Origin of the sequence: Clostridium sp. L2-50, from assembly GCF_000154245.1 — a bacterium.
In the GTDB taxonomy this organism is placed as follows: domain Bacteria; phylum Bacillota; class Clostridia; order Lachnospirales; family Lachnospiraceae; genus Coprococcus.
Map to the genome: position 1 here is coordinate 1 of NZ_DS480317.1, position 115,343 is coordinate 115,343.

A 115,343-nucleotide genomic window follows, 5' to 3' on the forward strand; every position below is an offset into this window, starting at 1 on the left:
GACCGTCGCAGTTCCCGCCTTGTGTGGGGGCTGCGACCAAAATTAATTCACATAATACGCAATGCGATCGGCAGGAAAGATGGAGAGAGGTTTAGCTGTTGTATTAGAACGCATCGCTTCGATCATTTGACAGACCGCCCATCTGTTTGCGGTAAGCATTCGGTGTCAGACCATATTCTTTTTTAAAACAATTTACAAAATGACTGCAGGACGCAAAATACAGAAATGAACTGATTTCTGTACAGCTTGCCTGGCTGTTTAACAGCATGTAGCGGGCCGCCCTGCATTTTTCTTTTATGATATATTGTGAGAGACTGCAGTTCATATCTTTTTTGAACAGACGGGTCAGATAGTCCGGGTGGAGCTTCACTGCATCGGCGACATCCGATACCCGGATCGGTTCTGTGATATGGCTGTTAATGTAGGAGACGACCTGCATGACATGATAAGACAGTCCGGGACTGTTATGAAGCTCGTGCATGGCAAGTACAAAATCCTTCACAACAGCCCCTTTTCGCGGATCCAGTTGTTCCGGTGTCAGACATGCATCGATCTTTCGGATATGCATATCACTTAAAGTATAGGCCTGTTCCGGATCCAACCCGGCTTCGATACAGAAACGTGTGATCATGGCAGTCAGAATGACCAGGTGGTATTTTTTGTTCTGCAGTGGGGATGAAGACAGCTTTCCCATGCCTTCCATGGTATCTGCATTCATATTTAGTTTCAGTAGCTCCATATCCCCATTTGCGATCCGCCGGTAAAATGAATACTCTGCCTCCATCGGCAGGTGATAAGACTGTTCCTCCTGCTGCGTTAATAACAGTTTCTGTAATTCTTTATTCATGGAAATACTCCTTTCATATAATATACAGCTATAAAAAATATTTGCATACAAGCAGTACTTTTTCAAATGAACGGATTGTACATCACCAAAAATACAATCAGAACAATGAAGGTCAGCTATTTGATATAAAAATCGGATATGTTATATTCCATACATATGCATTTATAGTATCATAAATTCAGAAAATAACAATTACAATTTATTATTTGCTAAATGAAAAGGAGATCATGCATATGAAGACATGGAAAGGGTATCAGAAGGGTGTTAATCTGGGAGGCTGGTTTTCCCAGTGTGATTATTCCGAGGACAGATTCAATAATTTTATTACGGAAGATGATTTTAAAGAGCTTACAAGCTGGGGACTGGATCATCTCAGGCTGCCGGTGGATTATAATCTGGTAGAGACAGAAGACGGACAGTATAAGGAAGAAGGTTTTGCACGGATCAAACGCGCGCTGGAATTGGGACATAAATATGGTTTCAATATGATCCTTGATCTGCATAAGACCGCTGGTTATTCCTTTGATCCGGGAGAAAAACAGAGTGGATTTTTTGGAAACGAAGCTCTTCAGGAACGCTTCTACAGATTATGGGAAGAATTTGCAAAGCGCTTTGGCGGATATGGAGATAAAGTTGCATTTGAATTATTAAATGAAGTAGTAGATAAAGAAGATGGTGCTGTATGGGCAGAGATCGCACCAAAGTGTGTAGAACGTATCCGTGCATATGCACCGACAACTGATATTCTGATCGGTGGTTACTGGCATAACAGCGTGCAGGCAGTCAGAGATATTCCGATGCCGATGGATGAACATATCATATATAATTTCCACAGCTATGACCCTCTTCTTTTTACACATCAGGGCGCACAGTGGGTAGATGACATGCCGGCGGATTATCATATGGAATTCAAAGGCAGCATGGAAGATTTTTGTGCATATGCAAAAGCACACCTGCCTGCAAAGCTTGCCGGAACGCTGTCGATCCTTGATTATAAGGGAAATCTTGATTCAGCATATTTTGAAGATCTGTTTGCCGATGCGATCGCTGTTGCAAAGGAACGAAACGTAGCACTTTATTGCGGAGAATATGGCGTGATCGAAAACGCAGACCCGGCAAACACTGTATTATGGTATAAAGCTATCCATGAAGTATTTGTAAAATACGGTATCGGTCGTGCGGCATGGTCATACAAGGAGATGGACTTCGACCTTCGCGCTGACCGCCTGAAACCGGTATTTGCTGAACTCAAGAAATATTTTTAAGGCTGTTTATCCATATACCCGGGTAAGACAGATAGAGATGGTGGGTTGGTTGTAACATTTGCATAATTTCCGAATAGAAAGGTCACATTGCCGGCGAATGCGGGTGCATGTCTGAGCCCGGAGGGCGAGTTTGCACAAGAGCATGAGCGGATCGAGCATGTGTACCTTTCTCGGAAATGAAGCAAGTCTCAACCAACCCACCATCTCTGTCTGCCTTACCTGGGCCATGGCATTCTTTTAATCAAGGCGTTAATTCTATTTAAGAAACTTTTTCCGGCGTATGCTTGCTTATTCTTTTCGTATGGATTATAATAACAAAAGCTGATTTTTATAGTTAGAAAAGAAGTAGGAGAAAACAAGATGGTAAACGAAGAAAAGGTCAGATTAATGACCAGACTTGCCATGTATGAACAATCAACGGGAAAAGAAGATCTGGAAAAAGGCAGATACTTCAAATCAGATTATGTAAAATATAATTGCCTGAAAACCTTAGTGTCTACAACGATCCTGTTTGTGATAGTTGTAGCGGCATATATTTATTATAACATGGGTAAGCTGATTACAGAGCTGGTAGATCTTGATCTGCTTGGTATGGCCTATAAGCTATTGATCGTATATGCACTTGTATGTATATTATTTATGGTTCTTGCATGGTTTCTATACTCCCATAGATACGCCAAGGCAAAACCTCATATTATAAGATACAATCAGGATCTTAAAAAACTGATCGCATTTTATGATAATGAGGATAAGACCAAAGGAAAGAAAAGGAGGAAGTAATCATGGCATCATTGCTGAGTTTTCGAGATGGTATAAAAAATTTCTGCAGTAAATATGATAAGATCGTGGTACCGGTGATCAGATTTGTGCTTGCACTGCTGATGTTTTGGTCGATCGTACATATAACAGGGGGACATAATGAGACAGCATCCAGCGGATTGATCATTTTCCTGTTATCGGTAGTATGTGCGTTTGTTCCGGATGGACTTGGATATGTATTTGGCGGAGTAATTGCATTTATGAATTATTTTTCCGCAAGCAAGGAGATCGGAATATCATTTATCATCATATTTATTGTGATGTATTGTCTGTATATCCGTTTCTTCCCGAAAACAACATGGATCATGATGTATGCTCCGCTGTTCTTTGTACTGAAGCTGCAGTATCTGCTTCCTGTTCTGGCAGGCATGATCGTTGGACCTACAGCGATCGTACCGATGGCATTCGGTGCAATATTTTATTATTTCTCAATGGATGCGGCAGATTATCTGAAGGAACTGGAGAAATCAACAGATCCGGAAAATATGCTTGAAAGTTACAAATATATATTCCAGCATTTGATTGATAATAAGAATTTATTGCTCACAGTTGCAGTATTTGCGGTTGTGTTGGTGATCGTATATGTTATCTACCGGATGTCTGTAGAATATTCATGGTATGCGGCTATCATTGTCGGTGGTTTATTTGAAATTATTCTTTTCCTGATTGGAAATGTCGTTTTAGAGGCAAGTATTTCGGTTGGACAGATTTTGCTTGGTTCCGTATGTGCAGTGATCATCGGAGTGATCGTACAGTTCTTTAAAACAGTTGTGGATTATTCAAGAGTTGAGAATACACAGTTTGAAGACGACGAATATTACTACTATGTTAAAGCTGTTCCGAAGATCGTTATGGCAAAACAACAGAAAAGTGTAAGAAAGATCAACGCCTCATCACAGGACTCTATGGAGGACGATACGATCAGTGGTGTTACCAGATAATAGAAATTCCTGCATATGACCTGACTATATTGTCAGGTCATAACTGTATATGACAACAGATCACGGCTCAGGCTTTGCCTGACTTATAACAGCTTGTGGAAAGGAGAGATATCAAATGGATAAGCTTATGGCTTTTTTAAAGACCTATTTTGACTGGTTTTATATTACCAGACCGGATGTTAGTGATATTATTGAGATCCTGATACTCTCGTATGTCATCTATAAAATACTGCTTTGGTTTAAGAGCAGTCGTGCTTGGACGTTGTTAAAAGGTATTGTATTGATATTTTTATTTACCATGCTTGCATCTTTATTGCAGTTCAATACGATTCTGTATATTTTAAAAAATGTGTTCAGCATCGGTATTCTGGCGGTGATCATTCTGTTTCAGCCGGAGTTCCGTCGTGGACTTGAAACATTGGGACGAAAGAAGTTTTTTGACTACATCATGCACGAGGATACAGAAGAAAGAGGACTGTCTGATAAAACGATATACGAATTGATCAAGACCGTGACGGTTCTTTCTGCAAATCGGACAGGAGCCTTGATCGTAATTGAAGATAAGGTTGCTCTTGGCGAGTATATTGATACAGGAATTCCGATTGATGCGGTGGTTACCAACCAGTTGCTGCTTAACATATTTGAGCATAATACACCGCTCCATGACGGTGCGGTTATTCTTAGAAATAACAGAGTTATTGCGGCAACCTGTTATCTTCCGTTATCTGCAAATCTTTCTATTAATAAGGAACTGGGAACAAGACATCGTGCAGGGGTTGGTATCAGTGAGGTATCAGACAGCGTGACGCTTATCGTATCTGAGGAGACCGGTTCGATATCGATCGCAAAGGGCGGAGAACTGTATCGGAATCTGGATACAGAGAGTGTTCGTAAGCATCTGGAGCTTTTGAGTCAGGATGATGTAAAGAAGAAAGATGAACGTCGCCTGAAAGACAGTAAACGTAGACGTAAGAGTACAAAGAAAAGTACCGGGAAAAAGACGGACTCGAATAATATAAAAACGGAAGGTCTTCTGACAACAGAAAGGAGGCTGACAGTGATGAAAGATAAATTATTCAGTAATTGGGGACTGAAACTTCTGTCATTGATCCTTGGATTTATCGTATGGGTGACTGTTTTGAATGTAGATGACTATTCAACTACACGGCAGATCAAAGATATACCGGTTACTTTGATAAATACAGATGCGATCACGGATAAGAATCAGTTGTACGATATTGTATCCGGTGAAACGGTAGACATAATTATAAAGGGCAGACGATCTGTTGTGAATTCGCTTGGGGCATCTGATTTTACTGCAGTTGCAGACATGTCAAAATTATCGATCACAAATGCTGTCAACATTACAGTAACAGCAAATTCTCCGTCCGTTAATAATAACATCAGTATTACGATCGTAGATAATGTGCTTCAGGTTGAACTGGAGGAAGAACAGACAGCATCCCTTCCTGTAACGGTAACTACAAAAGGAGAGACTGCAAAGGGATACACAACAGGTGTTCCGGTATCTACACCAAATCTGATAACGGTTAAAGGTGCGGCAAGTGTGATCGAACGGATAGAAAAAGCAGAGGTGCAGGTGGATGTATCAGGACGATCATCTGATGTAACAGCAACATGCACACCAATCTTCTATGATGCAAATGGTGAAGAGATATCCGGTAAGAAGCTGGAAAGCAAGGCCACGGGAATCTTGGTAACTGTACCGGTGTATAAGACGAAAAAGGTAGCTGTCAAGATTGAGACAACAGGTGTCCCGGCGGAGAACTACAAAGTTGTCAATGTAGAATATGTTCCAAGTGAGATTACGGTCGGCGGTCCTGCAGATGTGTTACAGAATCTGACAGAGATAAAGATAGATGACATTGATGTAGCCGGATGTAATGAGGATCTTGAAAGTACGATTGAGGTTGCAAAATATCTGCCTGAAGGCGTTGTACTTGCTGATGAGAATACAAGTATCAGTGTGCGTGTCACAATTGAGCGGAATATCAGCAGAACGATGACGGTATCGGCAGAAGACATTACGATCAATAATAAAATGACCGATTATGATTACTCGATTCAGTTCCCGGAGGGGAATACGGTTGTGATATCCGGTCTGTCAGATGAAGTGTCCAAGCTTACTGCGAAGGACTTAAAGATTATAGTTGATGCAGAGACATTGTCCGTGGGAACAAATACTGTTGAGCTGTCGATAGAAGACAGCGATACATATACGATCGAGAGTACCTGTAAGGTAACGATTGAGGTTACGGCTATGCCATGATACGGTAATAACAGGCAATAGTAAAACGCTGGATCAGGCAGTTTCGCTATTGCCTGTTTATATATTATGCAGAAGGGAGATTGATATATGGAACAGGTGAATGAGAAAATAGCAAGGTTAAAAGAAATTGTTGAAGAATCCGAACGTATGGTTTTCTTTGGTGGGGCAGGTGTTTCTACAGAGAGTGGAATTCCGGATTTTCGAAGTGTAGACGGACTCTACAACCAGAAATACAAATATCCGCCGGAAACGATCATCAGCCATAGCTTCTATATGCGTGATCCTGAAGAGTTTTACCGGTTTTATAAAGATAAAATGATTTATCGGGATGCAAAACCGAATATGGCACATAAAAAACTTGCCGAACTGGAAGCACAGGGCAAGCTTGCAGCGATCGTAACACAGAATATTGATGGTCTGCATCAGATGGCAGGAAGTAAGAATGTGATCGAGTTGCATGGCTCTATTCACAGAAATTATTGTACAAAATGTCACAAATTCTACGATCTGGATTATATTATTCAATCAGATGGTGTACCAAAATGCAGTTGTGGTGGAATAATTAAGCCGGATGTAGTATTATATGAAGAGGGGCTGAACAATGACGATATCGAGAATGCAATCCGGTATATTTCGGAAGCAGATACATTGATCATTGGCGGAACTTCATTGGTTGTTTATCCTGCCGCCGGATTGGTTCGGTATTTCAGGGGAAAACATCTGGTAGTTATTAATATGTCACCGACACAGACGGACGGTCAGGCAGATCTTCTGATCGCTGACAAGATCGGAAAAGTGCTGGGACAATTATAAAAATGAAAATAAAACGAAATGGAGAAAGACATGAACAAACTAGACCTTCAAAAAAAGGCTGTTGACATCCGTAAAGGAATTATTTCCTCCGTACATTCTGCAAAAGCAGGACATCCGGGCGGATCACTTTCGGCAGCAGACATTTTTACTTATCTTTATTTTGAGGAATTACATGTAGATCCGAAGAATCCAAAGGATGAGAACAGAGATCGTTTTGTATTATCCAAAGGACATACAGCACCGGGTTACTATTCAGCCCTTGCTGAGAGAGGATTTTTTCCGGTTGAGGATCTTCTGACTCTGCGGCATATCGGTTCTTATTTACAGGGACACCCGGATATGAAGCATATTCCTGGTGTGGACATGTCATCCGGTTCTCTCGGACAGGGACTTTCCGCAGCAGTCGGTATGGCACTGGCAGCGAAGATGTCCGGTAAGGAATACAGAACCTACTGTCTGTGCGGAGACGGAGAGATCCAGGAGGGACAGATCTGGGAGGCTGCTATGTTTGCAGGTCACAGAAAGCTGGATAACCTTTTAGTGATCGTAGATAATAATAACCTTCAGATCGACGGAACCGTTGAGGATGTATGTTCCCCATATCCGATCGATAAGAAGTTTGAAGCATTTAATTTCCATGTAATTAATATCGACGGAAATGATTTTGATCAGATCGATGCAGCATTCAAGGAAGCAAAGGCAACCAAGGGAATGCCGACAGCGATCATCGCCCATACCGTAAAAGGTAAGGGAGTATCCTTCATGGAGAACAATGTGGGATGGCATGGCAAAGCTCCGAATGACGAGGAGTATGCGATTGCAATGGAAGAACTGGAAAAGGCAGGTGACGTGTTATGTCAGAAGTAAAGAAGATCGCAACAAGAGACAGCTATGGTAATGCATTGGTTGAGCTTGGAAAAGAACATGAGAACCTGATCGTACTGGATGCAGACCTTGCAGCAGCAACAAAGACCGGAATCTTCAAGAAAGCATTTCCGGAACGCCATGTAGATTGTGGTATCGCAGAATGTAACATGGCAGGCATCGCAGCCGGAATGTCAACCTGTGGATATGTGCCGTTTATGAGCTCCTTTGCGATGTTTGCGGCAGGCAGAGCCTTTGAACAGGTGAGAAACAGTATCGGATACCCACATCTAAATGTAAAGATCGGAGCAACCCACGCAGGTATCTCCGTAGGAGAAGACGGAGCGACCCACCAGTGTAATGAAGATCTTGCCCTGATGAGAGAGATCCCTGGCATGGTGGTTATCAATCCATGTGATGATGTAGAAGCAAGAGCAGCCGTAAAGGCAGCATATGAATATGTAGGACCTGTCTATATGAGATTTGGAAGACTGGCAGTACCGGTCATCAATGATGAGACAACCTACAAGTTTGAGATCGGCAAGGGCGTAGAATTACGTCCTGGAAAGGATATCACGATCATAGCAACCGGACTTCCGGTATCTGAGAGCTTAGAAGCTGCGAAGATGCTGGCAGAGGACGGTATCGATGCACAGGTGATCAATATCCACACGATCAAACCGCTTGACGAGGAACTTGTCGTAAAGGCAGCACAGGCAACCGGCAGAGTGTTCACGGTAGAGGAGCATTCGATCATCGGTGGACTCGGCTCAGCGGTTATGGAATGTCTGGCAGAGAAGAATCCGGTTAAGGTAACAAGAATCGGTGTTCGCGATACCTTCGGTGAGTCCGGCCCGGCAAAAGACCTGCTTCATAAGTATGAACTCGACGCAGAGGGCATTTATAAGCAGATTAAAGCAGCATTATAAAATTTCATAAGATTCTTCCGGGAGTCTTTGAAACAAAATAAAAGACAGTATTATATATTATTCCGCAAGTCACTTTCGTTCTATCCTCATGTAACGGTACTAAGCTCCCGCCTGTCAGCGGATCGCTAAGGACCGACATTCGGACAGGCTTGCTTCATAATATTAATACTGTCTTTCATTTTGCTTAAAGTACCGATGGCAGATTTAACTTGTAAAATTTTTATAACGCTGCTTTTTCTATTGTGAAACAACCTGTTTAGAAGTTGCTGACTATGACATAAAAATGCACGGTACATTATCGTTATGGAGCAAGAACTTTCGAGCATCAATGTCTAGGGCAAAAAATGGGAAATAGCATTACTATTATGCAGCAAGCCTGTTCCAACGCCGGTCCTTAGTGAGTCGCCATAGGCGAGGAACTTAGTACCGTTGCGTTGGAATAGAGTGCAAACGACTTGCGTAATAATATGTGATGTATTTCCCATTTTGTTTCAAAGATATACGAACGTGTCTTGCTCCATAATGATAATGTTCCTCTATCATAATTCTAAAATCTTCGGCGCAGTTCTTAAATAAGGATAAAGTCGGTTGACAGAAGCCGGAAGTTTCATTTATCATATCAAGTAGAGTATATCTAAATCTATTATTTCAATAAAATCTTTTCATTCATTGTTCCGTTCATGTTTGGAACAGATACGAAAAATCTATAAAAAGATCAGGAAATAAAACTACATAGGGACAGAGAATTGACAGATCAAAGGGACACTTATACTTATTGTTGTGTACAATCCAGTGAAACAATATGCGTTGGAGCGATAACAGGGGCTTTTATATGTGTACCGGAAAGGGAGGTTGTTTATGCAGGAACAGAAAGTCGAACAGGAAATTGATATCACGAAATTATCGAATGAATTTACTTACAGAAAATACATGATGAGCAGGGACTCCGTACGGCATTTATTTTCTAAATTAAGTGTTGCGGAATATGTCGCACTGCAAAGTATAGAGGCGATCAGCGGAGATTCCGCTATTTATGGAGGAAAGGCATATCTGACCGATCTATCGGTGCGTATGCAGATGAGTATCCGTAAGACATCAAAGGCAGTCCGGGATCTCAGAGATCGTGGCTATGTCAAATGGTCACATGATGGAAATGGTACGGACGGAACTTATGTAACGATCACGGATGCCGGTGCGAAACAGCTTCATGAGCAGGAAACGATCATTAAGGACTTTTACGGAAATGTAATTAACAAATTCGGCAAAGAGAATATGATCAATCTGTTGATCCTGATGAAGGAGCTGGATACGGTTATGGAGAGTGAGATTGAAGAAATGCAGGTGGTGAAGAATGATGATGAGTCTGATGAAAATGAATGAGTATGTGGCAATACAGGAAAAGATATGCGAGAAAAATGATTATATCGCACCAAGATTATATGATGAATATGGAGTAAACCGCGGACTTCGCGATGACCGCGGAGTTGGTGTATTGACCGGTCTGACGAACATTTCAAAGATTGTATCCTCTAAGGTGCAGGATGGCAAGAAAGTACCTTGTGACGGAGAACTTTGGTACAGGGGTTATCGGGTGGAGAATCTGATCGGAAGCCTGGGAGAAGATGAACTGGGATTTGAAAAGGTGGCATATCTCTTGCTGATGGGTGAGCTGCCAAATGCAGAGGAACAGCATGAATTTGAGAAGATCATCGGTGGGCTTCGTACGCTGCCATCGAATTTTACAAGAGATGTTATCATGAAAGCGCCGACAGAGGATATCATGAATTCCATGACACGTAGTATCCTGACGCTTGCATCGTATGATAAGAATGCAAAGGACACCAGTGTGAATAATTCTCTGCGTCAGTGTATCCAGCTGATCAGCGAATTCCCGATGCTGGCTGTATATGGATATAATGCATACAATCACTATGTAAAGAACGATAGTATGTTCATCCATCGTCCGGCAAAGAATCTGTCAACGGCTGAGAATATTCTCATGCTGCTTCGTCCGGATAAGAAATATTCCAAGGTAGAGGCGAAGGTACTTGATACGGCACTGATCCTTCATATGGAGCATGGTGGCGGTAATAATTCAACCTTTACAACAAGAGTTGTTACATCTTCCGGTTCTGATACCTATTCCACAATGGCGGCTGCTATGTCATCCTTAAAGGGACCAAAGCATGGTGGTGCCAATATCAAGGTTATGGAAATGATGGATAATATTCGCGAACATATAAAAGACTATGAAGATAAAGATGAGATAGAAGCATACTTAAGCAAGATACTGAACAAGGAAGCATTTGACAATAAGGGACTGATCTATGGTATGGGACATGCCGTATACTCCCTGTCAGATCCGAGAGAGCGAGTGTTCAAGGATTATGTCGTTAAGCTGGCTCATGAAAAGGGCAGGGAAAAAGATCTCAGGTTGTACGAGAACATAGAGGAGCTTGCCCCGGAGCTGATCGCAAAGCAGCGTAAGATCTTCAAAGGTGTAAGTCCAAATGTGGATTTCTACAGCGGATTTGTATATGATATGCTGGGAATCCCGATGGAGCTTTACACAGCGATGTTTGCAGTCGCACGTATCGTTGGATGGAGCGCACACAGGATCGAGGAGCTGATCACGAATAACCGGATCATGCGTCCGGCATATATGAGTATCATGGAGAAAAATCCCCAGATATAACCAATAGCCAAAAACAAAGCATAGTTTATAACATGAAAACAGACAGTTTATAAGGACCCATTGAGGTTCTTATAAACTGTCTGTTTTTATGTATGGATCGTTGTATCAGTTATAAAATAAATCAGATAATACAGAAGAAAATTTACAGAAGGAAATATATAGAAGGAAATATACAGAAGGAATCCGCATAAACATATATTTTACATAAATAGAAAAGCAACGGATCACATATACTTAGAAAGAAATGTAAAATTTCCAGATGCTTTTCAGGGGTTATCAGAAAGAACCGGAAATAAGGGAAATTATTTGGGGGATGCCGGTAATACATTGAAAATAAATGATTTTACCATGATTTTACAAAGAATTTTCAAATGCTTGATAGCGACAAAAATCGGGATGATGTAAATTGAAGAACAGTGAAGCAGAAGAGAGATAGATGGTATATGAAAGTAACACTTGAAGATGTAAAGAAGAACAAAGCGGTTCAGACATATATAAGGATGGCAGATGAATCTCTGCGCGCAATGGGATATACGGAGCATGGATTTGCACATGTAGAACGTGTGGCAGAGACAGCAAGGGAGATACTGCTGACACTTGGATATTCCGAGCGGGAAGCAGAGCTTGCGAGCATTGCGGGGTATCTGCATGATATCGGAAATGTTGTGAACCGGGAAGGACATGCGCAGTCCGGTGCGGTCATGGCATTTCGGATATTAGATGATATGGGAGCAGACCCGGAGGACACAGCTGTAATTATAACAGCAATTGGAAATCATGATGAGTCAGCAGCATTTCCGGTAAATCCGATCGCAGCAGCATTGCTGATCGCGGATAAAAGTGATGTGAGAAATTCAAGAGTCAGGAATACGGATATTTCATCCTTTGATATTCATGACAGAGTGAACTATGCCGTAAAAGAAAACAAACTGAAGATTACCAGAGATTCACATATTGAGCTGAAGTTAAAGATCGATAAATCTATGTGTGCCGTTATGGATTATTTCGAGATCTTTTTACAGCGTATGATCCTGTGCAGGAAGTCGGCAGAGGTGCTTGGGCTGGAATTCTGGCTTACGATCAATAAACAGCGGGTAATCTGACAGGGGGTGTATGGCGATTCAAAGAATATTTCATTACATAAAAGAGAAAATAACAGGAGCGATTCAAAGAATGAATAACGAAGAAAAGAATCTGAAAAATCAGGAGTCTGTAACTACAGATGGAACAGAGAAAGTAACGATCATAACAGGTAATACGGATGTATCTGAGGATTGTTCAAATGATGACATACGAAAGGATGAATCAAAAAACAAAGTAAAGGGTATTCGGTTTGGAAGAAAAAATAAGCAGAAGGAAGAAAGTGAGAAAATACAGGAAGAGAAGCCGGTAAAAAAGGTGAATCATGTCGGACTGTATGAAAATCGTGAATTATCATGGTTGAAGTTCAATGAGCGTGTGCTGGAGGAGGCAGAAGATACCTGTGTTCCATTGTGTGAGCGGATGACATTTCTGTCTATTTTTCAGAGTAATCTGGATGAATTCTTTATGGTGCGTGTCGGTTCTTTGGAGGATCAGAAGCTGTTAAGCCAGAAGCTTCGGGAGAATAAGACGAATATGACAGCGGGAGAGCAGATCGATGCAATCTTAAAGCGTGTATCCGAGTTGAATGACAGGAAGGATGCCATCTATACGTCTATTATGAAAGAGGTTGGAGAGAAAGACGTTCATCTGACTGATTTCAAAGCACTTACAAAATCGGAGAGCAAATATCTGGAAGAATATTTTATGAAAGAGATTGTGCCACTGTTATCTGTTATGATCGTGGGAAGAAAGCAGCCGTTTCCATTTTTGAAGGGACAGGAGATTTATGCGCTTGCGGTTCTTGGAACACGAAGTGACAAGAAAAAGATCGGAATCATTCCGTGCAGCAGTTCTGTATTCCCAAGACTGATCCGGATTCCGACGAAGGATGATACTTATATGCTGGTCGAAGAACTGATCCTGCATTTTCTGCCAAAGGTTTATAAAGGCTATAAGGTTCTTGAAAAATCCGTGATCCGTGTAACGAGAAATGCGGATATTGATTTTAATGCAGTCTATGATGAAGACCTTGATTACAGAGATAAGATGGCACAGATCGTAAAGCTCAGAAAGAAGCTGGCACCTGTACGACTGGAATTATCCCGAGATATTAATGGAGATATGATAAAGCAGGTATGCGAGTATGCAGAGATGGAGGAACCGCATGTGTTCTTAAATCAGGCACCGCTTGACCTCTCCTTCTTGTTACAGATTGAGGATATCCTGAGAAAGGATGCAACGCTTGTCTATCAGAGACGTGTGCCACAGGCATCTCCGATGCTAAAGAGCAATGAGCATATCATACCACAGATATTGGATCATGATGTATTGTTATCCTATCCGTATGAGAGCATCAAACCGTTTTTGCAGATGCTTCAGGAGGCTGCCCGCGATCCGGAGGTTATCTCTATTCGTATGACACTTTACCGTCTGGCAAGAAACAGCAAGGTGGTAGAGGCTTTGACCGAAGCTGCCGAAAATGGCAAGCAGGTTGATGTGCTGGTTGAATTAAAGGCCAGATTTGACGAGGCAAATAATATCGAGTGGAGTCGGACATTAGAGGATGCGGGCTGCCATGTTGTATATGGTATAGATGGCTTAAAGGTTCATTCAAAGCTATGCCTGATCACCAGAAAGGTTGGAGATGAGATTCAGTATATTACACAGGTGGGAACCGGAAATTATAACGAAAAGACTTCCAGATTATATACGGATCTGTCACTGATCACGGCAGATAAAAGGATCGGTGAGGAGGCAGCAAAGGTATTCCAGGCAATCCTGCTTGGTTCCGTGGTAGAAGATATGGAGCATCTGCTGGTTGCACCAAAATGTCTTCAGAATAAAGTAATTGCTATGATCGAGAATGAGATTCAGATCGCAAAGGAAGGAAAGCCGGCTTATATCGGAATCAAGATCAATTCGCTGACAGATAAGAAGATCATAGATAAGCTGATCGATGCATCCAGAGCCGGAGTAAAGATCGATATGGTGATCCGTGGTATTAACTGTTTGAGAAGCGGAATACCGGGGGATACCGATAATATCCATATTGTAAGTATCGTGGGGCGTTTTCTGGAACATTCCAGAATCTATATATTCGGAACGCATGACAGAGATAAGGTCTATATCGCATCGGCTGATTTTATGACGAGAAATACACTTCGCCGTGTGGAGGTCGCAGCACCGCTTTATGATGAGACGGTAAAGAATAAAGTTCGTAAGATATTTGCAACGATGCTTCGGGATAATGTGAAAGCGAGAGAGCAGCAGCCGGACGGCAGCTATAAAAAGCTTCCGATGGTCGGACCTGTGTTGAATTCTCAGGAATATTTCTATGAGGAAGCATACAAAGAAGCAGGTGATGCCTTTCATCAGTTATTGCGCAGGCAGGATGCGGAACAGGAAAATAAATAGCAGATAATATAAGCGAATAAGCGATAAGAATAAAACAGCTATAGAACGCGCATAATTTCTATAGCTGTTTTATTGCTGTATTTGTATTATTAGGTTGAAAAAAGCGGGTGAAATAGATATAATAAAGTAGTCGAAACAGGTAGATTTTTAGAGAATTATTTTAGGCAACAAACCTGTCACTGATAAAAATGAGTAAGGAGTTTTAACAGCAGCATGAAGCTTTCAATTATATGGAGATTATCTGACAGGGAGGAAAAGAACCTCATCACAGGGAACAGCCTGCAGAAGCAGCTGGAGGGTTATACAGGTGATATTCAGCTTTTGATCTACAAGGGAAACGGACAGACATTTGAGGAGACTTTGACAGGTAAAAATCTTGATATTTCTATATATGATATAAATAAAATCCCAGAGAACAGTAATATATTTGAAGACGCCAAAAGTCATGTAACAGGTGATTATGTTACATTTACGGATAGCGGTGACCGGTGGTCAGACGGAGCATTTGTACGTCTTGTAGCAGAACTTGAGATGCATAATAAAAGTACGGTTATTATGCTGAAAAAATGCGGCCCAGATGGGTCTGTTGATGCATTTGCAGGGGATACGACAGGGAAAAAGGTGATCGATCAGGTGCTTCGTAAGAAATTCCACTGCCATCCGTTTTATTTTGGTGGAACAATTCTACGTACAGATAAAATGAATAAACTGGAATTCAAAAATGAATATAAGCAGGCAATGGAACAGGCCAGTATGCTGGATATCTGTGCAAAAGAAAAGAATGTATTATATATCAGCTATATCACATATTTGCGTGATATGGATGAAAATCAGCCATATGCAAAGAATCAGACGGATCTGTTCCGGACATTCTGGCTGCCATTTCTTGCAGAGCTGCAGACTCAGTATGAGACAGTTCCGGTATTTATTCAATATCATTTGATGCATGTGTTAAAAGGCTTTATAGAGCAGAATATGACGGATTGCGGATTTGGAGAAACTGATCCTGATCGCGAAGTGGTGTTTTCCGAGATTAAACAGCTGCTTTCATATGTAGAAGATGATGTTATGCTGAACTGCTACAAATTGAAGGAAACACAGGTTCCGGATATTGTAAAGATGTTTTATGGAAAATTAAAGTATGACGAAGAATATGTCTTTGAGAAGAAGTATTTTGATGCAGAAGCATATTATGGATCGGAAAATACGATCCTGGATAAGATAAGTAATCTGAAGCTTCAGATCGATCAGATCAAATACAGGGATGGAAATTTGTGTGTGGATGGACATGTTCATCCGATCCTTGCTGCTATGGCTGATCAGGTTTATTTTATGTTTGGTGGCAAGAAGAAAGTATTTGTTTACAGCGGCAGTTATACAGGAAAAGAGATTATGGGGCAGACGATGTATCAGGAAGCGATGATACATGTAGATATGCCATTTGAGGATCGAAAAGATTGTTATCTCTTATGTTTTGCTAATTTCGGTGATGAATCTATCAGGATTCCTTTGGGATTTGATTCGGCATATGTTCCGATAAGTGATCCAAATGTTGGAATTGAATGGAATCTTGGCGGATACAGTGCCAGATCAGAAAATGATGGTATTTATTTTTTCAAATGTTCTAATCAGGATAAATGCCAGAAAGAAAAATTATTTGAGAAGAAACTGGGAAAAGCTCGTACACAGGCTGCAAAAGAAAATTGCAGGCTCAGAAAAATGTTCTATAAAGAGACTGCAAATAAGAATAATGCAGTAGTGTTATTCATGGCTGATACGGATCAGACAGAGAGTCGTATCACGGAATTATATCAATATGCAGTATCTGAAAAAGATGGAAATGAATATTATTTTGTTTCAGAACCTGGAAGCACAGTATGGAAAAACCTGGAAGCTGCCGGGGGCAGAATGGTAGAAAAGAACAGTATGCAGCATAAACTGTTAATGCTGTTAGCAGACAGATTGATCGTATCGACTACGGACTTAAGGGGGTATATTCCATTTGATGGAGAGCAGATGGAGTATGTCAGAGATTTAATACATTTTGATGTAGTATGTATAGGAGAGCCTGGACAGGGGACAGATATTGTTATGGAAAGATATCGCTGGGAGACTCCGATCCGGCTTTATTTCTGTACATCGGAAGAACAGATGCTTCAGATGCAGAGACCTGAATATGGATTTTACGGAAGAGATATTCTGCGTTACAAAGAAGACATATCTGAAATATATAGCAGCATTAAACTGGAACTGAGCGAGGAAAAGAAACCGGAAAAGATCCATTTGCTTCCGAATCAGTCAGAAGGACTTGTTGACTGTAAGAAGACCACAGAACCGGATACTACAGAACATAAGGAATGGGAATCTCAGGTTCAGGAGATGGTAGAGCTTGCAAAAGAGAACAAGGTAAAACCCGGTAGGAAAAATGTAACAGATGCTTATTACGGTCGTAAGATCGTTCCAAATACGGTTGCTCTGGTAGGACTTGGAAAAGGCGTGCGTGGTTCCATGCAGTATATCCTGAATGAACTGAATTCAAATGACTGCTTCAGGGATTTTAAGATCTATGTGCGGACGGATGAGGAAACGGATGCAACAGTTCAGACCTATATTAAGAATAATAACTGGACGCGGACACAGACCATTATAAAAGATGCACAATATATGGAGATAATAGAGTCTGCACAGTATCTGCTCACTGAGGTATATTTCCCGGTTGGCTGGGTGAAAAAGGATGGCCAGACCTATATCAATATCTGGCATGGCACACCATTAAAGAAGCTGGGACTTGCCAAGAATGCAAACGGAAAGCATAAAGATGGAAACACACAGAAGAATTTTATAGATGCAGATTATCTGTTATATCCAAATGAATACACAAAGGTGCATATGCTGGAGTCATATAAGGTAGCAACACTGATGCAGGGAAAAGCTTTGAACCTTGGTTATCCAAGAACCGGCGGAATGCTTGCAGCATCAAAAGCAGATCTGCATGAGCTTCGTGCCGAACTTGCGCCGAACGGTGAACATCTGTATGCATATATGCCTACCTGGAAAGATTATCTGGACGTAGAACAGGTTATAGATGAGTCAAAAGAATTATTAGATTATCTGGATGCAAATCTCAGAGATGATCAGATCTTATATGTAAATCTGCATCATAAAGTCAGTGATTCTCTTGATTACAGTGTATATAAGAGAATTAAGAAATTCCCGCCGACGGTAGACAGTTACCAGCTGCTTGCGCTTACAGATGCATTGCTCACGGATTACTCCAGTGTATTTTATGATTATCTGGTGCTGCGCAGACAGATCATTCTGTATTGCAATGATTATGAATTATATCGCAAGAAACGTGGAACATACATGGATCTGATGGAGCTTCCATTTGACAAAGTGCGTACGAAAGAAGAAGTGCTGGAAGCAATTAACCGCGGAAAGACATATGACGATGAAGCTGCATATAAGGAATTCTGCGCTTATGATTCTGTGGATAATGCGAAGAAGCTCTGTAGTCTGTTTACAGGTACAGAGGAATATGTAGATGTAGAGCCAATTTCGGATCATGCGAAGAAACAGGTGCTGATCTATTCGGATTCCTGTGGAGATTCGGAAGATACCAGACGTCTTCGAACCTATATAGAATCTGACGGGCATGATGATATGGATGTATTCATTTCATGTAACCGATATCTGACAAATGACAATAAGGATACAGCTTATCCGATGCTGAATAAAATACCGGTTATTGGAACTCATGATGAATATCATTTGAGTGGAGCAGGTATTGCAGCACAGAAGCTCTATGACAATAAAAAGATCACGATCGAACAGGCAATGGGAGTATGGAAATACGACTATGCGGCCGCCGGTAGACGTTTCTTTGGACAGGCGCCATTTGATCTGATCCTATTATATGATGTCATCGATGCACAAAAGCTTCTGTCATTGACATTTATGGAAACACCAAATAAAATATTATGTATCAGTGATGACATGTTCAGGAAACTGGTGGTAGAAAAAGATCAGTTTCTTAAGGATGCCCTGAAGGTGTGCCTGCCATACATGAGGGGAGTATTTGTAAAGACAGAAGAACAGCGGATGATTTTCAAAGCCATATACGGTGATGCATATGCAGTTCAGCTTATTACAAATGAAAAAGATTTAAAGAATCTGATTGCGTTAGCTGTCAGGGATGAAGGAGAATGATATGAAGAAGGTAATTACGTATGGAACATTTGATCTGCTCCATTATGGACATATTAACCTGCTCCGCAGAGCAAAAGAGATGGGCGATTATCTGATCGTTGCATTATCAACAGATGAATTTAACTGGAATCAGAAGAAGAAGAAATGTTATTTTTCATATGAAGAAAGAAAACAGCTTCTGGAAGCAATTCGCTATGTAGATCTGGTTATTCCGGAGGAAAGCTGGGAGCAGAAGAAAGAAGATATCAAGGAATTCAAAGTAGATACCTTTGTTATGGGAAATGATTGGGAAGGAAAATTTGACTTCTTAAAAGAGCAGTGTGAGGTTGTATATCTGCCAAGAACACCGGATATCTCAACGACACAGATCAAAGATGATTTAGGAAAATAAAAGGCGGTTAATCAGCATGAAGGTTCATGTGCCACATTTGAAGTTAGGGCATAAGACAAGAAGACTTGTATATGTCGGAAATGGTGCAACATCAGTAGACAGTGAATATAATAAGACAGGATCGGCAGATTGTGACCGACGCTTTGTCAGTACTATATGGAGCGGATTCTCATATCCGAAACTACAGAACCCTTTTGTAAGAGAAGATGCAGACTGTATCGGTTTTTATGCCAGAAGACGGACTCCTGCTGTATGGGAATGGTACTGTACGGATGGAAGCTGGCACAGAACAGAGGCGGATATGCCGGAAAAAATGCTGCTTCCGGTTGGATCATCAGTGAAAGAGCTGTATAAGGAAGAGAATAGTATTTATTTTGTCACACAGTGGGAAGATAAGCATGGAATTCGCGTGAACTGCGGATCAGATATATTCTCAAAGCCTTTGATGGGACATGCATTTGGTGGCATGGATGACAAGACTTATCATAATACGATGGCAGCACTGGAGCATGGGATAGGAACAGGTTATAAGGATTTTGAGATCGATTTTTCCTATACCACTGATGGTCGGTTGGTACTTAGTCATGGTTGGTCGCCGAGTAACTGCAAGTGTCTCGGAATTACATATAAACCGGATTTTGATAACATGACATATGAACGTGTGATGAATATGCCGATTCATGGGAATCCGATCATGGATGCGAGACAATTTTATGAAAGAGTAAAGGACGAACCGGACTACAGGTTTGAGGTGGATTTTCATAGTAAGAAAGATGGAAATGAAATTAAAGAAATCACAGAAATTTTGTTGGATGATTTTCAGCATGATGAGGCATTCCTGGATCGACTGCTGGTACAGGTATACAATAAGACAATGTATGAACAGATAGATTCTGTATATCTTTTTAAAAATTATATGTATCTGGTTGGACGGCGGACGGAAAGGCTTGATTCCATTATTACGTATTGTCTGGATCATGGAATATGCAGCATAGCTATTCGGATGAATTATGTGAATGAGAAAATGATTCATAAAGTTCATAATGCAGGATTGTATGTATTTTGCTATACGATTAAGAAAGATGCAGATTATGCAAAACACCTGTTGGATTCCGGTGTTGATACAATCTGTACGGATTTTGTTACAGAGGAGCTGTTGGATGAGGCGGATGGGTTTGGATATTTTCCATTCTATATATGCTATAACAGTGATCGAGCTGATGTAGAAAATCATTATTCAGAAGATGTTCAAGATCAGTTTTTACAGACGAAGAAGGGAAATCTGGAGTACAAGGACAAAACGGTTTGGGAGAATGACGGAACAGGAACACTTCGTAAATGTGAATTTTCGGTTCCGGGAAAACGTTTCGTTGGTTGGAAGCTTCGCGTAACCTTAGATGGAAATACATTCTGGTATTGTAAAGATGGATTGTATCATATCAAGAAGGATTTCGATGAGACAAAGGATGTCATACCTTACATATTTGCAGATGAGGCGGTCATTCCTGTCTGGAAGGTAAAACGAAACATGAAATTAGTGATGGTAGCTATATGGGAGGATCTTGGGTGATTCTCCCATATTTTCTAGTTTTTCCGATGTTCTATCCGCCTGTGTCTGCTGTCAGGGTGGAGAGGAAAACATAAAGTGTAATTTCCGTTATGATGCCGGCACTAGCTGCCGGCACAAAGCCCTTGTCTGAACCCATAAGGGTGAGTTAGGGCGACTGACGGCAAATAGGCGTGCGGGCAGAATAGGAAATGAAACGCGTTTTCTCTCCACCCTGACCGCAGGCACAGGCGGATGGAATGCGGCATATGTTGATAGCTTGTTTTTACCAAGTACGGCTGACAGCAGGTACAGGCGGATGGAATGCGGTATATGTTGATAGCTTGTTTTTACCAAGCACGGCTGACCGCAGGTACAGGTAAATGGAATATCGAATAACAAAGATAAAACAGGGAAGGAAATATGATTATGAAGATAGTGTTTTTGGATCGTAAGACGATAGGAGAAGATATTGACTTGACAGACTTTGAGACTTTGGGTGAGGTTGTAACATATGAAATGTCACAGCCGGAAGAAGTTCCGGAGCGGGTAGTAGATGCAGATGTTATCATCGTGAATAAGGTACCGGTAAACGAGCAGACGATCGGAACTGCTCAGAATCTGAAGCTGGTCTGCGTAGCAGCAACCGGAACAAATAATCTGGATAAAGATTATCTGGATAAACGGGGAATTGAATGGAGAAATGCAGCCGGATATTCCACCACGATCGTTGCACAGCACACATTTGCCATGCTCTTTTATCTGCTCGAAAAGCTTCGGTATTATGATGATTATGTAAAGAATGGATCATATCAGAAAAATGATGTATTTACCTGGTTTGGCGAGCCGTTTACAGAGCTTGCCGGAAAGACATGGGGCATCATCGGACTTGGAGCGATCGGAAGGAAGGTAGCAGATATAGCAAAGGCATTTGGCGCACATGTAATCTATTATTCGGCATCCGGCAGACCGGCACAGGAGGGCTATGAGCAGGTTGACCTGAATACACTTCTTCGGACATCTGATGTTATATCGGTTCATGCGCCATTAAATGAATATACCGAGAACCTGATGGATAAAGTGGCATTTGCAAAGATGAAACGATCCGCGATCTTCCTGAACCTTGGACGTGGACCGATCGTAGTAGAAGAAGATCTTGCGGAAGCCTTGAAGCAGGGCACGATCGCAGCCGCAGGCGTAGATGTCCTTCGGACGGAACCGATACAGCCGGACAATCCTTTGCTTGCTATAAAGGACAGCCATAAGCTACTCATCACGCCACATATCGCCTGGGCAAGCACCGAAGCCCGCACCCGCCTGATGCAGATCGTCCTTGACCATGTAAAGGATTTTGTTGAGACGAGATAAAATGGGTATAAAGAGTGCGTGGGCGGATTGATACCCGGAAATAATTAAGAAGATGGGTATGGTGTGAAATAAAATGATTTTATACCCATAAATAAAATGATTTCAGGGTATGAAAGATTTCTATGGATGATAATACCCGAAAGTAAGGTAGAGATAAGGGTATAGATTATCAAAATAAAAGCATATACCCTAAAAATAAAATTTGATGTGGTATGAAGTGTTATAAAGTGGTTTGGTACCCATTAACTATATAAAGCAGGAGAAAAGAATTAGTATAGTGCAGAAAAATAAAATAGAGGACCCTGAGATATATATTCACTATTATGAAGCAAGCCTATCTGAATGTCGGTCCTTAGCGATCTGCGAAAGCAGGAGCTTAGTACCGCTACATGAAGATAGAACGAAAGTGTCTTGCGTAATAATATGTGAATTAGATCTCAGGGTCCTCTATTTTATTTTAACAATTTATTCAAAAGGCTGCTTATTATGACGGCTGAAGAAATCACGCGTTTCCCTTACAACCACACCGCTTAAAGCAAAGATGGCGATCATATTAGGAATAGCCATCAGTCCGTTGAAGATATCGGCGATCGTCCATACAGCAGAAACTGTCATGTAAGGTCCGATAAATACAGCAAGAATGTATAACCATCTGTAGATCATGATGGATTTCTTTTTGCCGCCGGATAAGTATTCCAGACAACGCTCAGAATAATAATCCCATCCAAGGATAGTTGTAAATGCAAAGAATACCAGACAGAGCATTAACAGGAAGCTTGATATCGTTGCAGGAATCGGAAGTCCCTCGTTAAAAGCATATGTGGTAACCTGAACACCCTGTAAACCTTCTACTTTCCATGCACCGGTAAGAACGATGGAAAGACCTGTCATTGTACAGATAATGATGGTATCGATGAAAGTACCTGTCATGGATACAAGACCCTGACGAACCGGTTCCTTTGTCTGGGCAGCGGCTGCTGCGATAGGAGCAGAACCAAGACCGGCTTCATTTGAGAAGATACCACGCGCTACACCTTTTTGCATAGCAATGATAAATGAACCGGCGATACCACCTGCAACAGCAGAAGGCTTGAATGCGCTCTTTACAATGATAACAACAGCCTCAGGAATCTTAGTGATGTTACAGATCAGTAACATCACACATATAACAATATAGATAACAGCCATAAATGGAACGATGATCTGGGATACGCTTGCGATACGCTTCAGTCCGCCGATCAGAACGAGTGCAACACATACACTTAAGATCAGGGAAGCGATAACAACGGTCCATGAATAAGTACCGATCCCTGGAATATTAATCGTCCACTGCATGTCAGGATCAAAGAATGAATTAACAGCGGAAGAAATACCATTTACCTGAGAGAAGGTTCCGATACCGAACAGACCTACACAGATACCAAAGAAAGCAAATATTTTTGCAAGCCATTTCCATTTTGATCCCATACCTCTTTCGATATAGTAGAATGGTCCGCCAAGTGCATGGTTGTCCTTGTCAACGACACGATATTTGACAGCCAGAAGACCTTCTGCATATTTGGTTGCCATTCCGAAGAATGCAGCAAGTACCATCCAGAATAATGCTCCCGGTCCACCGGCTCCGATCGCAGTTGCTACACCAACGATATTACCGGTTCCGATCGTAGCGGAAAGAGCAGTACACAGTGCACCAAAGGAAGTAACTTCGCCTTCGCCTTCTTCTTCGTTTTTGATCATCCATTTGAGTGCTAATGGCAGTTTGCGGATCTGAAGAACGCCCATCCGGATTGTGAGAAGAATTCCACCGACCATAATAAGGACCATAAGTGGAGGACCCCACACAAAATCATCGATTTTTGTTAAGATTTCATTTACAGTTGCCCACATGATTTTCTCCTTTTCATTTTTTGTATTGTGGTGATGTGTTATTCTCATAAATTATATGAATAAAGTAAAGAATTATATTACAGAAAAATCAAATATTTATAAAAATAACACAATATTTTAATATAATACATACTTTTCTACGCTAATGCAACAGAATTCGTTTAATTTCGTGAAAAAACAGCGGTAAACACAGCAAAAATTACAAAAAGAAGACTATTTTTTGACTTGCGGAGTTGGGAATCCGATAATAAAATTACTATGGAAATAAAAATGCCGGATAATATCAGATGCGGTTCATAGAAAAAATACCATATAATACAAGATAGGTTTCATATAAATGTGTTGCATAATACGGAGTCATATTAACATACTGCATTACATGGTAAAGAATATATATTAACAGACTATGTTGCATGGTAAAGAATATATATTAACGGACTGCGTTGCAAAATGGTAAATGTTTAAATAGAAAAATACAGGAAAGGATATAATCACAGAATGAATCAGAAATTAACTATCAGGGAATGGCTGCCGCTCATCGGAATGACGGTAGCGGCATTTATATTTAATACATCGGAATTCATGCCAATCGGTCTTCTGACCGATATCGCGGATGATTTTCAGATCACGGAGGCAAAAGCGGGGATGCTGATCTCAGCATATTCGTGGGCGGTTATGCTGTTATCACTGCCACTTATGCTGCTTGCATCAAGGATCAGCTTCCGAAAGCTGCTGTTGGGAACGATTGCGTTATTTGGAATCGGTCAGGTATTATCAGCGGTTGCAGCCGGATATGCGATGCTGATGGCGGCAAGGATCATAGTTGCCTGTGCACATGCGGTCTTCTGGTCGATCGCATCACCGGCAGCAGTTAAGATCGTGCCGGAGAAGTTCAGGTCGTTTGCGATGAGTATGGTAGTAACCGGTACATCCATTGCGATGATATTTGGACTTCCGCTTGGAAGGATCGTTGGATTATATGTAGGATGGAGAATGACATTTTTCTGTGTTGCAGTTGTTGCATTTCTTGCCCTTATCTATATGGCATTTGTATTTCCGAAGGTTGAAGGCGGTACATCCTTTAAAATGAAAGAACTGCCGGTGATATTGAAGAACCCGGTTATGCTTGGGATCATATTAATGTCGTTCTTAGTTGCGGGTGCATACTATACAGGCTACAGCTATATTGAGCCGTTTTTGAAGCAGGTAGCAATGTTTAAGGATAATCTTGTTACTATAACTTTAATGTTGTTTGGAGCTGCCGGAATTCTTGGAAGTTTTCTGTTCTCCTGTGTATATGACAAACACAGATATCATTTTATCCGTGCATCGATCACATTGATCGCTGTTGTCATGCTTTGCCTGAAACCGGCATCGAAATTTACATGGACAATGATATTGATCTGTATGCTGTGGGGTATGGCTGTAACGGCATTTAGCGTTACTTTCCAGTCAGAGACGATCAAAGCGGTTCCGGAGGAAGCCTCCGCTGTGGCCATGTCGATGTTCTCAGGAATCTATAATCTGGGAATCGGATGCGGAACCTGGATCGGTGGTCTGGTATGTACACATGCATCGATGGGGTATATCGGATTTGCAGGGGGGATCATGGCAGTTATAGCTATCCTGTATTGCAGCTTTATACTGATCCCACAGATGAAGAGAAAGTAGATAAATACTTGTATGGAACGCGTAAATATAAACTGTGATGATCAGTTGGAAAAGGCATGGTTAATAATCTCTAAAAAAAATATAAATTTTCGTTGACATGAGTAATCCTCGGTGCTATACTCATGGACATAGCAAAGGCGCTACGAAATATTCGTAGTGCCTTTTTCTTTTATCGGGAGGTATAGGTATCCCGGTACAGGATAAAGAGAAGCCTGATATCCGGCTATACGCGCGGACCGGATGAGGGGAAAAATGAAGTAAAATGCGATGCAATGGGGCGTCTGTTAAGGATAAGTCTCCATGTATCGCATTTTTGAGTTTTAGGAGGTAAGAACTATGACAAGTGAAATTTTAGATGCAATTTCTGGTGAAGTGTACGGTGTCTGGTTCCTGATCGGAGCGGCATTGGTATTCTGGATGCAGGCAGGATTTGCGATGGTAGAGACAGGATTTACCAGAGCAAAGAATGCCGGAAACATTCTGATGAAAAACCTGATGGACTTCTGTATTGGTACAGTTGTATTTATCCTTCTTGGTTTTGGACTCTTACTTGGTGAAGACATGGTTGGTTTGATCGGTAAACCGGGATTTGACATATTTACTGATTATGCAAATTTTGACTGGTCCAACTTCGTATTTAACTTAGTGTTCTGTGCAACAACAGCGACAATTGTATCCGGCGCGATGGCAGAACGTACAAAATTCATTTCCTATTGTGTATATTCAGCAGTTATCTCAGCAGTTATTTATCCGATTGAGGCACACTGGACATGGGGCGGCGGCTGGTTAGCTCAGATGGGCTTCCATGATTTTGCCGGTTCTAACTGTATTCATATGGTTGGTGGTATCTGTGCATTGATCGGTGCAGCAATCCTTGGACCTCGTATCGGTAAGTTTGTAAAGGGCAAGGATGGTAAGGTTGAAAAAGTAAATGCATTCCCTGGACATAACCTTCCGATCGGTTGTCTCGGTGTATTTATCCTCTGGCTTGGCTGGTATGGATTCAATGGTGCAGCAGCAACAACCGTTTCAGAACTTGGTTCCATATTCGTAACAACAACAATTGCTCCTGCTGTTGCAACAGTTGTAGCAATGATCATTACCTGGGTAAAATATGGTAAGCCTGATGTTTCAATGTGTCTGAATGCATCTCTTGCAGGTCTGGTAGCAATTACAGCTCCTTGTGATGTCTGTGATGCTTTCGGTGCTATCGTGATCGGTGCTGTTGCCGGTGTACTGGTTGTATTCGGTGTATGGTTCTTAGATTACAAATTACATGTTGATGATCCTGTAGGTGCTGTTGCAGTTCACTGTTTAAATGGTATCTGGGGAACAATCGCAGTTGGTCTTTTCGCTACAGATACAGCTCCTGCATTTGCAAGAGGTATCGGTGATGGTGTAACATATGGTGCAAACCAGATCGCAGCCAAAGGTTTATTCTATGGCGGTGGTTTCAAGCAGCTCGGTATTCAGTTCGTAGGTATGGGCGCAACCATCCTCTGGACAGCAGTTACGATTACAATTGCATTCCTTCTTATTAAGAAGATCTTCGGCCTTCGTGTATCAGAGGAAGAGGAAATTGTTGGTCTGGATTCATGCGAGCATGGTCTTCCATCTGCATATGCCGGCTTCAGTATTGTTGATGTATCAAATACAATGACAATGGATGTAAATGAAAATACAGATCTTGGTGTAGCTGATTATGATAAGGCTTCTGACACATTAAAGAATGCAGCAGTCAAGGTTGCGGAAGCTCCTGTTACAGCATCCCCAAGCGGTATCTACAAGGTAGTTATCATTGCAAAGCTTGCACGGTTTGAGATCTTAAAGAAAGCTTTAAATGACCTCGGTGTTACAGGTATGACAATGAATCAGGTTATGGGCTGTGGTATCCAGAAGGGTGCCGGCGAGATGTACCGTGGTGTTGAATTAGATGCAACCCTTCTTCCAAAGGTTAAGGTAGAAGTCGTAGTCAGCAAGATTCCTGTCAGTGCAGTTATTGAAGCTGCTAAGAAGGCTCTGTATACCGGACATATCGGTGATGGTAAGATCTTCGTATACAGCGTTGACAAGGTTGTTAAGGTTCGTACCGGTGAGGAAGACTTTGCAGCTTTACAGGATGTAGAGTAAATTACAAATAACTTATAATTATATAGAAGAAAGAGCCAGGCCGGTGAGCACCGGTCTGGCTTTTTCTTTTAAGTGTAGAAATGGAAATCAGATAGTTCACAAAATCTTCACACAAAATTAGCACTCACCTATTGACAGTGCTAATAAACGGTGCTATAACATAGATAAAGATAAGGAAAGGGATTAAGAAAGAAGATAAAAGAAAGAATCCCGGAACTTATAACATACAAATTCGACACTTCAGTTTCTCTGACAGTGCTAAACATACAAAAGTCTAAGTGCCTCAAGGTTCCATAAGGAGCTGAGATTTCCGACACTGGTTTGAAATTGAAAGGAGTAATGACTTATGTTAAGACCTAGTATTTTTGGAGAAAGTTTATTTGATGATTGGATGGATGATTTCCCATTCGGTAAGGAATTTGAAAAGGAAATGTTTCCAGAGAAAAGCCCGTTGTATGGCAAACATGCTAAGAACATGATGAAGACGGATGTCCGTGAAACAGATGACAGCTATGAAGTAGACATTGACCTTCCTGGATTTAAGAAGGATGAAGTAAATGTCAAACTGGAAGATGGCTACATCACTATTTCCGCTGAAAAAGGTCTGGATAAGGATGAGAAAGATAAGAAGACCGGTAAGTATATCAGACGTGAACGTTATGCCGGCAGCATGAGCAGAAGTTTCTATGTTGGTGACGGTATCAGTCAGAAGGATATACATGCAAAATATGAAAGTGGTATTCTTCGTCTGACCCTTCCAAAGAAAGCACCGGAAGCAATCGAAAAGGAGAACTTCATTGCCATCGAATAAAATGTGTTGATATCGAGCCGTGCGAATAAAAACATGACCCCTTATGTATATGTATACAGATATAAGAAAGGGAGTGTAGATTATGGATAAGAATCCAAAGCATCCATTGAAGAAAAAGAAAGCAGTTCAGAAGGTATGTGCAACAGCTAATCATAATGCACAGGAGGTTGAAGCTGCAGTACCAAAGTCAAAGAAACATACTTATTAGAGTGAATAAATCAACAAACAAAGAAAAGGTTCCCCGCATTTGCCTGTAGCCCGAAGAACTACAGGAGACAAGTGCGGGGGATTTTTTTGCTTTATAGGAACAGAAGTATCATCGGAAGAATTTCCATCGAAGGGCTTTGGTGACAAAATCAAAAAAATATACATGGAGAAGTGTAAAAAACCACAGTTATGTGATACTCTATAAACGGAGGTGGTTTTATGCAGAAACAAAAAGGAGCAAAAATAGGAGCATTTGTTTTCTTTTGCTTTGGCGTGATGATGCTTGCACTCGGAGTATGGGGCATAACAACCCTGTATGATCAGGGTGGAATCTTAACATGGGGGATCGTACTTGGATTCGGATTAATATTTGCATTGACAGGTGTTGTATTATTTATTAATTCGATGGAAAGTGTATCCAATCGGGTCAAACAATTACTGGGTTGCATTCTGGGAACTTTGGTATTCATGAGTTTTGGCTTTGTGGGCCTTTTTGCAAAAGGACTAGGTGTCATGAGACTTTTCCTTCTGTTTTTCGGGGGCATAGGAGTGCTGCTTCTGATCCAGGGAATTCGTAACTTTTTAAAAGGAGACAGCGGTGATGCAGACCAGAAATCCGGCAGGGTTCAATGGAGCGGCGGTGTCGGTGATAGAATTAATGGACAGGAAATGGACGGTGGATATCAGCCATATCAGACGCCGGAATATGGAAGTTATGACGGCGAATATAACGACCAGTCCGGATACAATAGTCAGTCCGGATACAACAGCCCGTATGGTGTGTATGGCAGTCAGCCGGCAGACATAATAATAGAAAATAGCGAGAAAACATCACCAGGGGCTACAGATACCGGGCAGAATTCACAATGGCAGCAGGGAACTCCGGGCACACCATTTTCAGGAGATGCTGGAAACAAGGTCTATACCAGTCAGGTGAATAGTGGTGGTACAGTATATGGAAGCGGTATGTCGCCTGAATTTGATCAGATGATGAATGGCATGGGTATGGATCCTGCACAGCGGGAGCAGGCAAGAAAGGTTGGTTCCGCAGTTCGGAAAGGCGCGAATATTTATGCCGGAGTCATATGTATTGTAGTCGGAGCCGGCTTTATATTAGTAAATGGCATTAGTGTGCTTAGCTTTATTTTTATGCTCATTCAGACGGCCAGCCTCACGATTGTTATGGGTTCTTTGTTTCCAACGGTAATGTCAGCAGCATTGTTGATCGTAGGGGTATTCATGATTGTTCGTGGTGTGAAGATCCTCCGGGAAAAATAAATAAATGATACTTATCTGAAAGACATACAAAATCACTTGCATAAGTGAAGCGACAGAGCAGATCGGTAGAAACAGTGTGCGATTTACATACAGGCAGGAGGACAAAAGGTGAATCAGATGGAGTTAACGATTTTGGATTTTATACAGGAGCATATGAGAAATGCATTTCTTGATGTAGTGATGCCATTTGTATCGACACTTGGAAATGCAGGGGTCATCTGGATCGCACTTACGATCGTGCTGTTGATCAGTAAGAAACACAGAAAGACAGGAATCCTGATGGCACTTGCACTGGTATTTGATGTTATACTTTGTAATGGCATATTGAAGAATGCGGTAGCAAGGACAAGACCCTTTGATGTAAATACAGCGATTTCCCTGTTAGTGAAGAAGCCGACAGATTATTCATTCCCATCCGGTCATACGGCAGCGTCCTTTGCAGCAGTAACTGCATTGTTTTTTGCAAAAGAGAAATACCGGTATCCGGCACTGGTGCTTGCGGTGCTGATCGCATTTTCCAGACTATACCTGTATGTGCATTACCCGACCGATATCTTAGGTGGTATTCTGGTTGGAATTCTGTGTGGCGTAATAGCATATCTGATCACAAAAAAGAAACTGAAGTTTAATTCATTGAATGAATAGAAAGGAAATGGGGACAGGCTATCGCCTGAATAAAGACGAATAAAGAATTAACAAAATTTAACAGTTATTTTCGTTTTCTTTTCATAGGAATGTAGTAGAATGGTGTAAAAGTTTTGATAACACAGACCAGAGAGGAAATCTTATGGACGATACAAATGCAAATCAGATCAATCCTTCGATCCGGGGACTGACAGAAAACGAAGTAAAGAAACGAATCGAAAAAGGGCTGACGAATCAGACCGATATATCGACGGATAAAACAACGAAAGAGATCATTCTGTCGAATACACTTACATACTTTAACTTAATATTTCTTATTATCACAGTATTATTGATCCTTGTTGGTTCCTTTCGGAACCTGACTTTTCTGCCGATCATCATAGGTAATACATTGATCGGTATCATACAGGAGCTGCGTGCGAAGAAGACACTGGAAAAAATGAATTTCTTAAATGCACCTCATGCAGATGTAGTCAGAGATGGGGTTTTACAGCAGATCCGTTCGGAAGAACTGGTAAAGGATGATGTCATTTTACTGACAGCCGGAAAGCAGATCTGTGCAGATGCGGTTGTTATCGATGGCAGCATTCAGGTAAATGAATCCCTCCTTACCGGTGAAGCGGACGAGGTAGAAAAGACGAGCGGCAGTTCTCTGTTATCCGGCAGCTTTGTGGTGTCCGGTGAATGTTATGCCAGACTGGAAAAGGTCGGAAATGAATCCTATATCTCAAAACTCAGCATGGAAGCAAAGACCATGGGAAGCGGTGAACAGTCCGAGATGATCCGGTCGATCAACCTGATCGTAAAATGGGTTGGTATCATCATTATACCGATCGGTATCATTCTGTTCTGGCAGAGCCATTTCGTAAATGATGACTCGATCCGGAAGAGTGTAACCTCGACGGTTGCAGCTATCCTTGGTATGATCCCGGAGGGGTTATATCTTCTTACTACGATCGCACTGGCACTCAGTACGATGAATCTGGCAAAACGAAAAGTCCTGCTGCATGATATGAAAAGTATCGAGACGTTGGCGCGTGTCGATGTGCTGTGCGTGGATAAGACCGGAACGATCACAGAACCGGTTATGAGTATCAAGGATGTATTCTTAAGTAAGGACAGCCGGAATCCGTTAAAGACGATAGACGAATTAAAGGGGCTGCTGATCGATTATACAGCAGCGTCACAGGATAATAACGCTACGATGGAGGCATTGAAGAAATATGCCGATGAGGCAGACGGTAGTGTCGGAAAACACAGAGTACCGCTTGATCGTCTGGCATTTTCATCCAGTTTGAAATACGGTAGTATTACATTTTCGGATGGCATCTATCTGCTTGGCGCACCGGAATTCATCATGCGAGATGATTATGCGTCAATCGAGAAAGAGATTCTTCCTTATGCCGAAAAGGGAGATCGTGTGCTGTTATTTGGAAGATATGAAGGAAGCAGTATTGCAAATGGATTATCTGACAGAGTAACACCGCTTGGCTTTGTGGCACTGGCAAATCCGATCCGTGAAAATGCGGTAAAGACTTTTGCATACTTTAAGAGTCAGGATGTAGCGATCAAGGTTATATCCGGTGATAATCCAAAGACGGTATCACAGATCGCAGTTCAGGCGGGTATTGACAACGCAGAAAGTTATGTGGATGCAACGACACTTGATACGGATACGAAGATTAAGAAAGCCGTACGAGAATATACGGTATTTGGCCGTGTGACGCCGAAGCAGAAGCAGAAGCTTGTGCAGGCACTTAAAAAGCAGGGGCATACCGTGGCCATGACAGGTGATGGTGTCAATGATATCCTTGCAATGAAGGATGCGGATTGCAGCGTGGCGATGGCATCTGGTAGTGAAGCTGCAACACAGGCAGCACAGGTCGTTTTGCTAGATTCAGATTTTGCACATATGCCGGATGTGGTATACGAAGGACGACGGGTTGTAAATAATGTACAGCGTTCCGCCAGCCTGTTCCTTGTTAAGAATATATTCTCACTGTTGATGTCGCTGTTCTCGGTTATCTTTATGATCACCTATCCGCTGGAACCGGCGCAGATCTCATTGGTCAGTATGTTTACGATCGGTGCTCCCGGATTTCTGTTGGCACTCGAACCGAACAGAGACAGGATCAAAGGACATTTCCTTACAAATGTTATGTTCAAAGCATTTCCGGGTGGTCTTACTGATGTAATTGCGGTTGGTGCGTTAGTAATCTGCGGTGAGGTATTTGCCCTGCCGGGAGAAAGCATCGGTACGATCGCAACAATGGTGCTTTGCGTTGTTGGCTTTATGATCCTGTTTAAGATCAGTGAGCCGTTAAACAAGATGAAATATGGTGTGATCGGACTGAACATCGTTGGATTTATATTCTCAGGATTTTTCCTGAAGAAGTTATTTGCATTGACCGATCTGTCAAATATCTGCGTACTGCTTATGGTGGTATTCGGATTCGCGGCAGAATCCCTGTTCCGCTACCTCACCCTGTTGGTGGAGAAGCTGCAGGAATACTATAAAAAGAAAAAGCCAAAGCTTAAAAAATATCTGGAGCTTAAATAGAGACAGGCAGCCTACAAAGCAGGGCTGCCTAATTTTTTTGAGGTCAGAAAAAATCCTTGACTTATATATAAGAGGTGTTTGTGCGTATTGACAACACATTTTATTTCCTATAAAATTAATGATACAGTACGTATCAAAAAGGAACATGGTAATGAACAAATCAGAGAAACAAAAAGCAAAAGAAAATGAACGACGACAGCGGATCCTGGATACTGCATTTCGAATCTTTGTAGAAAAGAAGATTGAAGCGGTAAGTATGGGCGAGATCGCAGAGGCGGTCGGTATCGGCAGGGCGACCTTATTCCGGTGTTATTCGAATAAGACAGAACTGGCGATCGCAGTCTGTATGGCACAGTGGAAATCATATCTGGATGAGCTCGATAGAAACAGACCGATTTCATCGGTTCAGGATATTCCGGCGATCGATCGATTCATATTCACGCTGGACAGTTATATTGAAATGTATCTGAACCATAAGGAACTGCTTCAGTACAATGATAACTTTAATCACTACGTCACACATGAGGGCGTAGATCCGGAACAGTTTGAGAATATTCATACGTCGGTGTATTCGGCTGATACCCGATTGCATATGATGTATGAGAAAGCAAAGGAAGATCATACCTTTCGCACGGATATACCGGAGGATGAATTTATCCGTGTGACCGTACATACGATGATGGCAGCATGTACCTACTACGCGGGAGGCTTTATATGGGGCGCAGAGGATAACAGGGATTATATGCCGGAGTTGATACGTTTAAAGGAAATGATCATAAACTATGCGACAGCATCCGTATAACAGGATGCAGGGGTACTAGGAATATAAGGGATACGTGCATGAATGAAAGGGAGGTAAATATGAGTAAATTAAAAACAAAGAGAAAAAAGCATTATCTGGCAGCCGCCATGCTTGCCATGCTTGCGGTTGCGACGCCGATAACGCTTTATGGGTCTGTGACAACGTATGCACAGACGGATGACGCGGCCGGGGCAGAATCTGGTGAAGATACTGGTGAAGTAACCAATGAAGAAACCGGATATCACTATCAGAAGACCGGTGAACCATTGGTGGAGGAAAAAGATAACAACGGAAATATATGGCGGATCTATGCAGCTGCAGAAAATACAGCAGATACGGAAGCTACGGCAGACACAGCAGATGCAGTGGATACAGAAGATACATCAGTGAAAAAATATATTGCTACGATCACATATGGAGGCGTAGATACAAACAGCAGCAGGGCTGGTGAGTTTAGTGTATTCTCAGGTTATGCAGACGTATTTGCCAAGTACAATATCGTGCAGGTAGAAGTTGGAGAAGGACTGACATATTTTAATGTATATAGTCCACCAGAAAATCTCCAGTATGAATATATCTATCTTCCAAGTACGATGCAGAAATTAACAACAGCACTGGTGCAGCAACAGAAGAAGCTGAAGGAGATCACGATTCCGGCATCTGTTACAGAATTCAATTCAGGTTCGTTCAATCATGGCATGTTCTATATGGATGAGTCACTGGAGAAGATTACATTTGAGGAAGGATGCAAGCTTACTTCATTTGGAAAGAATGTTCAATATTTACTTTACGGTTGTAAGTCTTTAAAAGAATTTACGGTTCCGGCTTCCATTGAAACGATACCGGAGAGGTGCTTTTATAATTCACAGTATCTTGAGACGATCCGGTTCGAAAAAGGCTCAAAGGTTGAAAGCATAGGAAAGGAAGCTTTTTATGCCTGTTACGCTTTGAAAGATGTTGAATTAGCGGAAGGACTTACAACGATCGGAGAATCAGCATTCCGAAATCTGGATCAGATGGAGAAGCTTGTGATTCCTGGTACAGTCACAACGATCGGTATATGTGCATTTTATGATTGTGACGGATTGCAGGAGATCGTAATTCCGGATTCCGTGACATCAATTGGAAAAGCAGCATTTGCATATTGCGGTAATGTTACCGATATACAACTTTCTGATCAGTTAGAGATGATTGAAGAGCAGGCTTTCATGGGATGCTCAAAGGTATCATCACTTCGGATTCCGGACAGTGTTAAGACAATTAAAGATGAAGCGTTCCGTTATATATATATAACCGAGCTGCCGTATATGCAGAACGTGACTACCATTGGAACCCGGGCATTTAGCATCAGTAATCTGCGAAGCCTTGAATATCCAAAATGCTTGACGGATTTTACAGCGACTTCATTGGATGGTGGCGGAAATGCAAAAATCAAGTACATAACATTTGAAGACGGATGTGCCTTGAATACCTTGCCGGAAGGCTTATTTTCTACATATAAAGAAAATAATACAAATCTGAAAGAACAACGTGAGATTAAGCTGCCTCTTTCTTTAAAAGAGTTAAATATGAATGTATTTTGTGGTTCATGGAACCGAACGATGGTAGAGATTCCGCACAAAGATAACGATTCTTTACAGTTAACTTTAACAGATTATGGAGATAAATCAAAAGAGACGATAGCGAATAGTTTAAAGAGCATGTACTATATGGTACATTCATTTGAGATTTACAGATGCCTGACGGAGACCTTTGGTGTGCCAAGAGATCACATCACTTTCCATGAGGAAAAGGTGGGCTGGAAGTTGACCGGTGTAAAGGATGGCATATATACCTATACGGCAGAATGTAGTACATGTGGAGAAGTCAGCAAGAGCCTGACCTATGATGAAAATGGATTTGCAACGGTGGATGGTTCCTATCAGCCGGCTGAGCAGGTCACGGCGGAGAATTGTAAGGCATTTGGATTAGACGAAAATTACATAGGATACTATGCAGTAAGCAATGCTGGACAGTTATACTGGTTTGCTGATTATGTAAATGGAAACGGAGATGATGCTACGGCACATCTGTCGGAGAATGTCGTTCTTTGCAATGATATTGAGATGAATGATACAAGTGAATGGGATGTATGGACAGATGAAACGACAAATGTGATCAACTGGCCATCTCTCGGATCTTATAATGTTAATTTTACGAAATATAACATTATATATCAGGGAGTTTTTGACGGAAATCATAAGACGATCCGGGGCTTGTATCGGAAAAATCCGGGATATGATAATCAGGGCGGACTGATCGGATATATCGGCAGATTGGGAGCTTTAAAGAATCTGACGATAGAGAAGTCTTATGTAACTGCATGTGCAGTATTTGCAGGGTTCAATAATGGATCCGTTACGAACTGTACAGCCGGAAGACTGCGCACAAAATATTGTGGGCATGGCGGTGCTGTTTTTGTATATAAGAATTATGGAATTATGGATGCCTGTGTGAATACAGCAGATGTAGAATGGATCGATAAACAGCGTGAAAATTGCTTTGGCATAGTAGATATGAATTATGGCATTGTAAAAAACTGTGTCAATCGTGGAGCAATCAATAATACCGGAGGACGCATTAGCGGAGATGTGGGAGGAATTTGTGATTGGAATAATGGCAAGATCCTGAACTGTTATAATGAAGCGCCAATTACATCAACCGGTCAGGCAGCCGGTATTGTAAGAGATAACAAGGGATATGTTGCTAACTGCTATAATAAAGGAGCACTTACAGGAACATATGTCGGAGGTATTGCAGCAGGAACCGGTGTGGCAGAAGGCGGTGATGTAATAATCGTAAATCCATCCATTGGGGGGTGGGAAGATACATCCGGCGGATCTTCAGATGATTCGGGAAGCGGTTCTGCGGAAGCGGAGGAATTGGTTCCGGTTTCTCTGTCACAGTATGGAATCTATTATTGTTATAATACAGGAGCTGTTACAGCTTCGGACAGTTGCGCCGGAGGTATTGCTGCTTATGCAATATGTAGTAAGGGTACGATCTACGGCTGTTATAATACAGGAGACGTTGAAGGTGGTTCCCATACCGGAGGAATTGTAGGAGGGGTAGAGAATGCTCTGATAAGAGACTGCTATAATTATTCCACGAATATAAAGACAACAAATGTTGCAACCAGCTTCCAGAATAATGAACCGCATGCATTTGCAGCGCCTATTGCAGGTTGTGTTTCATCTTATTTGGGAAATGCAGTGGTATCTGCCTGCTGTTATGTGGGAGATATTGATGTGGAAGCTTACGGATATTCCATGGATTTGAAGGGACATAAGGTGACATTTACTGATAATGAAGCTATGACAGTGAAAGATTTTGAATCCGGTAAGGCTGCCTGGAAGCTGCAGAATGGTATCAATGAAGATCTGAAGGCTTCCGGAGGAAAGCAGTTATTTGTATGGAAACAGATAATAAGCGGAGCAGAAATCGAACGATATCCGTATCTTGATTTAACAGAGGAAGAAACAAGTAGAAGCGTTATGCAGATGACCTTCCATTATACGACCGGTGGTAAAGATCTTGCAGGATATGGATATACGAATTACAACCATGCAGTTACCGAGACCCAGGCACCGACTGTAACAGGAAAGAATGATACGATTCATACATTCGACTGGTATGAAGATAAGGAACTTACGACCTTGTATGATTTCACGCATGTATTAACTACAGATAAGGATGTATATGCAGAAGCATATGACCTGTACACTCTGGAATTTAAATTGACGGAAGGTAGTTATGCATCGGCAAGCGTTGATAAGAAGAAAGTGAAAGAGCTTATCACCGAGACCGGTGAGACTGTTGTATTTACAGTAACACCGGATACAGGATGCATATTAGAAGGGGTAAGCTTAGAAGGCAAGACATTGACGCCGGATGAGGATGGCAATTATACGATATCCGATATCTCGGCAAATCATACGGTAGAGATTACAACAAAGGAAACAGAGGTTACATTTACCTACAAGGCCGGCGAGCATGGAACAGTAAAATGGGTAGGTGACGAGACCGGTTCCGGTGAATTGACAGAGACGATCAAGGCAGTAAGTGGAACGCCAAAGGGAGTTCTTCCGGTAGCAGATCTTGGCTGGCATTTCGTGAAGTGGGTTGACAGCAAGGAGGGTAGTCCGTCCTATTCCATAACCGGACTCTATCCAACTGCGGTAAACGGTGTTTTTGAGGGCGAGACCTACACAGCAATCTTTGAAAAGAATATAGAGACCTATGCGATCTCCGGAACTGTTCGCGATCCGGAAGGCAATCCTGTGCCGGGTGTAACAGTTAAATTAAAAGGAAACGATGATACAAAAAAGACGACATCAGCAGAAGATGGCTCTTATCGGTTCGAGAAATTAGAAGAGGCAGAATATCAGTTAGCAGCCATAAAGTACTATGAGAATAACTGGAAGGCAGAGAGTGAAACAGTCGGTGTCAGATTAGAGGAATCGGATGTAACCGGTCGGGATCTTAAGCTTTCGATGAACAGAGCGACAAATACGAAACCTGACGGAATCATCGAGTATTACAGAGTTACTCTTACAGAGAATGCGCGGGACTACCTGGAAGAGACAGGTGGCGACGTAGTTGAAGATTCAGACTATACATTATCGGCAAGAGATAGATATAGCAATGCCCATGCGGTTGTCTATGTGTACGAAGCGGTGAGGGGATTTGATGGCAACTATTATAAACTGTCTGATGAAGTGGCAGAGGCACTTAAGACAGATGGCAGATGCTATACCATTAAGAACATTGGAAAAGACTACATCATAGATGTGAAAGCAGAAGATGTGATCCCGAACCGGTATGAGGTTACGATCCCATCCGGTGGGGATGATTATACGATCCTTCCGGAGAAAGAGGGAGAAACGATCAGTTATGGCGAGGATTATTCCTTTACAGTTAAGGCTGCAGCCGGTCGATGTGTTCTTGTATCTGCAAATGGCACAAGGATAGAATTTGCAGATGGAAAGTATACGATCAAAAATGTGACAAAACCACAGAAGATCGTGGTTGAATTTGCGGATCAACATACCTGTGGAGAATGGAAGGTTGTTACACCTGCTACCTATGATGCGGCAGGAGAAGAAACAAGAACCTGTTCTGTATGTGGAGCGGTTGAGATAAGAGAGCTGGCGCAGCTTATCTGTGATCATGAGGCAAAACGTCTGATAACAGATAAGGAAGCAACCTGTACGATGGCAGGAAGCGGACATTATGTTTGTGATACCTGTGGAAAGACGGTGCAGGAGAATGTCAGTATAGCAGCAAAGGGTCATATCTGGACTGCATGGACAGTGACAGTGAAGCCGACTACCTCAAAGGCAGGGGAAGAAAGCAGAACCTGTTCCGTATGTAAACAGACAGAGAAACATCAGGTTAGTAAGTTAAGCCAGAAGAAGTATAAGATTACATATAAGTTAAATAAGGGTAAGAATAACAAGAAGAATCCGAAGACCTATACATCAGCGAAGAAGGTTGTATTAAAGAAACCGACCCGGAAGGGATATGCATTCAAGGGCTGGTATACAGATCGTAAATGCACGAAGAAAATCACTTCGATCAAGAAAGGTTCAAAGAAAAATTATACCATATATGCGAAGTGGTCGAAGGTAAAGGTGAAGAAGACAACCGGACTTAAGGTTATGAATACGAAGGGCAAGAATCTGGTTGTGAGGTATTCAAAGGTATCCGGGGCAAAGGGATATCAGATCACATATGCGACCAATTCTAAGTTCACCAAGGGTAAAAAGGTTGTCAATACAACGAAGAGAACGAAGACCATACAGAAGCTGAAAAAAGGAAAGACCTATTATGTACGGGTTCGTGCATATAAGAAGGATTCCACAGGCAGGAAGGTATATGGTAAGTACAGCACAGTAAAGAAGATCAAGATAACAAAATAATATATTGCGAAGTGAAATGGTTGTTTTGTTAGACAAGGCAGAGTTAATTGCAGCAGCAGGTATATTCCCGGATATATTTATTGTATGGTCAATTGATTGTAAAGGAGCATGATTAAGAATGCAATCAGGGGCAGGATAAAAAGTTTGCTTTTTATCCTGCCCCTGAATCTGATTATTCATTCTATTTGTCAGCATCGATTACTGTTTGAATCTGTTTCATAAGAGTGTCATAGTTATTCTGGTCATCTATACCGCCGAGCATAGGATCTCCGACAATATTACCATTTCTGTCGACAAGTATGGTTGTAGGAAATGCCATGATGTCGGAGGCATATTTACCTGCGTTTGAATCAGAGTCAATGGAAATATTGCGGTATTTGGCACCCTGACTGTCAAGAATGGCTGCAGCTTCTTTGATAGCATCTTCGTTTCCGTCAAAGGTCTCTGTGTTGATACCTACTACTTCGCCTCCCATCGATTTGATGGCATCGTTTAATTCATTAAGCTTGGACAATTCGGCGACACAAGGCTTGCAGCCGGTAAACCAGAAATTAACGACGGTTACCGCATTATTGGAAAACAGGCTTTCATCAACAGAATTACCATCAAAATCCTTACCGGAGAAACTCTTGAAAGGGGAGGTTTCTTCGGAACTGTCTTTCTGGTCAGTGCTTTCTGATCCTGTATTTTTATTTTCGATTTCGGATATCTGTTCTTCAATCTGTCTGATAGTTTCAATATCATCGGTAAGCGTTTTCAGTTCATCATCCGTAAAGGCTTCCTTGTTTGATTCTACGGTGCCGGCCAGATAATCTGCATAATTGCCGCTCGGATCAGCGTTGCTTTTATTCATCATGCCGAATGCCTTGTTCCATACATCTGCATGATCTGCAAAGATCTGGTTCTCCTGCTGATATAGATCATCCAGCTTTGTGTTGGAATTGTCCACAGCTTCAGTGGTGGATTCTGTCCGGACTTTTTGTGAATTTTCAGTGGTGGAAGCTCCTGATCCGTTACATGCTGTGAGAGATAATGCTGCACAGAGAGTGATAATAGATAGTAATGTTCTTTTTGTTTTCATAAATAATTGCTCCTTTAAATAATAGTAGTGTGGCTAATTGTTACTTGTTGATTTTGGATGATTGCAGATGTCCTTTGGGGAACATGGCTTTCCCATAAACTGGTAGTGGATTGCGTCTTTTGGACAGGCCTTTATACAGGCTCCGCATCGTATGCATTCAGGATGATTCGGAGTCTTACAGACATCGACGTCCATTTTGCATACCTTTGAACATTGGTTACATCCGACACATTTGCTGCTTTCAACCTTGATATTCATAAGGCTGACCTTGTTAAATAATGAATAGATTGCTCCAAGAGGACAAATCCATTTGCAGAAAGGTCTGTAGAACAAAATACTCAGTATAATAACCGTAATTAAAATAAGGCACTTAAAAGAAAAAAGCTTTCCGAGAGCAGACCGTATAGCGGTATTTCCAAGTGAAAGTGGTATAGCTCCCTCTAAAACACCCTGTGGGCAAATATACTTACAGAAGAACGGATCACCCATTCCTATGGAGTTCGTTACAAGCATCGGCAGAAGTATAACGAAAACGATCAGGATGATATATTTCAGGTATCTTAACGGTTTCAGTCTGGCTGTGGAAAATTTTTTCCCCGGTATTTTATGAAGCAGATCCTGAAACCATCCAAATGGGCACAAAAAACCACATATAAATCTTCCGAGGATCACACCGAGTAAAATGAAAAAACCAGTTATGTAGTACGAAAACTTAAATTTGAATGAGCCGACAACCGCTTGGAATGCCCCGATAGGACAGGCTCCGGTAGCAGCAGGACAGGAATAACAGTTTAATCCCGGCACGCATATTGTTTTCGCTTTGCCCTGATAGATTTTACCTTTAAATAAATTGGAAATATGAATATTGGTAAGCAGGGTGGCGGCTGCCTGTATCCACCCGCGCATTCTGGCTGTTTTTTTTGATAATGATCTCTTAATTTTATCCAATTCCGACACACTCCAGACATAATTTTACTGCTTTTCCGAGCACGGTGGCTGCTTCACCTCTGACAGCGCCATAGCTGATCATGGCTATTCCTGTGATGAGCAAAATGATCTGAGATATTTTTCTGCATTTCAAGATATTGTAGTTCCTTTCATTTGTTGTGTTTGTTGACCAACTGACCTGGGTATTATACAATAGCTGATGTAAAATTTTTGTTAAGAAACAGGTGAAAGATTTTTGAGATTATTAATAGTTGAAGATGAGAAACAAATATGTGATATGGTTGCGAAAAGCCTGTATGGTGTTGGGTATGAAGTGGATACCTGTTATGATGGGGAAGAAGCTCTTGAATGTATCCTTACGGAGGATTATGATCTGATCGTTTTGGATCTGAATCTGCCCGGTATGGATGGAATGGAAATCTTAAGAGAACTCAGACGGGAAAATGAGGAGACAAAGGTTATTATATTATCTGCAAGAGGACAGATTGCGGATAAGGTTGAGGGACTGGATGCAGGTGCAAATGATTATATGGAAAAACCATTTCATATAAAGGAACTTGAAGCACGTATCAGAAGTCTGACAAGAAGAAAATTTGTGCAGAAGGATGTATGTCTGGAAAGCGGCGGGATAAGCTTTGATACGATAAAACGTGAGGCATATGCAAAAGGGAAAAAGGTTTCCCTTACAAGAAAAGAAAATGGTATTTTAGAATATCTGCTTCTCAATCTGGGAAGACCGGTAAGTCAGGAAGAATTGATGGAGCATGTCTGGGATGCATCCGTGGACAGCTTTAGTGGAGCAATCAGAGTACATATGTCTTCGCTTAGAAGAAAGCTTAAGGCAGTGCTCGGATATGATCCGATTTTGAACAAGGTGGGAGAAGGGTATAAAATACGGGAGGAGGCCGACAGATGAAAAAAATGTCGCTACAGTGGAGGCTTACATGTATAATTACATTATATATTGCGCTTATATGTGGATGTCTGACTATGCTTATTTATAAAAACGGTGTGTACTATATTGATTCTCTGCAAGAGACTGTTGATGCCAGGGGAGATGATAACGGAAGCTCTTCGGATGAAATATATATCAGCATTCCGGAGGATAACTGGGATGATTTTGCAAATGATTTTTCCGTTCAGGTGTACAATAACAAGGCAGACTACAAAAAAAACAGCCTGATAATTTCAGCCTTGCTGGCGCTTCTGGGTGGTGTAGCTACGTATTTTATTAGTGGACATGCCCTAAAGCCGATTGGTAAGTTTTCTGATAAGATTGAAGAGGTACAGGCACAAAATCTGGCAGATTCACGAATAGAAGAAAACAATGTTAAAGAACTGAACCAACTGAGTGTTTCGTATAACAAGATGCTTGAACGTCTCTCGGATGCATTTGATATACAGAGACAATTTACCGCAAATGCGGCACATGAGCTTCGAACCCCATTATCTTTAATGCAGATACAGCTTGATTCATATAATTCCAATCCGCATCCGGGCAATGATGCAGATACCGAGCAAACGATAAAGATGGTTACGGAACAGAATGACAGACTCGGTAAAATGGTAAAAACCCTTCTGGATATGAGCGAGCTTCAAACTGTGGGGAGAGACGATGTAATAATGGTCAATGCTCTTGTTGATGAAGTATTGGCGGATCTGGAACCGCTTGCACAGGAAAAAAATATAAAACTTATTGGAAAATGCACGGATATAAGGATGATCGGAAGTGATATCCTTATTTACAGGATGGTATACAATCTTGTTGAGAATGCTATAAAATATAATCATTCTGGGGGACGGGTTACAGTGACCGCATATCAAAAGGAAAAACATATTTACCTGTCAATAGAGGATACCGGAAATGGAATCCCGGAGGAACTCAGGCAGCGTGTGTTTGAACCGTTCTTTCGTGTGGATAAATCCAGAAGCCGGGAACTTGGTGGTGTCGGACTTGGACTTGCACTTGTTCATGAAATCGTAAGTGCGCATGATGGGACAATTACAGTCCGGTCTAATCCATCCGGAGGTACGATTTTTGATGTGAGTTTTACCCAGTGATCATTCCTGAAATGTGTGTGAAAAAATAAAAAAATAATTAGCACTCACCTCTTGACAGTGCTAACAAAAAGTGTTATGTTAACTACTGTAATGAAAGTGTATCTTGAATTACAGTAGTTTTTATATGTCAGGAGGTAAATGATTATGGATATGGACAAATATACAAGAAAGTCGCTTGAAGTAATAGAAAAAGCGAAAGATAAAGCCCTGGAATATGATAATCAGGAGCTTGCACAGATTCATTTACTTGCAGGATTGCTTGAGATAGACGAAAGCCTTATTTCGAAGATTTTTGAAAAACTCGATATAGATGTAACAGCAGCGGTAAATAGGGTGGAAGATAAGCTTGCATCACTGCCAAAAGTAAGTGGCGGAAATCTGTATGCCGGAAATAATTTTTCAAAGGCGCTCATTCAGGCTGAAAAGGAAGCAAAGCAGATGGGAGACAGCTTTGTATCGGTTGAGCATCTGTTCCTTGGACTGATCGAAAAAGCCGATTCCGATGTGAAGCCATTGCTTAAAACATGGGCGATCGATCGGAACACATTTTTAAAGGCTCTGGCAGATATCAGAGGAAATAAAAAGGTAGACAGTGAGAATCCGGAAGATTCCTATGAAGCAATGGAGAAGTTCGGATACGATCTGGTGGAACGGGCAAGAGAGCAGAAGATCGATCCGGTTATCGGACGAGATGCTGAGATACGAAACGTGATCCGGATCCTTTCCCGTAAGACCAAGAATAACCCGGTTCTGATCGGTGAACCTGGTGTAGGTAAGACAGCGGTTGCAGAAGGCCTGGCACAGCGTATTGTCAGAGGTGATGTGCCGGAAGGCTTGAAGAATAAGAAGATATTCGCACTGGATATGGGTGCGCTGGTTGCCGGTGCCAAGTATCGTGGTGAATTTGAGGAACGTCTGAAGACAGTTCTGGATGAAGTAAAGAAATCAGAAGGTGAGATAATCCTCTTTATTGATGAGCTGCATACGATTGTTGGAGCCGGTAAGACAGATGGCGCAATGGATGCAGGCAATATGTTAAAGCCTATGCTTGCCCGTGGCGAACTGCATTGTATCGGTGCAACGACACTTGACGAATACAGACAGTACATTGAAAAGGATGCCGCTCTGGAACGTCGTTTCCAACCGGTACAGATCGATGAGCCGACGGTAGAAGATACGATCTCCATTCTTCGTGGTATCAAGGAAAGATATGAGGTGTTCCATGGAGTTAAGATCTCGGATGGTGCATTGGTAAGTGCAGCGGTACTTTCCAATCGGTACATTACAGATCGTTTCCTTCCGGATAAAGCGATCGACCTTGTCGATGAAGCCTGTGCGATGATCAAGACGGAGTTGGATTCCATGCCGGCCGAAGTCGATGAGATCACAAGAAAAATCATGCAGCTTGAGATCGAGGAAGCCGCACTGAAGAAAGAGGAAGACCACCTGAGCAAGCAGAGACTGGCGGATATACAGTTAGAGCTTGCAGAGTTAAAGGATAAAGCAAATAATCTGAAAGCCAAATGGGAGAATGAAAAGGCAGGCGTTGAGAAGATCCGTAACCTGAAAGAGGAGATCGAGAAGATCAAGAATGATATTCAGGTTGCCCAGAGAAATTACGATCTGAACAAAGCAGCCGAATTGCAGTATGGCAAACTTCCGGCAGCTCAGAAAGAGCTGGAACTGGCAGAGCAGTCCGCATCGGAGAAAGAACGAAAGCTGGTACATGAGGTCGTATCAGAAGAAGAAATTTCGGAGATTGTATCCAAGTGGACCGGTATTCCGGTAGCCAAACTGACGGCGAGTGAAAAGAGTAAGACACTGAATCTTGCAGATGAACTTCATAAGAGGGTTGTCGGTCAGGATGAAGCTGTTGAATATGTCAGCGATGCGATCATCCGTTCCAAAGCAGGAATCAAGGATCCAAGCAAGCCAATCGGCTCATTCCTGTTCCTTGGACCAACCGGTGTAGGTAAGACAGAGCTTGCAAAGACACTGGCAGAAGCTTTATTTGATAATGAACAGAACATGGTTCGTATCGATATGAGTGAATATATGGAGAAATACAGTGTATCCAGACTGATCGGAGCGCCTCCTGGATATGTAGGCTACGATGAAGGCGGACAGCTTACCGAGGCAGTTCGTAGGAAACCATATTCGGTTGTCTTATTCGATGAAGTTGAGAAGGCACATCCGGATGTATTCAATGTATTATTACAGGTATTGGATGATGGACGTATCACGGACTCACAGGGTAGAACGGTAGACTTTAAGAATACGATCATCATTATGACATCGAATATCGGTGGTGTGGATATCGCAGAAGGCGGTGGCGAGATTACTGATGAGATACGGGAGACAGTTATGAATAAACTGAAACAGCACTTCCGTCCGGAGTTCCTGAACCGTATCGATGAGACGATCATCTTTAAGTCATTAAGCAAAGAGAACATCGGCAGTATCGTTGATCTTATGGTCAAGGATCTGAACAAACGTCTGGCCGGACAGGAGATTACGATCAAGCTTACAGATGAGGCCAAGAGTGCGATCATCGATCAGGGCTATGATCCGGTCTATGGTGCAAGACCATTGAAGCGTTTTATTCAGAAGAATGTCGAGACGCTGGTTGCCCGTATGATCCTTGCAGGTGAAGTGTCCACCCAGTCAGCGATCATCATTGACTATGACGGTCAGAAATTGACAGCGAGAAATGAGAAGTAGTAATATAAACAGGTAGTAAATGCCTGGTAACAACTAAAATAAGCATGATAAAAGGGATTGGCATTGAAAATATTTTTCGGTGTCAGTCCCTTTAATCTTATTTTAATGATGGTATGCCATTGTATATTAGGATAGGGAGGTTGTGTCCATGCGCATTTTGGTTGTTGAAGATGAATTGGATCTGAATCATATAATATGTAATAAACTGACAAAAGAAGGCTACAATGTAGATGCCTGTTTTGACGGACAGGCAGCACTTGATTATCTGGAGACAGCAAGTTACGATGGAGTTATAATGGATATTATGATTCCGAAGAAAGATGGTATGTCGGTTTTAAAAACAATCCGGGCAGAAGGAATACAGGTTCCGGTGCTTTTTTTGACTGCAAAGTCCGAAACGCAGGATATTGTCAGGGGACTGGATGCAGGAGCCAGTGACTATATGACAAAACCGTTTGAGTTTTCGGAATTGCTCGCAAGGTTAAGGGTAATGCTTCGTACTGTACATATAAGTAATGACAGCATTTTGAATTATGGGTCATTACAGATTGATACAAATAATCACCGGGTTGTCCGGGATGGTGTGACTGTCGATCTTACAGTCCGGGAATATGCAATCCTGGAATATCTGGTGCGAAACAAGAACATTGTTGTCACAAGAGAACAGATTCGTGCAAATATATGGAGCATTGATGATGATATCAATTCAAATGTAGTTGATGTATATATTCGATATCTTCGCAGAAAAATCGATGATCCATTTGAGGAAAAACTGATACATACGATCCGGGGAGTAGGTTATAGACTGGAATGTTAAAAAGGAAAATCTCATTTATTAATTTTACTGTTATTGTTTGTGGACTTATCATTGCAGCAGGAACGATATGTCTTTTATTGATGCAGAAGAATCTGATCACAGAGGATACTAAATATCTGGCTTATACAGAACTGGCGCAGGAAGTGAAACGTGCAAAAAAAAATATAGGATTTGATGAGAGTGAGAATCCGTATATAAAAAGCGATTTTTACGATCTGGAAGAGAAAGATACTTATAACGAAAATGTATATGTGTTTTTACAGTCAAGAGACGGAAGTTTTCTTGATGGCAGAATGCCGGATGATTTCAGAACCGGGCTTGATATCGGATTACAGAGTCTTACAAAAGTAACCTTTCAGGGAGAGCGTTATTACGTAGCAACCAGACGTGGAAAAATGAAGAATGGAACGGAGGATGACAGTTTTTATCTGGTATGTGCTATGATATCGGAACAGGCGGTGAAAGACAATTATCGCGAACTGTGGCATCAGTCATATTTGGTGATAGGAGTTGTTGGCGCATTTTTTATTTTATTTGCCCTTTTATTAAGATATCTGATCGCTGTACCAATGAGACAGTTGAATGAATCGATAAAAAAGAGCGGGGAGAATCTGGATTTTACGGATAGTCTGGAATATAAAGGATGTTTTAAAGAACTTCAGATGTTAACAGATGCAAATAATCATTTGTACCAGAGAGTGCAGCAGGAGTTGGAACGTCAGGAAGAATTTAATGCGAATGTATCCCATGAACTTCGTACGCCTATTGCTGTTATGCATGCACAATGCCAGGTGTCGAGAGAGGTGGCAGAAAAGAAGCAGGATAAAGAAGCAATAAAAAGTATAGAGGTATTTGAGCGACAGACAAACCGTATGAAGAATCTGGTTGATCAATTGCTTCAGATGACTGCAATAGATAGAAAGGGGACAACATTCAGTATAGAAGATATTGATGTTCGGGATGTAATTGAATCTGCATGTGATGATATAGCATATATTGATACGAAACACATTACATTTGAATATTCCCTTCAGCCGACTATCATACAGGCAAATATGAATCTTATCTATATTGTTATAAATAACTTGCTTTCAAATGCTGTAAAGTATAGCAATGAAGGAGCTAAAATCTATGTGTCCTGTGGAGAGAAAGACGGAAAGTCGTATATTCGTATTCAGGATGAAGGCTGTGGAATAGAGAAAGAAAATATATCCAAAATATTTGAAAGCTTTTATCGAGAAAAAAAAGATCGTAATGCGGAAGGCTTTGGTCTGGGACTTTCACAGGCAATGAAGATTGCTGAGTTATATGGGGGAGGGATTTATGTTGAAAGTACAAAGAATAAAGGAAGTATTTTCACATTTTTTATTCCAAAACCTTAAAAATAAATAGAAGAATGTCGAATTTTTAATAGAGCTTTAATATTGGATTTTTATAATCCGATATTAGGGTTCTTTTTTTTATGTAGAAAGAACAATATATCGAGTAGGACTTGCTTGGAGGATTATATGAGAAATTATAAACGATTGATTCATTTGTTACTTGGACCGGTTCTATTCCTGTTGGCATGCTTTCTTTTACCGCATTCAGTTCTGCCGACATTTGCAGAACGGGCAGCAGTTGGAACGGTATTCTGGATGGCATACTGGTGGGTAACAGGTCCGGTAGATTATGCAGTAACGGCGTTTTTGCCGATTGCGATCAATGCAGTAGTTCCTATGGCGGAGATGAAGGTCATAATATCGAATTATGCGGACGAAACGATTCTGCTGCTGCTTGGAGCTTCGATCATAACAGTATTATGGGAAAATACAGGACTGGACAAACGAATTGCGATCACGTTTCTGCGTCTGATCGGAAACAGTCTTAGAATGCAGCTTGTGTTCTGGTTTGCGTTGTCAATGGTATTATCTGCGGTGCTTCCGAATGCAGTAGTATGCGCAACGATCACGCCGATCGCAGTTTCTATGCTGAAATATATTGGAATGGATGACGTGAAAAACAGCAAGACGGCATCGAAGATCCTGCTGACGATCGCTTATGCGACAGGACTTGGTGGTCTGGCATCTCCACTTGGTGGGGCTATGAATCTGGTAACGGTGGAATATATCCAGCAGTTGACCGGAAAAGAATATATGTATTCCTCCTGGGTTATCCGGTTCCTTCCGGTTATGCTGATTTTAATGCTGATCAATGTAGTATTTATTCTTCGTGATGTAAAGAAGACAGATCTGTTAGGTGGTTCCAGTGAATATTTTGCGGAACAGTACCGGAAGCTTCCAAAGATGAGCTTTGAAGAAAAATCCGCACTTGTGCTGTTTGTAGTGGCAACAGGTCTGGCATTTACCAGACAGCTTTATCAGGATATATTGCCGGGATTAAAGCCTGCATATGTATTTATCATCTGTGCGATCATCGCCTTTCTTTTTACAAATAAAGAGGGAAAACGGATCATGGTCTGGAAACAGGTGCAGGGAAAGATCGTCTGGGATCTGATGTATATATTTGCCGGAGGTCTGGCACTTGGAAGCCTGATCAATGCAACAGGTGTTGCAAAAGCACTTGGAGAAGTGATTTCTTCCCTTGATATGAAGGGTGGTTTTGTAACGATCCTGATCATTCTGACTGCAACACTACTGTTGTCGGATGTGACCTCAAATACAGCTACGGCAGCGGTTGCGATTCCACTTGTGATCTCAATCACACAGGGATGTGGGCTGAATCCGATTCCGTATATATACGTAGCATCCATTGGTGTGAACCTGTCTTATATGCTGCCAACGTCGATTCGTGCGATTCCGGTGGGATATGGACTGGAACCAAAGTATATGTTCCGGGAAGGCTGGAAGATTTCCCTTATCATTATTCTTGTAATGTCGATCATTTGCACATTGCTGTTAAAATACTGGAGCACATTCAGTACGGTGTAAAAAAAGCCATACAGAAACGGGCGTGAAACAAAGAGAAAGAAATGGAGAGAAGGCATGTCTGTCGTATCATACATATTTATAGTATTCTTAGCAGTTACAGTTTTGATATATTATATAGTACCAAAGAAAATCCAGTGGTGGGTGCTCCTTGCCGCAAGTGTGGTTTTCTATGCTTATAGTGGGATTGATGATCTCCTGATCGTAGTTGGAACCGCATTTCTGGTATATCCGTTGACAATGTTGATGGAGAAAAATCTGGAGGAACAGGACCGGCTGCTTCTGGATGCAGATAAGAGAACTGCAAGAAAGATAAAAACAGCACAGAAAAAGAAACGAAAGAAATATCTGGTGCTAGCATTGCTGATCGTAATAGGTGCGCTTATTGTATTCAAGGTGACAGGATTTGCCATCGAGAACATCAAACGTTTTCTTCCATACGAAGCGATACAGCGGATTCCGGACTGGCATTTCCCTGCACCGCTTGGAGTTTCTTTTTATTCCTTTATGATGATCTCTTATCTGGTTGATGTCTATAACGGAAGGATCCATGCACAGAAGAATTTTCTGAAATATCTGTCGTATGTATTATATTTTCCACATATTACGCAGGGACCGATTGCGCGATATGAACTGGTTGCGCATCAACTATGGGAAAAGCATAAGTTTGATTATGATACGGTGATAAAAGGTACATGGTTGATTCTGTGGGGAGCACTTAAGAAAATGGTGATGGCAGACCGTATCAGTCCATTTGTGACAGAAGTATTTAAACATTCTGATCAGTATGAAGGTATGATCTTCTTTCTGGCGGCGGTTATGTACTCCATCCAGATTTACTGTGATTTCTCCGGATGCATGGATATCGTACGTGGCGCATCGGAGTGCTTTGGCATTACGCTTGGAGAAAATTTCAGGCGGCCATATTTTTCCCAGACGTTGCCGGAGTTCTGGAGAAGATGGCATATTTCACTCGGAGCGTTCTTCAGAGAATATGTATTCTATCCGGTATCGACTTCAAAGATCCTGTTGAAATGGAATACCAAGGTGCGGAAATATCTGGGAAATACCATAGGAACCGGATTTGCCTCTTGTGTACCGATCCTGTGCGTATGGATCCTGACCGGACTCTGGCATGGGGCAAAGTGGAATTATATCGGCTGGGGATTGTTTCACGGAATCCTGATCTGCTTATCGACATTATTTGAGCAGCCGGTCGCTAAATTAACAGAGAAACTGAATATACGGACAAACTGTATAAGCTGGAATATATTCCGGATGCTTCGGACATTTTTATTATGTGTGATCGGACGTATCATTTTTATGGGAAAGGGAATCCGTGCGAGTTTTCAAATGATTACATCCTGTATAGTAGATTACAGAAAAATTTATGATCTGGTAAATGATTTTTCTATATCTCAGCGGGAGTGGGGAGTAATCTTTATCGGTGTACTGATTTTGTTATGTGTATCAATTGCACAGGAGATTCGGGAGCAAATAGGAATAAAGGAAGATATCAGAGACTGGCTGCTGCGTCAGAATCTTTGGCTGCGATGGACGGTTCTTATTGCCGGTATTTTATGCGTGCTGATATTTGGAGTATATGGAACCGGCAGCCAGATTGTATTTATATATGAGCAATTCTAAAAGGAGCTAAAATGAAATTAATAAACACAAAAGGATTTCAGATTATAAAGAAAATAATATCTGTTATAATATTTTTCGTTATATTAGTATATTTGGTTTCTAAGACTGGTCAGTTTGCAAGACCGGATGATAATGATACAGATATGTGGGCAACATATTATGCGGAAGATAAAAATACTATTGATGTGATCATGATTGGTTCAAGTGCCTTGTATCGTTATTGGATAGCTCCGCAGGCATATGAAGAACAGGGGTTTACGTCCACGGTTATAGGAAGTGCCAGTCAGGATATCTGTCAGATACCATATATTATGGAGGAAGCAGTCAAAAGTCAGGATGCAGATTTGATCGTGGTAGAGCTTAGAAATATAGTAGCGAGAGATCAGTATGATGCGATTAGTCCGGAAGAACAGAAATATCGATTTGAGGTTGTAACATCCGGAATGAATCCGTCAATTACACGTTTAAAAATGATCAATGATTTATATGATGAAGATTTGATAAGTAAGATGGAAATGATGTTCTCGGTATTAAAGTATCATAATAATTTAATGGAATACGACAGAGACTATTTGATCGAGCGATTAAAAAATGAACCGGTTTCAGACAAATATGTAAATGTAAGAGCAGATGTAAAAGCAAAGAAAAAACTGGTATATGAGTCAGATGATGATACGATATTATCGGAGAAATCTAAAACTTATATAGATGCAATTGAGGACAAGGCAAAAGAGCTGGATAAAAAGGTGCTTTTAATATTTACCCCATATAAACCACGCAAAGATCAGATCGTTGAACAAAAGCAGATCGGTGAATACTGTAAGAAACAGGGATATGATTATTTGGATATGAATCTTTATGTGGATGATATAGGGATAGACTACTCTACAGATTTGTATAATGGCAAACATACCAATGTTGCAGGCTCACAGAAGGTAACATCATATTTGGCGAAATATATGAAACAACAATATGGACTGAGCGCTGATTTAGATAAGGAACAAAGATCTGAATGGCAGCATGCCTGTGAACTATGGCACGAAGAGAGAACTACACTTATGCAGAAATGGGAAGATAATATTGCAAAGGAGAAATAATACAGAAATGGAAACAGTGCTTCATTATATAAAAAAATATTCGGAGACACAGCCGGATACACCGGCTGTCTGTGAGTTAAAAAAATATCTGACATATTCGGAGTATTGGACAGCGATCAGAAAGATGGCAAATGTGCTGGTTCGAAATGGTATAAAAAAGGACGCACATGTTATTTTGCGATGTACTCAGGATATTAATTATATGGTTTTGTTTTCGGCTTTGCAATATATACAGGCACTTGTGATTCCTGTAGAGCGATCCACTTCACCGGAGCGTATACAGGAGATTCGGGATAAGGTGGATGCAGAATGGCTGATCTCAAATAGAGAGTCAGAGGGAATGTGCTGGTTATCCACAAAGAAGCTGGTGGAGCAGATGAAAAGTGCAGAAGAACTGGAATATCCACTTCCGAATTCAGATACATGGTCAATGTTGTTATTCACGACTGGTACGACTGGGAACTCAAAAGGTGTTGTCATGTATCATAAGAATGACGTTGCTATCGCCGGAAATGTCATGGAAGGAACACAGATGAAACCGGGAAATGTGGAGATCATACCGATGCCGCTTAATCATTCCTTTGGCATAAGACGGTATCAGTCGGATATGATTAATGGAGGAACCGTTTGTCTGATGAATGGCATGGCGCTGATCGGCAATCTCTGGAAGATGCTCGAGCAGTATCATGCAACATCTATGGCGATTTCTCCGGCAACGCTCGGAATGATCTTTCACCTGTCAGGTGACAGGATCTCCGAATATGCGGATCAGATTGATTATATACAGGTGGGGTCAGCACCACTTCCGGAAACAGATAAGGAAAAACTACTCCGGTATCTTCCGAATACAAGACTCTATAATTTTTATGGATCATCAGAAGCCGGCTGTTCATGTATTCTGGAATTTAGCCGACAGAATAAGAATGGTTGTATCGGATATCCGACCGTCAATTCTCTGGTGCGGTTTATAGATGGAGAAGGAAATGTTATAGAGAATGGATCCGAGAAACAGCCTGCTTTACTGGGTTGGGGTGGTACGATTGTTATGGAGGGCTATTACAATGATCCGGAGCTTACTGCGAAAACGGTAGTGGATGGTTATGTTATGACAAATGATCTTGGCTATATGGATGAAGATGGCAGTATTATTCTGGTTGGACGGGCAGATGATGTTATCAACTATGGCGGAAGCAAGATCTCGCCGGCAGAGGTAGAAGCTGTTGCGATCCGGTATCCGGGTGTGGCAGATTGTGCCTACAGTTCCGTTCATGATCCGATTACCGGAGAATTACCGGTTATGCTGATTGTACAAGAGAATGGTTTTGACGAAGCTGCATTCTTGATCTATATGCAGCAACAGGTAGAAAGCTATAAGCTACCACAGAAGATATTTTATATTGAAGAAGTACCGAAGACATTTAAGGGCTCGCTTCTTCGAAAAGAAATAAAAAAGATAGCAGAATCAAAGAACAAAGGAGAATAAGATTATGAATGATTTTATTGCAATGTTAAAAAAGATCAAGCCAAATGTTGACTTTGAAAATGAAGATGCATTGGTAGATGATGGGATACTGGAATCTCTGGATATTATAACGATCATTGCGGAGATTGCAGACAAATACGATGTTATCATCCCAAGTGATGAGATCACATCTGATAATTTCAATTCTGCAGAAGCCTTGTATGAGCTGGTAGAAGATCTGAAATAATTTTATCGTAAATATGTGCTGATAGTAAAAAGTATAACAGGAAATAGAATGCCCTCAAAGAATGACAGGTCTGCCAGCAGGCAGAGAAGATGTCAAACTTTGAGGGAGTTTTTGTTATAAATCTGTGAAGTGCGTCGTAAAAAGTAAAGCAGGATGTTATACTGAACAGGTAAATTACAGATGCTATTTGCCTCTATGTATGAGAAGCCGACAGGACGCATATCAGAAAATACATTATCTGGCAGAAAGAATAAGATTATGAATAAGGTAGAAAAGAACAAGAAAAAAAGGCATATTCACAGAATCCTTCTTCTTACAGGAGTGCTTCCGGTCATAGTGATAAATGCAGCAGCGTGGGCTGCTCCGTGGATCAGTGAAAAGGCGGGATGGGGAAACTGGTGTGACTGGTATGCCGAATATGTGAATCCGGTTATCGTTGCAATATTTGCAAGATTTGGCAATCTGTTTTCCTTTTCGCTCGGAGAGGTTATGATCGTTACGGCGATTCTGCTGATCCTTGCATTCCTGATTTTGAATATTCTGTTGATCTTTTTAAGAAAACATAAGAAATATCGGAGATTTTGCAGGATCTATGACCTTGTTGTTGCATATATAACGGTTGTGGTCTGTCTTATTATGACCGGAAACTGTACGATCTACTATCACTGTTCAGCGATTTCTGTAAACGGGGAAACAGAGGAACGGCAGTATAAGGTAGAAGAATTGCAGGAGCTTCGCAATTATATCGTAAAGCAGTGTAACGAATACAGTACAAAAGTAGAGCGGGATGAAAACGGACACATAACATATGACGGAGATATGCAGGAACAGGCACGAAATGCACTTCGGAAACTGTCCGGCCGGTATCCACGGTTATCCGGGTACTATCCGAATGTCAAGCATATGATGTTCTCCGGGCTGATGAGCCAGAGCTATATGGCGGGATATTATTTCCCATTTTCGATGGAAGCAAACTGTAATGCAAATATGTATATCACAAATTATCCGGCAACCTATTGCCATGAGCTGGCGCATCTGCATGGGTATATCTATGAGGATGAGGCAAACTTTATATCTTATCTTGCCTGCATCGGCAGCGAAGATCCATTCTTTATTTATTCCGGGTATCTGAGTGTATTATCTTATGTAGATAATGCCTATTATGAGGCTATCGGGGAGGACGCGGAGCTATATCTGGCAAATGAGAGGATATCCGAACAGGTGCTGTCAGATGATATCTTTCTACTCCCGGAGACATGGGAAAAGGTGGAGGATAAGGCCATTCTATCGACGGATACCGTCAATCAGGCATCCAATACCTTCACTGAAACAAGTCTGAACCTGAACGGTGTCTCAGACGGTTTCGCAGCCTATGACCGCGTGACCGGACTGTTATTACGATACTACGATGAAGAGTTGTATTAAATGTGTATGCTCATAAAAATTCAGCAATCTCTAACAGGATCATAGAAAAAGATTAACAGGTATCCGGTTTTATATACCTTTATGTAACAGACCTTTTTTCACGTCGGTCCTTAGCGAACTGCTAAAGGCAGTGAGGTTAGTACCGTTACGTGAAAAATAGAGCGCGAGCGTTCTGTGAAATAAAGGGTATATAAAACCGGATACCTGTTAATCTTTTTGCGAAATAGAACGAAAGTGATTTGCGAAATGGATGATAGCCTCCAGCTTCTTCCGTACGATACATTATAATGCCAGCAGCTTCCTGCAAAGGGCAACATGCGCGTCCCCGTCAGTCGTACAGCTGTTATAGATCTCGACTGTTCCATCTCCGGTAGAATCTGATTTTAAGCCTGCTGCGATCAGGCGGCGACGCAGTTCTACGGCAGTTCCGTGGCTCCCGACAAAAATCTTGATGTCCGGACCGACAACGGTTCGGATCATTTTTTCCACAAACGGATAGTGTGTACAGCCAAGCACGATCGCATCAATTCCCTTTTCCAGATAAGGCGAGAGAACCTCTTGCAGATAATCATGAAGCTTCGGACTGTCCAGATCTCCGTTTTCCACAAAGCCAACCAGCTTTGGACATGGTACACGGTAGATTACGGATCGGTCTTCGTATGTATGCATCAGTGACAGAAACTTATCCTGTTTTAATGTCATAGGGGTAGCCATAACCGCAATCCGGTCATGTTCCTTCCAGAGAACGGCTGGTTTTAATGCCGGTTCAATGCCGATTACTGGGATATCGGGATAGTCGGCACGAAGCATGGCGGCAGCAGCACTGGTTGCGGTGTTGCAAGCGATCACGATCGCTTTTGCATCATGTTCAAGCAGGAATTCTACACAACTCCGACTTAGATTCTGAATATCGGCGACCTGTCGTGTCCCATATGGAGCATGTGCAGAATCACCATAATATATATAATTTTCCTCCGGCATCAGTGCAACGATCTCTTTTAAGACACTGATACCGCCAATGCCGGAATCAAATATACCGATTGGACGGGAGTTATCGTTCATTTATAAAACCTCCTAAAAATACCTGCATTTGAAAATTATACTACTATATGAAAAGAAAAGACAACCTATAAGTAAAAAACGATATAAAACATTTTAATAAGGCAAAAGAATAAGGTGAAAATCTTCAGAATCGGAAGAAACCGGAAAAAAAGTTGCGTATTCTGCAGTTGCCATATATAATCGGGGAGTGAAAAGAGATATAAAATAAATAAAAAGACAGTAAACGGTCGGACCATATAATTCAAAACAGTCGGCAGACAGTCAGGAGGAAAAGAATGGAAGCAGAACACATAATCCCTATAAGCCGGGATTTGGAATCTCGGGTTAAAGAAAAAATGATCGAATATTATACAGGAGATGCCAGACGGATCCATCATTTTCTGAAGGTTCATTCTTTTGCCAAGCTGATCGGTGAGATGGAAGGCATTGCAGGAAAAGAGATGGAAATACTGGAAGTAGCCGCACTTGTGCATGATATAGGAATAAAGAATTCAGAAAAGAAATATGGATATAATACAGGGAAAACGCAGGAGAAGGAAGGACCGCCGGAAGCAGAAAAGCTGCTTTTGTCTTTGACGGATGATACTGCATTTATTGAAAGAGTATGCTATCTGGTCGGTCATCACCATACTTATTCGAATATTGACGGAACGGATTATCAGATACTGGTAGAAGCAGATTTTCTTGTTAATCTGTATGAGGATAAAGAACATATTAAGGCAGTCTGGTCTGCCTATGAGAAGATTTTCCGGACACGGTCGGGAAGAAAGCTTTGCAGGGAGATTTTTGAACTGTCATAAATATAAGAAAATCTTAACCGATTTTTAATTATTGCCGTAGTTCATGTGCTTGCAGGAATGGGATAAATTATATATAATGAGATGATGTGCTGAATGTTACAGGAAAAGGTAATATTCATATGACCGGAAATATTGAGAAAAGATATGGATACAGAAGCCTGAAACAGATTATAAAACACAGAAGATATATGGTTATTAGGAGGACGTAATGAGTAAATACAAGATTAATACAACATGTGTACAGGGAGGTTATGAACCGGGAAACGGAGAACCACGACAGGTTCCGATCTACCAGAGCACGACATTCAAATATGCAACAAGTGAGGATATGGGTAAATTATTCGATCTGGAGGCAGACGGATATTTTTATTCCCGACTTCAGAATCCTACAAATGATCTGGTTGCAAAGAAGATCTGTCAGTTAGAGGGTGGTGCAGCTGCAATGCTTACCGGTTCCGGTCAGGCTGCAAACTTCTATGCAGTATTCAATATTGCAAATTGCGGCGATCATGTTGTTGCATCGAATTCTATCTATGGTGGAACTTACAACTTATTTGCTGTAACCATGAAGAAGATGGGAATCGATTTCACATTTGTTGATCCGGATGCATCCGAAGATGAGATCCGTGCAGCCTTCCGCCCGAATACCAAGGCGTTATTTGGTGAGATCATAGCAAATCCGGCTCTGACTGTATTAGATATTGAGAAGTTCGCAAAGGTAGCTCACGAGCAAGGCGTACCGCTTATCGTAGATAATACATTCCCGACTCCGATCAACTGTCGTCCGATCGAATGGGGAGCAGATATCGTAACCCATTCCACAACCAAATACATGGACGGACATGGAGCAGCTATCGGTGGATGTATCGTAGATGCTGGAAAGTTCGACTGGATGAAATACGCAGACAAATTCCCGGGACTTACCACACCGGATGACAGTTATCACGGAATTACATATGCAGAGAAGTTCGGAAAAGAGGGCGCATTTATCACAAAGGCAACTGCACAGCTGATGCGTGATTTCGGTTCTGTACAGTCTCCGCAGAGTGCATTTATCCTGAATCTCGGACTGGAGAGTCTGCATGTCAGAGTAAAGCGTCATTGTGAGAATGCACTCGCAGTTGCAAAATATCTGGAACAGAATGATAAGGTTGCTTATGTGAATTACTGCGGACTGGAAAATGACAAATATCACGCACTTGCAGAAAAATATCTGCCAAACGGCTCCTGCGGTGTTGTAAGCTTCGGTGTAAAGGGCGGAAGAAAAGCAGCGGAAGAATTCATGAAGCACTTAAAACTTGGCTCAATCGAGACACATGTAGCTGATGCAAGAACCTGTTGTCTGCATCCGGCAAGTGCAACACACAGGCAGATGAATGATGAGGAACTGACAGCATGTGGTGTATATCCGGATCTTGTTCGTTATTCATGTGGACTGGAAGATGCGGAAGATCTGATCGCGGATCTGGAACAGGCATTTGCACAGATCTAGGATCTGATCCGGTCTGAAAATAGAAAGAAGAAAGCCACAGCAGAGCTGTTATACAGAATAACAGATGGAATACTCTGTTGCGGATGGAGGAAGAGATGAAGTTAAGAATTGCCAAGGGCTGTATTGTAATTATGCCTGTGATCGGTACGCTGGGACTGTTTATATTTACATTTGTCGGAAAGATCATATACGGATGGGGACTGTTTGTTATCATGCTGTTATTATCGGGTATTATCAATCAGTTTTTTTTCCGTTGTCCGCACTGTGGAAAGTCAATTCCTGCAAATGCGACACTGAATCAGAAATATTGTCCGTTATGCGGGGCTGACCTTGGTCTTATTGATTCACCGTTCAGTTATTATTCAAAATGCAAAAAAAATAAGAATGGACAGTATCAGGCATATACTACAGTTGGGTATCTGGCATTTATTGTTGGTACAGCAATCGTATTATTTATCGTTGTAGCACTTTTGGGATTTGACAGTGTATTTAAAGGAACCGGACGGATCCTGATTCTTGCGGCACTGGCGCTTGGATTTTTGATCGGTATGATGTGCAGATGTATCGTAGGGTCAGCTGCGAAGCTTGATAAAGAACATCTGTATTACAGTAAGATCCCCGGAAGATGGAAATGTTATGATATTTCTGATATAAAGGAACAGGCAAAGCTGCATAAGCCGTTTTACCATGTGGTAAGAGGGTATGTTATGATGACTAATCAGGGTGTCGTGGCCATTCCGGTAGCTACTTATAAAGGTGGAAAGGAATTCCTTCAGAAGCTGACGGAATATATTAACGAGCCGATGGTGGATATTATGCCTGAGATGGTGGCATCCAAGAGAAGTGAAGAAGGCAAGAAGGCAGAAGTTGAATACAGAGCCTATAAGGACAGTATAAAAGAGAAAGGTGAAAATTAAGTATGGAAAGCGGCAAGATAAAGAATGAAGCATTGTTGGAGGCAATTGAGGTTTTTAAGGCCGAAAATAATCAGCAGAATCTAAAGAATTTTATTGAGAAGTTATTACAGGCAAGATTTATCCTGCCGGCGACACTGGATCCCAAACCGGTGAAAGACGATCAGGGCAGGATCATGGGAGACGGAAAATTCAAAGTGAACTTCCGGGTTATCACAGATAATACAGGAAAGAATTTCTTCCCATGCTTTACAAATGATGAAGAATTCGAGCATGCGATCAAAGAAGTGGAAGTTGAGAAGATGGCACTCACTTATAAAGAGGTTGCTCCGCTGGTTCTGAATTCAAAGGGACAGATTCAGGGTATCGTGATCGATCCGTATACAGTTGGAATGCAGGTGCCGGATGCTCTGATTAAGACAGTTGATGAGAGCAGAAAGAGTGTTCTTGAAGAACAAAAGAATACGAATATCAAGAAACACACTATTCCTGCAAATACAAAGATCCGTTTGAGAAGCCCGAAATATATGCCGGTTGATATGTTAGAGGAAGCAAAGAAATTCTTTGTAGAACGCCCAAATATAAAGGCGGCTTATATTCAGATGATGGAAAAAGAAAATTCAGATGAAGAATATCTGATCACAATTGATTTTGAAGGTGATGAAGAAGATTTATTTGATTCACTTCTTCCGAAGATAAAACCGCTTGCGTTCGGTATTCCGATCGCACTTACCGGGACAGATAACGGACTTGGAAAAAAAGTTCTGGAAAATGCAGAGCCGTTCTATAAAAAAGAAAATTAGGAGACAATAATGGTTAAAAAATATCTTATCATGTTCCTGATATCTATGGTTCCGATCGTAGAGCTGCGAGGAGCAATTCCATATGCAGCGGTATTCGGAATACCGACATTGCGGGCATTGATCATCTGTATGCTCGGAAACATACTTCCGGTTCCGGTGATCTTCTGGTTTGCCAGACGGGTTTTGATGTGGGGAAAAGACAAAAAATATATCGGAAAATTTTTTACATGGTGTATTCAGAAGGGTGAAAAAGGCGGGCAGAAGCTGCTTGAGAAGACAGGCGGTGGAGTCTATATCGCACTGATGCTGTTTGTAGGAATCCCACTTCCGGGTACAGGAGCCTGGACGGGTACTCTGGCAGCCAGCTTCTTAGATCTTGACTGGAAGAAGAGCGCACTTGCCGTTATGGGTGGTGTTGTACTTGCAGGCCTGATCGTGGGAGTTGTAAGTTATGGACTGCTTGGTGCGGTCGCAGCATTATTCTGATGCTGCAAGTAATATAGAATAAATGGACAGAAGATATGCCTGCAGGGTGAGTGAATCCGGGGAAACTACAGGTAGATAAGGAGATAGATATGGTAAATCCGGCATCAATTTTTAAGATAAAATCCGCATGGGAGAAATTTGCATCCAATCATCCGAAGTTTCCGATGTTTTTACAGGCTGCGATGGCAAGCGGGATCAAAGAAGACTATATTATAGAAGTAAAGATCACGGATCCGGAGGGAAAGCAGATCTGTACAAATGTAAAACTGACAGAATCGGATATGGAATTATTCCATACCTTAAAGGATCTGAAGGGGTAAATGCAGACAATCCAATAAATGCGGCATATTTCTTTATAAAATTAAAAAATAGAGAATATGTCTAAAAACAGAAAAAGATTTCTTGACTTGCACTGTATACTTGTGTTATTGTTAAACGTGCGATGAAAGAGGTCTTTTTTTTATGCCTTAAAATAAGTAATGGAGGTAGATGGAAGTGCGCGTTAAAATAACATTGGCATGTCAGGATTGTAAACAGCGTAATTACAATATGACAAAGGATAAGAAAACGCATCCAGACAGAATGGAAACAAAGAAGTACTGCAGATTCTGCAAGAAGCATACAGTACACAAGGAAACAAAATAGTTCCGGACCAGTGAAGGAGGATTGGTTTAATGGCAAAAAGTGAAGAAAAATCAACAGCTCTCAAGAAAAGCTGGACCCAGGAACTAAAGGGTGAATTCAAGAAAATCACATGGCTTGACAGAACAACCCTGTTTAAGCAGTCAGCCGTAGTAATCGTTTCAACGGTAATCCTCGGAGCTATTATTGCAGTCGTTGACTGGCTTATACAAATAGGCTTGAATTTCATAATATAATGAGTAAAGGTTGGTGAATTATATGGCAGATGCAGAAAGCGCAAAATGGTATGTAGTCCATACCTACTCAGGTTATGAAAATAAGGTTAAAGCTGATATTGAGAAAACAATTGAAAACAGAAAATTACAGGACCAGATATTAGAAGTATCTGTACCCGTAGAAGAATCCATTGAGGTTAAGAACGGTGTACAGAAAGCTGTTACCAGAAAACTGTTTCCCGGCTATGTCCTGCTCAATATGATTATGAACGATGCTACATGGTATGTAGTTCGTAATACAAGAGGTGTTACAGGATTCGTAGGACCGGGATCAAAACCGGTTCCGTTATCAGATGATGAGATGAAGTACCTTGGAATCAACAAGGAGACAATCGTGATCGATGCGGAAGTAGGCGATATGGTTGAGGTTACAGCAGGTGCCTGGGAAGGTACCGTGGGTAGTATTAAGGCAATTAACCCAAGTAAACAGACCATTACCATCGATGTAGAAATATTTGGCCGTGCAACATCTGTAGAGATTGCATTCGCTGATATCAAGAAATTGTAAGAGTGAGTGGAAGGGTATCCCCCGTTATTACCACAATATTTTTGGAGGTGCGCTAAGATGGCGAAGAAAGTAGAAGGATATATCAAATTACAGATTCCTGCAGGAAAGGCAACACCTGCACCACCTGTTGGACCGGCTCTTGGTCAGCATGGTGTTAATATCGTTGCATTTACAAAAGAATTCAATGCTAGAACTGCTAACGAAGGAGATATGATCATTCCTGTTGTTATTACAGTTTATCAGGATAAGAGCTTTAGCTTTATCACTAAGACTCCTCCTGCAGCACTTCTGATCAAGAAGGCTTGTAATATCAAATCCGGTTCAGCTAACTCAAAGAAGACAAAGGTTGCAACTATCTCAAAGGCTAAGGTTCAGGAAATTGCCGAACTTAAGATGAAAGATTTAAATGCTGCAAGCCTTGAAACTGCTATGAGCATGATCGCTGGAACAGCTCGTTCAATGGGCGTTACAGTTGAAGAGTAATTAAGAATAAAAACATTTTGGTGGGAGGGTCGCTCCCGATAAGACCACAGGAGGTTTATAATGAAGAAGAGTAAGAAATATATAGATGCAAGCAAGCTCTATGACAAAACAGCCGTTTACGAATTCGAAGAGGCAGTTGCTTTGGTAAAGAAGATGGCTACAGCTAAATTTGATGAGACAATCGAAGCTCACTTAAGACTGGGCGTTGATGGACGTCACGCAGATCAGCAGGTACGTGGTGCAGTTGTATTACCTCATGGAACAGGTAAGACAGTTAAGGTTCTCGTATTCGCTAAGGGAGCTAAGGTAGACGAAGCTCTTGCTGCCGGTGCTGATTACGCAGGTGGTGAGGAATTAGTTCCAAAGATCCAGAAAGACGGATGGTTAGATTTCGATGTTGTTGTAGCTACACCTGATATGATGGGTGTTGTTGGACGTCTTGGTCGTGTACTTGGACCTAAGGGCTTAATGCCAAACCCTAAGGCTGGTACAGTTACAATGGACGTAACAAAAGCTGTTAACGATATCAAAGCCGGTAAGATAGAGTACAGACTTGACAAAGCCAATATTATCCATGTGCCAGTGGGAAAAGCTTCCTTTACAGAGGAACAGTTAGACGAAAACTTCCAGACCTTAATGGATGCTATTGTAAAAGCAAAGCCATCAGCTGCTAAGGGACAGTACCTTAAGAGCGTTGTAATTGCTTCAACAATGGGTCCTGGTGTAAAGATTAACACAACAAGATTTGCGTAAATCTTATATACCAATATATTGATAGAACGACCATCATGCAGGACGCGCCTGTGTGGTGGTCGTTTTGTACTATATGGAAAATCTTTAAGGGAAGGTAAAAACTTCCTTGACATATACAGGCTGCTCAGCTAAAATTTTTATGGGTAAACGCTTTAGTGTGGAAAAACATAAAAGCGAAAAAGTAAAGCCAAGATCAGACATGGAGGATAGTCACATATGAGACAGAAGAAGATTCATTACATCTATAACGATGCAATGGAATGTATGGATTTTGATGAAAGAAAAAAGCTTCAGGGAGAAAGACTGAGAGCTACCGTAGAGTTGGAATATAATAATGTTCCGGCTTACAGAAAGAGAATGGACGAAGCCGGAGTAAAACCGGAAGATATTAATGGAATTGAAGATATCGTAAAGCTTCCATTTACGCAGAAAACCGATTTGAGAGATAATTTCCCATATGGACTATTTGCTGCAGATCTTAAAGATATTGTACGTATTCAGGGTTCTTCAGGAACAACCGGAAAGCCGATCGTATCAGGATATACGGAAAATGATATTAAGGTATGGACAGAGATGGTTGCCAGAGCACTGACTGCTGCAGGCGGTACAAAGGATGATATCATTCAGATTGCTTATGGTTATGGTTTATTTACCGGCGGACTGGGGGCACATCAGGGCGCAACAGAGATTGGGGCTACAGTAATTCCAATGTCATCCGGTAATACACAGAGACAGATTATAATGATGAAAGAGCTTGGTACTACGATGCTCTGCTGTACACCGTCTTATGCAACATATCTGGCAGAAACCATCCATGAAATGGGAATCAAGCCGGAAGAATTAAAACTGAAATCCGGTTGCTTTGGTGCAGAGCCATGGACAGAGGAAATGAGACAGCATCTGGAAGAGCTTCTTGATTTTGATGCACTTGATATTTACGGACTGACTGAGATTGGTGGACCGGGTGTTGCATTTGAATGTATGGAAAAGCATGGTATGCATATCAATGAAGATCATGTGCTTGCAGAGATCATCGATCCGATAACAGAAGAACCGCTTCCGGACGATACACCGGGTGAACTGGTATTTACGACACTGACCAAGACAGGTGTACCTATGATCCGCTACAGAACACATGATATCTGTACTTTGCATCATGGAACTTGTGCTTGCGGAAGAACAACCGTTAAGATGAGCCGTATCACAGGACGTACCGATGATATGCTTGTTATTCGTGGTGTTAATGTATTCCCAAGTCAGATCGAAGCTGTACTGATGGGCGTGAAAGAAACATCTGCGCATTACATGTTGGTAGTTGATCGTGTGAATTCACAGGATAAGCTTACTGTTCAGGTGGAATTAAAGGATGATGTTGATATAAACGATGCAGATAAGCTTGAGAAGCTGGCTGCATATATCAAGACACAGATCAAGCAGACTCTGCTGATCAGTGCCAAGGTGGAACTGCTTCCACCGAAGTCTATCGCTCGTTCCGAGGGTAAGGCAAAGCGTATCATCGATAACCGAAACACCGGCTTCTAAACCTGGATATACGATAGGGGCTTACTTCTTGTTTTTTAGTTCTGCCATCATAAATGACTTGTTGCGGTTTCTATTCACTGCATATGTCTGATTCGTAAATACTCCTGTGCCAACTCGCCTTCGGCTCAGACAGGCACTCGTATTTACTGACAATATGCAGCGAATAACGAAATCCTCACATATGTCATATTATGATGGCAGGACTAATAACCAAGGGTAAGCCCCTGCCTTTATATGTACAGCATGCAGTTTTTATAGTGCGTTATGGTGAGTACGATTAACTGTGTAGAATATTTCCCCTGGTTTTTATATACTGCTAAAAACCGGATGTGTTCGGTTGTCAGATTATTGTGGCAGAGAGTGCTTGCAGATAGCTTTGGTTGTGCCTATAATATAGACTATGAGATTAAACAGGCAATTGCAGAAACGTATTGTAAATAGAGCATTGAATATTCTGCAATGCCTGTTTTGAACAAACAACCGGGAGGCAGACAGATATGAAAGCGGGATATATACTCCGAGTCAGATATTTTCTGGCACATAATAAAATAAGGGTGGTGCTGTGTCAGCTTGCGTTTCTGGTCGTTTCGTCATTTATCCTGATTCCTGTTGTATTTCGAGGATTTTATCTTGCAATTAAATTATCCGGTTACAGTTCTGTCACGAAGGAGAACTTTTTAGATGTTCTGGTAAAACCGGGAACGATCATATATATGCTGCTTTTGATCGTATTGCTCATGGTGTTCATGTTATTGAACCTTACGATGTATGTTGTGCTGTTTGATGCGGCACTCAGGCACAGCAGACAAGGGCTGTTCGGATATCTGGTACAGGTTGAGAAGTATTTCTTTCGTTTCTTCGGTAAAAAGAAGATTGGTCGTATCTTTTATATGCTTCCATTTGCATTTGCGGTATATATGCCGCCGTTTTTGATGGCGTTGAATAATAACACAGTTACCAAATATCTGCTGAAGCTTTGTATCAGAGAAACAGGCAAGAAGGCATTTTGGATAGGATTTATAGTAATCTATCTGATCAGTATCTGGATTATGTCGGTAAAAATTCCATATATCCGTTTGTTGATACTGGGGAATGAGGAGACTGCAAAGGCAGCGGGACAGACCAGACTGACCTGTCGGGAATCGGTGCATCATTTTATATTCCAGGCGTTATGGGAGATATTTGTCGGATTGTTCTGCGTATTGTTATATGCGATCTTTATCGTTGTAAGTGTATTGGTGATAAAAGCAAAATCCGATGGAGATAATGTGCTTATTCTGTTCTATGAGGTATATAATAATATCAATATCGTGGTAGGTGCTTTGCTGCTTTTTATCTGCGGTATGTTCAATATATCGGCGGTATTGCAGCTTGCTCGACCGAAGATGCTTATGTACCATGTGGATGATGCAGATCTGAAAAAGCAGACTCATTATGTACTTGTAAGTCTGGTTGCTGTAGCCTGTATGCTTGCAGTATATCTGAATGTTCGTTTTTTGTCTGCCGGTGCTACACCGACATATGCTTCCCTTGGGGCAACGTTGATCACCGCACACAGAGGTTCCAGCAGTGAAGCTCCTGAAAATACGATCCCGGCATTTGAGAAGGCGATCGAAGAAGGGGCAGACTATGTGGAGATGGATGTCCGGTTGACTTCGGATGGAGAATTGGTGCTAATGCATGATCCGTCAACGGAACGGACGACAGGCGTTGATAAGTTAGTCTGTGACAGTACATATGAGGAACTGCAGCAGTTAGATGCCGGAGCAGAATATCCGGAAGAATATGCCGGAACCAAGATTCCGACTTTGAAGGATGCAATCGACACCTGCAAAGGTAAAGTAATGATGAATATAGAACTGAAAACAGTTCGGAATGATGGTGAACTGGAGAAAAAAGTTGCTGAACTGCTCCGGGAGAATCATATGGAAGAGCAATGTATTGTTACATCTTTTAAGCAACGATCTCTTGTGCGGATCAAGAAGGATGATCCTGATATTGTAACCGGCTATATATACAGCTTCGGATACAGCAATCGGACGAATTATGAGGCCATGGATGTATTAAGTATTGATGCCAGATATCTGACCAGGCAGGTGGTAGCCGGAGCGCATAAGAAAGGTATTATGGTGTGTGCATGGACGGTAAATACCAGCAGTGAGATGCGTCGTATGATGGCGATCGGTGTGGATAATATTATTACGGATCGCGTGCCTCTTGCAAAACGAACCTTAAAGCATAAGGATAGCAATGCCGTATCAGATATGGTAAAATATATATTTGAACAGTAAAAAAATTATCAATACTATAGAAATTGAGAAAAGAATGTGCTATAACAGAAGCTATGAATATTATTTTTTACGAAACAGAAACTGAAAGGATGAGTAGTTATGGAAAAGAAAAACATTGACTGGTCTAATATCGGTTTTGGGTATATCAAGACAGATAAGAGATATGTATCAAACTTTAAGAATGGTGCATGGGATGAAGGAACATTAACAGATGATGCCAATATCGTATTAAGCGAATGCGCAGGTGTTCTCCAGTATGCCCAGACAGTATTTGAGGGATTAAAGGCATATACAACAGAGGATGGCAGGATCGTATGTTTCCGTCCTGACCTGAATGCAAGCAGAATGGCAGATTCAGCAAAGAGACTTGAGATGCCTGCATTCCCGGAAGATAGATTTGTAAAGGCAGTAGAAGAGACAGTAAGAGCAAATGCTGGTTTTGTTCCACCATATGGTTCAGGAGCAACACTTTATATCAGACCATATATGTTTGGTACAAATCCTGTAATCGGTGTTAAGCCGGCAGACGAGTATCAGTTCAGAATGTTCTGTACACCTGTAGGTCCTTACTTTAAGGGTGGTGCAAAGCCGATTACAATTAAGGTTTCTGATTTCGATCGTGCAGCACCTCATGGAACAGGTCATATCAAGGCCGGTCTGAACTATGCAATGAGCCTTCATGCAATCGTTACAGCTCATCAGGAAGGTTATGATGAGAATATGTACTTGGATGCAGCAACCAGAACAAAGGTAGAGGAGACAGGTGGAGCAAACTTCATCTTCGTAACAAAGGATGGCACAGTTGTAACACCTAAATCAAACAGTATCCTTCCATCTATTACAAGACGTTCTCTTATGGTAGTTGCTGAGAAGTACCTCGGACTGAAGGTTGAGCACAGAGAAGTATACTTCGATGAGGTAAAAGATTTTGCAGAGTGTGGTCTGTGTGGTACAGCAGCCGTTATTTCGCCGGTAGGTAAGATTGTTGATCATGGCAAAGAGATCTGCTTCCCAAGTGGAATGGAGAAGATGGGACCGGTTATTCAGAAGCTCTATGATACATTAACAGGTATCCAGATGGGCAGGATCGAAGCTCCAGAAGGATGGATCAAAGAGATCAAAGTAGACTAATTATAAAGAGTTCTTATAAATAAAAAGATATGGCGTAAGTTCCATTCGGAATCTACGTCATATCTTTTTTTAGGCATTTCCATGAAAATCCAGAAGCTCACGAACGTCTACCTCAAGTGCATCTGTAATATTAAACAGCGGATCCAGCGAAACGGATCGAACGATGTTAGGGGCTTCGACGGCTCCCGGATGTTGTCTTGAAATGTCCAGTTTTTCTGCAAGCTCTTTTAATCACCTCAACCATATATTTTATGTATATTTCTATAAAATATAAATTAGACATGATATAATGAACGCAAAATTATTTGCTTGCAAGGGTGCTGATTTTGCGGAATGCATAGAATGTGCGAAGCACATGATATAACAACCGATATTAAAAATATGACATTTAAAATACAAAGATAAAAACGATAATTATAGAAAGGGCTTAATCTAACCATATGGTTAGTTGACTTACATAAAAGTGTCTCAGTTTTTTGTAGAAAGCATATATTTTCTGTGCATATATACAAAAATGAAAATATATGCTTGATAACACTTGATATTTAAAATATGACAATATATACTTCAAATATGTAGATTGATATCTTTAAAATTACAATAAAGGAGCAGAAAAATGAATTTAATTATGAAAAAAAATGTTTTCAGGAGAGGAATGGCATTTGCATTAAGTACTGCAGTTGCAGTCAGCATTGTGCCGCCATTGGGAACAGGATCAACAGCAAGAGCTGCTTCGGATGCAAGCCCGGTGAAGAATGAAGTGAATCTCGGTATGTCATCTTTGTATACGGATTCAACATCATGGAGTAAATCAACAGGGCAAAGGTATATTATGGAAATCTTACTGATGCGACCGGTAAAAGTCCTGTTGCATATCGTGTGCTTGGAAAAAGTACTGAGACACAGAGTGTAGGTGCTGCACAGGATTATGTATTGCTTGATTCAGATTCTATTTTATACCGTAGTTATTTTGATGAATCATCGGGTGGATGGAATGGTAGTTATCTGGAGAGATTATTGAACAGCAAATATGTTGATTCAAGAAATGCAGAGCAGGGTGCGATGTTTTCAAAAGTAGAAGCGAATCTGCTTATGCCTACGACATTAAAAGAAAATACATATACGATACGAACTTATCTGGAAGGTGAATCAGGAACTGAATCTGTAAAGGATGAGGCAGCTGAAGATTATATCTTTATTCTTTCGGCAAAGGAGATTCGGAATCTATATGCAGACAAGCAGTCTACCAATAAGAATGTATCGGGAGATTATTGGTGGTTACGGTCTTCTAGGGCTAATTCAATGAAAGTGGTATGGTTGGATTCAGTGGGTAATTTTCAGATAGATGCCGAATGTATGGATGGTAACATTGGTGTTTGTCCGGCATTTAATATGAATACAAGTGGAGCCCTGTTTTCAACTGCAGTCGGATTTGATAAGAAGAAAGCAATAACAGCATCTTCCGCACAGATAAAAGAGAGTGCGGTAAATGATTGGACTTTGACTTTGAAAGATACAAATAAAACAATACAGTTAACATCAGGAAAAGAAGCGGTTCTTGCTGCTGATGGAACAGTAACGATTCCATACACATATTCAGATAGTAGAAATTCACAAAATCCGGTTAATCAGGTATCTGTATTAATAACGGATAAGGCATATACCGATAAGGATGCCAAGGTGTTATATTATGGAGCATTATCCGGAAATACAACACAGTCAATAGGCACCGGTACATTTACTTTACCACAGACATTGACAGGTACTTGGGGAACAGATTATCAGGTATATCTTCTTGCTGAGTGTGTAACAGATGGAAATTATTCTGATTATGCAAGCCTGCCATATTGTCTGACTTCTGTTAGTAAGGAGACAGGGGTGCGCGAGACCGTAAAACAGCCGGTTGCTAAAGTTTCGGATGATAAGACCTCTTTGATAATCTCATCAGGAACAGAGGGCGCAGATATTTATTATACTTTGGATGGAAGCATTCCTGATCAGAAAAACGGAACCAAATATACAGGGCCAATATCTTTTCCGACCGGAACCAGCACTATAACAGCCATTGCTGCAAAGGATGGTATGGATAACAGTATGGTTATACAGTTGATCGTTATCAAGGGAGCAGATGGTACTATTGTAATTAAGACTGATGGAACATCAGATCCGACACCAACACCAAATCCGACACCATCTACTGATCAGAAAAAAACAGAAGAACAGTATAAGCCAGGAACAGTCGAATATGAAAAATGGCTGACCAGTGATAAGGTAGATTCTCTGACAAAGGGGCAGTTGACCGGTAGAGCATCTGCAACAACAAAGGCAGTTACGCTTCGTTGGGAGAATCTGAAGGATGCAGACGGTTATATTATTTATGGTAATTACTGCAATACAAAGGCTAAGAAATACAAATACAAAAAGATTAAAACAATTAGTGCAAAAAAATTTAAGAATAAGAGCACTGCCAGCTGTAAGCTTACAAAAGTAGTTGGCAAACAGAAGCTTAAAAAGAATACATTTTACAAATTTAAGGTAGTTGCATATAAGAATGTTAAAGATTCCAAGAGCGGAAAAACAGTAAAAAAAGCAATAGGAAAATCATATCAGCTTCATACAATTATTGAGACTAAGTCCGGTAAATACGGAAATCCAAAGGGCGTTATTGTGACAACCACAAAGAATAAGAAGATATCAGCTGTCACATTAAAGAAAAAGAAATCTGTTCTTTTAGATGCCCGTGCAAGTATGCCGAAGAGAAAGAAGCTGAAAAAACATTGTGAGGAAATCCGTTGGATTTCAACAAATAAGAAGATTGCAACCGTAACACAGGCCGGAAGGATCAAAGCTAAAAAGAAGGGTAAGTGTTACGTATATGCGCTTGCGCAGAATGGGGCAAGAAAGAAGATCAAAGTTACAGTTAAGTAGAAATGATTAAATTCACATGGAGGAAATTATGAAAAAAGAAATATTTAAGCGAGGTGCAGCGCTTGTGCTGGGAGCTGTTATGACTATCAGCATCTTACCGCCGCTTGCTTCGATACCAAAGGTAGAAGCCGCTGTACAGAAGACAAAAACGGTTTCGGGTCTTGGAATTGATGGCATCATCAATCCATATGGTTCAGATACAAGTTCTGACGACTGGAAGGGCAACTATGTATACTACGGAAAATACAAGGAAAGTCCTATCCGTTATCGTGTATTAGATACAGATTCGAAAAAAGACTTCCAGACAGGAACAGACAGTATGCTTCTTGACTGCGAATCCGGAGTTGAGGTTCTCTATTATGATGTAGATGCGTCTGCGAATGACTGGAAAAACAGTGATGTTTATAAGTGGATGAACAGCACAGACCCAGCGATATATAATGCATATACTCAGGGAAATATGAGTGGATTTTTAAGATACTTTTCAGATGCAGAGCAAGCTGCGATTGTAAGCAGTAACAAGCAGATACGTTCCGGTGAAGACGGAAAGGGTGAGTTTGCTCCCGGTGCGATCAAATACTATAAATTTGTACCATTGACAGGCGAAAAAGTATTTGCATTAGATGAAGCAGAGATAACAAATAAATCGTATGGATATCCGAATTCACTTTCAACCATGAAACAACGAGGCAAAAACAATGTCGGTTGGTATTTTCTTCGATCAGGATACGGAAGCACATCAACAAGGTATCATTTTTATGATCAGGTAAATTGTGTAGATAGTGAGGGAGCTTTTTGTGATGTAACCTTAACAGGCGCAGCAGACGATAAAGCTTATGGTTATGCAAATCCGGCATTTAATATTGACACCAATAAGGTGTTATTCAATTCACTTGTAGAAGGAACTGCCGGAAAATATGGTGCAGCCTATAAGTTAACAATGCTGGATAATAACATTAAGCTTGCTGTTACATCAAGCAGTACAACGAAATCAGGCAATATTGTGGCTGTTCCATATAATATCTATGGATCAAATGGCACAAGTGTAAATCAGTTGTCTTATCTTGTCACAAATAAGCAGTTTGATGCTGAGGGTGCAAAGATAAGAGCATATGGCAAGATTGCTTCTGTCAGTGGCGGTAAAGCCGGTAATGCAAAGTTGAATCTTGCAGCTATTGCAGAACAGGTTGGCGGTGGATGTACAGCTGATACACTCTTTGATAATTATATGGTTTATCTTGTTGCAGAGAGTGTACAGACAGATAGGGATCGTACAACAGATATAAACGAAGGTTTATTTACTGATCTGGCCAGTACACCGGTATTATTGTCAAAACCGGCAAATGAAGGTATGGTAGCAGATGATGATAAGACTGTAATAGAGAATGGTACTTCAGGTATCGATACACCATATGGTTCACATCCGGGAGAAACGCTTGATGTGAATGAGGAATGGAAGGGCAGTTATGTATACTATGGTCAGTATAATGGAGAACCTGTAAAATATCGTGTACTTGATACAGCATCAGGAGAAGATTTTAAGACAGGAACAGATAGTATGCTTCTTGACTGTGACGAACAGCTCATTAAAGTTCCGATCCTGTTCTCATCAGGTACTGTTTCATGGGAAGACAGTAATATGTATAAATGGTTAAATAACGAATCATCCAAAAATGATGCGAATGCACCGGTTAACTGTATCTCGGATAAGATAGACGGATTCCTGTATGGCTTCTCGGATACAGAGAAGGAGACGATTGTCGCATCTACAAAAACCGGCAAAAATGCTAAGGATGGAGATACATATTTCTGGAATAAAGATGAGATCAGCTATATGCCGATTACAAACGAAAAGGTATTTGCTCTTGACCTTACGGAAGCAGCAAACACAAGCTACGGTTATCCAAATACTTATAAAAATACTGCTCAGAGAAGTAAACCGGGAAATGGCTGGGGATGTCGTACATCTTATCGTTGGATAAGTGCCAGTTCTACAAATTCATTCCCATATGCTTTTGGATATTCAAATACAGGTGCTGTAAGCATGAGTGTAACGTCGTCACCATTTTATCCGTCACCTGCTTTCAATATAGATAAGAAAGATATTTTATTTACAACCCTTGTAGACGGAACAGCAGGTAAGACCGGCGCTTCTTACAAATTTACATTACTGGATTCCGGCATGAATGTACAAATTACCGACAGTGTAATTACAAAGACAGGTAATACGATTACTATTCCATACGAGATAACAGGAAAGAAAAAAGATAATGTTTCACAGCTTTCGTATTTTGTTACCGATAAGGTATATAATGCCGACGGAGCAAAGATTAAGGCATACGGTAAGCTAACAGATGTATCATCTAACCTGACAGGAAGCCTGCAGATGGATCTTGCATCAGTTGCCGCAAAGATTGGAAATGGATGTACAGCAGATAATCTGTTCCAGAGTTATAAAGTATATATTGTTGCAGAAGATATTAGTGCGGATGATCCGGCGACTATGGGAATCGATGAATCCTTATTTACAGATTATGCAAGTATGCCGGTGATCTTATCAAATCCGGTATCGGCAGATGATAGCAAACAGCAGCAGGTTGAGATGCCGGTTGCAGAAAAATCAGCAGATGGTACCTCGTTGATTCTGTCAAGTAAGACGGCAGGTGCTACAATTATATATACAATAGATGGAACAACACCATCAGCCTCAAACGGAACAGTATATAACGGACCGATTAAATTAACAAAAGACAGTACTACAATTACGGCAATAGCCGGAAAAGACGGAATGAACAACAGTAAGATCGTTCAGGTTATTGTTCTGAAGGTTGCAGGCAAGATTACGCAGATTACAGTTGTTGAAGATCCGAAGCCGGGTGAATCCAAGCCTGATACACCTGCTCAGAAGCAGGAGACAACTTCGGTAAGCTCTTATGTACCGGGAACAAAGAAATTTGATAACTGGGTTAAGAGCGATGCTGTTGATAAGTATACAATGGGACAGTTAACCGGTAGAGCATCTGCCACAACAAAGACAGTTACTTTACGTTGGGAAAATGTAAAGGGAGCAGATGGATATATAATTTATGGTAATTACTGTAATACCAAAAAGAAAGTATACAAATACAACAAGATCAAAACTGTAAGCGCTAAGAAATTTAAGAACAAAAAGAATGTCAGCTGTAAGGTTACCAAAATTGCAGGTGGTAAGAAATTAAAGAAAAATACATTCTATAAGTTTAAGGTAATAGCATACAAGAATGTGAAGGATGCCAAAACAGGAAAGACTGTAAAGAAGGCAATTGGTAAATCATACCAGCTTCATACAATTACTGCTACCAAAAAGTACAAATACAGCAATCCGACAGCTGTTGTAGTTAAAACAACTAAGAAAAAGACTGTTTCAAAGGTAACAGTGAAAAAGAAGAAATCTGTACTGCTTGAAGCAACTGTAAAAATGCCAAAGGGCAAAAAATTAAAGAGACATTGCGAGAAGATTCGCTGGTTTTCAACAAATAAGAAGATAGCTACAGTTACTCAGGCCGGTAGGATCAAGGGCAAGAAGAAAGGAAAATGCTATGTATATGCCATAGCACAGAATGGTGCGCGTAAGGTCTTAAAGGTTACAGTAAAATAAAGCCTCCCAATATACAAAGTATTAATATACAGGAAGACCCGTTTGTCAATCGACAGGCGGGTCTTTTTTCATTCATTTTTTATGGGAATTTAATTGACTTTTATATAGGTAGTGATAGAATACCTCTACATGCGAAAATTATAGAGAGGTGAAACTATGCAGATAATTAAGAATTTGAAGCCATATTGGAAATCGGTTCTGATCATTGTTCTGTTATTGATCGTTCAGGCATATTGTGATCTGGCATTGCCGGATTATACGTCGAAGCTGATCGATACCGGTATCCAGAATTACGGCATTGATCATTGCAGTCCGTTGCAGATCCCGGAAAAAGCGTATACCATTATTAAAGGGTTTATGGATGAAGATGATGTGACGGTGTGGGAAAAGTATTATGAGCAGTCGGATGATGGCATATACCATATGACAGATGACGGCAAGGATCATATAGATGAGATCGATCAGGCGTGTATGGAGCCGATGATGATGTATTATTATCCATATACGATGGTGGATTCAGATGAAGATAATCAGTTAAAGCAGATGCTTGCAGCAAGCGGTATGACATTGGACGAGCTGCCGCCTGAGATGTGGAGTCAGATGGGAACGCAGATGAAGCAGATGATCGATTCCATGCGTGACAGTATGGGGGATGATATGATGATGTCATCTGCCATTACCTGTACAAGAACCTGTTATGATAGTATGGATTATAATTATAAGGATATCCAGATGTCCTATCTGAAACGTGTCGGTGTAGAGATGATCCTTATGACATTGTTAATGGTTGCATCGGCGATACTTACCGGTCTGGTAGCCGCAAGAGTAGCTGCAGGTGTGGGCTGTGATCTGCGAGAAAGCATTTTCAAACGGGTTATTTCATTCTCAGATGCAGAGATCAATCGGTTTTCGACTGCATCCCTGATCACGCGTTCGACAAATGACGTTCAACAGATCCAGATGGTTACGGTTATGTTGCTCCGCATGGTCTTATATGCACCGGTTCTGGCAGTTGGCGGTATCATAAAGGTTGTAGAGAGCGGCGCCAGCATGGGATGGGTGATCGTAGTTGCGGTAGCAGGCATCCTGGTTGTTCTCGGAGTGTTAATGGCAATTGCACTTCCAAAGTTCAAGATCATGCAGGATCTGGTTGACCGTGTTAATCTTGTGTCCAGAGAGATCCTGACCGGTATTCCGGTTATCCGGGCATTTGGCAGAGAGAAGTTCGAAGAAGAACGTTTTGATAAGGCGAATAAGGATCTGACAAAGACATCATTATTTGTAAACCGCGTAATGACATTTATGATGCCGGTTCTGATGTTTATTATGTATGCGGTTACGATCCTGATCGAGTGGGTTGCGGCTCACAGAATCGATTCGGGTGAGCTTCAGGTTGGATCCATGACAGCGTTTATTACTTATACGATGATGATCATTATGTCCTTCTTAATGATCGGTATGTTATCCGTTATGCTTCCAAGGGCAGGTGTGGCAGCAGACCGAATCAAGGAAGTTATTGATACAGAGAGTACGATCTGTGACAAGCCGGATTGTAAGAAGTTAGAAGCTGTAAAGGGTGTTGTCCGTTACGAACATGTAAGCTTCGCATATCCGGGAGCGGATGAAGATGTTCTGACAGATCTTGATTTTGAAGCAAGACCGGGCGAGACGACAGCAATCATAGGAAGTACCGGCTGCGGTAAATCTTCCCTGGTGCAGCTTATGCCAAGATTCTATGATGTCACAGGTGGTAAGATCACGATCGACGGAACGGATATCCGGGATGTATCAATTGAGAGCCTTCGGGAGAATATCGGTTATGTGCCGCAGAAGGGTGTGCTGTTCTCCGGCACGATCGCATCTAATATCCGGTTTGGTGCAGAGGATGCAAGCGATGAACAGATGAAGAAAGCGGCAGCGATCGCACAGGCAACAGATTTCATCGAGGAAAAGGATAAACAGTATGACAGCAGCATTTCACAGGGTGGTACAAATGTTTCCGGCGGTCAGAAGCAGAGACTTGCGATCGCCAGAGCAGTAGCCCGGAATGCAAAGATATATATATTTGACGACAGCTTCTCCGCTCTTGATTTCAAGACGGATGTAGCAGTCAGAAAAGCACTTCGTGAAGATATGACAGACAGTACGGTATTCATCGTTGCCCAGCGTGTCAGTACGATCTTACATGCAGACCAGATCTTGGTGCTGGATGAAGGAAAGATCGTAGGCAAGGGTACACACAAAGAGCTGATGGAGAATTGTCCGGTATATGAACAGATCGCCCGTTCGCAATTATCTGAAAAAGAGATTGCGGCGAGCATAGCATAAGAACTCAGGAAAGGAAGGTAACAGACATGGAAGAAAACAGACCAAGACGTGGTGGACGACATATGGGACCTCCTGGAATGGGAGGCGGCGAGAAAGCAAAGGATTTTAAAGGAACCATATCGAAGTTGGTTCGATATACAAGAAAATATCTGCCGGCAGTGATCGTGGTCATGATCATTGCGGTGTTCAGTACGGTATTCAATGTTGTCTGCCCGAAGGTACTCGGTAAGGCAACGACAGCATTATCAGAAGGCATTATGCGGAAGATAAACGGAATCGGTGGAATCGATTTCACCTATATCGGTAAGATTCTCCTGTTCTGTCTGGGACTGTATCTGTTAAGTGTATTATTTAACTTTACACAGGGTATCATCATGACAGGTGTAACCCAGAAGCTATGTTACAAGATGCGTAAGGATGTATCTGAGAAGATCAACCGTATGCCACTTAAGTATTTTGAATCCAGAACCTATGGTGAGGTATTATCTCGTATTACAAATGATATTGATACAATGGGAAACGGATTAAATCAGAGTATCACACAGCTTATTACTTCGGTATCGACTGTTATCGGTGTATTTATCATGATGCTTACGATCAGCCCGCTTATGACGATGATCGCAATTATCATCCTGCCGATCAGTGTGGCATTAATGGGTATCATCATTAAGAAGTCACAGCGTTTCTTTAAACAGCAGCAGGAGTATGTCGGACATATCAACGGACAGGTTGAAGAAGTTTATGGCGGACATACGGTAATCAAAGCATTTAACAAAGAGGAAACAACTTTAAAGGAATTCCATGAGACAAATGAAGTCTTATACAAATCCGCATGGAAAGCCCAGTTCTTTTCCGGTCTGATGCAACCGGTTATGATGTTTGTCGGTAATCTCGGATATGTAGGCGTAGCTATTTCTGGTGCGGCTCTTGCCATTCGTGGTACGATCACGATCGGTGATATTCAGGCATTTATCCAATATGTGAAGAATTTTACACAGCCGATCCAGCAGGTAGCACAGGTTACAAATATGATGCAGCAGATGGCAGCAGCGGCGGAACGTGTATTTGAACTGTTAGAGGAAGAAGAGGAGGTTCAGGTTGTTGAGCATCCTGCTTCTGTCGAGGATATAAAGGGTGAAGTAGATTTCCGTCATGTAAAGTTCGGATACGATCCTGAGAAGATCATTATACATGATTTCAGTGTTCATGTTGATCCGGGCAAACAGGTAGCGATCGTTGGTCCGACCGGAGCAGGTAAGACCACTATGGTTAAGCTGCTGATGCGGTTCTATGATGTAAATGAAGGAGCCATCCTGTTAGATGGTCACAATGTTAAAGAATATAATCGAAGAGAGCTTCGTGATGCTCTCGGTATGGTTCTTCAGGAAACATGGCTGTTTAAGGGGACGATCATGGAGAATATCCGTTATGGAAGACTGGATGCGACGGATGAGGAAGTAATTGCGGCAGCAAAGGCAGCTCATGCACATCGATTTATCTCGGCACTTCCGGGTGGTTATCAGATGGAACTGAATGAGGAAGTGACGAATATTTCACAGGGACAGAAACAGCTTCTTACGATTGCAAGAGCAATCCTTGCAAATAATCCGGTTCTGATCCTGGATGAAGCGACCTCTTCCGTTGATACCAGAACAGAACACAGCATTCAGCGCGCGATGGATAATCTGATGAAGGGCAGAACAAGCTTTGTTATTGCGCACCGGTTATCTACGATCAAGAATGCAGATATTATTCTGGTCATGAAGGATGGCGATATCATTGAACAGGGTAATCATGAGGAATTGATGGCACAGAACGGATTTTATGCAGAGCTATATAATTCACAGTTTGAACAGGTATCTTAGTGCAGTATATAAGATATAACAACAAAATATGAACAAGTACAGAACAGTCTTGCTTTTCTTATCTGATTATAAGAACTTCTTTTATTCGGATAAGAACAGGACTGTTTTTACTTTGCAGGACTGTTGTTTATAATATGATAAAAATATTTTTTTGTATGACAATATGTCGAAATTGTATAAAATGTACAGAAAATAACGCGGTGTAAACTTTTTTTAGTCATTTTTATATACTTTTCTGCCTAATTATGCTAAACTGAAAAAAGGATTTTGTATTTTAGAGGGGAGCATGTATGGAGCGCAGAAAAATTGGAGTTATTATCGCGCAGGCGGAAGAGAACTCACAGAGCCTGTTTATGAAAGGATTAATGGAGGAGGCATATGTCTATGGATACGATATATGTGTATTTTCCATGTACTTAAGATTTCAGGATACTCTGTATAGACAGATTGGGGATTCGAATATTTATAATCTGATTCAATGGGATGCATTTGATGCGATCATTGTTCTTCCGGATACCATTCAGGCAACCGATATAGCAACCCGGTTAGAAGACAAAATTCACGAGGTATTCTCAGGAGTTGTTCTTTTCGTAGATAAGGACAGTCGTTATTTTCCGACTGTAAAGATAAATCATTATAAACCATATAAGAAATTGATCGATCATTTGATCGAGGTTCATCATTATTCCGATATTATGTTTTTAGACGGGTGGAAGAATCATGTTCATTCCATACAGAGAGAACAGGCATATAGAGACAGTCTGACGGAGCATGGAATTCCGGTTGATCCGAATAATATTTATTATGGCAATTACTGGTATGATTCCGGCAAAGAGGTTGTGAAGCTGATTCTGGATTCCAGAGAGAAACTTCCGGAGGCGATCGCATGTGCAAATGACTGTATGGCGATCGGGGTAGCGGCAGAATTATTCAGTAATCATATTCATGTACCGGAGCAGGTAGCAGTGATTGGTTACGATTCTACCGAAGAAGGGAAAAACCTGAAATGCAAGTTAACATCCGCTGATATTCCGGCCAGAGAATGCGGCAGATATTGTGCGAAATATATCCATGCATCCTTTGAGAAAGAACCGATACCGGAATTTGAATCAGAATCCGTGATCTTTCAGGGGACAAGCTGCGGATGCGAAAGGAAAATGCAGCCAGAAAAATATTTTGATGAAAAAGAGAATTTCTGGAATACGGATCATGCGAAGATGGGATACTCTTCTTATTATAACAAGTTTATGGAGGATTTGTTATCTGAACGGGATCACAGAAGTTTTTTCAATACGATATTTCAGCATGTATATCAGGTGCGGCCATTCCATTCGCTTAGTATATGCATGAATGATTACTGGAATTCATCGGAGGTTATGATCAGTGAGGACGCAATGCGTTCTAACGGCTATACGGACAAGATATATCGTATCATAAAATGTGGACCGAGTGAACACACAGACAATCGTATCAGCTTTGATGACATATTTGAAATGAAAGAGATGATACCGGAACTATCTGAGCAAAGAGAGTGTCCGGAGACATTTTTCTTTACACCATTGTATTTTGATAACCGAAGCTTTGGTTATGCAGTTATTGGTTTTACAGATACAGAAGCACAGTTTACAGAAGTTTACATAAACTGGTTAAAGAGTATTATGCAGAGTATGGAAGCGTTTTATCGTCAGAATGGTCTGCGGGAGTTGTTGCGCCAGATGGAAGCAACACAGATTCGTGATGCAATGACCGGCTTGTATAATTATAAGGGCTTCTTACAGAAGGGAAATGAGCTTTGTGAAAATGCGACATTTGATGGTAAATCAATAGCGGTGATCGCGATTGATATTAATAAATTAAAGGATATCAATGCAAGCTATGGAAGAAAAGCAGGGGATGCCGCTATTTTAAAATTGGCGCAGCTGATATCGGAAAGTCAGGATGATGATGCTATATGTGCCCGTATCAGTAATGATGAATTCGTTGTTGCATTCCCGGTTGAAGCATCTGATGAAACATGCGGAGAGGCGTTTATCAAACGTCTGTCGGATAAGATAAAGCAGTATAATGAATTGCGCAAAGAGGCATATGAGATTGAAATCTGCACGGGTATCCGTTGTGATATGATCTCCGGTTCGGAAGCCCTGGATCATCTGATCAATGAAACTATCAATGTGAAGAACAATAAGAAGGCCATAGAGCAAGGAAAAGAGGAAAGGGCAGGTGTTCTGACGGATAAACAGAAAGCGGATGACCATTTGATGGAATTTATTCTGGATAATAACCGGTTTGTTTATCATTTCCAGCCAATTATCAATGCCAGAACAGGAGATGTTTATGCATATGAGGCTCTAATGCGTGCGGACACAGAGCGTAAGATTTCGCCGCTTGATATGCTGGAAAGTGCAGATCGTCTGAACCGTTTATATGATATAGAAAAAGCGACATTTTTTAATGTGGTTGATTACATAGAGGAACACTCTCGGGATTTTGAGGGTAAGAAAGTATTTATTAACAGTATTCCGGGGTGTCAGCTGACAGGTAAGGATAAGAAGAAATTAACTGAGATTATGGAACAGCATGCAGGAGAGCTTGTTGTTGAATTTACAGAAGAAACAGAGATGGGGGATGTTCAGTTAAAGGAGCTGAAGAACTCCTTTGCAAAGATGAACATTGAGACTGCCATTGATGATTATGGTTCCGGTTATTCCAATGTAAATAATTTACTTCGATACATGCCTCGGTTTGTAAAAATCGATCGTATGCTTATGACAGATATACACAAAGATATCCAGAAACAGCATTTTGTAAAGGATATTATAGAATTTGCGCATGATAATGATATTCTGACCCTGGCAGAGGGAATTGAATTGACGCAGGAGCTGCGGGAGGTTATTAAGTTGGGCGTTGATCTGATTCAGGGTTATTATACATCAAGGCCGCAGCCGTATGTTGTGCGTTCGATCGATGAACGTGTGATGAATGAAATTGTTCAATATAATCAGAGTCTGAATGCCAGAATGTATAAGAAAGAATATGAGACGGATTATAATGATACGGTTTCCATGGTTCAGCTTGCCGCTAATAAATATACAAGCATTAAGGTTAAGAAAGCACGGGGAATCAATAAAAAGATCATAATCAAAGGTTCTGTCGGTTTCCAGCCGAATATACTGATGTCTGTAGAAGATGGATTCCGTGGCACCATCATACTTGAGAATGTCAGTCTTGCGGGAGAACGCGGAATTCCGTGTATTGATATCGGTAAGAAGTGTAATGTAAATCTTCAGATTACCGGAGAAAACGAACTACGTACAGGAGGTATCAGAGTTCCGGATAGTTCAGTGCTTACGGTTGTAGGAGACGGTAATCTGACGATCAATCTGAATTCGGGAAAATACTTTGGCATTGGTAATTCATTGGATGAGTATCATGGCGAACTCAACTTCTATCAGGATGGTGGAATCATCATTAATGCAAATGGTATGAAGGGCATTGGTATTGGTTCCGGACTTGGCGGTGTTATCAACATCAAACGCGGACATTATGAGTTTGATATGAAAGGTCAGGAAGGAGCCTGTATCGGATCTGTAAATGGTGATTCCGAATTGTTTATAGAATACTGCGATATGGATATTTATTCAGGTATATCAAACGGTACGATCATTGGATCTGTAAATGGTGATGCAGATATTAAGCTTGAGAATATATCGGCAAAGCTTCAGGGGGCAGGTAATATTATAACCGGTATCGGAACGATTGCCGGTAACAGTTGTATGGTTCGTCTGGAAAATGTAAATATCTCGTCGAATATCCGTGCAAAGGAATGTTATGGCATCGGATGCCGTGCAGGAAGAACGGATATCTATATCGGGTATGCGGCAGTTAAAAGCGTGGTACAGGGCAAGGCGGCGGTTGCCTTTGGTAATTCGGTCATGTCTGCCAAGCTGTACTGTTCCAATGCTGATATTGGAACGAATGCCGTTACAGAGTTCAATTCAGATATCGGAGCACTTGAAAAGAATATACAACTGGAGAACGGTCGTGCAGAGTTTATCCTGAATGGACAGGAGATCAAACGTCAGATTCTCGCAGCAAGATTATAAGAGGATATACACAGCCAAAAAGCGAGGGCTGTAAAAAATACACCCCTACAGATTGATTGTGCATATAATAAACAATGACACATTTCGTTTCTACCCGATGAGCATATGTAGTAAATAAAAAAGACAAAACCGAAATGGTTTTGTCTTTTTCTACGTGCATGAGAGGATTCGAACCCCCGACACCTTGGTCCGTAGCCAAGTGCTCTATCCAGCTGAGCTACATACACACGTTGTTCAACAACAGATAGTATTCTATACCAGTTCTATAAATTTGTCAAACAAAATCTAAGATTTTCTTAAAAAATTTCTGTATTTTTTTCAAGACACAATTTGATCTGTGGCTGAGCACCATCTCCGTAGATCATATTTTTAATCTCCTGCATTTCGAGGTCTGTTTGAGAGATAACATCAGCACAATGTTTTAAGCGACCGGAGATAAGTTCGGGATCGGCGACATCCTTTTTATAACGGAGCTGGTGGTCAAGACTTGCCCAGAAGTCCATCGCGATGGTACGGATCTGAACTTCTACCCGCATATTTCTCGTATGGTCGGCAAAGAAGACAGGAACTTCTATGATCAGATGAAGACTACGGTAACCATTTGGCTTTGGATGGCTGATATAGTCTTTTGCCTCAATCAGAGTAATGTCATTCTGACTGATGAGCTTCTCTGCAACGGCGTAGATGTCATCGATAAAGGAACAGATAACACGGAGTCCCGCAACATCATTCAAATTATATACGATATTTTCTACGGATACCTGACATCCTTTCGAAGACAGTTTTGTTGCGATACTGACCGGTTTCTTGATGCGTGATTGGATAAATTCAATCGGATTTCGGTTATAGCGGACGCTGAAATCTGTATTTAATACATCCAGCTTGGTCTGAACTTCCTTGATCGCACAGGAGTACATCATCATAAGCTCCTCGAATCGTTTCATGTCTTCTATAAAAGGATTCTGCTCCGGATATAGAAGAGCGTCAATATAGCTTCTGTATATATTTGTATTTGTATTATTATCTTTAGCAGACATATTCATAATCTCCGTTTCTGTTTTAGGCAATCTTTATTTTATCAATTTGCATGAATAGACAAAAAATCATTGTCCCTATCATTCTACTACATTTTAAAGGTAGAGTATACTATAAAAACGTGATAAAATGAGCATTGCGACGGATGTGCTTGCACATATCGGCATAATGCGAGAAAGAAGTGAATTATATGAGATATTTGGATCGGCTGATTGCATCAGAGGTTCTTCCGAATGCTTATAAAGAGTGGCGGGGATACCGACAGAAGCTGACAGACTTTATAGAAGAAAATTGTGTGGCCGAAGGAGGGTGTAAGCCTGTTCTTGCTATATGGGGAGCAGGACGGTCAAATGACATCGATCTGGCAAGACTTGCAGAGAGATTTAAGCTGGTTTTGATCGACCGGGATGCAGAGGGACTTGCACAGGCGTGTAAGGCCTATGGATTGGAGGAAACAGATGCTATTTGTGTGGATCTTCCTTTCTGGAATGTAGAGCTTGAGACTTATGAAATGTTTGAAGCATTGCTTGCAGAGGGTGAAGAAGCAGAGATTGTGATCGAGCATTTGAAACAGGTTGCATTTGACAACAGCCACAGGGTATTGCCGGAGATTGGACGAAGGTTTGACTACAGCGTCTGCGTAGGACTTCACAGTCAGTTGAATGCGAGATTTGCAGGCCTGTTATATATGTATCGGGAGAATTATGACGAGGAAGAATTGCAGATGATCGAGAATGCGATCCGGGCATTAAACGAAGTTGCGGTTACCCGGACAAATGATGTGATCTATATGCTGACGGAGAAATTAATGGTGTTCGGGTTAGAATGGGCAGTTGTAAATGAATCCGCTATGGATCAGTGGGAGAATCTTGTCCCTGAAGAAATTGAAGGAGCATTGCAGCTTCGTCATGACATCGGAATGCATAAGGGTTTTGATATCCGGATTGAAGCGGAGCGGCGGTTGTTCTGGCCATTTGCATGGAAGGAGCGAAAGAAGGGGTATGTGATGGAATTGCTGGCAGTACAGCCTCTTGAATAATAGAGGAATTGGGTCTATACGAAGCCGGACAGAATATTAGCAAATTGAAGTGAAATGAACAGTAATAGAAAATCGGAAAAATTCCATAAAAACAGGGGTAAAAACGTATAGCGGTTATAGGGAGAGACAAATGACAGACAGAGAATTTGGAAAATATATGTCTGCGATCGCACAGGGAGACCGGGAGAGCCTTCGGGCAGTGTATGACGAATATCTGAAGCTGATCTTTGCGGTGGTCTATGATACGATCCGGCAGAGAGAGGAAGCGGAGGATGTTACATCGGAGTTCTTCATCAAGCTTTATCGGATCGCAGACAGTTATAAGAAGGGAACCGGTCATAAGAGATGGCTTGTGACGATCGCAAAGAATATGGCGATCGACCGGATACGAAAGATCGATCGTGAAATGCTGGTGGATGAAATGCCGGAGCGAGACGAAGGAAAGACGATGGAGAGTCAGGTAGTGGAGAATCTGACATTGAAGCAGGCAGTTGCCACGCTAAAGCCGGAGGAGCAGGAGATTCTGGATCTGAAGGTAGTCGGAGGATTTACATTTAAAGAGATCGCGGAAATGAAAGGGCGACCGATCGGAACGATCACATGGATCTATAATCAGGCAATACAAAAATTAAGGAGGTGCAGGCTGTGAGAGATGAACAGAATAAGAACAGACAGACGGAAGAAGACAGATTCATAGAAGCTTATCTGAACCGGATCGATGCAGAAGCACCGGATCTGTGGGATCGGATCGAAGCAGGACTTGACCGTGAAGCAAAGGATGTAGAAGAAAAACAAAAGAAAACCTCAAAGGTAAAATATGTAATTCCGGTTCTTGCGATCGCAGCGGTTCTTCTGGCCGCAGTGATCGCGACACCGTTGCTGTCTGATTCTAAGCGACATTCGAAAGAAATAAATGCAGGCAGGACAACGGATGTTTCAAATGATGGGCTGGATGCAGCAGAGAATTCAAATATATCCGATCGGGCGGAAGATTATGTGGATGAAACAGCGGATTCCATACCGGAGACAGTACAGAATGAAACTGCCAACAGACCGACACAGAATACAACAGAAGCTATACAGATGAATGGAGCCGGTGGAGATTCGTCCGATGTTCAGGCGGAAGCAGGCCATACAAAGAGTCAGACAGATGCACAGGAAAATGCGGGATGTACAGATCTTCAGGTGCCGGAATCAGCTGATATGGATGCATGGCAGGAAATGAGTAATATAGCAGTTACACTTCAGATCACAGAGATTGTAACAGCAGAGCCGGATGCGGTACAAAAATATGCCGCAAAACTCTTGCAGGTATCTGATGCATCCGGGGAATTAATAACCGGTCAGGACATCGTATTGCAGCCGGAAGAAGCAGAGACATTTTCGGTAGGGGAAGAAGTAACAGGTACACTTCTCCGATATGATTCTGAACAACAGGCATGGATCTTAAGCAGACAGTAGTTGATCTGTAAGAAAAAAATCCATAAAAAGAGGATACCCATCCGTATCTTAGTCATAAATAGAACAGATAGCTGTAAAATTTCGTTTTCACATTCGACGATTGATAACGTCGGAGGTGATCAGAGCAGAAATTATGCAGATATCGGATAGTGACTAAGATAAGGAGGGTATTTTTTATGAGAAAAATCAGACGGATGGTAAGTGTGGTTATGATCTCCTGCATGATGGCGGGCTGTCTTGCAGGCTGCGGAAGCTGGAAAGAAACAGGAGGCACGCATGGAGAACGACAGGGAACGGAAAGCCGGTCAGGTACGGAGCGGGAGAGCATCGCAGAAAGATACAGACAGAAAGCCATAAAAGAGGAATTTGAAGAAAATATAGCGGAAACCGGACAGTCACAGCAAAATATGGCTGTGCCGGAAGGTATAGAAGAAGAGGCTTGTGATAGTGTGGTTTCGGCTGCCGATACATGTAATTCGGTAATGGACAGTGCATCAAATTCTGAATATGTAAAAATCGGATATGGAGAATCCGGTTATGATACCAGAGAGTATGACTATCAGGAAGAACACCGTTTTGTGTCTGCTAAAGATTTCCCGCTTTCAACATTTGCGGCAGACTGTGATACAGCTTCCTACAGCAATATCAGAAGTTATATCGAAGAAGGAATGCTGCCGCCTGCAGGAGCAGTCCGGGTCGAAGAAATGATCAATTATTTTGATTATGACTATGTATCAGGCCCGGAGGCTGGGAAGAAGTTTGCAGTATATACGGAATATGCGGATTGTCCATGGAATAAAGATACAAAGCTGATGATGGTAGGACTGAATACGGCCGCGATCGATATGAGTGAGAAGAAAGCATCCAATCTGGTATTCCTGATCGATACATCCGGTTCTATGTATGAGGAAAATAAACTGCCGCTGGCACAGAAAGCATTTAAAATGCTGGCAGAGAATCTGGATGAGAACGACAGGATCAGTATTGTTACATATGCGGGTTCGGATACGGTTGTTCTAAATGGCGTGGCAGGTTCGGAGGCCTATACGATATGCGAGGCACTGGATTCGCTGGAAGCATCCGGCAGCACAAATGGAAGTGCGGGACTGATCACGGCATATGAGATCGCAGAGCAGCAGTTTATAAAAGACGGAAATAATCGGGTGATCCTTGCGACGGATGGGGATCTGAATGTCGGGCTGACAAGCGAGAGTGATCTGGTAGGATTGATCACTGAGGAGAAGGACAGCGGTATATTCTTGAGCGTTCTGGGATTTGGCTCTGATAATCTGAAGGATAACAAATTAGAAGCATTGGCAGATCACGGAAACGGTAATTACTCGTATCTGGATTCTGTCTATGAAGCAAAGAAGGTTCTGGTTGACGAAATGGGTGGAACCTTATATACGGTTGCAAAGGATGTCAAAATGCAGATTGAATTCAATCCGGAGCAGGTGAAAGGTTATCGGCAGATCGGATATGAGAACCGTACGCTTTCCGCAGAAGATTTTGCAGATGATACGGTGGATGGCGGCGAGATCGGAGCCGGTCATGTGGTGACTGCACTCTATGAGGTGGTTCCGGTCGATTCGGAATTTGACGTGCCGGGGGCAGAGACAAAATATACATCGAAAAAGCAGAGTACAGATTATTCCGGCGAACTGGCAACCGTGAATATCCGTTACAAAGAACCGGATGGAGATAAGAGCACACTGGAAACAGCCGTTATAAAGGCAGAAAGCGGTCAAAAGGGAATGTCTCATGACCTGAGCTTTGCATCGGCGGTTGCGGTATATGGAATGCTGCTTACGGACAGCGCATATAAAGGAATAGCGACGTATAAGATGGTGGAAGAACTTGCGGAAGCAGGAATCACGGTTCAGACGGATGAAAGAAACATGGCTCAGGCAAGCAACGACCAGTTATACCGGAGCCAGTTCCTTGAACTGGTGCGGAAGACGGAGAAAATACCTCAACGTGAACCGGCAGCACAGATGTGGCAGTGCGATTAACAGACGGCCGGTTGTTTATACTCGAAATTCATAATAAATATAAGCCGTAAAAGGTGTTTTTTCTCTGATATATGCTAACATTTTTATTTTTAAGCGTATAGAAGCACTTCCCTTTTATTGATAATTCTTGTATAATAAAGCATTAGAGTTGCCAAAAGGCAAATATAAGAAATGACAGGAAGGATAAATTAATGGGTGAAAAAAAGATAATGCTCGGTAATGCAGCGATCGCCAGAGGCGCATATGAGGCCGGTGTAAAGGTATCAGCAGCATATCCGGGTACTCCAAGTACAGAGATCAGTGAGAATATTGTAAAATATCCTGAGATATATGCAGAATGGTCTCCAAATGAAAAAGTTGCAACAGAGGTTGCGATCGGAGCATCATTTGCCGGTGTCCGTTCAATCGTATCAATGAAGCATGTAGGTGTGAACGTAGCTTCAGATCCATTATTTACAGCAGCATATACCGGTGTAAAGGGTGGTATGGTTTTAGTAGCAGCCGATGATCCGGGTATGTATTCATCACAGAATGAACAGGATTCCAGACTGGTAGCAAGGACAGCGATGATTCCGGTGTTTGAACCATCTGACAGTATGGAAGCAAAGGAGTTCACAAAGTATGCATTTGAATGCAGCGAGAAGTACGATACTCCGATCATGCTCCGTACAACAACCAGACTGGCACATTCACAGGGCGTTGTTGAATTAAATGACAGAGTAGAAGTAGAAGACAAGCCATACGAGAGAGACATTAAGAAGATGGTTATGATGCCGGGTAATGCGATCCCTCGTCATGTATTTGTAGAACAGAGATTAAAGGACATGGCAGCAGACGGTGAGGATATGCCGATCAATCGTGTAGAGATGAATGATACCAGCGTTGGTGTTATCACCAGCGGTATTCCATATCAGTACGTAAAGGAAGCAATGCCAAATGCCTCCGTATTAAAGCTCGGTATGGTAAATCCGCTTCCTAGAAAGTTGATCGAAGACTTTGCGGCAAAGGTTGATAAGCTGTATGTTATTGAGGAGTTAGAGCCTCATATCGAGACACAGGTAAGAGCCTGGGGCATCGATGCAGTAGGTAAGGAGCTTTTGACCGTTCAGGGTGAATACAGTGCAAATATGTTAAGAGAGAAGATCCTCGGCGAGAAGGTTGAGCAGGAAGAACCTGCAAAGGTTGCACCTAGACCACCTATCCTTTGTCCGGGATGCCCGCATAGAAGTGTATTTTCAGTATTAAACGAACTGAAGATCCATGCAGCAGGAGATATCGGATGCTATACACTGGGAGCAGTTGCGCCGCTTAGCGTAATTGATACAACCGTATGTATGGGATCTTCCATTTCTACATTACATGGTATGGAAAAAGCAAAAGGAAAAGATTACATCAAGAACTGGGTTGCGGTTATCGGTGATTCCACATTTATGCATACAGGTGTAAACTCTCTGATGAACATGGTTTACAACAAGGGTACAGGAACCGTTATCATCCTTGATAACTCAACAACCGGTATGACAGGACATCAGGATCATGCAGCGACCGGTAAGACCTTGCAGGGTGAACCTACATATGCAATCAACATTTATAAATTGTGTAAGGCGATCGGTATTGACAGTGTACATGAGATCAATGCATTTGACATTGACGGTTTAAAGAAGCTGATCAAAGAGGAAGTTGCAAAGGATGAGATCTCTGTTATTATCACCAAGTCTCCTTGTGTTCTTTTAAAGACAACCAAGGTAACAGGTGTATGCAGAGCTATCCCGGAGAAATGTAAGAAGTGTGGTATGTGCTTAAAGCCGGGATGTCCGGCAGTTATCAAGCAGCCGGATGGAACGATCCAGATCGATGAGACCATGTGTAATGGTTGCGGACTGTGTATGAAGCGTTGTAAGTTTGATGCGATCGAAAAGGAGGAATTCTAATGGCTGTAAAGAATATTATGATAGTTGGTGTCGGTGGACAGGGAACTCTTCTTACAAGCCGTATCCTCGGTGGTATCACGACAGCAGCAGGTTATGATGTAAAGCTCTCCGAGGTTCATGGTATGAGTCAGAGAGGCGGTAGTGTTGTTACATATGTAAGATATGGTGAGAAGGTTGCGGAACCGATCGTAGAAGAAGGTCATGCAGATGTTCTGATCGCATTTGAGAAGCTTGAAGCTATGCGTTATGCTCATTTCCTGAAGAAGGACGGCGTGATTATTGCAAATGATCAGAGAATCGATCCGATCACGGTTGTAACCGGTCAGGCAGAATATCCGGAACACATCTTAGAGACATTGTCAGAGAAGCATAAGGTGATCTCCATCGATGCGATGGCAGAGGCAAAGAAGCTTGGCAATCCAAAAGTATTTAATACGATCATTATCGGTGTTGCTGCAAAACATATGGATTTTGACCATGACAAATGGGTAGAGGTTATCAAAGCAACGGTTCCTCCAAAGACAGTTGAGATGAACCTGAAGGCATTTGAAGTCGGATATGCATTATAAAGATTAAAATTAAATAAATGGTTTATTACAGAAGCATCTGTGAAAAACCGTCAGGGAAAATACCTTTTGTACATAAGAAACAGTTCATGCAGATATGTACAGGAGGTATTTTTACATTATGTATAATAATTGAAGCAAAAACTGTCGATTTTTAGGTACTTTTGACAAAAAACAGTGGACGATATGGCTTATATAGTGTAAAATCAAAAATGTGGGTGCTTTCATGCGAAAAGAAAATTGGTGGAAACGTACAAGGAGAATTCGTAATGAATAATGATACAATAAATGTTGATATCAGTAAAAAATGGCGGTTGTTGTTGTGGAAGGTATTTTTGTCGGCTGCGATCATGTTCATGGTTGTGGAAGTAATCATATGTCTGGTAAAAAAAGATTTGGGAATGACGCGAGGAGCGTATATGGGGTTATATGTAGCAATTCCTCTTGTCATATATGCAGGGGTGTTGTCCGGAACCGTATATGTTTTGAAAAAAAACAAGCTGACCGAGAACGGAGCTGACTGGCTGGTATCCATGATGATGTTTGTGATCTTTATTGTTCCGGCATTTGAGCATTATAATGCGATCGTACTAGCGCTGTTGCCTATGGTTTCAATCGTGATCACAGCCGTATTTGCGAATCAGAATATTACACTGGTGATGACGCTTCTGACATTCTGCAGTCTGATCATTAATGATATCCGTCTGTATAGCCTGTTTGAGTGGAAGGAGATTAGCTTTGGGGCGTATGTAACAGCTTCATTTGGGTTGGTTTTAGTTTTGAGCGTGGTAACCTTCTTGTTGAATATGCATACGAAAGAGCTGATGGAATCCATCGGTAACTTCACAGTTCGTCAGATGAATCTTATGACAGAGCTTCGTAAAGATCCGTTGACAGGATTATATAACAGACGTTCCTTTGAGGAGAGCCTGGAGAAAGAAATCCAGCGTACAGAAGAAACCGGAGAGAAAGCATATATTGCGATTTTTGATATCGATCATTTCAAGAATGTAAATGATACATACGGACATAGCAATGGTGATGTGGTTATCAAGGCACTTTGTAAGATGCTAAAGGAGAAATCCAAAGACTATGGTCTTGCATTCCGTTACGGTGGAGAGGAATTTGTTATACTGTTCAATAATATTGAATTGCCGAAGGTTATCAATGTAGTAGAGGATGTAAGAACAGAATTCCGATGCTACTACTTCCAGTTCATGAATAACAGTGGAATCACCTGTAGCTGTGGTGTTGCGGAATATTCCAAAGGAGAGAGTGCAAAGGCATGGTTCAATCGGGCAGATAATTCGCTGTATCAGGCGAAGGAAGCCGGACGTAACCGAACCGTTGTGAGCGAATAAGATAATAAAAAAAAGAAATCAGTAATTTAAAAACAGTGATATCTAAAAAACAGAGAAATTGGTACTACAAGTATGCCAGTTTCTCTGTTTTTTTACATGTTTTCAAATTGGTATAAAAAAATATAAAATTGGTATTGCAAAACCAGTTGATAGGTGGTATATTATGTTTACAAAGTGGTTCACAAAAAGAACCACAAAAGGAGATGAAAATGGAGAAGGATATGGAATATTATATTCAGGTTTCCGGTCGTATCATGAAAGATAATCTTGATAAAAGAAAGTCTCTTACCCAAAAGATATGCGACTGGTATCTGGATCAGGACAAAGAAGATATATGTCTGATCGCATCCGGATCGTCCCTGAATGCAGCATATGCAGCTCGACCATTTCTTTTAAAATACAGTAAATTTGATATCAGTGTATTAAGTACAGTGGAATATCTGGATGTTTACCGGGAGAGAGAAAAGAACCGGTTTACGATTTTAATATCCCAGAGTGGATGCAGTACAAACATAATTGAAATTATGAAGGAGCTGGATAAAGAGCATCAACCATTTGTTTTGTTAACAGGGAATGAGAATGGCAGTGCAAGCAGATACACGGATCGTCTTGTGGAGTATGGAGTTGGGAATGAAACGATTGATTATGTAACTCTTGGATATTCTACTTTGGTCGAGTTTCTGATGCTTATGATACTGGAGATAGGTTTTCAAAAAAAAAGAAATCAGTGATCAGGAATATGAAACTGCAGTAAGCCAGATCCGGAAAGCTTGTGAAATGCAGGAGCTTTGCCTGATACAGGCGAAAGAATTGGTACAAAAACGATATCAGGATCTTTTGTGTATGGAAAAAGCAATACTGGTCGGCGATGGAGCCAATCTGGCAACGGTCAGAGAGGGAGCGTTGAAATTTCAGGAAACTCTGAAAGTCTCGACGGTATATTATGAGAGCGAAGAATTTATACATGGACCGGATATGCAGCTAACTCCGGATTATTCGGTTTTCTTTATAGACTGTGGTAAAACCTCTGATCGACTGTATGATATTTATAAAGCAACATCGTTGATCACGGAACATTGCTATATGATTACGGATCAGGTTCACGATAAACGAAATGGACAGATTCGGATACCATGCCGGCTTCCGGCAGAGATCACACCGTTATATACAGCTGCATTGTTTCAATATATAGCGGCTCATGTAACAAAAGAAAAAAATAATTTTACTTGTCATCCGCTGTTTTCCCGGATGGAACAGGCTGTTTCGCCAAAAACAGAAGACTATGACAGGATTATGAAAGAAAAGCTTGAAAGGAGCAGAAGGGAGGAGAACGGATGAGAAAATATGTCTTAGCAACACACGGAAAGATGGCCGAAGGAATGTTGACAACGATTGAAATGCTGGCAGGTACACAGGAAAATCTGACCTGTATCAATGCTTATACAGATGAATGCCCGGATCCGCTTCCGGAATTAAAGAGAATTGTTGAAGCGAATTCAGAGGCAGAGATTGTGATAATGACAGATCTTTTAGGCGGAAGTGTGAATAATAATGCATCCGCATTATTGTCTGATCCAAGGATACATGTTGTTGCCGGTGTGAATCTGGCTGCAGTGATCGGTATCCTGTTGAGTGCAGAGGATCAGGATACGGCATCTGTAATTGAAAGTGCGGTTGCAGAGGCTAAAGATATGATGGTTTATTGTAATACAGTAAATGCAACGTATGATGATGATGATTTTTAATCTGTGTATTGACAGAAAAGAAAGGAGAAGGTTTATATGATTAAATCAATTCGTGTTGATTATCGTCTCTTACATGGACAGGTAGCAGTGTCATGGACAGCATCATTAGGGGCAGATTGCCTGCTGCTGGTAAGTGACACGGTTAAAAATGATCCGCTGAGATTAAACGCACTAAAGATGGCGAAACCATCCGGAACAAAGGTTGTAGTAAAAAATACAGCGGAAGCTGTAGAGGCATTGAAAAGCGGGGTAACTGATAAATATAAATTATTTATCATCTGTGAAACGGTAGAAATAGCCAAAGCAATCATTGAAGCTACAGGAGAAAAGACATTAAATATCGGCAACATTGCATACCATGAAAATGCAAAATTATATGGTAGAAGCGCATATATGGATGCAGCCGAGCTGGCTCTGGTAAAAGAGATGGTTGATGATGGCGTTGATGTATTTATTCAGATGATCCCGGCTGATAAAGTAATTAAATGCAAATCGCTGTTTTAACGGATGAATGGAGGGACAGATTATGATATTAAAAACAATACTTATTTTTCTGATCGGCCTGCTTGGTTATTCAGAATGGCTGCTTGGTACAAGCTGCCTGCAGCGACCGATCGTTCTTGGACCGTTAGTAGGTCTGGTAATGGGAAACCTTCCGGCCGGTATTATTATGGGTGCAACTATGGAACTTGCACTTGTAGGAGCCGTATCGATCGGTGCATATAATCCGCCGGATCTGATCGCAGGCACTGTGCTCGGTGTTTCACTTGCGATTCAGTCAGGAGCCGGAGCGGAAACAGCTTTAGTACTTGGTATTCCGATCGCAACCGTAATGCTTGCGGCAAATACCGGTATCTGCCAGCCGTTGATGCTTGTTATGATCCACAAATGTGACCGTGATGCTGAAAAAGGTAATATACGGGCATTTAACAGAGATTATCTGATCGCAGGATATCTTCAGAATCTTTTTGGTATTGTCTGCATCCCACTTGCATTTTATTTTGGCAGTGATGCAGTAACAGCACTTCTTGGTAAAATACCTGAATTTGTTCAGTCCGGTATGGATATAACAGCAGCACTGCTTCCTGCACTTGGTTTTGCAATGCTTGCACAGCAGATGATGAATCGCAAGGTTGCACCATTTTTCTTCCTTGGCTTTTTCCTGGTATCATACCTTGGAATATCCACAACAGGAGTTGCGATTTTTGCCGTACTTATTGTGATAATCGGAGTAACATTCGGCATATTCGGAGACAAGCAACAGGGGGAAGTACCGGTAGTTGAAAACGCAGATAACGGAGGTGATTTTGATGAGTTCTAAGATACATGCAGACTACGATAAGGTAGTTACGAAAAAAGATCTCACAAAGGTGTTTTTAAGAGAGATCACATATGAACATACATGGAATTATGAACGAATGGGAAATGTAGGATTTTGTTTTTCCATGTATCCGGTTTTAAAGAAACTGTATCCGGATAAGAAGGATCTGGCAGCTGCTATGAAGCGTCATCTGACGTTATATCAGACCAGCCATTATCTTGCAACATTTCAGATGGGTATCACAGCCGCAATGGAAGAGGAAAATGCACAGGATGCAGATTTTGATACAGATTCGATTGGCGCAGTAAAAACAGCATTAATGGGACCTATAGCAGGAATCGGCGATTCTCTGTTCTGGGGCACGATCAAGGTAATCGCAACAGGAATCGGATGTTCACTTGCCTTGCAGGGGAACATTCTCGGACCTATTCTCTTCCTTTTGATCTTTAACATTCCGGCATATCTCTGCAGATGGTTTGGAGTATTCCTTGGATATAAAATGGGTCGTGAATCCATGGCAAAGATTGTTGAATCCGGTTTGATGAAGGTAGTTATGGAAGTAGCCTCTATCATGGGTATCATGGTAGTTGGCGGCATGACGATGGATATGACGTCGATTAATTTTGTAACGCAGATTGGAAGCGGCGAAGAAGCAAGTACAATTCAGGATCTGTTAAATGGCATTGTCCCGGGCCTTCCGGTGCTGTTGCTATTTGGAGTTACTTACTGGTTATTGAAGAAGAAGGTTAATCCGTTGCTTATTATGTTGATCATGCTTGTACTTGGAATAGCAGGAGCATTCTTTGGCTTCCTTGGTTAAAAAGGAGGTAGTAGTAAGGTGAAAAAAATAGTAATTGATATGCATGTACATCCTGCATTTTTAGAGCCGGTATGCAAAACGGAATATCAGAATGAATTTGCAAAAAAGATGTATGGCTTATACAAGACGGATCAGATCCCGGTTGATGCACTGTTAACCTTGATGGATTGTTCCGGAGTGGATAAAGCGGTTTTGCTTCCACTGGATCTGACTACGGAATATGGAGGCATACTAGGAACAAATGACCAGATAAAGGAATTGACAGCAACATATCCGGATCGTTTTATCGGATTTGCCAGTGTAGATCCTCACAGGCCGGATGCGACAGAGATACTTGAAACAGCATTTGCAGAGTATCATCTGGCAGGTCTGAAGCTGCATCCGTCAAAGCAGAAGTTCTATCCGGGAGACGAATACATGGAGCCGATATATCAGATATGCGAGAAGTATAATAAACCGATCGTGTTTCATTGCGGAATGTCGGTAGAGCCGGATACCTTATCTAAATATGCGAGGCCGGTTGAGTTTGAAAAAACAGCATACAGACATCCAAAGCTTCGAATCTGTCTTGCACATTGCGGATGGCCATGGGTGCAGGAAACTTGTATGCTGATGCTCAAATACAGAAATGTTTATGCGGATACAGCATTCCTGTATTTTGATACAGCCCCGGAGTTTTATCACAAGGTATTCGAAGTGGATATGGGACCGCACTGGATCGATCGAAGCTTCAGACATCAGATCATGTTTGGCTCTGATGATCCGCGGTTAGAGATGCGGAGAATGAAAAAGGCTATAGAAGCTATGGATATAAGAGAATCTACCAAGGATCTGATATTTGGACAGAACGCGATTGAGTTTCTGGGATTGGAGGTATGATGGTAACACATGGCAGTATAGAGGTGCTGACAAAAGAATATAACTGTCTGGTGAAAATTACAGATGATATCAGGCAGGTTGTAGAAAAAAGCAAAATCAGAAATGGTGTTGTATATGTTATAACAGCACATACGACAACAGGAATTGCAGTTAATGAAGGATTGGAGTGCCTGGAATATGATATTGGGCATCTGATGGAAAGACTTGTTCCTGAGGATGGAGAATATGCCCATGGAAGGCTGTTAGATACCTACGGTGCGATGGCAGGCAATCCGACCGGACATTTAAAAGCCCATCTGACCGGAAATCATTGTGTATTCCCGGTTATAGATGGAAAGCTGAAAAGTGGAAGTGCACAGGACATATATCTGTGTGAATATGATGGACCGCAATATAGAACAATTTATATAACTATTATAGGGGAATAAAAAATAACAGGAGGAAAGAACTATGGCATTAAAAAAATTTGACGCAGAGAAATATTTAAAGGACGGAGCAAAGACATACTCATTAAGAGGAGAGGTTGAGGCATTGATTGACCGGATCACGGCAAAGGAATATGACAGCGTATGTATGATTGGTATCGGTGGAACATGGGCAGAATGGTATCCGGTTGTAGAAGTAGCCAAGAAATATACAGATCTTCCAATCTATCTTGAAAATGCAGGTGAATTTCTGGTAAAAAATAAAAAACATATTACAGATAAGACTCTTGTATTTACCTCTTCTGCATCAGGCAATACTATGGAGATCTTGAAGGCAGTAAAATATTGTAAGGATCAGGGAATCAATGTATATGGATTTACAAAGGATGAGACAACTCCTTTAGCAAATCTGCTGACAGACCCGATTTATAATGCATGTGGTGACTGTGAGCATTCTTACTTATTATACTATTTTGTAATGCTCCGTATCTTAAAGAACAGAGGAGAATTTCCACATTATGACAGATGGGCAGATCAGATGGAAAATCTGTTTAAGGATCTCCTTGCGGTAAGAGAAAAATTTGAGCCAAGAGCGATCGAGATCGCAAAGACATATGCACATGAACCATATACAATGTTTACAGGCTCCGGTGTCCTTTGGGGTGAGACCTATCTCTTTACAATGTGTATCTTAGAGGAGATGCAGTGGGTTCGTACAAAGACTGTTTCATCTGCTGATTTCTTCCATGGACCATTGGAGTTAGTTGATGACAGAGTTCCGGTATTTGTAATAAAAGGTGAGGACGAATATCGACCATTAGATGAAAGAGTAGAACGATTTGTAAAAGAACATACAAAGAAAGCTGTTATTATTGATACCAAGGATTACATTCTGGATGGTATCGATGATGAGTTCCGTGTAATCTGCTCTCCGATGATCATTACCGCGATATTAACAGAACGACTTGCTATTCATTATGAGCAGAATACAGGACATAGTCTGGAATTCAGACGTTACTATCGTCAGTTTGAATATTAAAAAGGTCAGGCGGTTATTATGGTTGAATTCACATATGTAATTACAGATGAGCAGGGACTTCATGCCAGACCGGCTTCACAGTTTGTTATGGCTGCTGCAAAATGTAAGAGCACAGTATCCGTAACATTTGGATCCAGAACCGTAAACGCAAAAGGAGTTATGGCAGTTATGAGTCTGGGAGCAAAAAAAGGTCAGGAGATCCTGATAAAAGTAGAAGGTGAAAACGAGGCAGAAGATGCAGCAAACCTGAAAGCGTTCGTTCAGGAAAATCTGTAAAAAGATCGGATTTTAAAGAGGTGACAATATGGTAATATTACAGGGTAAAAGTGTATTTGGCGGAGTTGCTATCGGGAAGATACAATTCTTTAAAAGGGACGAAATCCAGATAAAACGACGTCATGTCGATGATCCGGAGGCGGAAATACGCCGCTTCCGGACTGCAAAGGAAAAAGCACTTTCTGAATTGCAGCAGTTATATGACAAGGCACTTACTGATGTGGGAGAAGCAAATGCCATGATCTTTGAAGCACATCAGTTAATGCTTGAGGATCCGGATTATAATGATTCTGTAGAGAATATTATAAATACACAAAAGGTAAATGCTGAATATGCAATAGGTGTCACATCTGATAATTATGCAGCAATCTTTGAAGCGATGGATGATGCCTATATGCAGGGAAGGGCAGCAGATGTAAAGGATGTATCGAACAGGCTCCTTTCCCAGTTTGCAAAAAAACAGAATGCTTCATTTGAAATGACGGAGCAGGTAATCATCGCGGCAGATGATCTGGCACCAAGCGAGACTGTTCAGCTTGATAAAGATAAGGTGCTGGCATTTATTACAGTGGAAGGCTCGGCAAATTCCCATACAGCGATTCTTGCCAGAACCATGAATATTCCGGCTGTTATAGGAATCGGTGATACATTAACACCGAAATATGACGGAAGACTTGCAATCGTAGACGGTCAGGAAGGAAAGATCTATATTGATCCGGATGAAGAAATCCTTGTTGCCATGAGAAAAAAACAAGCTGTCGAACAGGAACAGCGTGAGCTTCTGGAGACATTGAAGGGCAAAGAAAATGTAACCAGATCCGGGCAGAAGATTAACCTTTATGCCAATATTGCCAATGTATCAGATGTAGGAGCGGCACTCCGAAATGATGCCGGTGGTATCGGGTTATTCAGAAGCGAATTCTTATATCTGGAAAATGAAACTTATCCAACAGAGGAACAGCAGTTTGCAGCTTATAGACAGGTAGCGGAAATGATGGCCGGAAAAAGGGTGATCATCCGTACGTTGGATATCGGAGCAGATAAACAGGTTGGATATTTTAATCTGGAAAAAGAGGATAATCCGGCAATGGGGTTCCGTGCGATCAGGATATGTCTGACCAGACCCGAATTATTTAAGACCCAGCTTAGAGCTATTTTCAGAGCATCCGCGTATGGCCAGATTGCAATCATGTTTCCGATGATCATTTCGGTATCAGAGGTTCGTCGTATTAAAGAGATAATGGACGAGGTGAAGACCGGACTTCGTGCAGATGGAATAGCATTTTCCGATCAGATTGAAACCGGTATAATGATTGAGACTCCGGCTGCGGTTATGATCAGCAGAGAGTTGGCAAAGGAAGTGGATTTCTTTAGTGTCGGAACAAATGATCTGACGCAGTACACTCTGGCAATTGATCGCCAGAACCGGAATCTGGATTCCTTCTATGATTCACACCATCCGGCGGTGTTATCTATGATCCAAATGGCAGCAGAGAATGCTCATGCAGAAGGAAAGTGGATTGGAATATGCGGTGAACTTGCAGCCGATCTAAGTCTGACAGAAAGGTTTTTACAGATGAACATTGATGAGTTATCAGTTGCACCGGGTATGATACTTCCGTTAAGGAAAAAAATAAGAGAGTTATAAAAAGTATACAGAGACAGATCCGCACATGTACGGGTCTGTTTTTGGTCTTATAAACTGACATTTCCTGCTTGTTTGCGTTTGGAAAAGTTGCTATACTTAATAGAGTACAGGAGGGAGTTTGCCATGAAATTGATGAATAAAGATGAGTTTATTGCGTATGAATTAAAATTTTACTTTATGAAAAATAAACTGAAAGAAGGAGAAAAACTCCCATCTGAACGGGATCTGGCTGAACAGTTTGGGGTACAGAGAGCTACCGTCAGATCTGCATATAAATTATTAGAGGATGAAGGGATCATAGAATGCAGGGAACGGAGCGGCAACTACATAGCCCACAGAAGAATGATATCCAATCTTGACCGAATTCGATCATTCAGTGAAAAGCTGGAAAAGATGGGGGCACAAACAAGAAGCAGACTGTTGGCGTTTGAGCGTGTGGAAGTAGATAAGGAACTGAATAAAAGTATTAAGCTTCCGTTAGGAACTCCGTTATTCAAAATTACCCGTATCCGTATGGTCGTAGAAGAAGACAGGGCTGTTCCGATCACCATAGAATATTCATATATACCGGAAAGCAAGGCTCCTAAGCTGATGCGGTTTGATCTGGAAGATAATTCGTTATTTGATATTTTGATTCAGGAATATCATCATATTCCCAAAAAACAGGAATTAACAGTCGGAATTGTATATGCTGATGAAAATGAAGCCAAAGCCTTGAATGTTGACAAGCTGACTGCTCTTGTAAAAAAAGAGGGAATCACATATGACGAGAAAGGTGAGGTTCTGGAATATCTGCAATCGGTGATCAATAAAGAATGGGTCGCATTTGAAAAAGAAGATCCTGTCATTAAGCAAAAGATGGAGGAGGTGCTCCATGGATTATAGAATGCCATTATATATTCAATTACAGGATTCTATTATCAAGAAAATAGATGAAAAAAAATATCTGCCGGGTGAAGCAATACCAAGTGAGAGAAAAATGGCGGAAGCCTATGGTGTGAACCGTATGACCGTAAAACGTGCGATCAGTAAGCTTGTAGAAGAAGGATATCTGGTTTGTAAACCGGGTTCCGGAACGTATGTTGCACAAAGAGATAAGAAAAAGATCGATCTGGATAATTCAAATGAAGCAGGAAATACCGGCATCACAGCGACGCTCCGTAAGGGTGGAATGGAGGTAAAAAACCGCCTTCTCGGGACCGGTGAGATCACAGGAAGTAAATATCTGGGATATAAGCTTGGAATTTCGGATGATGAGATGATATATGGAATTTACCGGGTACGATCAGAGGGTGATATACCATTTGCAGTGGAGTATACATATGTACCGAAAAAATATTTTGATGATCTGGATGAATTTGATTTCGCCAAAGTATCTTTATATGATTATATGGAAGCAAAAGGACATATGCCATGCCATTTTGGACAGAAGCTGGTCATATGTGAGGCAAATGAACGGCTCGCAGAGCTGCTGCAGGTGGAACGTGGAACTGCGATTTATAAGATCGATTATCAGGGTGCGGATGCAGATTATAATATTGTAGAGTTTACCATGAGTTATCTGAATCCTGCTTATACAAAATTCCGATTTGATGTTGAGGTTCCTTAAAGGAAAGACATAAGCGCTTCTGTTACGGATCATATGGATCTTGTTATGCCGGCTTCGGTTTATAATATTAGTACTTGAAAGGTGTTATTTGAAAATGCAATTCAAAAAAGTAGAAAAGAAATGCGAAGGTAAATTTATTACCCGCTATGATATAACATATGAGACAGTGGATCATCAGAAGAAGGTATATGAGATGATCAGCCGGAATGGTGACATTACGGATTTTGAAGGACTGCATGGCAAAATGGCAGATGCAGTTGTGATCATTGCTACGGATGAGACCGGCGAGAAGATACTGATCGATAAGGAATTCCGTCTTGCTCCGGGAGAATGGGTATATAACTTCCCGGCAGGTCTGATCGATCCGGGTGAGACACCGCAGGAGAGTGCGAAGCGTGAGCTTCGTGAGGAGACAGGGCTGGAATTATATGAGATCGATGATTTCATCGGAACCAGCTACAGTGCGGTTGGTTTTTCAAATGAAACAAATGTCTGCGTTGTTGGAAAGGCACGGGGAGAGTTCCATAAGAGTACCTCTACATTAGAAGAGATTGAAGCCGGCTGGTATACAAAGGCAGAAGTCAGAGAACTTCTTAAGAAAGCGAAATTTGCAGCGAGAACACAGGCATACTGCTATGTGTGGAGCAGGGAATAGAGGATAAAAAGTAGAATTTAGAGGAGCACAGGGGACGAAACTTGAAGTGAAAGCCGGCACAACGGTTCTTACAGCCTGCAGCAACCGTATCGTTTGCAGATAAGGGTTGTAAATATCTGGACAGAAAGGAAAAATACGATGCTTCACAAAGATTATGAAAGAAAGATCGATCAGTTAGTAAATGAACTGACATTAGAAGAGAAAATAAAGATGATCCATGGTGCGGGTCTGTTCCGCACCGGGGCAGTAGAAAGACTTGGAATCCCCCCAATCGTGATGTCGGACGGCCCGACAGGGGTGCGGTTCGAATTCTTTAATGATAACTGGGGCAGAGCCGGACATAATGATGATGGAGTTACATATTGTCCGAGTAACAGTGCGATCGCCGCAACCTGGAACCGGGAACTGGCAGGAAAATCAGGAACGGTACTTGGAGAGGAAGCCAGAGGACGTGGCAAGGATATCATACTTGCGCCGGGTGTCAATGTCATGCGGACGCCGCTTTGCGGAAGAAATTTTGAGTATTTCAGTGAAGATCCATATCTGATATCAGAGATGGCGGTTCAGGTGATCGAAGGGATCGAGAGTTCTGATGTGGGGGCCTGTGTGAAACATTTTGCTGTTAATAATCAGGAAACAGAGCGGAACTGGGTGAATGTCGAGATCGATGAACGAACGCTCCGTGAGATATACTTGCCTGCATTTGAAGCAGCAGTAAAGAAAGCAAAGGTAAGATCTATTATGGGTGCTTATAATCTGTTCCGTGGGGTTCATTGCTGTGAAAATAATGAACTGCTCGGTGAGATACTGCGGAAAGAATGGAATTATGACGGCCTGATCGTTTCGGATTGGGGTGGCATCCACGATACAAAGGCCGCAGCAGAAAGCCCGATCGATGTAGAGATGTCAATCTATGCAAACTTCGATGAATACTGCATGGCAGATCCATTGTTAAATGCGGTAAGAAATGGTGAGATCGAAGAGGAAAGAGTTGATGAAAAAGTAAAGAGTATTCTCCGATTCATGCTTCGTGTCAAGATGATAGATATTGTAGAAGTCGAAAGTGGGGACAATGAACAGACGGCTATATCCGCTGACTGTACGGAACAGAAGCCGGCTGTCTATGCGGTTCGTGACCGGAGCCGGAAGAAAGGAAGTTATGATACTTCAGCACATCAGGATGCAGTGTTAGAGACAGCCAGAGAATCAATTGTACTGTTAAAGAATGAAGAACAGAGACTGCCGCTTGCACCTGAGAAGACACATCGGCTTCTGGTGATCGGACATAATGCAGCAAAGCTTCATTCAAATGGTGGCGGAAGTGCGGAGATTGCGGCACTTTATGAGATCAATCCACTGCTTGGCATTAAGATGGAGCTTGGCGGTAACTGCGAAGTGACCTATGCAGAAGGTTATTATGTACCGGATAAGAACAGACAGCAGGTACTGAACTGGCAGGAGGTAAGTCTGGATGAACTGGCATCGGAGCAGGGGGCTTATGAAGGAAATGATCCGGAAGGAAAGAAGATCCAGAAGGCACTTCGTGAAGAGGCGGTTGCACTTGCTTCTGAATATGATGATGTGATCTTTGTTGGCGGTTTAAATCATGATACAGATGAAGAAGGATACGACAGACCGGATCTGAAGCTTCCATATCATCAGGATGAATTGATCACGGAACTTTTAAAAGTGAATCCGAATATGGTCATTGTCATGATGGCGGGAAATCCGGTCGATATGAGTGCATGGATTGATGATGCAAAGTCGATTGTATGGATGAGTTATGCAGGAATGGAAGGTGGCAGAGCACTCGGTGAAATCCTGTTTGGTGAAGTTAATCCATCCGGTAAACTTGTGATGACCATGCCAAAATCTCTTGATCAGATACCGGCGATGGTTTTTGGAGATTTCCCCGGAAGAACCTTAACGGAAGAAGAACATGAAAGAATGAATGCGAAATTGACGGAGACATACAGAGAAGGTGTATTTGTCGGATATCGGTATTATGACAAATATCAGATCCCGGTACAGTTCCCATTTGGCCATGGATTATCTTATACGGCATTTTCCTATGGGGATATGCAGGTAAAAGAGTCGGATGGTCAGACATTCAAGGTACAGATCCCGGTAACAAATACCGGAAAGCTTGCCGGAAAAGAGACGGTAGAGCTGTATGTCGGAGAAACGGAAGTAAGTCCGGAGAATCCTGTAAAGGAGTTGAAGGGCTTCTGCAAGTTATCACTTGCACCGGGAGAAACAAAGTATGCGGAATTTGAATTGACAGCCGATGCATTCCGTCATTTTGATGAGAAGACGGATGCGTGGAAGGTCATAGCAGGAAGTTATACGATCTATATCGGAAGTTCTGTTTCTGATATTCGATCGGTAACAACCATAACAATAAAATAATTAATAGATAAAATGCCGGTATGAACGGTCTGTCTGCCGGTACTATGAACATCACGTTTGCCTACCTTCTTTCATACAATTTTATATGCATATGTCTCCGCTGCGATAAAGTCGTTTGCAGCTCCGACATAGCACAAAATTGTATGAAAATCAGTCGGCTTCTCTATGGATGTTTCATAGTACCGGCTGATAGATCGTTCATACCGGCTTTTATATACATATTGTTTTATTGATATTCGTTGAGCCATTCTATTATGCCGTTTGCGATCGCGGCGGCGTAATCGTCCATGTTATCATCGTAAAGCTCTACGTCTTTTTCGTTGCTGATAAAGCCCATCTCGATGATCAGACTTGTCATATTTGTCTGTTTTATAACGATGTAATCGTTGTCACTGTCAAACTGTGTTCCGGTACGGACACCACGGTTATCGGAGATTCCGACCTTTTCCAGATTGGACAGGATGGTTTCTGCGATCGCATGGTTCTTTTCGGAGCCGGAGCTGTAGATCCATGCTTCTACACCACAGGCCTCAGGATTTGCTGCGTAGTTCCTGTGGAGTGCCAGATAGAGATCAGCGTCGCAGTCATTTGCAATCGTAGCACGTTCTTCGGAAGAAACGGTAGAATCATCATCACGCGTCATGACAACTTTTACTCCGTTTTTCTTTAATAGTTTTGCAACCTTTAAGGAAAGCTTCAGGTTTCCGTCTTTTTCATGAATATTATTAATTCCGGTTGCCCCGATGTCGGAACCGCCATGTCCCGGATCCAAACAGACTGTGTATTTTCCGTCCGGTTTTATGATCGAGACAGCATCCTTGCCGCTTTTTGACCGGCTGACCGCCAACAGGACGGACAGAACGATAACGGTGATGAGCAGGACGATGTTGACACCGATCAGGAATTTTATGACAGACCGCATCTGTGTAACGGTCAGTTTCTTTTTTGTTTTTCCAGCCATAATGTATAAAACTGCCGGAGCAGCCCTTTCTGTTTCTAGTTTATTCTCAACTAAGATACTCTAAAATGATCGGATTTTCAATACGATAGAAAAGATTTAATATTTACATATATCGGTGAAATGCGGTGTAACATGGAACCGGCAGGCGATATAATTTGGCATTTTATATAGAAAAGTGCGAAAGAAATTAATAATTTTCTGAAAAATTTAATATTGTCAAATGAAAACGTGGGTGTTACCCTAAATATAGGGTGGCAGGGAGAAGATAAGAAAAGGAATAAAAGATGATCGTAGATTTTCATACTCACACATATCCGGATAAAATAGCTTCAAAGACACTTGAACTGTTAGTAAGTAGATCAAAGACAAAGCCGGCATCAGATGGTACACTTGCAGGCTTGCAGCATTCAATGACGCAAAGCGGTGTTGATATCTCTGTTGTCCTTCCTGTTGTAACTGCACCACATCAGGTGGAGCGGATCAATGCCGTGGCAAAGACAGTAACAGCCCAGTTTACGGGTAGTGGCGTCTGGTCATTTGGCGGAATCCATCCCGGAAATGATAACTATAAAGAGATTTTAAATGGTATCAAGTCTGCCGGATTAAAGGGAATTAAGCTGCATCCGGATTATCAGGATGCCATGTTCAATGATATCCGTTATAAACGGATCATCAGTTACGCAACAGAGCTTGGTTTGGTCGTTGTGGTTCATGCCGGAGTAGATATCGGACTTCCATCTGTAACACATTGTACACCGGACATGGTGTGTGAGGTATTAGATGAGGTTCAGCCGGAGCGGCTCGTTCTTGCACATATGGGTGGCTGGAATCTCTGGGACGAGGTACTTGCGAAGCTGTGCGGAAGAAATGTATATATGGATACAGCATTTTCTTATGGAGAGATTGCATGGCTTTCGGGTGCTGAACATCGTTGGAAGCTGGCATCGGAGGAGATGTTCCTGAAACTGATCAGAGCACATGGAGCAGACCGGATCGTATTTGGAACAGACAGTCCGTGGACAGATCAGAAGCGAGCCATAAAGGACATACAGGCACTTCCGTTATCAGATGAAGACAAGAAAAAGATCCTTGGAGAAAATGCATTGCAGCTTTTGGGACTGCCGGATGCAGAATAGAAAATATAAAATGAAATATACAATATATTTGAAAGCATTAGAGGATTCATACATAAAAGTAAAATAAATTCCCGATAAATTAGTAAAAATAGACATTGCACAAAAATTAAAAATATGTTACAATTTTGTTACAATAAGAAAGGGAGAGAAGATAGCTCCTAAGACATCCGAAATTTAAGTTGTTGTTTTTTTCACAAAAAAATATTCATAAATACAAGGGACTGCCTGTAAGACGGCGGTCCCTTTCCCCTTTCCCTTTAGTATTATTTTTGCACAAAGAAAAAGAACCAGATCACATCTGGTTCTTAAGAGCTGGGCTACAAGGATTCGAACCTTGAAAATGCTGGAGTCAGAGTCCAGTGCCTTACCATTTGGCGATAGCCCATTGCTGTCAACAGATGATATTATATTATAACAGTTTGAAAAAAGCAAGCATTTTTTTAAAAAAATTACAAAAAGTTATTTATACGCAATGAACACGAAAAAATTGAGAATAAAAATCAATGGAAATAGAAAATCCAGGTAGAAATAATAGCCCGGCTGTTGTATAATGGGAACACTTGTGGAGATGACATTATAATAGGAAATGGAGAATACATATGTACAGTTTTGATGCGATCGTAAGATACAGCGAAACGCATGGAAGACCGGAAGCAAATGCGGCAACGATAGCAAATTACTTTCAGGATTGTGCGATCTTCGATTCAGAACAGGCAGGAATTGGAATTGAATATCTGAAGGACCATAACCGGGCATGGTTTCTGATCTCATGGCAGATCGATGTGGAGCGGTATCCGGTATTACAGGAGAAGATCAGGGTTGGAACCTGGGCATATGATTTTAAGGGTTCCATGGGATATCGTAATATAGTTATTCGGGATGAGAATGGAGCGAATATTGTACAGGCAGCTTCCCAGTGGAGTTATATTGATACTGATACGCTTCGTCCTGTAAGAATTGAGCCTGAAGTAGGAGAAGCATATCCTCTTGCAGAAAAGCTTCCGATGGAATATGCTCCGAGAAAGATCCGGCTGATCGAAGGCATGGAAGAGACAGACAGAAGGGTTGTTCTGCCTTATCAGATTGATTCGAATAACCACATGAATAATGAAGCATATATTGCGCTGGCGTTGGAATATATCGATTCGGATGACATGATCTGTCAGATCAGAAGCGAGTATAAGCGGCAGTTTGTAAAAGATGAATGTATCGTAATAAAGAAAGCAGAAAGAGATGATCTGATACAGTTTGTATTTGCAGATGAGGAAGATCAGACCAGATGTATAGTAGAATTTAAAACAAAGAGAACGGGGAGACAGACAGCATGATCAAGATTGGCGAATGGAACCATTTAGAGGTTGTAAAAGAGAAAGATTTCGGCATTTACCTTGCCGAGAAAAAATACGATGACGAGGAAGTTCTGCTTCCGAAGAAACAGGTACCTGCGGGAACAAGAATGGGAGATCAGTTAGATGTATTTATTTATCGTGATTCCGCAGATCGTCTGATCGCAACAACAAATCATCCGATCATAACGATGGGAGAACTAGCAGTATTAAAATGTGTCAATGTGACAGGCATCGGTGCATTTATGGACTGGGGACTGGAAAAAGATATCCTGCTTCCTTTTAAAGAGCAGACAAGCAAGGTAAGGGAAGGTCAGTCGTATCTGGTCCGGATGTATGAGGATCGTTCCAAGCGTTTGTGCGTCAGCATGAAAGTATATGCCTATCTGGAGACACAGTCCCCATATAAGGCAGGAGATGCGGTAAGCGGAACGGTATTTGAATTTAATCAGAATCTTGGAGCATTTGTTGCGGTTGATAATCGCTATTCAGCCCTGATCCCGATGAAGGAGATCCATTCCCGGATCAATGTGGGTGAGACGGTAGAAGCCCGTGTGGCAAATGTCAGAGAAGACGGCAAACTCAATCTGAGTTTACAGAAGCCGATCCGTGAGCAGATCAACAATGACAGCGAGATGGTATACAATATCATCGAAAGCTATGGAGGAACTTTACCATTTAATGACAAGGCAGATAAAGAAGTGATCGAGAAAGAGTTCGGACTCAGCAAGAATGCATTTAAGCGTGCGGTCGGACATTTGTTAAAAGAGGGTAAGATCCGGATCACAGAGAAAAACATTATCATCAAATAACGGATTCATAAATGAGCAGGAATGTTCAGCAGAAACAAAAAGACAGCTATGCGTGTTATATGGCTGGAAAGTACCAGGAAATGAAAGGATGAATATGAGTAATTTCAAGGTTGAATTAAAAAAAGTAGTAGACGACAGCTATGAGATCGAGATCGGATATGAGTTGGAACAGAAGCTGATCGATGATCTGAAGGCTGGTCTGGTTGGAAAAATATCCAAATTCGTAGTAGTCACAGACAGTAATGTAAAAGAGCTATATGCGGACAAGATTTATAAGATGCTTGAAGAAGCAGGATACAAGACAGATCTTATCAGTTTTCCGGCAGGAGAACTGAGTAAGACCAGAGCGACAAAGGAGTATGTAGAAGATACCATGCTTGCAAAGGGATATCGGAGAGATTGCTGCATTATCGCCGTTGGCGGTGGCGTGGTGACAGACCTTGCAGGATTTGTAGCCGGAACCTATGGCAGAGGAATTCCATTTATCAATTATGCAACGACATTACTTGCGGCAGCGGATGCATCTGTGGGAGGAAAGACAGCGGTCGATACACCGCTTGCAACCAATCTGATCGGACTGTTTAATCAGCCGCAGAAGGTATATCTGGATATCGCAACATGGAAGACACTTCCACAACGGCAGTTATCTTCAGGTCTTGCAGAGACGATCAAGCATGCCTGCCTTGCAGACAGGGAATTCTTCGATTATCTGTCAGAGCATATCGAAGATGTGCTTGCAGTAAAGGATGAGGTATGCAGACATATCGCAGAGAAGAACTGCGAGATCAAATATCAGGTCGTTATGAAGGACGAGCGGGAAAGCGGCTTGCGTGAGGTCTTGAACCTTGGACATACGGTTGGAAGAGCCATCGAGACAGTCAGTGATTATAAGCTGTTGCATGGAGAGGCCGTTGCGATCGGTCTGGTTGCAGAGGTGAAGATGGCAGAACATTTTGGCTACTGTACAGCAGAGGATGAAGCAGCTATGGTTGCCATGTTGAAGCAGGCAGATCTTCCAACGGAGATTCCGGATTATATAGACCGTGAAGCTCTGGTTAAGAAGCTGTATACCGATAAGAAGGTCAGAGACGGACATTTGCGTTTCGTTTTACAGCATGGAATCGGCGCGATCGAGGTATTTGATGGTGACCAGTACGCAAAAGCCATACCGGAGAGTCTGGCAAGAGAGATCATTATGGAGATGTAGGCATTTGCTTACAAGGGATGATTTTTCACAATTCATAGAATATGCGAAGTAGAATTACACGATAAAATATTCAATATATAAGATTTCAGGAGGATATAAAAATGGATAAGAAGATAATCAGCACAGAGAAAGCACCGCAGGCAATCGGACCATATTCACAGGCAATCGTTGCTAACGGATTTTTATTTACGTCAGGAATGGTTCCAATCGATCCTGCAACGAATCAGTTAGTAGAAGGAGATATCACAGTTCAGGCAAAACAGGCAATCTCAAATCTGAAGAATCTGATCGAGGCATCCGGTTCATCCTGTGACAAGGTTGTAAAGACTACAGTATTTATTAAGGATATGAACCAGTTCTCAATTATCAACGATATTTACAAAGAATATTTCAACAAAGATTTCCCTGCACGTTCCTGTGTAGAAGTTGCAAGACTTCCAAAAGACGTACTGATTGAGATCGAAGCAGTAGCAGTTGTATAAATAAAGATTTTAAAATGATGGTGTGGCAGATATATGAATGATATCTGCCGCATTATTATAAGAGGGTATATGGAGACAAGAAAGAAAATTTTTGGAGCTGAATGTTTGTTTACAGCATTGATCGTAGTGTATGAGATCGTAACGGTGCTGGCGTTATTTACAGATCTGTTTTCCGGCATTACGATAAAACAAAACATATTATTCAGTCAGAGTTTGATATTTGTACCAACAGTGTTATATTTGTTCATCATGAGAAAGCACGTAAAGGATATCATCTGGTTTCGGAGATTTCATCCGTTGACACTCCTGCTGCTTCCACCGTTGGTTCTGTTTATGGAGCCACTTATTACATTGTTAAATGCAATCTCAATGTTATTTGTGCGAAATGAGATCAGCCATGCAGCTTCAGCACTGGTTGATCATAATACACTTGGAACTTCGCTTTTTTTCATGGCATTTTTGCCGTGTGTGATAGAGGAACTGGCGTATCGTGGTGTCATGTTCGGAAGCTTTCATGAAGCCGGCAGATTAAAGGCAATATTGATGTCAGGCTTTTTATTTGGACTGATGCATATGAATTTTAATCAGATGGCATATGCGATCATGATCGGTTTGGTCTTCGGTTTTGTCGTAGAAGCAACCGGAAGCATTATTCCAACAATGATCATGCATTTTCTGATCAATGGTTTTTCTGTTGTTATAAAGCATATTGCAAATATCATTCCGATGTTAAAAGATCAGGCGGAAAATACAGAAGTAACACAGACGATGCTGCTCAGCACCATCCGGGCATATATACCTATGGCGCTGGTTGGCACTGTAATATCAGTAGGAATTATTTATCTGCTTGCGACTATAAATGGCAGAATGGAGAGTTTCACCTCTGTATTCACGGAACCTTTTAATCGGTACGATGAAAATGGCAAAAAGCTTCGCCTGCTTACCCCGCTTATGATCGTGGTCATCATCTACTGCCTGATCCGCTGCGTTGTCGAAGAATTTTTATTTTAACGATGGCAAAATGCCAACCAAATGAATCTGATCTGGTACCTACCCTATTATAAATGACTTGCTGCGGTTTCTATTCATTGCACATGTCTTATCCGCTCATGCTCTTGTGCTAACTCGTCCTTCGGACTCAGACAAGCACCCGCATTCGCTGACAATGTGCAATTCATCAAGAAATCCTCGCTAATGTCATATTATAATAGAGCAGGTACCAGATCAGATTTGTTTGGTGGGCGTTTTGTTGCTATATGTAAATGAGTAATAAAAAGATAAACAGAAAAATACACCATTCGATATACAGGGATTTATCCAGTTTCGAGTGTTGGTGTTTTCACTATGAAAAAACATTCGCGAGTTTATCATAGTGGAAATATCAATAGCAGAAAAAATCTCCCATTGTGGATCGTAAATCCCTCTTTGTATGCTGGTTCTTTCACTAAAATATGACATATGCGAGGCTTTCGTTGTATGGTGCACATTGCCAGTAAATACGGGTGCCTGTCTGAGCCGAAGGCGAGTTGGCACAGGAGTATTTACGGATCAGGCATGTGCAACATACAGAAAACGCAGCAGGTCATTGTTAGTGGAAGAACCAGCATATGAAGAGGGCACACAACCATAAGGGGGATTTTTTGCGTGTTCGGCTAGTCCTCGTTGCAGATCAGACCGTAGAAGGAGATCAGGTACAGTCCGGCGATACCAACGAGTGTGTAGATGATTCTGGAAAAGGCGGAGCCGGTTCCGAATAAAGCATCTACAAGATTAAAATTAAAGATTCCGATGATACCCCAAACGATCGCCCCAACGATCACAAGAGTAAGACAAATAACATTAAATACTTTCATGGCATTCCTCTCTGATTTCTAGTTATTTGGACATTAGTTTTTGGCAAGGTGTCGCAAAATTAATGGTTCCATATCTCTAGTTTGTGCGAACATGGAAAAAATATACTGCCATTATAAGGAAAAATGTATAAACAGGATGAAGGTATAAAATGAAAAATATAATATAGTGGATCTGGCGGCAGAAATTTATTTGAAGCAAATATAAAAATCAGTTGACAGGGTGCAAACATAATGTTATATTAAAAACAACATATGAACAGATATTCAAATGTTCAATAAAAACAGCGAGAGGAGGAACAGAATGAATACGGACAGCAGGGAAGCATGTGAATGCAAAGAGAACGATATTGCTGAGATCACCGCTGAGATTAATGAGATGATGCCGGACGAAGAGAATCTGTATGATCTGGCCG

The 115,343-nt window shown here is 41.5% G+C and carries 93 protein-coding genes and 2 tRNA genes (1 of these 95 running past the window's edge); 84 read left to right on the forward strand and 11 right to left on the reverse strand.

Going from position 1 to position 115,343, the window contains the following annotated elements:
- Nucleotides 1–103: 103 nt before the first annotated feature.
- The gene (locus CLOL250_RS04740; protein WP_008401029.1) at nucleotides 104–847 is read right to left on the reverse strand and encodes an AraC family transcriptional regulator; all 744 of its coding nucleotides are present in this window, start codon (nucleotides 845–847) and stop codon (nucleotides 104–106) included.
- 233 nt (nucleotides 848–1,080) lie between these two features.
- Between CLOL250_RS04740 and CLOL250_RS04745 the strand changes: the two genes are divergently transcribed.
- The 15 genes from CLOL250_RS04745 to CLOL250_RS04815 all read left to right on the forward strand — a co-directional run bounded on the left by CLOL250_RS04745 (nucleotide 1,081) and on the right by CLOL250_RS04815 (nucleotide 22,475).
- Nucleotides 1,081–2,112, forward strand: coding sequence for a glycoside hydrolase family 5 protein (locus CLOL250_RS04745; protein WP_044945127.1), 1,032 nt, complete (start codon nucleotides 1,081–1,083; stop codon nucleotides 2,110–2,112).
- A gap of 360 nt (nucleotides 2,113–2,472) precedes the next feature.
- Nucleotides 2,473–2,892, forward strand: a complete 420-nt coding sequence (locus CLOL250_RS04750) for a hypothetical protein (RefSeq protein ID WP_008401032.1) — start codon at nucleotides 2,473–2,475, stop codon at nucleotides 2,890–2,892.
- Between the two features lie 2 nt (nucleotides 2,893–2,894).
- Nucleotides 2,895–3,872: a hypothetical protein gene (locus CLOL250_RS04755; protein ID WP_008401033.1), complete on the forward strand. Its 978-nt coding sequence runs from the start codon at nucleotides 2,895–2,897 to the stop codon at nucleotides 3,870–3,872.
- A 115-nt stretch (nucleotides 3,873–3,987) separates the two neighbouring features.
- Nucleotides 3,988–6,162, forward strand: a complete 2,175-nt coding sequence (gene cdaA / locus CLOL250_RS13655; protein ID WP_008401035.1) for a diadenylate cyclase CdaA — start codon at nucleotides 3,988–3,990, stop codon at nucleotides 6,160–6,162.
- 87 nt (nucleotides 6,163–6,249) lie between these two features.
- Nucleotides 6,250–6,975: an NAD-dependent protein deacylase gene (locus CLOL250_RS04765; RefSeq protein WP_008401036.1), complete on the forward strand. Its 726-nt coding sequence runs from the start codon at nucleotides 6,250–6,252 to the stop codon at nucleotides 6,973–6,975.
- Between the two features lie 30 nt (nucleotides 6,976–7,005).
- The gene (locus CLOL250_RS04770; protein ID WP_044945130.1) at nucleotides 7,006–7,842 is read left to right on the forward strand and encodes a transketolase; all 837 of its coding nucleotides are present in this window, start codon (nucleotides 7,006–7,008) and stop codon (nucleotides 7,840–7,842) included.
- Entirely contained in the window at nucleotides 7,830–8,768 is a 939-nt protein-coding gene (locus CLOL250_RS04775) for a transketolase family protein (RefSeq protein ID WP_008401038.1), read from the forward strand. Before CLOL250_RS04770 ends, CLOL250_RS04775 begins: the two co-directional genes overlap by 13 nt.
- An 858-nt stretch (nucleotides 8,769–9,626) precedes the next feature.
- A complete protein-coding gene (locus tag CLOL250_RS04780; RefSeq protein WP_008401039.1) occupies nucleotides 9,627–10,148 on the forward strand; it encodes a MarR family winged helix-turn-helix transcriptional regulator in 522 nt (173 codons plus the stop codon).
- Nucleotides 10,123–11,463 carry a citrate/2-methylcitrate synthase gene (locus tag CLOL250_RS04785; protein WP_119962654.1) on the forward strand — a complete coding sequence of 447 codons (1,341 nt, stop codon included), beginning with the start codon at nucleotides 10,123–10,125 and terminating at the stop codon, nucleotides 11,461–11,463. The genes CLOL250_RS04780 and CLOL250_RS04785 overlap by 26 nt, the downstream gene beginning before the upstream one ends.
- A gap of 443 nt (nucleotides 11,464–11,906) precedes the next feature.
- On the forward strand, nucleotides 11,907–12,566 hold the full coding sequence (locus CLOL250_RS04790) for an HD domain-containing protein (RefSeq protein ID WP_044945136.1): 660 nt from the start codon (nucleotides 11,907–11,909) through the stop codon (nucleotides 12,564–12,566).
- Between the two features lie 70 nt (nucleotides 12,567–12,636).
- Nucleotides 12,637–14,961: a polyphosphate kinase 1 gene (gene ppk1, locus CLOL250_RS04795; RefSeq protein WP_147554291.1), complete on the forward strand. Its 2,325-nt coding sequence runs from the start codon at nucleotides 12,637–12,639 to the stop codon at nucleotides 14,959–14,961.
- A 213-nt stretch (nucleotides 14,962–15,174) separates the two neighbouring features.
- Entirely contained in the window at nucleotides 15,175–19,170 is a 3,996-nt protein-coding gene (locus CLOL250_RS04800) for a CDP-glycerol glycerophosphotransferase family protein (RefSeq protein WP_008401045.1), read from the forward strand.
- 1 nt (nucleotide 19,171) lies between these two features.
- A complete protein-coding gene (gene tagD, locus CLOL250_RS04805; RefSeq protein ID WP_044945138.1) occupies nucleotides 19,172–19,561 on the forward strand; it encodes a glycerol-3-phosphate cytidylyltransferase in 390 nt (129 codons plus the stop codon).
- Nucleotides 19,562–19,577: 16 nt separating this feature from the next.
- Nucleotides 19,578–21,131 (forward strand): phosphatidylinositol-specific phospholipase C/glycerophosphodiester phosphodiesterase family protein, encoded by a 1,554-nt coding sequence (locus CLOL250_RS04810; RefSeq protein WP_008401047.1) that lies wholly within the window; start codon nucleotides 19,578–19,580, stop codon nucleotides 21,129–21,131.
- 399 nt (nucleotides 21,132–21,530) lie between these two features.
- Nucleotides 21,531–22,475, forward strand: a complete 945-nt coding sequence (locus CLOL250_RS04815; protein WP_008401050.1) for a D-2-hydroxyacid dehydrogenase — start codon at nucleotides 21,531–21,533, stop codon at nucleotides 22,473–22,475.
- Between the two features lie 465 nt (nucleotides 22,476–22,940).
- Here the strand turns inward: CLOL250_RS04815 and CLOL250_RS04820 are convergent, their stop codons facing one another.
- Complete coding sequence (locus CLOL250_RS04820) at nucleotides 22,941–24,362, reverse strand: alanine/glycine:cation symporter family protein (protein WP_044945142.1); 1,422 nt, start codon at nucleotides 24,360–24,362, stop codon at nucleotides 22,941–22,943.
- Nucleotides 24,363–24,860: 498 nt separating this feature from the next.
- On the opposite strand from CLOL250_RS04820, the gene CLOL250_RS04825 reads away from it, so the two are divergent.
- The 9 genes from CLOL250_RS04825 to CLOL250_RS04860 all read left to right on the forward strand — a co-directional run bounded on the left by CLOL250_RS04825 (nucleotide 24,861) and on the right by CLOL250_RS04860 (nucleotide 40,426).
- Nucleotides 24,861–26,033, forward strand: coding sequence for a sugar transporter (locus CLOL250_RS04825; RefSeq protein WP_008401053.1), 1,173 nt, complete (start codon nucleotides 24,861–24,863; stop codon nucleotides 26,031–26,033).
- 336 nt (nucleotides 26,034–26,369) lie between these two features.
- Entirely contained in the window at nucleotides 26,370–28,163 is a 1,794-nt protein-coding gene (locus tag CLOL250_RS04830) for an ammonium transporter (RefSeq protein ID WP_008401055.1), read from the forward strand.
- Nucleotides 28,164–28,509: 346 nt separating this feature from the next.
- Nucleotides 28,510–28,974, forward strand: coding sequence for an Hsp20/alpha crystallin family protein (locus CLOL250_RS04835; protein WP_008401058.1), 465 nt, complete (start codon nucleotides 28,510–28,512; stop codon nucleotides 28,972–28,974).
- A gap of 82 nt (nucleotides 28,975–29,056) precedes the next feature.
- Nucleotides 29,057–29,182, forward strand: a complete 126-nt coding sequence (locus tag CLOL250_RS14120; protein WP_008401060.1) for a hypothetical protein — start codon at nucleotides 29,057–29,059, stop codon at nucleotides 29,180–29,182.
- 218 nt (nucleotides 29,183–29,400) lie between these two features.
- Nucleotides 29,401–30,459: a hypothetical protein gene (locus CLOL250_RS04840; RefSeq protein ID WP_008401061.1), complete on the forward strand. Its 1,059-nt coding sequence runs from the start codon at nucleotides 29,401–29,403 to the stop codon at nucleotides 30,457–30,459.
- Between the two features lie 117 nt (nucleotides 30,460–30,576).
- A complete protein-coding gene (locus CLOL250_RS04845; RefSeq protein ID WP_008401062.1) occupies nucleotides 30,577–31,104 on the forward strand; it encodes a phosphatase PAP2 family protein in 528 nt (175 codons plus the stop codon).
- Between the two features lie 142 nt (nucleotides 31,105–31,246).
- Nucleotides 31,247–33,664: an HAD-IC family P-type ATPase gene (locus CLOL250_RS04850; protein ID WP_008401063.1), complete on the forward strand. Its 2,418-nt coding sequence runs from the start codon at nucleotides 31,247–31,249 to the stop codon at nucleotides 33,662–33,664.
- Between the two features lie 151 nt (nucleotides 33,665–33,815).
- A complete protein-coding gene (locus CLOL250_RS04855) occupies nucleotides 33,816–34,466 on the forward strand; it encodes a TetR/AcrR family transcriptional regulator (protein WP_021943571.1) in 651 nt (216 codons plus the stop codon).
- A gap of 59 nt (nucleotides 34,467–34,525) precedes the next feature.
- A complete protein-coding gene (locus CLOL250_RS04860; protein WP_044945143.1) occupies nucleotides 34,526–40,426 on the forward strand; it encodes a leucine-rich repeat protein in 5,901 nt (1,966 codons plus the stop codon).
- A gap of 181 nt (nucleotides 40,427–40,607) precedes the next feature.
- On the opposite strand, the gene CLOL250_RS04865 is transcribed toward CLOL250_RS04860, so the two are convergent.
- Genes CLOL250_RS04865 through CLOL250_RS13660 form a run of 3 tightly spaced genes read right to left on the reverse strand, consistent with a single transcriptional unit; the run spans nucleotide 40,608 to nucleotide 42,591 of the window.
- On the reverse strand, nucleotides 40,608–41,507 hold the full coding sequence (locus CLOL250_RS04865; RefSeq protein WP_008401067.1) for a TlpA disulfide reductase family protein: 900 nt from the start codon (nucleotides 41,505–41,507) through the stop codon (nucleotides 40,608–40,610).
- 33 nt (nucleotides 41,508–41,540) lie between these two features.
- On the reverse strand, nucleotides 41,541–42,413 hold the full coding sequence (locus CLOL250_RS04870; RefSeq protein ID WP_008401068.1) for a 4Fe-4S binding protein: 873 nt from the start codon (nucleotides 42,411–42,413) through the stop codon (nucleotides 41,541–41,543).
- A 34-nt stretch (nucleotides 42,414–42,447) separates the two neighbouring features.
- Nucleotides 42,448–42,591 carry a CD1871A family CXXC motif-containing protein gene (locus CLOL250_RS13660; RefSeq protein WP_044945191.1) on the reverse strand — a complete coding sequence of 48 codons (144 nt, stop codon included), beginning with the start codon at nucleotides 42,589–42,591 and terminating at the stop codon, nucleotides 42,448–42,450.
- A 99-nt stretch (nucleotides 42,592–42,690) separates the two neighbouring features.
- Between CLOL250_RS13660 and CLOL250_RS04880 the strand changes: the two genes are divergently transcribed.
- From CLOL250_RS04880 to CLOL250_RS04930, 11 genes are all read left to right on the forward strand, one after another.
- Nucleotides 42,691–43,371 carry a response regulator transcription factor gene (locus tag CLOL250_RS04880; RefSeq protein ID WP_008401070.1) on the forward strand — a complete coding sequence of 227 codons (681 nt, stop codon included), beginning with the start codon at nucleotides 42,691–42,693 and terminating at the stop codon, nucleotides 43,369–43,371.
- Between the two features lie 74 nt (nucleotides 43,372–43,445).
- Nucleotides 43,446–44,516, forward strand: coding sequence for a HAMP domain-containing sensor histidine kinase (locus CLOL250_RS04885; RefSeq protein ID WP_342413210.1), 1,071 nt, complete (start codon nucleotides 43,446–43,448; stop codon nucleotides 44,514–44,516).
- A 144-nt stretch (nucleotides 44,517–44,660) separates the two neighbouring features.
- A complete protein-coding gene (gene clpB / locus CLOL250_RS04890) occupies nucleotides 44,661–47,237 on the forward strand; it encodes an ATP-dependent chaperone ClpB (protein ID WP_044945146.1) in 2,577 nt (858 codons plus the stop codon).
- A gap of 148 nt (nucleotides 47,238–47,385) precedes the next feature.
- On the forward strand, nucleotides 47,386–48,054 hold the full coding sequence (locus CLOL250_RS04895; RefSeq protein ID WP_008401073.1) for a response regulator transcription factor: 669 nt from the start codon (nucleotides 47,386–47,388) through the stop codon (nucleotides 48,052–48,054).
- A complete protein-coding gene (locus CLOL250_RS04900) occupies nucleotides 48,048–49,436 on the forward strand; it encodes a sensor histidine kinase (protein ID WP_008401074.1) in 1,389 nt (462 codons plus the stop codon). Before CLOL250_RS04895 ends, CLOL250_RS04900 begins: the two co-directional genes overlap by 7 nt.
- Before the next feature lie 126 nt (nucleotides 49,437–49,562).
- Nucleotides 49,563–50,984: an SLC13 family permease gene (locus CLOL250_RS04905; protein ID WP_008401075.1), complete on the forward strand. Its 1,422-nt coding sequence runs from the start codon at nucleotides 49,563–49,565 to the stop codon at nucleotides 50,982–50,984.
- Between the two features lie 102 nt (nucleotides 50,985–51,086).
- On the forward strand, nucleotides 51,087–52,628 hold the full coding sequence (locus CLOL250_RS04910; RefSeq protein ID WP_243143721.1) for an MBOAT family O-acyltransferase: 1,542 nt from the start codon (nucleotides 51,087–51,089) through the stop codon (nucleotides 52,626–52,628).
- 11 nt (nucleotides 52,629–52,639) lie between these two features.
- Nucleotides 52,640–53,725 carry a hypothetical protein gene (locus CLOL250_RS04915; RefSeq protein WP_008401078.1) on the forward strand — a complete coding sequence of 362 codons (1,086 nt, stop codon included), beginning with the start codon at nucleotides 52,640–52,642 and terminating at the stop codon, nucleotides 53,723–53,725.
- A 7-nt stretch (nucleotides 53,726–53,732) separates the two neighbouring features.
- Complete coding sequence (locus CLOL250_RS04920) at nucleotides 53,733–55,208, forward strand: class I adenylate-forming enzyme family protein (RefSeq protein ID WP_008401079.1); 1,476 nt, start codon at nucleotides 53,733–53,735, stop codon at nucleotides 55,206–55,208.
- A gap of 4 nt (nucleotides 55,209–55,212) precedes the next feature.
- The gene (locus CLOL250_RS04925) at nucleotides 55,213–55,434 is read left to right on the forward strand and encodes a phosphopantetheine-binding protein (RefSeq protein WP_008401081.1); all 222 of its coding nucleotides are present in this window, start codon (nucleotides 55,213–55,215) and stop codon (nucleotides 55,432–55,434) included.
- A gap of 258 nt (nucleotides 55,435–55,692) precedes the next feature.
- Nucleotides 55,693–56,859 carry a DUF3810 domain-containing protein gene (locus tag CLOL250_RS04930; RefSeq protein WP_274922240.1) on the forward strand — a complete coding sequence of 389 codons (1,167 nt, stop codon included), beginning with the start codon at nucleotides 55,693–55,695 and terminating at the stop codon, nucleotides 56,857–56,859.
- Between the two features lie 282 nt (nucleotides 56,860–57,141).
- On the opposite strand, the gene murI is transcribed toward CLOL250_RS04930, so the two are convergent.
- A complete protein-coding gene (gene murI, locus CLOL250_RS04935) occupies nucleotides 57,142–57,921 on the reverse strand; it encodes a glutamate racemase (RefSeq protein ID WP_008401084.1) in 780 nt (259 codons plus the stop codon).
- Nucleotides 57,922–58,196: 275 nt separating this feature from the next.
- Here murI and CLOL250_RS04940 point away from each other — a divergent pair, with 275 nt between their 5' ends.
- The 20 genes from CLOL250_RS04940 (at nucleotide 58,197) to CLOL250_RS05035 (ending at nucleotide 84,902) form a co-directional block, all read left to right on the forward strand.
- Nucleotides 58,197–58,721, forward strand: a complete 525-nt coding sequence (locus CLOL250_RS04940; RefSeq protein ID WP_008401085.1) for an HD domain-containing protein — start codon at nucleotides 58,197–58,199, stop codon at nucleotides 58,719–58,721.
- A 208-nt stretch (nucleotides 58,722–58,929) separates the two neighbouring features.
- The gene (locus CLOL250_RS04945; RefSeq protein WP_008401087.1) at nucleotides 58,930–60,213 is read left to right on the forward strand and encodes an O-acetylhomoserine aminocarboxypropyltransferase/cysteine synthase family protein; all 1,284 of its coding nucleotides are present in this window, start codon (nucleotides 58,930–58,932) and stop codon (nucleotides 60,211–60,213) included.
- 95 nt (nucleotides 60,214–60,308) lie between these two features.
- A complete protein-coding gene (locus CLOL250_RS04950) occupies nucleotides 60,309–61,130 on the forward strand; it encodes a zinc ribbon domain-containing protein (protein WP_147554292.1) in 822 nt (273 codons plus the stop codon).
- A gap of 2 nt (nucleotides 61,131–61,132) precedes the next feature.
- Nucleotides 61,133–61,930 carry an enhanced serine sensitivity protein SseB gene (locus CLOL250_RS04955; RefSeq protein ID WP_008401089.1) on the forward strand — a complete coding sequence of 266 codons (798 nt, stop codon included), beginning with the start codon at nucleotides 61,133–61,135 and terminating at the stop codon, nucleotides 61,928–61,930.
- Nucleotides 61,931–61,939: 9 nt separating this feature from the next.
- Entirely contained in the window at nucleotides 61,940–62,416 is a 477-nt protein-coding gene (locus CLOL250_RS04960) for a COG2426 family protein (protein WP_008401090.1), read from the forward strand.
- An 89-nt stretch (nucleotides 62,417–62,505) separates the two neighbouring features.
- Complete coding sequence (locus CLOL250_RS04965; RefSeq protein WP_021943590.1) at nucleotides 62,506–62,736, forward strand: hypothetical protein; 231 nt, start codon at nucleotides 62,506–62,508, stop codon at nucleotides 62,734–62,736.
- A 175-nt stretch (nucleotides 62,737–62,911) separates the two neighbouring features.
- Complete coding sequence (gene rpmG / locus CLOL250_RS04970; protein WP_008401093.1) at nucleotides 62,912–63,061, forward strand: 50S ribosomal protein L33; 150 nt, start codon at nucleotides 62,912–62,914, stop codon at nucleotides 63,059–63,061.
- A 29-nt stretch (nucleotides 63,062–63,090) separates the two neighbouring features.
- A complete protein-coding gene (secE, locus tag CLOL250_RS04975; protein WP_008401094.1) occupies nucleotides 63,091–63,294 on the forward strand; it encodes a preprotein translocase subunit SecE in 204 nt (67 codons plus the stop codon).
- A 22-nt stretch (nucleotides 63,295–63,316) separates the two neighbouring features.
- Nucleotides 63,317–63,841 (forward strand): transcription termination/antitermination protein NusG, encoded by a 525-nt coding sequence (gene nusG / locus CLOL250_RS04980; protein ID WP_008401095.1) that lies wholly within the window; start codon nucleotides 63,317–63,319, stop codon nucleotides 63,839–63,841.
- 57 nt (nucleotides 63,842–63,898) lie between these two features.
- The gene (rplK, locus tag CLOL250_RS04985; protein ID WP_008401096.1) at nucleotides 63,899–64,324 is read left to right on the forward strand and encodes a 50S ribosomal protein L11; all 426 of its coding nucleotides are present in this window, start codon (nucleotides 63,899–63,901) and stop codon (nucleotides 64,322–64,324) included.
- Nucleotides 64,325–64,384: 60 nt separating this feature from the next.
- Nucleotides 64,385–65,077, forward strand: a complete 693-nt coding sequence (gene rplA / locus CLOL250_RS04990; RefSeq protein WP_008401097.1) for a 50S ribosomal protein L1 — start codon at nucleotides 64,385–64,387, stop codon at nucleotides 65,075–65,077.
- Between the two features lie 216 nt (nucleotides 65,078–65,293).
- On the forward strand, nucleotides 65,294–66,619 hold the full coding sequence (locus CLOL250_RS04995; RefSeq protein ID WP_008401098.1) for a phenylacetate--CoA ligase family protein: 1,326 nt from the start codon (nucleotides 65,294–65,296) through the stop codon (nucleotides 66,617–66,619).
- A gap of 497 nt (nucleotides 66,620–67,116) precedes the next feature.
- Entirely contained in the window at nucleotides 67,117–68,910 is a 1,794-nt protein-coding gene (locus CLOL250_RS13275; RefSeq protein ID WP_008401101.1) for a glycerophosphodiester phosphodiesterase, read from the forward strand.
- Nucleotides 68,911–69,009: 99 nt separating this feature from the next.
- Nucleotides 69,010–70,041, forward strand: a complete 1,032-nt coding sequence (locus CLOL250_RS05005; protein WP_008401102.1) for a branched-chain amino acid aminotransferase — start codon at nucleotides 69,010–69,012, stop codon at nucleotides 70,039–70,041.
- A 628-nt stretch (nucleotides 70,042–70,669) separates the two neighbouring features.
- A complete protein-coding gene (locus CLOL250_RS05010; protein ID WP_274922241.1) occupies nucleotides 70,670–70,954 on the forward strand; it encodes a hypothetical protein in 285 nt (94 codons plus the stop codon).
- On the forward strand, nucleotides 70,921–72,969 hold the full coding sequence (locus CLOL250_RS05015) for a chitobiase/beta-hexosaminidase C-terminal domain-containing protein (protein WP_008401104.1): 2,049 nt from the start codon (nucleotides 70,921–70,923) through the stop codon (nucleotides 72,967–72,969). Before CLOL250_RS05010 ends, CLOL250_RS05015 begins: the two co-directional genes overlap by 34 nt.
- A gap of 28 nt (nucleotides 72,970–72,997) precedes the next feature.
- The gene (locus tag CLOL250_RS05020; protein ID WP_044945148.1) at nucleotides 72,998–76,606 is read left to right on the forward strand and encodes a DUF6273 domain-containing protein; all 3,609 of its coding nucleotides are present in this window, start codon (nucleotides 72,998–73,000) and stop codon (nucleotides 76,604–76,606) included.
- Between the two features lie 156 nt (nucleotides 76,607–76,762).
- Nucleotides 76,763–78,934, forward strand: coding sequence for an ABC transporter ATP-binding protein (locus CLOL250_RS05025; RefSeq protein ID WP_008401106.1), 2,172 nt, complete (start codon nucleotides 76,763–76,765; stop codon nucleotides 78,932–78,934).
- A gap of 26 nt (nucleotides 78,935–78,960) precedes the next feature.
- Nucleotides 78,961–80,799, forward strand: coding sequence for an ABC transporter ATP-binding protein (locus CLOL250_RS05030; RefSeq protein ID WP_008401108.1), 1,839 nt, complete (start codon nucleotides 78,961–78,963; stop codon nucleotides 80,797–80,799).
- Nucleotides 80,800–81,089: 290 nt separating this feature from the next.
- Nucleotides 81,090–84,902, forward strand: coding sequence for an EAL domain-containing protein (locus CLOL250_RS05035; protein ID WP_008401110.1), 3,813 nt, complete (start codon nucleotides 81,090–81,092; stop codon nucleotides 84,900–84,902).
- Nucleotides 84,903–85,055: 153 nt separating this feature from the next.
- On the opposite strand, the gene CLOL250_RS05040 is transcribed toward CLOL250_RS05035, so the two are convergent.
- Both CLOL250_RS05040 and CLOL250_RS05045 read right to left on the reverse strand, forming a co-directional pair.
- Nucleotides 85,056–85,129 (reverse strand) — tRNA-Arg (locus tag CLOL250_RS05040).
- A 69-nt stretch (nucleotides 85,130–85,198) separates the two neighbouring features.
- Nucleotides 85,199–85,939, reverse strand: coding sequence for a GTP pyrophosphokinase (locus CLOL250_RS05045; RefSeq protein ID WP_342413211.1), 741 nt, complete (start codon nucleotides 85,937–85,939; stop codon nucleotides 85,199–85,201).
- Nucleotides 85,940–86,127: 188 nt separating this feature from the next.
- Between CLOL250_RS05045 and CLOL250_RS05050 the strand changes: the two genes are divergently transcribed.
- The 22 genes from CLOL250_RS05050 (at nucleotide 86,128) to CLOL250_RS05155 (ending at nucleotide 107,133) form a co-directional block, all read left to right on the forward strand.
- A complete protein-coding gene (locus tag CLOL250_RS05050) occupies nucleotides 86,128–86,976 on the forward strand; it encodes a hypothetical protein (protein ID WP_008401113.1) in 849 nt (282 codons plus the stop codon).
- A gap of 130 nt (nucleotides 86,977–87,106) precedes the next feature.
- A complete protein-coding gene (locus CLOL250_RS05055; protein WP_008401115.1) occupies nucleotides 87,107–87,625 on the forward strand; it encodes an RNA polymerase sigma factor in 519 nt (172 codons plus the stop codon).
- Nucleotides 87,622–88,437, forward strand: coding sequence for a hypothetical protein (locus tag CLOL250_RS05060; RefSeq protein ID WP_008401116.1), 816 nt, complete (start codon nucleotides 87,622–87,624; stop codon nucleotides 88,435–88,437). Before CLOL250_RS05055 ends, CLOL250_RS05060 begins: the two co-directional genes overlap by 4 nt.
- A gap of 176 nt (nucleotides 88,438–88,613) precedes the next feature.
- Nucleotides 88,614–90,449, forward strand: coding sequence for a vWA domain-containing protein (locus tag CLOL250_RS05065; RefSeq protein WP_147554293.1), 1,836 nt, complete (start codon nucleotides 88,614–88,616; stop codon nucleotides 90,447–90,449).
- 191 nt (nucleotides 90,450–90,640) lie between these two features.
- The gene (gene iorA, locus CLOL250_RS05070; protein ID WP_008401119.1) at nucleotides 90,641–92,380 is read left to right on the forward strand and encodes an indolepyruvate ferredoxin oxidoreductase subunit alpha; all 1,740 of its coding nucleotides are present in this window, start codon (nucleotides 90,641–90,643) and stop codon (nucleotides 92,378–92,380) included.
- Nucleotides 92,380–92,949, forward strand: a complete 570-nt coding sequence (locus CLOL250_RS05075; protein WP_008401121.1) for an indolepyruvate oxidoreductase subunit beta — start codon at nucleotides 92,380–92,382, stop codon at nucleotides 92,947–92,949. Before iorA ends, CLOL250_RS05075 begins: the two co-directional genes overlap by 1 nt.
- A 266-nt stretch (nucleotides 92,950–93,215) precedes the next feature.
- Entirely contained in the window at nucleotides 93,216–94,307 is a 1,092-nt protein-coding gene (locus CLOL250_RS05080; protein WP_044945152.1) for a GGDEF domain-containing protein, read from the forward strand.
- A 209-nt stretch (nucleotides 94,308–94,516) separates the two neighbouring features.
- On the forward strand, nucleotides 94,517–95,038 hold the full coding sequence (locus CLOL250_RS05085; RefSeq protein ID WP_044945153.1) for an SIS domain-containing protein: 522 nt from the start codon (nucleotides 94,517–94,519) through the stop codon (nucleotides 95,036–95,038).
- 112 nt (nucleotides 95,039–95,150) lie between these two features.
- Nucleotides 95,151–95,645 carry an SIS domain-containing protein gene (locus CLOL250_RS05090; protein ID WP_274922242.1) on the forward strand — a complete coding sequence of 165 codons (495 nt, stop codon included), beginning with the start codon at nucleotides 95,151–95,153 and terminating at the stop codon, nucleotides 95,643–95,645.
- Nucleotides 95,642–96,052 (forward strand): PTS sugar transporter subunit IIA, encoded by a 411-nt coding sequence (locus tag CLOL250_RS05095; RefSeq protein ID WP_008401129.1) that lies wholly within the window; start codon nucleotides 95,642–95,644, stop codon nucleotides 96,050–96,052. Before CLOL250_RS05090 ends, CLOL250_RS05095 begins: the two co-directional genes overlap by 4 nt.
- Before the next feature lie 36 nt (nucleotides 96,053–96,088).
- On the forward strand, nucleotides 96,089–96,556 hold the full coding sequence (locus CLOL250_RS05100) for a PTS sugar transporter subunit IIB (protein WP_008401131.1): 468 nt from the start codon (nucleotides 96,089–96,091) through the stop codon (nucleotides 96,554–96,556).
- A gap of 22 nt (nucleotides 96,557–96,578) precedes the next feature.
- Nucleotides 96,579–97,373, forward strand: a complete 795-nt coding sequence (locus tag CLOL250_RS05105) for a PTS mannose/fructose/sorbose/N-acetylgalactosamine transporter subunit IIC (RefSeq protein WP_044945156.1) — start codon at nucleotides 96,579–96,581, stop codon at nucleotides 97,371–97,373.
- Entirely contained in the window at nucleotides 97,363–98,193 is an 831-nt protein-coding gene (locus CLOL250_RS05110; protein ID WP_008401134.1) for a PTS system mannose/fructose/sorbose family transporter subunit IID, read from the forward strand. Before CLOL250_RS05105 ends, CLOL250_RS05110 begins: the two co-directional genes overlap by 11 nt.
- 18 nt (nucleotides 98,194–98,211) lie before the next feature.
- A complete protein-coding gene (locus CLOL250_RS05115; RefSeq protein ID WP_008401135.1) occupies nucleotides 98,212–99,072 on the forward strand; it encodes an amidohydrolase family protein in 861 nt (286 codons plus the stop codon).
- Nucleotides 99,069–99,500: a secondary thiamine-phosphate synthase enzyme YjbQ gene (locus CLOL250_RS05120; protein WP_008401136.1), complete on the forward strand. Its 432-nt coding sequence runs from the start codon at nucleotides 99,069–99,071 to the stop codon at nucleotides 99,498–99,500. Before CLOL250_RS05115 ends, CLOL250_RS05120 begins: the two co-directional genes overlap by 4 nt.
- Before the next feature lie 22 nt (nucleotides 99,501–99,522).
- Nucleotides 99,523–100,536 carry an SIS domain-containing protein gene (locus CLOL250_RS05125; protein WP_008401137.1) on the forward strand — a complete coding sequence of 338 codons (1,014 nt, stop codon included), beginning with the start codon at nucleotides 99,523–99,525 and terminating at the stop codon, nucleotides 100,534–100,536.
- Between the two features lie 18 nt (nucleotides 100,537–100,554).
- Nucleotides 100,555–100,812, forward strand: coding sequence for an HPr family phosphocarrier protein (locus tag CLOL250_RS05130; RefSeq protein ID WP_008401138.1), 258 nt, complete (start codon nucleotides 100,555–100,557; stop codon nucleotides 100,810–100,812).
- A gap of 28 nt (nucleotides 100,813–100,840) precedes the next feature.
- Nucleotides 100,841–102,460: a phosphoenolpyruvate--protein phosphotransferase gene (gene ptsP / locus CLOL250_RS05135; protein ID WP_008401139.1), complete on the forward strand. Its 1,620-nt coding sequence runs from the start codon at nucleotides 100,841–100,843 to the stop codon at nucleotides 102,458–102,460.
- A 123-nt stretch (nucleotides 102,461–102,583) separates the two neighbouring features.
- Entirely contained in the window at nucleotides 102,584–103,345 is a 762-nt protein-coding gene (locus CLOL250_RS05140) for a GntR family transcriptional regulator (RefSeq protein WP_008401140.1), read from the forward strand.
- Nucleotides 103,335–104,069 (forward strand): GntR family transcriptional regulator, encoded by a 735-nt coding sequence (locus tag CLOL250_RS05145; RefSeq protein WP_008401141.1) that lies wholly within the window; start codon nucleotides 103,335–103,337, stop codon nucleotides 104,067–104,069. The genes CLOL250_RS05140 and CLOL250_RS05145 overlap by 11 nt, the downstream gene beginning before the upstream one ends.
- 94 nt (nucleotides 104,070–104,163) lie before the next feature.
- Entirely contained in the window at nucleotides 104,164–104,724 is a 561-nt protein-coding gene (locus CLOL250_RS05150; RefSeq protein WP_008401142.1) for an NUDIX hydrolase, read from the forward strand.
- Nucleotides 104,725–104,862: 138 nt separating this feature from the next.
- Entirely contained in the window at nucleotides 104,863–107,133 is a 2,271-nt protein-coding gene (locus tag CLOL250_RS05155; protein WP_008401143.1) for a beta-glucosidase family protein, read from the forward strand.
- Nucleotides 107,134–107,359: 226 nt separating this feature from the next.
- Here CLOL250_RS05155 and CLOL250_RS05160 read toward each other — a convergent pair whose 3' ends face one another.
- Entirely contained in the window at nucleotides 107,360–108,094 is a 735-nt protein-coding gene (locus CLOL250_RS05160; protein WP_008401145.1) for an N-acetylmuramoyl-L-alanine amidase family protein, read from the reverse strand.
- Nucleotides 108,095–108,378: 284 nt separating this feature from the next.
- Between CLOL250_RS05160 and CLOL250_RS05165 the strand changes: the two genes are divergently transcribed.
- Complete coding sequence (locus CLOL250_RS05165; protein WP_008401146.1) at nucleotides 108,379–109,230, forward strand: amidohydrolase family protein; 852 nt, start codon at nucleotides 108,379–108,381, stop codon at nucleotides 109,228–109,230.
- A gap of 312 nt (nucleotides 109,231–109,542) precedes the next feature.
- On the opposite strand, the gene CLOL250_RS05170 is transcribed toward CLOL250_RS05165, so the two are convergent.
- A tRNA-Gln gene (locus CLOL250_RS05170) sits at nucleotides 109,543–109,615 on the reverse strand.
- Between the two features lie 214 nt (nucleotides 109,616–109,829).
- Between CLOL250_RS05170 and CLOL250_RS05175 the strand changes: the two genes are divergently transcribed.
- The 5 genes from CLOL250_RS05175 (at nucleotide 109,830) to CLOL250_RS05195 (ending at nucleotide 114,088) form a co-directional block, all read left to right on the forward strand.
- The gene (locus tag CLOL250_RS05175) at nucleotides 109,830–110,558 is read left to right on the forward strand and encodes an acyl-[acyl-carrier-protein] thioesterase (protein ID WP_008401147.1); all 729 of its coding nucleotides are present in this window, start codon (nucleotides 109,830–109,832) and stop codon (nucleotides 110,556–110,558) included.
- Nucleotides 110,555–111,388, forward strand: coding sequence for a CvfB family protein (locus tag CLOL250_RS05180; protein WP_008401148.1), 834 nt, complete (start codon nucleotides 110,555–110,557; stop codon nucleotides 111,386–111,388). The genes CLOL250_RS05175 and CLOL250_RS05180 overlap by 4 nt, the downstream gene beginning before the upstream one ends.
- A gap of 94 nt (nucleotides 111,389–111,482) precedes the next feature.
- A complete protein-coding gene (gene aroB / locus CLOL250_RS05185; RefSeq protein WP_044945207.1) occupies nucleotides 111,483–112,595 on the forward strand; it encodes a 3-dehydroquinate synthase in 1,113 nt (370 codons plus the stop codon).
- A 101-nt stretch (nucleotides 112,596–112,696) separates the two neighbouring features.
- Entirely contained in the window at nucleotides 112,697–113,077 is a 381-nt protein-coding gene (locus CLOL250_RS05190; protein ID WP_008401150.1) for a RidA family protein, read from the forward strand.
- Between the two features lie 69 nt (nucleotides 113,078–113,146).
- Complete coding sequence (locus tag CLOL250_RS05195; RefSeq protein WP_044945160.1) at nucleotides 113,147–114,088, forward strand: CPBP family intramembrane glutamic endopeptidase; 942 nt, start codon at nucleotides 113,147–113,149, stop codon at nucleotides 114,086–114,088.
- Between the two features lie 641 nt (nucleotides 114,089–114,729).
- Here the strand turns inward: CLOL250_RS05195 and CLOL250_RS05200 are convergent.
- Complete coding sequence (locus CLOL250_RS05200; protein ID WP_008401155.1) at nucleotides 114,730–114,930, reverse strand: DUF378 domain-containing protein; 201 nt, start codon at nucleotides 114,928–114,930, stop codon at nucleotides 114,730–114,732.
- Between the two features lie 301 nt (nucleotides 114,931–115,231).
- Here CLOL250_RS05200 and CLOL250_RS05205 point away from each other — a divergent pair, with 301 nt between their 5' ends.
- Nucleotides 115,232–115,343, forward strand: the start of a protein-coding gene (locus CLOL250_RS05205; protein WP_021943626.1) for an ArsR/SmtB family transcription factor. Its footprint extends 251 nt past the window's final position; only the first 112 of its 363 coding nucleotides appear in the window; its start codon is at nucleotides 115,232–115,234; its stop codon lies beyond the right edge, outside the window.

Bases quoted from the DNA above. Each gene is read 5' to 3' on its own strand.
- CLOL250_RS05165 (WP_008401146.1), top strand. From the start codon at position 108,379: ATGATCGTAGATTTTCATACTCACACATATCCGGATAAAATAGCTTCA.
- CLOL250_RS04810 (WP_008401047.1), top strand. From the start codon at position 19,578: ATGAAGGTTCATGTGCCACATTTGAAGTTAGGGCATAAGACAAGAAGA.
- CLOL250_RS04800 (WP_008401045.1), top strand. From the start codon at position 15,175: ATGAAGCTTTCAATTATATGGAGATTATCTGACAGGGAGGAAAAGAAC.
- CLOL250_RS05145 (WP_008401141.1), top strand. From the start codon at position 103,335: ATGGATTATAGAATGCCATTATATATTCAATTACAGGATTCTATTATC.
- clpB (WP_044945146.1), top strand. From the start codon at position 44,661: ATGGATATGGACAAATATACAAGAAAGTCGCTTGAAGTAATAGAAAAA.
- CLOL250_RS04895 (WP_008401073.1), top strand. From the start codon at position 47,386: ATGCGCATTTTGGTTGTTGAAGATGAATTGGATCTGAATCATATAATA.
- CLOL250_RS13275 (WP_008401101.1), top strand. From the start codon at position 67,117: ATGAAAGCGGGATATATACTCCGAGTCAGATATTTTCTGGCACATAAT.
- CLOL250_RS05075 (WP_008401121.1), top strand. From the start codon at position 92,380: ATGGCTGTAAAGAATATTATGATAGTTGGTGTCGGTGGACAGGGAACT.
- cdaA (WP_008401035.1), top strand. From the start codon at position 3,988: ATGGATAAGCTTATGGCTTTTTTAAAGACCTATTTTGACTGGTTTTAT.
- CLOL250_RS04945 (WP_008401087.1), top strand. From the start codon at position 58,930: ATGAGTAAATACAAGATTAATACAACATGTGTACAGGGAGGTTATGAA.
- CLOL250_RS04995 (WP_008401098.1), top strand. From the start codon at position 65,294: ATGAGACAGAAGAAGATTCATTACATCTATAACGATGCAATGGAATGT.
- CLOL250_RS04905 (WP_008401075.1), top strand. From the start codon at position 49,563: ATGAGAAATTATAAACGATTGATTCATTTGTTACTTGGACCGGTTCTA.
- CLOL250_RS05090 (WP_274922242.1), top strand. From the start codon at position 95,151: ATGGAAAAAGCAATACTGGTCGGCGATGGAGCCAATCTGGCAACGGTC.
- CLOL250_RS05105 (WP_044945156.1), top strand. From the start codon at position 96,579: ATGATATTAAAAACAATACTTATTTTTCTGATCGGCCTGCTTGGTTAT.
- CLOL250_RS04770 (WP_044945130.1), top strand. From the start codon at position 7,006: ATGAACAAACTAGACCTTCAAAAAAAGGCTGTTGACATCCGTAAAGGA.
- CLOL250_RS05005 (WP_008401102.1), top strand. From the start codon at position 69,010: ATGGAAAAGAAAAACATTGACTGGTCTAATATCGGTTTTGGGTATATC.
- CLOL250_RS05180 (WP_008401148.1), top strand. From the start codon at position 110,555: ATGATCAAGATTGGCGAATGGAACCATTTAGAGGTTGTAAAAGAGAAA.
- CLOL250_RS04865 (WP_008401067.1), bottom strand. From the start codon at position 41,507: ATGAAAACAAAAAGAACATTACTATCTATTATCACTCTCTGTGCAGCA.
- iorA (WP_008401119.1), top strand. From the start codon at position 90,641: ATGGGTGAAAAAAAGATAATGCTCGGTAATGCAGCGATCGCCAGAGGC.
- CLOL250_RS05110 (WP_008401134.1), top strand. From the start codon at position 97,363: ATGAGTTCTAAGATACATGCAGACTACGATAAGGTAGTTACGAAAAAA.
- CLOL250_RS05160 (WP_008401145.1), bottom strand. From the start codon at position 108,094: ATGGCTGGAAAAACAAAAAAGAAACTGACCGTTACACAGATGCGGTCT.
- CLOL250_RS04870 (WP_008401068.1), bottom strand. From the start codon at position 42,413: ATGCGCGGGTGGATACAGGCAGCCGCCACCCTGCTTACCAATATTCAT.
- CLOL250_RS04930 (WP_274922240.1), top strand. From the start codon at position 55,693: ATGAATAAGGTAGAAAAGAACAAGAAAAAAAGGCATATTCACAGAATC.
- CLOL250_RS05175 (WP_008401147.1), top strand. From the start codon at position 109,830: ATGTACAGTTTTGATGCGATCGTAAGATACAGCGAAACGCATGGAAGA.
- CLOL250_RS04965 (WP_021943590.1), top strand. From the start codon at position 62,506: ATGGTAAATCCGGCATCAATTTTTAAGATAAAATCCGCATGGGAGAAA.
- CLOL250_RS05020 (WP_044945148.1), top strand. From the start codon at position 72,998: ATGAAAAAAGAAATATTTAAGCGAGGTGCAGCGCTTGTGCTGGGAGCT.
- CLOL250_RS04740 (WP_008401029.1), bottom strand. From the start codon at position 847: ATGAATAAAGAATTACAGAAACTGTTATTAACGCAGCAGGAGGAACAG.
- CLOL250_RS04745 (WP_044945127.1), top strand. From the start codon at position 1,081: ATGAAGACATGGAAAGGGTATCAGAAGGGTGTTAATCTGGGAGGCTGG.
- CLOL250_RS04860 (WP_044945143.1), top strand. From the start codon at position 34,526: ATGAGTAAATTAAAAACAAAGAGAAAAAAGCATTATCTGGCAGCCGCC.
- CLOL250_RS05200 (WP_008401155.1), bottom strand. From the start codon at position 114,930: ATGAAAGTATTTAATGTTATTTGTCTTACTCTTGTGATCGTTGGGGCG.
- CLOL250_RS04920 (WP_008401079.1), top strand. From the start codon at position 53,733: ATGGAAACAGTGCTTCATTATATAAAAAAATATTCGGAGACACAGCCG.
- CLOL250_RS05080 (WP_044945152.1), top strand. From the start codon at position 93,216: ATGAATAATGATACAATAAATGTTGATATCAGTAAAAAATGGCGGTTG.
- tagD (WP_044945138.1), top strand. From the start codon at position 19,172: ATGAAGAAGGTAATTACGTATGGAACATTTGATCTGCTCCATTATGGA.
- CLOL250_RS04790 (WP_044945136.1), top strand. From the start codon at position 11,907: ATGAAAGTAACACTTGAAGATGTAAAGAAGAACAAAGCGGTTCAGACA.
- CLOL250_RS05095 (WP_008401129.1), top strand. From the start codon at position 95,642: ATGAGAAAATATGTCTTAGCAACACACGGAAAGATGGCCGAAGGAATG.
- CLOL250_RS05010 (WP_274922241.1), top strand. From the start codon at position 70,670: ATGAAAAAAAATGTTTTCAGGAGAGGAATGGCATTTGCATTAAGTACT.
- CLOL250_RS04750 (WP_008401032.1), top strand. From the start codon at position 2,473: ATGGTAAACGAAGAAAAGGTCAGATTAATGACCAGACTTGCCATGTAT.
- CLOL250_RS04815 (WP_008401050.1), top strand. From the start codon at position 21,531: ATGATTATGAAGATAGTGTTTTTGGATCGTAAGACGATAGGAGAAGAT.
- secE (WP_008401094.1), top strand. From the start codon at position 63,091: ATGGCAAAAAGTGAAGAAAAATCAACAGCTCTCAAGAAAAGCTGGACC.
- CLOL250_RS05055 (WP_008401115.1), top strand. From the start codon at position 87,107: ATGACAGACAGAGAATTTGGAAAATATATGTCTGCGATCGCACAGGGA.
- CLOL250_RS04850 (WP_008401063.1), top strand. From the start codon at position 31,247: ATGGACGATACAAATGCAAATCAGATCAATCCTTCGATCCGGGGACTG.
- CLOL250_RS05140 (WP_008401140.1), top strand. From the start codon at position 102,584: ATGAAATTGATGAATAAAGATGAGTTTATTGCGTATGAATTAAAATTT.
- CLOL250_RS05045 (WP_342413211.1), bottom strand. From the start codon at position 85,939: ATGTCTGCTAAAGATAATAATACAAATACAAATATATACAGAAGCTAT.
- rplA (WP_008401097.1), top strand. From the start codon at position 64,385: ATGAAGAAGAGTAAGAAATATATAGATGCAAGCAAGCTCTATGACAAA.
- CLOL250_RS04775 (WP_008401038.1), top strand. From the start codon at position 7,830: ATGTCAGAAGTAAAGAAGATCGCAACAAGAGACAGCTATGGTAATGCA.
- CLOL250_RS04835 (WP_008401058.1), top strand. From the start codon at position 28,510: ATGTTAAGACCTAGTATTTTTGGAGAAAGTTTATTTGATGATTGGATG.
- CLOL250_RS04830 (WP_008401055.1), top strand. From the start codon at position 26,370: ATGACAAGTGAAATTTTAGATGCAATTTCTGGTGAAGTGTACGGTGTC.
- CLOL250_RS05125 (WP_008401137.1), top strand. From the start codon at position 99,523: ATGGCATTAAAAAAATTTGACGCAGAGAAATATTTAAAGGACGGAGCA.
- nusG (WP_008401095.1), top strand. From the start codon at position 63,317: ATGGCAGATGCAGAAAGCGCAAAATGGTATGTAGTCCATACCTACTCA.
- CLOL250_RS05195 (WP_044945160.1), top strand. From the start codon at position 113,147: ATGGAGACAAGAAAGAAAATTTTTGGAGCTGAATGTTTGTTTACAGCA.
- CLOL250_RS05085 (WP_044945153.1), top strand. From the start codon at position 94,517: ATGGAGAAGGATATGGAATATTATATTCAGGTTTCCGGTCGTATCATG.
- CLOL250_RS04820 (WP_044945142.1), bottom strand. From the start codon at position 24,362: ATGTGGGCAACTGTAAATGAAATCTTAACAAAAATCGATGATTTTGTG.
- CLOL250_RS05035 (WP_008401110.1), top strand. From the start codon at position 81,090: ATGGAGCGCAGAAAAATTGGAGTTATTATCGCGCAGGCGGAAGAGAAC.
- CLOL250_RS04955 (WP_008401089.1), top strand. From the start codon at position 61,133: ATGGAAAGCGGCAAGATAAAGAATGAAGCATTGTTGGAGGCAATTGAG.
- CLOL250_RS05030 (WP_008401108.1), top strand. From the start codon at position 78,961: ATGGAAGAAAACAGACCAAGACGTGGTGGACGACATATGGGACCTCCT.
- CLOL250_RS04825 (WP_008401053.1), top strand. From the start codon at position 24,861: ATGAATCAGAAATTAACTATCAGGGAATGGCTGCCGCTCATCGGAATG.
- CLOL250_RS04785 (WP_119962654.1), top strand. From the start codon at position 10,123: ATGATGAGTCTGATGAAAATGAATGAGTATGTGGCAATACAGGAAAAG.
- CLOL250_RS05050 (WP_008401113.1), top strand. From the start codon at position 86,128: ATGAGATATTTGGATCGGCTGATTGCATCAGAGGTTCTTCCGAATGCT.
- CLOL250_RS04960 (WP_008401090.1), top strand. From the start codon at position 61,940: ATGGTTAAAAAATATCTTATCATGTTCCTGATATCTATGGTTCCGATC.
- rplK (WP_008401096.1), top strand. From the start codon at position 63,899: ATGGCGAAGAAAGTAGAAGGATATATCAAATTACAGATTCCTGCAGGA.
- CLOL250_RS04780 (WP_008401039.1), top strand. From the start codon at position 9,627: ATGCAGGAACAGAAAGTCGAACAGGAAATTGATATCACGAAATTATCG.
- CLOL250_RS04915 (WP_008401078.1), top strand. From the start codon at position 52,640: ATGAAATTAATAAACACAAAAGGATTTCAGATTATAAAGAAAATAATA.
- CLOL250_RS05025 (WP_008401106.1), top strand. From the start codon at position 76,763: ATGCAGATAATTAAGAATTTGAAGCCATATTGGAAATCGGTTCTGATC.
- aroB (WP_044945207.1), top strand. From the start codon at position 111,483: ATGAGTAATTTCAAGGTTGAATTAAAAAAAGTAGTAGACGACAGCTAT.
- CLOL250_RS05100 (WP_008401131.1), top strand. From the start codon at position 96,089: ATGATTAAATCAATTCGTGTTGATTATCGTCTCTTACATGGACAGGTA.
- CLOL250_RS04855 (WP_021943571.1), top strand. From the start codon at position 33,816: ATGAACAAATCAGAGAAACAAAAAGCAAAAGAAAATGAACGACGACAG.
- CLOL250_RS04840 (WP_008401061.1), top strand. From the start codon at position 29,401: ATGCAGAAACAAAAAGGAGCAAAAATAGGAGCATTTGTTTTCTTTTGC.
- ppk1 (WP_147554291.1), top strand. From the start codon at position 12,637: ATGAATAACGAAGAAAAGAATCTGAAAAATCAGGAGTCTGTAACTACA.
- ptsP (WP_008401139.1), top strand. From the start codon at position 100,841: ATGGTAATATTACAGGGTAAAAGTGTATTTGGCGGAGTTGCTATCGGG.
- CLOL250_RS14120 (WP_008401060.1), top strand. From the start codon at position 29,057: ATGGATAAGAATCCAAAGCATCCATTGAAGAAAAAGAAAGCAGTTCAG.
- CLOL250_RS04845 (WP_008401062.1), top strand. From the start codon at position 30,577: ATGGAGTTAACGATTTTGGATTTTATACAGGAGCATATGAGAAATGCA.
- CLOL250_RS05130 (WP_008401138.1), top strand. From the start codon at position 100,555: ATGGTTGAATTCACATATGTAATTACAGATGAGCAGGGACTTCATGCC.
- CLOL250_RS05155 (WP_008401143.1), top strand. From the start codon at position 104,863: ATGCTTCACAAAGATTATGAAAGAAAGATCGATCAGTTAGTAAATGAA.
- CLOL250_RS04755 (WP_008401033.1), top strand. From the start codon at position 2,895: ATGGCATCATTGCTGAGTTTTCGAGATGGTATAAAAAATTTCTGCAGT.
- CLOL250_RS04925 (WP_008401081.1), top strand. From the start codon at position 55,213: ATGAATGATTTTATTGCAATGTTAAAAAAGATCAAGCCAAATGTTGAC.
- CLOL250_RS05065 (WP_147554293.1), top strand. From the start codon at position 88,614: ATGAGAAAAATCAGACGGATGGTAAGTGTGGTTATGATCTCCTGCATG.
- CLOL250_RS05190 (WP_008401150.1), top strand. From the start codon at position 112,697: ATGGATAAGAAGATAATCAGCACAGAGAAAGCACCGCAGGCAATCGGA.
- murI (WP_008401084.1), bottom strand. From the start codon at position 57,921: ATGAACGATAACTCCCGTCCAATCGGTATATTTGATTCCGGCATTGGC.
- CLOL250_RS04765 (WP_008401036.1), top strand. From the start codon at position 6,250: ATGGAACAGGTGAATGAGAAAATAGCAAGGTTAAAAGAAATTGTTGAA.
- CLOL250_RS04940 (WP_008401085.1), top strand. From the start codon at position 58,197: ATGGAAGCAGAACACATAATCCCTATAAGCCGGGATTTGGAATCTCGG.
- CLOL250_RS04885 (WP_342413210.1), top strand. From the start codon at position 43,446: ATGCTTATTTATAAAAACGGTGTGTACTATATTGATTCTCTGCAAGAG.
- CLOL250_RS05120 (WP_008401136.1), top strand. From the start codon at position 99,069: ATGATGGTAACACATGGCAGTATAGAGGTGCTGACAAAAGAATATAAC.
- CLOL250_RS04900 (WP_008401074.1), top strand. From the start codon at position 48,048: ATGTTAAAAAGGAAAATCTCATTTATTAATTTTACTGTTATTGTTTGT.
- CLOL250_RS04950 (WP_147554292.1), top strand. From the start codon at position 60,309: ATGAAGTTAAGAATTGCCAAGGGCTGTATTGTAATTATGCCTGTGATC.
- CLOL250_RS05150 (WP_008401142.1), top strand. From the start codon at position 104,164: ATGCAATTCAAAAAAGTAGAAAAGAAATGCGAAGGTAAATTTATTACC.